At 68.7% G+C, this 114,310-nt stretch carries 110 protein-coding genes, 1 other RNA gene and 1 riboswitch (2 of these 112 only partly in view); of the genes, 41 read left to right on the plus strand and 70 right to left on the minus strand.

Going from position 1 to position 114,310, the window contains the following annotated elements:
• From ftsL to LOK44_RS03115, 4 genes are all read right to left on the minus strand, one after another.
• Window positions 1-241: the 5' portion of a cell division protein FtsL gene (gene ftsL, locus LOK44_RS03100; protein WP_237568591.1), read on the minus strand. It extends 746 nt beyond the left edge of the window; 241 of the gene's 987 nt are visible here — the first part of the coding sequence; the start codon lies at window positions 239-241; its stop codon lies beyond the left edge, outside the window.
• Entirely contained in the window at window positions 241-1,407 is a 1,167-nt protein-coding gene (gene rsmH / locus LOK44_RS03105) for a 16S rRNA (cytosine(1402)-N(4))-methyltransferase RsmH (RefSeq protein ID WP_237568592.1), read from the minus strand. Before rsmH ends, ftsL begins: the two co-directional genes overlap by 1 nt.
• Complete coding sequence (gene mraZ, locus LOK44_RS03110; protein WP_163916937.1) at window positions 1,382-1,813, minus strand: division/cell wall cluster transcriptional repressor MraZ; 432 nt, start codon at window positions 1,811-1,813, stop codon at window positions 1,382-1,384. The genes rsmH and mraZ overlap by 26 nt, the downstream gene beginning before the upstream one ends.
• 337 nt (window positions 1,814-2,150) lie before the next feature.
• A complete protein-coding gene (locus LOK44_RS03115; protein ID WP_163916935.1) occupies window positions 2,151-2,555 on the minus strand; it encodes an SCO2097 family morphological protein in 405 nt (134 codons plus the stop codon).
• Between the two features lie 224 nt (window positions 2,556-2,779).
• Between LOK44_RS03115 and LOK44_RS03120 the strand changes: the two genes are divergently transcribed.
• The 4 genes from LOK44_RS03120 (at window position 2,780) to LOK44_RS03135 (ending at window position 6,807) form a co-directional block, all read left to right on the plus strand.
• Window positions 2,780-3,388, plus strand: a complete 609-nt coding sequence (locus LOK44_RS03120) for a GNAT family N-acetyltransferase (RefSeq protein ID WP_237568593.1) — start codon at window positions 2,780-2,782, stop codon at window positions 3,386-3,388.
• Between the two features lie 35 nt (window positions 3,389-3,423).
• Window positions 3,424-4,104 carry an LppM family (lipo)protein gene (locus tag LOK44_RS03125; RefSeq protein ID WP_237568594.1) on the plus strand — a complete coding sequence of 227 codons (681 nt, stop codon included), beginning with the start codon at window positions 3,424-3,426 and terminating at the stop codon, window positions 4,102-4,104.
• A gap of 82 nt (window positions 4,105-4,186) precedes the next feature.
• Window positions 4,187-5,284 (plus strand): bifunctional (2E,6E)-farnesyl/geranyl diphosphate synthase, encoded by a 1,098-nt coding sequence (idsA2, locus tag LOK44_RS03130; protein ID WP_237568595.1) that lies wholly within the window; start codon window positions 4,187-4,189, stop codon window positions 5,282-5,284.
• A gap of 5 nt (window positions 5,285-5,289) precedes the next feature.
• Window positions 5,290-6,807: an alpha-(1->6)-mannopyranosyltransferase A gene (locus LOK44_RS03135; RefSeq protein WP_237568596.1), complete on the plus strand. Its 1,518-nt coding sequence runs from the start codon at window positions 5,290-5,292 to the stop codon at window positions 6,805-6,807.
• Between the two features lie 18 nt (window positions 6,808-6,825).
• Here LOK44_RS03135 and LOK44_RS03140 read toward each other — a convergent pair whose 3' ends face one another.
• Complete coding sequence (locus tag LOK44_RS03140) at window positions 6,826-7,227, minus strand: Rv2175c family DNA-binding protein (RefSeq protein ID WP_237568597.1); 402 nt, start codon at window positions 7,225-7,227, stop codon at window positions 6,826-6,828.
• Window positions 7,228-7,250: 23 nt separating this feature from the next.
• On the opposite strand from LOK44_RS03140, the gene LOK44_RS03145 reads away from it, so the two are divergent.
• Complete coding sequence (locus LOK44_RS03145) at window positions 7,251-8,396, plus strand: protein kinase domain-containing protein (RefSeq protein WP_237568598.1); 1,146 nt, start codon at window positions 7,251-7,253, stop codon at window positions 8,394-8,396.
• On the opposite strand, the gene LOK44_RS03150 is transcribed toward LOK44_RS03145, so the two are convergent.
• The 3 genes from LOK44_RS03150 to LOK44_RS03160 all read right to left on the minus strand — a co-directional run bounded on the left by LOK44_RS03150 (window position 8,393) and on the right by LOK44_RS03160 (window position 11,267).
• The gene (locus tag LOK44_RS03150; protein ID WP_163916923.1) at window positions 8,393-9,793 is read right to left on the minus strand and encodes a class II 3-deoxy-7-phosphoheptulonate synthase; all 1,401 of its coding nucleotides are present in this window, start codon (window positions 9,791-9,793) and stop codon (window positions 8,393-8,395) included. The genes LOK44_RS03145 and LOK44_RS03150 overlap by 4 nt on opposite strands.
• A 74-nt stretch (window positions 9,794-9,867) precedes the next feature.
• Complete coding sequence (locus LOK44_RS03155) at window positions 9,868-10,377, minus strand: polyadenylate-specific 3'-exoribonuclease AS (RefSeq protein ID WP_237568599.1); 510 nt, start codon at window positions 10,375-10,377, stop codon at window positions 9,868-9,870.
• 2 nt (window positions 10,378-10,379) lie between these two features.
• Window positions 10,380-11,267: a hypothetical protein gene (locus tag LOK44_RS03160; protein WP_237568600.1), complete on the minus strand. Its 888-nt coding sequence runs from the start codon at window positions 11,265-11,267 to the stop codon at window positions 10,380-10,382.
• Window positions 11,268-11,382: 115 nt separating this feature from the next.
• Between LOK44_RS03160 and LOK44_RS03165 the strand changes: the two genes are divergently transcribed.
• A complete protein-coding gene (locus LOK44_RS03165) occupies window positions 11,383-12,714 on the plus strand; it encodes a glycosyltransferase 87 family protein (protein WP_237568601.1) in 1,332 nt (443 codons plus the stop codon).
• Here LOK44_RS03165 and LOK44_RS03170 read toward each other — a convergent pair.
• The 5 genes from LOK44_RS03170 to LOK44_RS03190 all read right to left on the minus strand — a co-directional run bounded on the left by LOK44_RS03170 (window position 12,657) and on the right by LOK44_RS03190 (window position 15,986).
• Complete coding sequence (locus tag LOK44_RS03170) at window positions 12,657-13,382, minus strand: lysophospholipid acyltransferase family protein (protein ID WP_237568602.1); 726 nt, start codon at window positions 13,380-13,382, stop codon at window positions 12,657-12,659. The genes LOK44_RS03165 and LOK44_RS03170 overlap by 58 nt on opposite strands.
• A 91-nt stretch (window positions 13,383-13,473) precedes the next feature.
• Window positions 13,474-13,833 (minus strand): hypothetical protein, encoded by a 360-nt coding sequence (locus LOK44_RS03175; protein WP_237568603.1) that lies wholly within the window; start codon window positions 13,831-13,833, stop codon window positions 13,474-13,476.
• Window positions 13,830-15,104 (minus strand): ArsA family ATPase, encoded by a 1,275-nt coding sequence (locus LOK44_RS03180; protein WP_237568604.1) that lies wholly within the window; start codon window positions 15,102-15,104, stop codon window positions 13,830-13,832. The genes LOK44_RS03175 and LOK44_RS03180 overlap by 4 nt, the downstream gene beginning before the upstream one ends.
• Window positions 15,101-15,538, minus strand: a complete 438-nt coding sequence (locus tag LOK44_RS03185; RefSeq protein WP_163916909.1) for an SRPBCC family protein — start codon at window positions 15,536-15,538, stop codon at window positions 15,101-15,103. Before LOK44_RS03185 ends, LOK44_RS03180 begins: the two co-directional genes overlap by 4 nt.
• Window positions 15,539-15,596: 58 nt before the next feature.
• On the minus strand, window positions 15,597-15,986 hold the full coding sequence (locus LOK44_RS03190) for a polyketide cyclase / dehydrase and lipid transport (RefSeq protein ID WP_237568605.1): 390 nt from the start codon (window positions 15,984-15,986) through the stop codon (window positions 15,597-15,599).
• A gap of 125 nt (window positions 15,987-16,111) precedes the next feature.
• Between LOK44_RS03190 and LOK44_RS03195 the strand changes: the two genes are divergently transcribed.
• The gene (locus LOK44_RS03195) at window positions 16,112-17,920 is read left to right on the plus strand and encodes an AMP-dependent synthetase/ligase (RefSeq protein WP_237568606.1); all 1,809 of its coding nucleotides are present in this window, start codon (window positions 16,112-16,114) and stop codon (window positions 17,918-17,920) included.
• Here the strand turns inward: LOK44_RS03195 and LOK44_RS03200 are convergent.
• The 4 genes from LOK44_RS03200 to LOK44_RS03215 all read right to left on the minus strand — a co-directional run bounded on the left by LOK44_RS03200 (window position 17,917) and on the right by LOK44_RS03215 (window position 21,387).
• Window positions 17,917-19,059: a glycosyltransferase family 4 protein gene (locus LOK44_RS03200; protein WP_237568607.1), complete on the minus strand. Its 1,143-nt coding sequence runs from the start codon at window positions 19,057-19,059 to the stop codon at window positions 17,917-17,919. The two genes, LOK44_RS03195 and LOK44_RS03200, sit on opposite strands and share 4 nt — an antisense overlap.
• 9 nt (window positions 19,060-19,068) lie before the next feature.
• Window positions 19,069-19,905: a peptidase gene (locus LOK44_RS03205; protein WP_237568608.1), complete on the minus strand. Its 837-nt coding sequence runs from the start codon at window positions 19,903-19,905 to the stop codon at window positions 19,069-19,071.
• Entirely contained in the window at window positions 19,874-21,007 is a 1,134-nt protein-coding gene (gene ripC / locus LOK44_RS03210) for a peptidoglycan hydrolase RipC (RefSeq protein WP_237568609.1), read from the minus strand. Before ripC ends, LOK44_RS03205 begins: the two co-directional genes overlap by 32 nt.
• Window positions 21,008-21,159: 152 nt before the next feature.
• Window positions 21,160-21,387 carry a hypothetical protein gene (locus LOK44_RS03215; RefSeq protein WP_163916895.1) on the minus strand — a complete coding sequence of 76 codons (228 nt, stop codon included), beginning with the start codon at window positions 21,385-21,387 and terminating at the stop codon, window positions 21,160-21,162.
• A 167-nt stretch (window positions 21,388-21,554) separates the two neighbouring features.
• Here LOK44_RS03215 and LOK44_RS03220 point away from each other — a divergent pair, with 167 nt between their 5' ends.
• On the plus strand, window positions 21,555-23,369 hold the full coding sequence (locus LOK44_RS03220; RefSeq protein WP_372481182.1) for a DEDD exonuclease domain-containing protein: 1,815 nt from the start codon (window positions 21,555-21,557) through the stop codon (window positions 23,367-23,369).
• 9 nt (window positions 23,370-23,378) lie between these two features.
• Here the strand turns inward: LOK44_RS03220 and trpD are convergent, their stop codons facing one another.
• Window positions 23,379-24,461 carry an anthranilate phosphoribosyltransferase gene (trpD, locus tag LOK44_RS03225; protein WP_372481159.1) on the minus strand — a complete coding sequence of 361 codons (1,083 nt, stop codon included), beginning with the start codon at window positions 24,459-24,461 and terminating at the stop codon, window positions 23,379-23,381.
• Between the two features lie 102 nt (window positions 24,462-24,563).
• Between trpD and ctaE the strand changes: the two genes are divergently transcribed.
• Genes ctaE through qcrB form a run of 4 tightly spaced genes read left to right on the plus strand, consistent with a single transcriptional unit; the run spans window position 24,564 to window position 28,973 of the window.
• Window positions 24,564-25,175 carry an aa3-type cytochrome oxidase subunit III gene (gene ctaE, locus LOK44_RS03230; protein WP_163916889.1) on the plus strand — a complete coding sequence of 204 codons (612 nt, stop codon included), beginning with the start codon at window positions 24,564-24,566 and terminating at the stop codon, window positions 25,173-25,175.
• Between the two features lie 29 nt (window positions 25,176-25,204).
• Entirely contained in the window at window positions 25,205-26,017 is an 813-nt protein-coding gene (qcrC, locus tag LOK44_RS03235; RefSeq protein ID WP_237568611.1) for a cytochrome bc1 complex diheme cytochrome c subunit, read from the plus strand.
• Complete coding sequence (gene qcrA, locus LOK44_RS03240; protein WP_237568612.1) at window positions 26,014-27,246, plus strand: cytochrome bc1 complex Rieske iron-sulfur subunit; 1,233 nt, start codon at window positions 26,014-26,016, stop codon at window positions 27,244-27,246. The genes qcrC and qcrA overlap by 4 nt, the downstream gene beginning before the upstream one ends.
• A gap of 56 nt (window positions 27,247-27,302) precedes the next feature.
• Window positions 27,303-28,973 (plus strand): cytochrome bc1 complex cytochrome b subunit, encoded by a 1,671-nt coding sequence (gene qcrB / locus LOK44_RS03245; RefSeq protein WP_372481183.1) that lies wholly within the window; start codon window positions 27,303-27,305, stop codon window positions 28,971-28,973.
• Between the two features lie 220 nt (window positions 28,974-29,193).
• On the opposite strand, the gene LOK44_RS03250 is transcribed toward qcrB, so the two are convergent.
• From LOK44_RS03250 to ctaC, 4 genes are all read right to left on the minus strand, one after another.
• A complete protein-coding gene (locus LOK44_RS03250; protein WP_237568614.1) occupies window positions 29,194-29,859 on the minus strand; it encodes a DUF2561 family protein in 666 nt (221 codons plus the stop codon).
• The gene (locus LOK44_RS03255; protein WP_237568615.1) at window positions 29,859-30,695 is read right to left on the minus strand and encodes an MmpS family transport accessory protein; all 837 of its coding nucleotides are present in this window, start codon (window positions 30,693-30,695) and stop codon (window positions 29,859-29,861) included. Before LOK44_RS03255 ends, LOK44_RS03250 begins: the two co-directional genes overlap by 1 nt.
• Before the next feature lie 152 nt (window positions 30,696-30,847).
• Window positions 30,848-31,267 (minus strand): cytochrome c oxidase subunit 4, encoded by a 420-nt coding sequence (locus tag LOK44_RS03260; RefSeq protein ID WP_237568616.1) that lies wholly within the window; start codon window positions 31,265-31,267, stop codon window positions 30,848-30,850.
• A gap of 15 nt (window positions 31,268-31,282) precedes the next feature.
• On the minus strand, window positions 31,283-32,311 hold the full coding sequence (gene ctaC, locus LOK44_RS03265) for an aa3-type cytochrome oxidase subunit II (RefSeq protein ID WP_237568617.1): 1,029 nt from the start codon (window positions 32,309-32,311) through the stop codon (window positions 31,283-31,285).
• Window positions 32,312-32,502: 191 nt separating this feature from the next.
• Here ctaC and asnB point away from each other — a divergent pair, with 191 nt between their 5' ends.
• Window positions 32,503-34,446, plus strand: coding sequence for an asparagine synthase (glutamine-hydrolyzing) (gene asnB / locus LOK44_RS03270; protein ID WP_237568618.1), 1,944 nt, complete (start codon window positions 32,503-32,505; stop codon window positions 34,444-34,446).
• Window positions 34,447-34,456: 10 nt separating this feature from the next.
• On the opposite strand, the gene LOK44_RS03275 is transcribed toward asnB, so the two are convergent.
• A complete protein-coding gene (locus LOK44_RS03275; protein WP_237568619.1) occupies window positions 34,457-35,428 on the minus strand; it encodes a carbohydrate kinase family protein in 972 nt (323 codons plus the stop codon).
• A gap of 106 nt (window positions 35,429-35,534) precedes the next feature.
• Here LOK44_RS03275 and LOK44_RS03280 point away from each other — a divergent pair, with 106 nt between their 5' ends.
• Window positions 35,535-36,164 carry an Rv0361 family membrane protein gene (locus LOK44_RS03280; RefSeq protein WP_237568620.1) on the plus strand — a complete coding sequence of 210 codons (630 nt, stop codon included), beginning with the start codon at window positions 35,535-35,537 and terminating at the stop codon, window positions 36,162-36,164.
• A 28-nt stretch (window positions 36,165-36,192) separates the two neighbouring features.
• Here LOK44_RS03280 and LOK44_RS03285 read toward each other — a convergent pair whose 3' ends face one another.
• Window positions 36,193-36,549, minus strand: coding sequence for an iron-sulfur cluster assembly accessory protein (locus LOK44_RS03285; RefSeq protein WP_163916863.1), 357 nt, complete (start codon window positions 36,547-36,549; stop codon window positions 36,193-36,195).
• A 58-nt stretch (window positions 36,550-36,607) separates the two neighbouring features.
• Entirely contained in the window at window positions 36,608-37,690 is a 1,083-nt protein-coding gene (locus LOK44_RS03290) for a glycerate kinase family protein (protein ID WP_237568621.1), read from the minus strand.
• Between the two features lie 57 nt (window positions 37,691-37,747).
• Between LOK44_RS03290 and LOK44_RS03295 the strand changes: the two genes are divergently transcribed.
• From LOK44_RS03295 to LOK44_RS03310, 4 genes are read left to right on the plus strand one after another with little or no spacing between them, the layout of a single operon-like run.
• Window positions 37,748-38,422 (plus strand): DUF3043 domain-containing protein, encoded by a 675-nt coding sequence (locus tag LOK44_RS03295; protein ID WP_237568622.1) that lies wholly within the window; start codon window positions 37,748-37,750, stop codon window positions 38,420-38,422.
• A 5-nt stretch (window positions 38,423-38,427) separates the two neighbouring features.
• On the plus strand, window positions 38,428-38,967 hold the full coding sequence (locus LOK44_RS03300) for a bifunctional adenosylcobinamide kinase/adenosylcobinamide-phosphate guanylyltransferase (RefSeq protein WP_237568623.1): 540 nt from the start codon (window positions 38,428-38,430) through the stop codon (window positions 38,965-38,967).
• Entirely contained in the window at window positions 38,964-40,016 is a 1,053-nt protein-coding gene (cobT, locus tag LOK44_RS03305; RefSeq protein ID WP_237568624.1) for a nicotinate-nucleotide--dimethylbenzimidazole phosphoribosyltransferase, read from the plus strand. The genes LOK44_RS03300 and cobT overlap by 4 nt, the downstream gene beginning before the upstream one ends.
• Window positions 40,013-40,738, plus strand: a complete 726-nt coding sequence (locus LOK44_RS03310; RefSeq protein WP_237568625.1) for an adenosylcobinamide-GDP ribazoletransferase — start codon at window positions 40,013-40,015, stop codon at window positions 40,736-40,738. Before cobT ends, LOK44_RS03310 begins: the two co-directional genes overlap by 4 nt.
• 4 nt (window positions 40,739-40,742) lie before the next feature.
• On the opposite strand, the gene LOK44_RS03315 is transcribed toward LOK44_RS03310, so the two are convergent.
• The 3 genes from LOK44_RS03315 to gcvT all read right to left on the minus strand — a co-directional run bounded on the left by LOK44_RS03315 (window position 40,743) and on the right by gcvT (window position 43,364).
• Window positions 40,743-41,060: a DMT family transporter gene (locus LOK44_RS03315; protein WP_237568626.1), complete on the minus strand. Its 318-nt coding sequence runs from the start codon at window positions 41,058-41,060 to the stop codon at window positions 40,743-40,745.
• 11 nt (window positions 41,061-41,071) lie between these two features.
• Window positions 41,072-41,136, minus strand: a riboswitch (guanidine-III (ykkC-III) riboswitch).
• Between the two features lie 4 nt (window positions 41,137-41,140).
• Complete coding sequence (locus tag LOK44_RS03320; RefSeq protein WP_237568627.1) at window positions 41,141-42,244, minus strand: branched-chain amino acid aminotransferase; 1,104 nt, start codon at window positions 42,242-42,244, stop codon at window positions 41,141-41,143.
• Window positions 42,245-42,266: 22 nt separating this feature from the next.
• Window positions 42,267-43,364, minus strand: a complete 1,098-nt coding sequence (gene gcvT / locus LOK44_RS03325) for a glycine cleavage system aminomethyltransferase GcvT (RefSeq protein WP_237568628.1) — start codon at window positions 43,362-43,364, stop codon at window positions 42,267-42,269.
• Between the two features lie 32 nt (window positions 43,365-43,396).
• On the opposite strand from gcvT, the gene LOK44_RS03330 reads away from it, so the two are divergent.
• On the plus strand, window positions 43,397-44,905 hold the full coding sequence (locus LOK44_RS03330; RefSeq protein ID WP_237568629.1) for a leucyl aminopeptidase: 1,509 nt from the start codon (window positions 43,397-43,399) through the stop codon (window positions 44,903-44,905).
• Here LOK44_RS03330 and LOK44_RS03335 read toward each other — a convergent pair whose 3' ends face one another.
• Entirely contained in the window at window positions 44,906-46,639 is a 1,734-nt protein-coding gene (locus LOK44_RS03335) for an SDR family oxidoreductase (RefSeq protein ID WP_237568630.1), read from the minus strand.
• 19 nt (window positions 46,640-46,658) lie between these two features.
• Window positions 46,659-47,012, minus strand: coding sequence for an oxidoreductase (locus LOK44_RS03340; RefSeq protein WP_237568631.1), 354 nt, complete (start codon window positions 47,010-47,012; stop codon window positions 46,659-46,661).
• A gap of 162 nt (window positions 47,013-47,174) precedes the next feature.
• On the opposite strand from LOK44_RS03340, the gene sucB reads away from it, so the two are divergent.
• The 5 genes from sucB to LOK44_RS03365 are packed head-to-tail and all read left to right on the plus strand — an operon-like array spanning window position 47,175 to window position 52,413.
• On the plus strand, window positions 47,175-49,022 hold the full coding sequence (gene sucB, locus LOK44_RS03345) for a 2-oxoglutarate dehydrogenase, E2 component, dihydrolipoamide succinyltransferase (protein ID WP_237568632.1): 1,848 nt from the start codon (window positions 47,175-47,177) through the stop codon (window positions 49,020-49,022).
• Between the two features lie 4 nt (window positions 49,023-49,026).
• Window positions 49,027-49,932 (plus strand): TIGR01777 family oxidoreductase, encoded by a 906-nt coding sequence (locus LOK44_RS03350; protein ID WP_237568633.1) that lies wholly within the window; start codon window positions 49,027-49,029, stop codon window positions 49,930-49,932.
• A gap of 19 nt (window positions 49,933-49,951) precedes the next feature.
• Window positions 49,952-50,677, plus strand: coding sequence for a lipoyl(octanoyl) transferase LipB (lipB, locus tag LOK44_RS03355; RefSeq protein WP_237568634.1), 726 nt, complete (start codon window positions 49,952-49,954; stop codon window positions 50,675-50,677).
• Window positions 50,674-51,609, plus strand: coding sequence for a lipoyl synthase (gene lipA, locus LOK44_RS03360; RefSeq protein WP_237568635.1), 936 nt, complete (start codon window positions 50,674-50,676; stop codon window positions 51,607-51,609). The genes lipB and lipA overlap by 4 nt, the downstream gene beginning before the upstream one ends.
• A gap of 48 nt (window positions 51,610-51,657) precedes the next feature.
• A complete protein-coding gene (locus LOK44_RS03365; RefSeq protein ID WP_237568636.1) occupies window positions 51,658-52,413 on the plus strand; it encodes a DUF4191 domain-containing protein in 756 nt (251 codons plus the stop codon).
• Window positions 52,414-52,444: 31 nt separating this feature from the next.
• Here the strand turns inward: LOK44_RS03365 and LOK44_RS03370 are convergent, their stop codons facing one another.
• On the minus strand, window positions 52,445-52,921 hold the full coding sequence (locus LOK44_RS03370) for an RDD family protein (RefSeq protein ID WP_237568637.1): 477 nt from the start codon (window positions 52,919-52,921) through the stop codon (window positions 52,445-52,447).
• A 137-nt stretch (window positions 52,922-53,058) separates the two neighbouring features.
• Here LOK44_RS03370 and glnA point away from each other — a divergent pair, with 137 nt between their 5' ends.
• The 3 genes from glnA (at window position 53,059) to LOK44_RS03385 (ending at window position 55,601) form a co-directional block, all read left to right on the plus strand.
• The gene (gene glnA, locus LOK44_RS03375; RefSeq protein ID WP_163916823.1) at window positions 53,059-54,495 is read left to right on the plus strand and encodes a type I glutamate--ammonia ligase; all 1,437 of its coding nucleotides are present in this window, start codon (window positions 53,059-53,061) and stop codon (window positions 54,493-54,495) included.
• Between the two features lie 71 nt (window positions 54,496-54,566).
• Window positions 54,567-55,007: a DoxX family protein gene (locus tag LOK44_RS03380; RefSeq protein ID WP_237568638.1), complete on the plus strand. Its 441-nt coding sequence runs from the start codon at window positions 54,567-54,569 to the stop codon at window positions 55,005-55,007.
• 51 nt (window positions 55,008-55,058) lie between these two features.
• A complete protein-coding gene (locus LOK44_RS03385) occupies window positions 55,059-55,601 on the plus strand; it encodes a DoxX family protein (RefSeq protein ID WP_237568639.1) in 543 nt (180 codons plus the stop codon).
• Here LOK44_RS03385 and LOK44_RS03390 read toward each other — a convergent pair.
• From LOK44_RS03390 to LOK44_RS03420, 7 genes are all read right to left on the minus strand, one after another.
• Window positions 55,595-56,461, minus strand: coding sequence for a TIGR03619 family F420-dependent LLM class oxidoreductase (locus tag LOK44_RS03390; protein WP_237568640.1), 867 nt, complete (start codon window positions 56,459-56,461; stop codon window positions 55,595-55,597). The two genes, LOK44_RS03385 and LOK44_RS03390, sit on opposite strands and share 7 nt — an antisense overlap.
• Window positions 56,458-57,114, minus strand: a complete 657-nt coding sequence (locus LOK44_RS03395) for a PaaI family thioesterase (protein ID WP_237568641.1) — start codon at window positions 57,112-57,114, stop codon at window positions 56,458-56,460. Before LOK44_RS03395 ends, LOK44_RS03390 begins: the two co-directional genes overlap by 4 nt.
• Complete coding sequence (locus LOK44_RS03400) at window positions 57,115-60,090, minus strand: bifunctional [glutamine synthetase] adenylyltransferase/[glutamine synthetase]-adenylyl-L-tyrosine phosphorylase (protein ID WP_237568642.1); 2,976 nt, start codon at window positions 60,088-60,090, stop codon at window positions 57,115-57,117.
• 47 nt (window positions 60,091-60,137) lie between these two features.
• A complete protein-coding gene (locus LOK44_RS03405; protein WP_237568643.1) occupies window positions 60,138-61,475 on the minus strand; it encodes a glutamine synthetase family protein in 1,338 nt (445 codons plus the stop codon).
• A 78-nt stretch (window positions 61,476-61,553) separates the two neighbouring features.
• Entirely contained in the window at window positions 61,554-63,092 is a 1,539-nt protein-coding gene (locus tag LOK44_RS03410) for an alpha/beta hydrolase (RefSeq protein ID WP_237568644.1), read from the minus strand.
• 99 nt (window positions 63,093-63,191) lie between these two features.
• On the minus strand, window positions 63,192-64,703 hold the full coding sequence (locus LOK44_RS03415; RefSeq protein WP_237568645.1) for an alpha/beta hydrolase: 1,512 nt from the start codon (window positions 64,701-64,703) through the stop codon (window positions 63,192-63,194).
• Window positions 64,704-64,759: 56 nt separating this feature from the next.
• A complete protein-coding gene (locus LOK44_RS03420; RefSeq protein WP_237568646.1) occupies window positions 64,760-66,154 on the minus strand; it encodes a WS/DGAT/MGAT family O-acyltransferase in 1,395 nt (464 codons plus the stop codon).
• Between the two features lie 154 nt (window positions 66,155-66,308).
• Here LOK44_RS03420 and panB point away from each other — a divergent pair, with 154 nt between their 5' ends.
• Window positions 66,309-67,163 carry a 3-methyl-2-oxobutanoate hydroxymethyltransferase gene (gene panB, locus LOK44_RS03425; protein WP_237568647.1) on the plus strand — a complete coding sequence of 285 codons (855 nt, stop codon included), beginning with the start codon at window positions 66,309-66,311 and terminating at the stop codon, window positions 67,161-67,163.
• On the opposite strand, the gene LOK44_RS03430 is transcribed toward panB, so the two are convergent.
• Complete coding sequence (locus tag LOK44_RS03430; RefSeq protein WP_237568648.1) at window positions 67,160-67,939, minus strand: enoyl-CoA hydratase/isomerase family protein; 780 nt, start codon at window positions 67,937-67,939, stop codon at window positions 67,160-67,162. The two genes, panB and LOK44_RS03430, sit on opposite strands and share 4 nt — an antisense overlap.
• 173 nt (window positions 67,940-68,112) lie before the next feature.
• Between LOK44_RS03430 and LOK44_RS03435 the strand changes: the two genes are divergently transcribed.
• Window positions 68,113-69,639, plus strand: a complete 1,527-nt coding sequence (locus LOK44_RS03435; RefSeq protein WP_237568649.1) for a CYTH and CHAD domain-containing protein — start codon at window positions 68,113-68,115, stop codon at window positions 69,637-69,639.
• Window positions 69,640-69,651: 12 nt separating this feature from the next.
• On the opposite strand, the gene rnpB is transcribed toward LOK44_RS03435, so the two are convergent.
• Window positions 69,652-70,061: RNase P RNA component class A (gene rnpB / locus LOK44_RS03440), an RNA gene on the minus strand.
• Window positions 70,062-70,090: 29 nt separating this feature from the next.
• Here rnpB and LOK44_RS03445 point away from each other — a divergent pair.
• The 3 genes from LOK44_RS03445 to LOK44_RS03455 are packed head-to-tail and all read left to right on the plus strand — an operon-like array spanning window position 70,091 to window position 72,471.
• Window positions 70,091-70,504, plus strand: a complete 414-nt coding sequence (locus LOK44_RS03445) for a helix-turn-helix domain-containing protein (protein WP_237568650.1) — start codon at window positions 70,091-70,093, stop codon at window positions 70,502-70,504.
• A gap of 52 nt (window positions 70,505-70,556) precedes the next feature.
• Entirely contained in the window at window positions 70,557-70,973 is a 417-nt protein-coding gene (locus LOK44_RS03450; RefSeq protein ID WP_249782999.1) for a VOC family protein, read from the plus strand.
• A 40-nt stretch (window positions 70,974-71,013) separates the two neighbouring features.
• Window positions 71,014-72,471, plus strand: coding sequence for an HNH endonuclease signature motif containing protein (locus LOK44_RS03455; RefSeq protein ID WP_237568652.1), 1,458 nt, complete (start codon window positions 71,014-71,016; stop codon window positions 72,469-72,471).
• Between the two features lie 13 nt (window positions 72,472-72,484).
• On the opposite strand, the gene LOK44_RS03460 is transcribed toward LOK44_RS03455, so the two are convergent.
• Both LOK44_RS03460 and LOK44_RS29905 read right to left on the minus strand, forming a co-directional pair.
• A complete protein-coding gene (locus tag LOK44_RS03460) occupies window positions 72,485-72,709 on the minus strand; it encodes a hypothetical protein (RefSeq protein WP_237568653.1) in 225 nt (74 codons plus the stop codon).
• A 26-nt stretch (window positions 72,710-72,735) separates the two neighbouring features.
• On the minus strand, window positions 72,736-74,325 hold the full coding sequence (locus LOK44_RS29905) for an FAD-dependent oxidoreductase (RefSeq protein ID WP_308192702.1): 1,590 nt from the start codon (window positions 74,323-74,325) through the stop codon (window positions 72,736-72,738).
• An 11-nt stretch (window positions 74,326-74,336) separates the two neighbouring features.
• Here LOK44_RS29905 and LOK44_RS03475 point away from each other — a divergent pair, with 11 nt between their 5' ends.
• Complete coding sequence (locus tag LOK44_RS03475; protein WP_237568654.1) at window positions 74,337-74,915, plus strand: type II toxin-antitoxin system RelB family anti-toxin; 579 nt, start codon at window positions 74,337-74,339, stop codon at window positions 74,913-74,915.
• Here the strand turns inward: LOK44_RS03475 and LOK44_RS03480 are convergent.
• From LOK44_RS03480 to cobC, 4 genes are read right to left on the minus strand one after another with little or no spacing between them, the layout of a single operon-like run.
• Window positions 74,912-76,009 (minus strand): bifunctional RNase H/acid phosphatase, encoded by a 1,098-nt coding sequence (locus tag LOK44_RS03480; RefSeq protein WP_237568655.1) that lies wholly within the window; start codon window positions 76,007-76,009, stop codon window positions 74,912-74,914. The genes LOK44_RS03475 and LOK44_RS03480 overlap by 4 nt on opposite strands.
• Window positions 76,006-76,743 (minus strand): zinc ribbon domain-containing protein, encoded by a 738-nt coding sequence (locus tag LOK44_RS03485; protein WP_237568656.1) that lies wholly within the window; start codon window positions 76,741-76,743, stop codon window positions 76,006-76,008. The genes LOK44_RS03480 and LOK44_RS03485 overlap by 4 nt, the downstream gene beginning before the upstream one ends.
• Entirely contained in the window at window positions 76,740-77,861 is a 1,122-nt protein-coding gene (locus tag LOK44_RS03490) for a Nif3-like dinuclear metal center hexameric protein (protein WP_237568657.1), read from the minus strand. The genes LOK44_RS03485 and LOK44_RS03490 overlap by 4 nt, the downstream gene beginning before the upstream one ends.
• Window positions 77,858-78,880 (minus strand): Rv2231c family histidinol phosphate aminotransferase CobC, encoded by a 1,023-nt coding sequence (gene cobC / locus LOK44_RS03495; RefSeq protein WP_237568658.1) that lies wholly within the window; start codon window positions 78,878-78,880, stop codon window positions 77,858-77,860. Before cobC ends, LOK44_RS03490 begins: the two co-directional genes overlap by 4 nt.
• On the opposite strand from cobC, the gene LOK44_RS03500 reads away from it, so the two are divergent.
• The 3 genes from LOK44_RS03500 to LOK44_RS03510 are packed head-to-tail and all read left to right on the plus strand — an operon-like array spanning window position 78,869 to window position 80,959.
• Window positions 78,869-79,558, plus strand: a complete 690-nt coding sequence (locus LOK44_RS03500; protein ID WP_237568955.1) for an HAD-IA family hydrolase — start codon at window positions 78,869-78,871, stop codon at window positions 79,556-79,558. The two genes, cobC and LOK44_RS03500, sit on opposite strands and share 12 nt — an antisense overlap.
• Window positions 79,551-80,054: a low molecular weight protein-tyrosine-phosphatase gene (locus LOK44_RS03505; protein WP_308192704.1), complete on the plus strand. Its 504-nt coding sequence runs from the start codon at window positions 79,551-79,553 to the stop codon at window positions 80,052-80,054. The genes LOK44_RS03500 and LOK44_RS03505 overlap by 8 nt, the downstream gene beginning before the upstream one ends.
• Entirely contained in the window at window positions 80,054-80,959 is a 906-nt protein-coding gene (locus tag LOK44_RS03510) for an SURF1 family cytochrome oxidase biogenesis protein (RefSeq protein ID WP_237568659.1), read from the plus strand. Before LOK44_RS03505 ends, LOK44_RS03510 begins: the two co-directional genes overlap by 1 nt.
• On the opposite strand, the gene LOK44_RS03515 is transcribed toward LOK44_RS03510, so the two are convergent.
• From LOK44_RS03515 to LOK44_RS03530, 4 genes are all read right to left on the minus strand, one after another.
• Window positions 80,913-81,899 (minus strand): cobalamin biosynthesis protein, encoded by a 987-nt coding sequence (locus LOK44_RS03515; protein ID WP_237568660.1) that lies wholly within the window; start codon window positions 81,897-81,899, stop codon window positions 80,913-80,915. The genes LOK44_RS03510 and LOK44_RS03515 overlap by 47 nt on opposite strands.
• Before the next feature lie 76 nt (window positions 81,900-81,975).
• Entirely contained in the window at window positions 81,976-83,709 is a 1,734-nt protein-coding gene (locus tag LOK44_RS03520) for a cellulase family glycosylhydrolase (protein WP_237568661.1), read from the minus strand.
• A 674-nt stretch (window positions 83,710-84,383) separates the two neighbouring features.
• Entirely contained in the window at window positions 84,384-85,070 is a 687-nt protein-coding gene (locus tag LOK44_RS03525) for a DNA alkylation repair protein (RefSeq protein ID WP_237568662.1), read from the minus strand.
• Window positions 85,071-85,075: 5 nt separating this feature from the next.
• On the minus strand, window positions 85,076-85,762 hold the full coding sequence (locus tag LOK44_RS03530) for a ribonuclease T2 family protein (RefSeq protein WP_237568663.1): 687 nt from the start codon (window positions 85,760-85,762) through the stop codon (window positions 85,076-85,078).
• Between the two features lie 207 nt (window positions 85,763-85,969).
• On the opposite strand from LOK44_RS03530, the gene LOK44_RS03535 reads away from it, so the two are divergent.
• The gene (locus LOK44_RS03535) at window positions 85,970-88,057 is read left to right on the plus strand and encodes a hypothetical protein (protein ID WP_372481160.1); all 2,088 of its coding nucleotides are present in this window, start codon (window positions 85,970-85,972) and stop codon (window positions 88,055-88,057) included.
• Window positions 88,047-89,381, plus strand: coding sequence for a reverse transcriptase family protein (locus LOK44_RS03540; RefSeq protein WP_237568665.1), 1,335 nt, complete (start codon window positions 88,047-88,049; stop codon window positions 89,379-89,381). The genes LOK44_RS03535 and LOK44_RS03540 overlap by 11 nt, the downstream gene beginning before the upstream one ends.
• 131 nt (window positions 89,382-89,512) lie before the next feature.
• Here the strand turns inward: LOK44_RS03540 and LOK44_RS03545 are convergent, their stop codons facing one another.
• The 11 genes from LOK44_RS03545 to LOK44_RS03595 all read right to left on the minus strand — a co-directional run bounded on the left by LOK44_RS03545 (window position 89,513) and on the right by LOK44_RS03595 (window position 99,948).
• Entirely contained in the window at window positions 89,513-91,351 is a 1,839-nt protein-coding gene (locus LOK44_RS03545) for a bifunctional sugar phosphate isomerase/epimerase/4-hydroxyphenylpyruvate dioxygenase family protein (protein WP_237568666.1), read from the minus strand.
• Entirely contained in the window at window positions 91,348-92,037 is a 690-nt protein-coding gene (locus tag LOK44_RS03550) for a 3-oxoacid CoA-transferase subunit B (RefSeq protein WP_372481161.1), read from the minus strand. Before LOK44_RS03550 ends, LOK44_RS03545 begins: the two co-directional genes overlap by 4 nt.
• Window positions 92,034-92,723 (minus strand): 3-oxoacid CoA-transferase subunit A, encoded by a 690-nt coding sequence (locus LOK44_RS03555; RefSeq protein WP_237568667.1) that lies wholly within the window; start codon window positions 92,721-92,723, stop codon window positions 92,034-92,036. Before LOK44_RS03555 ends, LOK44_RS03550 begins: the two co-directional genes overlap by 4 nt.
• The gene (gene pcaDC, locus LOK44_RS03560) at window positions 92,720-93,901 is read right to left on the minus strand and encodes a bifunctional 3-oxoadipate enol-lactonase/4-carboxymuconolactone decarboxylase PcaDC (protein WP_237568668.1); all 1,182 of its coding nucleotides are present in this window, start codon (window positions 93,899-93,901) and stop codon (window positions 92,720-92,722) included. The genes LOK44_RS03555 and pcaDC overlap by 4 nt, the downstream gene beginning before the upstream one ends.
• On the minus strand, window positions 93,898-95,097 hold the full coding sequence (locus LOK44_RS03565) for a lyase family protein (protein ID WP_237568669.1): 1,200 nt from the start codon (window positions 95,095-95,097) through the stop codon (window positions 93,898-93,900). The genes pcaDC and LOK44_RS03565 overlap by 4 nt, the downstream gene beginning before the upstream one ends.
• Window positions 95,094-95,654, minus strand: coding sequence for a protocatechuate 3,4-dioxygenase subunit alpha (gene pcaG / locus LOK44_RS03570; RefSeq protein WP_237568670.1), 561 nt, complete (start codon window positions 95,652-95,654; stop codon window positions 95,094-95,096). The genes LOK44_RS03565 and pcaG overlap by 4 nt, the downstream gene beginning before the upstream one ends.
• A complete protein-coding gene (pcaH, locus tag LOK44_RS03575; protein WP_372481184.1) occupies window positions 95,651-96,385 on the minus strand; it encodes a protocatechuate 3,4-dioxygenase subunit beta in 735 nt (244 codons plus the stop codon). Before pcaH ends, pcaG begins: the two co-directional genes overlap by 4 nt.
• A gap of 85 nt (window positions 96,386-96,470) precedes the next feature.
• A complete protein-coding gene (locus tag LOK44_RS03580; protein WP_237568672.1) occupies window positions 96,471-97,841 on the minus strand; it encodes an MFS transporter in 1,371 nt (456 codons plus the stop codon).
• A 39-nt stretch (window positions 97,842-97,880) separates the two neighbouring features.
• Window positions 97,881-98,774 carry a shikimate dehydrogenase gene (locus tag LOK44_RS03585; RefSeq protein ID WP_237568673.1) on the minus strand — a complete coding sequence of 298 codons (894 nt, stop codon included), beginning with the start codon at window positions 98,772-98,774 and terminating at the stop codon, window positions 97,881-97,883.
• Window positions 98,775-98,873: 99 nt separating this feature from the next.
• Window positions 98,874-99,512, minus strand: a complete 639-nt coding sequence (locus tag LOK44_RS03590) for a TetR/AcrR family transcriptional regulator (protein ID WP_237568674.1) — start codon at window positions 99,510-99,512, stop codon at window positions 98,874-98,876.
• Window positions 99,513-99,567: 55 nt separating this feature from the next.
• Complete coding sequence (locus LOK44_RS03595) at window positions 99,568-99,948, minus strand: heme-binding protein (RefSeq protein WP_237568675.1); 381 nt, start codon at window positions 99,946-99,948, stop codon at window positions 99,568-99,570.
• A gap of 778 nt (window positions 99,949-100,726) precedes the next feature.
• On the opposite strand from LOK44_RS03595, the gene LOK44_RS03605 reads away from it, so the two are divergent.
• Window positions 100,727-101,764, plus strand: a complete 1,038-nt coding sequence (locus tag LOK44_RS03605; protein ID WP_237568676.1) for a hypothetical protein — start codon at window positions 100,727-100,729, stop codon at window positions 101,762-101,764.
• Between the two features lie 44 nt (window positions 101,765-101,808).
• Here LOK44_RS03605 and LOK44_RS03610 read toward each other — a convergent pair whose 3' ends face one another.
• The 3 genes from LOK44_RS03610 to LOK44_RS03620 all read right to left on the minus strand — a co-directional run bounded on the left by LOK44_RS03610 (window position 101,809) and on the right by LOK44_RS03620 (window position 104,278).
• Window positions 101,809-102,537 carry a bestrophin-like domain gene (locus LOK44_RS03610; RefSeq protein WP_237568677.1) on the minus strand — a complete coding sequence of 243 codons (729 nt, stop codon included), beginning with the start codon at window positions 102,535-102,537 and terminating at the stop codon, window positions 101,809-101,811.
• A gap of 57 nt (window positions 102,538-102,594) precedes the next feature.
• Window positions 102,595-103,260 (minus strand): hypothetical protein, encoded by a 666-nt coding sequence (locus LOK44_RS03615; protein WP_237568678.1) that lies wholly within the window; start codon window positions 103,258-103,260, stop codon window positions 102,595-102,597.
• A gap of 784 nt (window positions 103,261-104,044) precedes the next feature.
• Window positions 104,045-104,278, minus strand: coding sequence for a hypothetical protein (locus LOK44_RS03620; protein WP_283817712.1), 234 nt, complete (start codon window positions 104,276-104,278; stop codon window positions 104,045-104,047).
• Window positions 104,279-104,288: 10 nt separating this feature from the next.
• Here LOK44_RS03620 and LOK44_RS03630 point away from each other — a divergent pair, with 10 nt between their 5' ends.
• Window positions 104,289-107,498 (plus strand): hypothetical protein, encoded by a 3,210-nt coding sequence (locus tag LOK44_RS03630; protein WP_283817713.1) that lies wholly within the window; start codon window positions 104,289-104,291, stop codon window positions 107,496-107,498.
• Window positions 107,499-107,560: 62 nt separating this feature from the next.
• On the opposite strand, the gene LOK44_RS03635 is transcribed toward LOK44_RS03630, so the two are convergent.
• A complete protein-coding gene (locus LOK44_RS03635) occupies window positions 107,561-108,370 on the minus strand; it encodes a sulfotransferase family protein (RefSeq protein ID WP_237568681.1) in 810 nt (269 codons plus the stop codon).
• Window positions 108,371-109,002: 632 nt separating this feature from the next.
• Between LOK44_RS03635 and LOK44_RS03640 the strand changes: the two genes are divergently transcribed.
• The gene (locus LOK44_RS03640) at window positions 109,003-110,805 is read left to right on the plus strand and encodes an AAA family ATPase (protein ID WP_237568682.1); all 1,803 of its coding nucleotides are present in this window, start codon (window positions 109,003-109,005) and stop codon (window positions 110,803-110,805) included.
• Between the two features lie 1,001 nt (window positions 110,806-111,806).
• On the opposite strand, the gene LOK44_RS03645 is transcribed toward LOK44_RS03640, so the two are convergent.
• The 5 genes from LOK44_RS03645 to LOK44_RS03665 form a co-directional block, all read right to left on the minus strand.
• Complete coding sequence (locus LOK44_RS03645; protein ID WP_237568683.1) at window positions 111,807-112,253, minus strand: HNH endonuclease; 447 nt, start codon at window positions 112,251-112,253, stop codon at window positions 111,807-111,809.
• A gap of 101 nt (window positions 112,254-112,354) precedes the next feature.
• Complete coding sequence (locus LOK44_RS03650; RefSeq protein WP_237568684.1) at window positions 112,355-113,200, minus strand: phage major capsid protein; 846 nt, start codon at window positions 113,198-113,200, stop codon at window positions 112,355-112,357.
• A 144-nt stretch (window positions 113,201-113,344) separates the two neighbouring features.
• Complete coding sequence (locus LOK44_RS03655) at window positions 113,345-113,848, minus strand: hypothetical protein (protein WP_237568685.1); 504 nt, start codon at window positions 113,846-113,848, stop codon at window positions 113,345-113,347.
• On the minus strand, window positions 113,845-114,207 hold the full coding sequence (locus tag LOK44_RS03660; protein WP_237568686.1) for a hypothetical protein: 363 nt from the start codon (window positions 114,205-114,207) through the stop codon (window positions 113,845-113,847). Before LOK44_RS03660 ends, LOK44_RS03655 begins: the two co-directional genes overlap by 4 nt.
• On the minus strand, window positions 114,204-114,310 hold the final stretch of the coding sequence (locus LOK44_RS03665) for a WhiB family transcriptional regulator (RefSeq protein WP_237568687.1). Its footprint extends 160 nt past the window's final position; the window shows 107 of its 267 coding nt (coding positions 161-267); its start codon lies off the right edge, out of view — the gene reads right to left on this strand; its stop codon occupies window positions 114,204-114,206. Before LOK44_RS03665 ends, LOK44_RS03660 begins: the two co-directional genes overlap by 4 nt.

Below are 114,310 nucleotides of genomic sequence, written 5' to 3' on the forward strand. Positions count from 1 at the left end.
CCCTGGCCTTGGCCTGGGCGGCGTTCTTCGGCCGTCCCGGCGCGTCGGTGGGCCGCTGCATCGGGCTCGTGCCGGGGCCCGATCCCGTGGACCGCGGCGGGCGCTGTTCGCGCACCGGACGGCGGCCGCGGGTCGGAGCGTCGGCGGCACGGCGCGCGACGGCACCGTCACGGGCCGGCCTGCGCACCTTGCCGTCGTCTCGTTTGCCCCCGCGACGCACTGGTTCTCTCCGCTTGGCCATCACGACACTTCCCTTCCCACAACCTTCTCCAGCGCGCGCAGCCGAACCGATGCACTGCGGGGGTTCAAATCGATCTCCGTTTGGGGCGCCTTCTCGGCGCCGCGGGTGAGCGAGGCGAACTCGGGCTCGTAGCCCGGTAGTTCGACGGGCAGACCCTCGGGTGATCGAGACGCCGTGGCGGCGGTGAACACCGTCTTGACGATCTTGTCCTCCAGGGACTGGTAGGCCATCACCACGACGCGGCCGCCGACGGCCAGCGCGTCGAGCGAGGCGGGCAGGGCGTCGCGCAGCGAGTCCAACTCACCGTTGACCGCGGTGCGCAGCGCCTGAAAGGTGCGCTTGGCCGGGTGACCGCCGGTGCGGCGGGTCGCCGCGGGAATCGACGCGTACAGCACCTCGACCAGTTCGCCGGTGGTGCGCAACGGGTTCCGGGCGCGCCTGCGGCCGATCTCGGCGGCGATCCTGGAGGCGAAGCGTTCGTCGCCGTACTCGCGCAACACCCGTGCCAGTGCCTTCACGTCGTAGGTGTTGACGATGTCGGCGGCCGTCAGCGGCGCATCGGGGTCCATCCGCATGTCGAGAGGCGCGTCGTGTGAGTAGGAGAAGCCGCGCTCGACCCGGTCCAACTGCATGGAGGACACCCCGAGGTCGAACAGCACGCCGTCGATCGCGCCCTCGCTGCGGTCGGCCCAGTAGCCGTCGTAGCGGGTGCGGACGAACCGCACGCGGTCGGAGAAGGGCGCGAGCCGCTCCCCCGCGATCGCCAGTGCCGACGGGTCGCGGTCGAGGCCGACGAGCCGTAGACCGGGGAGGTCGGTGAGGAAGCGTTCGGCGTGGCCGCCTGCGCCGAGCGTGGCGTCGACGAGGACCGCACCGCTGCCGTCCGGGCTGCGTCGGGTCAGTGCCGGCGTGAGCAGTTCGACGCAGCGGTCGAGGAGCACGGGTACGTGCGGCGTGCGGTCGGGGCCGGTAGTCGAGTCGGGCATCGGAACCGGCCTCCCCTCAGTGCGCCGCAGAAGATGTCGTGCCCCTGTCTCGAGGTCCCTGTCCGAGATCGCGAACCTGGCGTCGGGGAAGTACGTCAGGGTCGGTTCGGACAGAGGCCACGAGACACGGGCATCGGCAGGGTTGGCCTCCGGATCAGATGATGTCGCGCAGAGTTTCATCGCTGGCCGCGGAGAAATTCTCTTCGTGGGCTGCCTGGTATTCCTGCCAGGCTTGGGCGTCCCAGATCTCCAGGTACGTGATCGAACCGGTGACCACGCACTCCTTGGTCAGGTTCGCGTACCGGCGATGGTCGGCCGTCAGCGTGATCCGGCCTTGGGCGTCCGGATGCTGTTCGTCGGTCGCCGCGGCGAGGTTTCGCAGGTAGGCCCTGGCCTCCGGATTGCTCCGCGATGCCTGCGTCAGACGCTCCGCAAGTGCTTCGAACTCCGCACGGGGGTAGACGGCGAGGCTGTGGTCTTGGCTCTTGGTGACCATCAACCCCCCTGCCAGTGCGTCGCGGAACTTGGCGGGCAGCGTGAGCCGCCCCTTGTCGTCGAGCTTTGGCGTGTAGGTGCCGAGAAACATCCCGCCACCTCCCACCCGGAGCCCCATTCTCTCCGCTGTGCGCCACTTTACCCCACAATCCCCCACTTTGTTCCACTTCGCGGTGCGAGTTCTCCCCGACGCCCCACCGACCACCACCGACGCGCGGTCGCCGGGCAGCAGCGCGCACGTCGATGACCAGTTGATGACGGATAACCGCAGCTCGCGTGCCCGCGGCCGAAAGTGGGGCGTGGTGGGGCGGCAGGCCCTCTCAGACCCACCGCAGCGGTGCGCCCGGCGTGTCGAGGAGGGCGTGGCCAGACGAAGAAAAAGGGGCAGCTCCGTGAACGGAGCTACCCCTGTGTCGGGAAGACGGCGACTATTCGTCGAACCGGCGCCGGAACCGGTCCTCCATGCGACTGGTGAAGGAACCGCCCGAACCCTTGGCCTTGCGCGGCCGTGCCGATCCGGTCTCGGGTGCCGACTTGTCTCGGCCGCCGGCGACGCGCGGCCCGGTGATCGCGAACACCACGCCACCGAACATCACGATGAAACCGACCACCGAGAGAACGGGCAGACTCCCGATCCACGTGGCCCGCAACGCAATGCCGGCAACCAGTAGCGCGAGACCGAGGACGAAGAGGACTCCGCCCTGGAGCCTGCGTCGCGCCGACGGTGCCCGCAGGTTTCCCCCGCGAACGCTCGACGCGAACTTGGGGTCCTCGGCGTAGAGAGCGCTCTCGATCTGGTCGAGCATGCGCTGCTCATGATCGGAGAGTGGCATCCGTGCCTCCCTAATTGCCGCGGGCCGTAGTTCGTTCGAACTCGTATAACGTCGGGTATGCCCGCATCGACGGACACCCAACACTGATGATACGAGGTCAATCTGAGCCGTACCACCTAGTTCAATGCTCGATTGTACGGCCCGCTGCGAGTGGGCGAGATATCACGTCGAGCAGTCGATGATGAGAACGATTTCGGAGTTCGAACCGTGAAGGGCAACCGGCGTTGGCGACGTTTCTGATCGACCTGTCACCGGCCGACATGCAGCGGCGGCTTCGGGACGCGCTCGCCGTCTACGTCGAAGCGATGCGCTACCCCCGCGGCACCGAGGAGCAGCGTGCCTCGATGTGGCTCGAGCACACGCGGCGCCACGGCTGGAAGGCGGTCGCGGTCGTCGAGACGGAGACCGACGGCAGCGCCGGCGGTGCGCCCGACTCCCCCGAGGCCATCGCGTCGGCTCCCCTGCTCGGCGTGGCCTACGGCTACTGCGGCGCCCCCGACCAGTGGTGGCAGCAGCAGGTCGTCGCAGGTCTGCAGCGCGGCGGCACCGACGCCGGACGCATCGCCGACTTGATGACGAGCTACTTCGAGCTCACCGAACTGCACATTCGGCCCAGCGCGCAGGGTCGCGGCCTGGGCGAGGCGCTGGCCCGCCGACTCCTCGACGGCCGCACGGAATCGCACGTCCTGCTGTCGACGCCGGAGATCAACGGCGAGGCCAACCGGGCCTGGCGGCTGTACCGCAGGCTCGGATTCACCGACGTGATACGCGGCTACCACTTCGCCGGTGATCCGCGTCCGTTCGCGATCTTGGGCCGCAGCCTGCCCCTTTGAGCTCCCGGAGCCGCCTGGTCTGGCACGATGACCGGGTGCACGCCAGGCGTCGCCAGCGGCTGCTGGCCCTGCTCCTCCTTCTGATCATCGTGCCGACCGCCGCGGGCTGCGTGCGGGTCCGGGCCTCGATCACCGTCTCGCCCGACGACCGGGTCTCCGGCCAGATCGTCGCGGCCGCGAAACCCCGCAACGCCGACGACAAGGGACCGCAGCTGCTCAACACGTTGCCGTTCAGCAACAAGGTGTCGGTGTCGCCCTACTCGCGCGACGACTTCGTGGGCACGCAGGCCGTGTTCTCCGACCTCACGTTCGCCGAGCTGCCGCAGCTGGCTGACATGAACCGCGACGCCGCGGGCGTCGACATCAACCTCCGCAGGGCAGGCGATCTCGTCATCCTGGAAGGCCGTGCCGACCTCACCTCGCTCAGCGATTCCGAGGCCGACGTGTCGCTGAGCGTGTCGTTTCCCGGCGAGGTCACCTCCACCAACGGCGACCAGGTGTCGAACGAGATCGTCGAGTGGAAGCTCCGGCCCGGCGTCGTCAGCACCATGAACGCCCAAGCCCGTTACACCGATCCGAGCGCGCGCTCGTTCACCGGTGCCGCCATCTGGCTGACGGTCGGTTCGTTCCTCGTCGCCGCGGTGATCGGCGCGCTGGCGTGGAACAGCAGGGACCGCAACCCCGTGCTCGCCAACCCACACGACCCTGCGCGCTAGGTCGCTCGGCAGGCTCTACTCTTCAAGTGCACGACTCTTCAGGGCAACGGGTGTCGATCGAAGAAAGGGGCGTCCGCTGAGCGTGGATGCAGCGGCACCGTCGGCCGTGGAACTGGTGGCGGCGGTCACGGAACGACTGGGCGAGTACCTCCGCGAGCGTCGGCGCGACGCTGCCTACATAGGCGAGGATTACGCAGAACTCACCGCCGGACTCGAGGAGTTCGTGCTCCGCGGGGGCAAGCGGTTGCGACCGGCCTTCGCGTACTGGGGATGGCGCGCCGTCGCCGACCCCGAGGCCACGGCCACCGACCAGATGCCGCCCGACGTGCTCCGCCTCGTCTCGGCGCTCGAGCTGCTGCACGCATGTGCACTGATTCACGACGACGTCATCGACGCCTCGGCCACCCGGCGCGGGCTGTCGACGGTGCACATGCTGTTCACCGAGCTGCACCGAGGCCGCGAGTGGCACGGCAACTCCGAACAGTTCGGGCTCTCTGCGGCGATCCTGATGGGCGACCTGTCGCTGGTGTGGGCCGACGACGTCGTCGCGACCTCGGAGCTGTCGGTGGACGCGTATCGCCGCGTGCGACGCGTCTGGTCCGACATTCGCACCGAGGTCCTCGGCGGGCAGTACCTCGACATCGCCGCCGAGTCCGGCCGTGCCGAGACCGTCGCGTCGGCGCTGAACGTCTGCACCTTCAAGACCGCGTCCTACACGGTGGCGCGCCCGTTGCAGTTCGGGGCCGCGGCCGCCGCCGACCGCCCCGACGTGCAGGCCATCTTCCACGAGCTGGGCAACGACCTGGGCGTCGCGTTCCAGCTCCGCGACGACGTCCTCGGCGTATTCGGCGATCCGGCGGTCACCGGCAAGCCCTCCGGCGACGACTTGCGTTCCGGCAAGCGCACCGTGCTCCTCGCCGAGGCCCTCGAACGCGCCGACCAGACCGACCCGGTGGTCGCGAAGCTGCTGCGCACGTCCATCGGCACCGAGCTGTCCGACGACCAGGTCCGCGAATTGCGCTCGGCCATCGAGTCCGTCGGCGCGCTGGCCGCGGTCGAGACGCGCATCACCGAACTCACCCACCGCGGGCTGGACGTCCTCGCCGCCGCACCGATCGACGAGTACGCCAAGGTGGGTCTGTCCGAACTCGCCAGATTGGCGTCGACTCGGTCCGCCTGACGCCCATGGCCACGTCCTCCGCACCGACGCAGGAGTCGGAATCCCGTCCCCGCAAGGGGGTGTCGGGTCTCGTCGACTTCATCCGGTCCCCCGACGGCAAACCGGCACGCCTGGGCTTCCTCGGCGCCTGTCTGATCACCCTCGGCGGGCTCGGCGCAGGCAGCACGCGACTGCACGATCCCCTGCTCGAATCGCTTGGCATGTCGTGGCTGCGGTTCGGCCACGGCCTGGTGGTGTCGTCGCTGCTGCTGTGGGGCGGCGTCGCGGTGATGCTGGTGTCGTGGCTGTGGCTGGGCCGGCGCGTGATCGCCCACACCGTGAGCGAGTACACGATGGTGGCGACGACCGGGTTCTGGCTGGCACCGCTGCTGCTGAGCGTGCCGGTGTTCAGCCGCGACACGTACTCCTACCTCGCCCAGGGTGCGCTGCTGCGCGACGGTCTCGACCCGTACGCGGTGGGGCCGGTCGACAACGTCAACTCCCTGCTGGACAACGTCAGCCCGATCTGGACCACCACCACCGCGCCGTACGGCCCCGCGTTCATCCTGATCGCGAAGTTCGTCACGCTGATCGTCGGCGATCACGTGGTTGCGGGCACGATGCTGCTGCGGCTGTGCATGCTGCCGGGGCTGGTGCTGCTGATCTGGGCGGCGCCCAGGGTGGCCCGCCGCATCGGCGCCAACGGCCCTGCCGCGCTGTGGATCTGCGTGCTCAATCCGCTGGTGATCATCCACCTGATGGGTGGGGTGCACAACGAGATGCTGATGGTGGGCCTGATGATGGCCGCCATCGCGCTGACCCTCGGCGACCGGCCCGTGTGGGGCGTCACGCTCATCGCGCTGGCCGTCGCGGTGAAGGCGACCGCGGGCATCGCGCTGCCGTTCATGGTGTGGATGTGGATGCACCGGCTGCGCGAACGACGGCAGTTGGGCCCGGTGCGCGCGTTCGCGGTCGCGACGGCGGCGTCGGCCGCGATCTTCGTGGCCGTCTTCGCCGTGGTGTCACTGCTGGCCGGGGTGGGCCTCGGCTGGCTCACCGCGCTGGCCGGGTCGGTGAAGATCATCAACTGGCTCACCCTCCCGACCGCCGCGGCGAACCTGGTCAACGTGATCGGCGGGCTGTTCGGCCCGGTCAACTTCTACGCCGTGCTCGAGGTCACCCGGATCATCGGCGTCGCGACGATCGCGATCGCGCTGCCGCTGCTGTGGTGGCGCTACCGGCACGACGACCGCGAGGCGCTGACCGGCATGGCCGCGGCCATGCTGGTGGTCGTGCTGTTCGTGCCGGCCGCCCTGCCCTGGTACTACACGTGGCCGCTGGCGATCCTGTCAGCGCTGGCGCAGAGCCGGGCCGGCATCGCCGTGATCGCCGGGTTCTCGACGTGGATCATGGTCATCTTCAAACCCGATGGCTCACACGGGATGTACTCCTGGATCCACGTACTGCTGGCGACCGCGTGCGCGCTGGCGGCGTGGTACTCGCTGTCGCACACCGCCGAGCCGGCGGACGCGGAACGCCAGTAGGCCACGACCGTGGAACGGTCAATACGCCATCGCCTGGGCGCGCCGCACGACCTCCCGCGCCTGATGCGAGTGCAGCGCATCGACCGGCCGGGCGTTGGGCTGAGGTGCCGACCCGCCGTCGCGGATGACCGTGAGCGACTCGTCCGGGGTGAACAACCACCGCACGATCTCGGTGTCCTCGAATCCTCCGTCGTGCAGCACGACCAGCAGACCGGGTAGCGACTTGACCACGCGGCCGTCTTCGAAGAAGACCTTCGGCACCACGACGGAGCCGCCTCGGCGCACTCCGAGCAGGTGTCGTTCCTTGAGGTGCTGGATCACCTTGGACACGGGGATGCGCAGAAGGTTTGCGACGGCGGGGAGGTCGTAGACCGCCTCGTCGGAGTCGAGGACGTCATCGGCGGCCGGAATGTTGCTCACGGCACCGAGTCTAAGATGCACGCGTGGAGACCAGCCAGTGTTCGGACCCGCTCGTCGGTGCCGTCCTGGATGGTCGTTACCGGGTGGACACCCCGATCGCGACGGGAGGCATGTCCACCGTGTACCGCGGTCTCGACATCCGACTCGATCGGCCGGTCGCGGTGAAGGTCATGGACCCGCGGTATGCGGGCGATCAGCAGTTCATGGTCCGGTTCCAGCGCGAGGCACGGGCGGTCGCGCGGCTGAAGCATCCGGGACTGGTCTCGGTCTACGACCAGGGACTCGACGGCAGGCACGCCTTCCTGGTCATGGAACTGGTCGAGGGCGGCACACTGCGCGAACTGCTCGAGGAGCGCGGCCCGATGCCGCCGCACGCGGTCGCCGCCGTGCTGGCCCCCGTGCTCGGCGGGCTGGCGGTCGCCCACCGCGCGGGTCTGGTGCACCGCGACGTGAAGCCGGAGAACGTGCTGATCTCCGATGACGGCGACGTGAAGATCGCCGACTTCGGGCTCGTCCGTGCCGTCGCCGAGGCGAAGATCACGTCGACCAGCGTCATGCTGGGTACCGCGGCCTACCTGTCGCCCGAACAGGTCGGCACCGGTGACGCCGGCCCGCGCAGCGACGTCTACGCCGTCGGGATACTCGCCTATGAACTGCTCACCGGCGCCACGCCGTTCACCGGTGACAACGCGTTGGCCGTCGCCTACCAGCGGATGGACAACGACGTGCCGCCGCCGAGCGCTGCGATCGCAGGCGTGCCAAGCCAATTCGACGACCTGGTGGCGTGTGCGACGGCCCGCGATCCCGACGACCGGTTCGCCGACGCCCAGGACATGGCCGCCGAACTCGACGACGTCGTCACCGAACTCGGCCTGCCCGCGTTCCGGGTGCCCGCGCCGCGCAACTCGGCGCAGCACGCCGCGGCCACGGTGCACCACGTACGCCGGCCGACCCGGGCGTTCACCAGGGGCCCGTCGAGTCCCGACGAGGTCGAACACCGCCGTCCCGCAGGCCAATTCGCGGGCATCGAGATCGACGAACTGGAACTGGCGAGGCAGCGCGGCAAGCGGGTCACCACGTTCTGGCTGATCGCCATCCTCACGCTGACCGGCTTGATCGCCGCAGGCGCCTGGACGCTCGGCACCAACCTGCCCGCGCTGGGGATCTAGTCCCGGAGCATCTCCGCAACGAGGAATGCCAGCTCCAGGCTCTGCTGCGTGTTCAGCCGCGGGTCGCATGCCGTCTCGTACCGGCCGGCGAGGTCGGTGTCCGAGATGTCCTGTGCGCCACCGAGACACTCGGTGACGTTCTCACCGGTGATCTCGACGTGGATGCCACCCGGGTGCGTGCCGAGGCTGCGGTGCACCTCGAAGAAGCCCTGCACCTCGTCGACGATCCGGTCGAAGTGCCGCGTCTTGTAGCCGGTCGACGACTCGTGGGTGTTGCCGTGCATCGGGTCGCACTGCCAGATCACCCGATGGCCGGAGGCCTCCACCTTCTCGATGATCGCGGGAAGCACGTCGCGCACCTTGCCGTTGCCCATCCGGCTGACCAGAGTCAGACGACCTGGCACGTTGTTCGGGTCGAGGCGCTCGACGTACTCGACCGCCAGTTCCGGTGACGTGCTCGGCCCGATCTTGATGCCGATCGGGTTGGCGATCACCTCGGCGAACGCGACGTGCGCCCCGTCGAGCTGGCGGGTGCGCTCCCCGATCCAGAGGTAGTGCGCCGACAGGTCGTAGAGCTTCGGGCTGGACCCGTCGACCTCGGCCCCGTCGTAGTCCATCCGCAGCATCGCCCGCTCGTAGTCGAGCACCAGCGCCTCGTGGCTGGCATAGATCTCGGCGGTCTGCAGGTTGCGGTCGTCGACGCCGCAGGCGCTCATGAAGCGCAGACCGCGGTCGATCTCACCGGCGAGCGCCTCGTAGCGGGCGCCTGCGGGCGAGGTGCGGACGAACTCGCGGTTCCAGTCGTGCACCTTCTGCAGCGAGGCCATGCCCGACGACGTCAACGCACGCACCAGGTTCATCGCGGCACTGGCGTTGGCGTAGGCACGCACCAGCCGCGACGCGTCGTGGTCGCGCACCGAGGCATCCGGCGCGAACCCGTTGACCATGTCGCCGCGGTAGGACCGCAGGCCCAGCGCGTCGATGTCCGACGACCGCGGCTTCGCGTACTGCCCGGCGATGCGGGCCACCTTGACCACCGGCATGCTGGCGCCGTAGGTGAGCACCACCGCCATCTGCAGCAGCGTGCGGATGTTGGCGCGGATGTGCGGCTCGGTGTTGTCGACGAACGTCTCGGCGCAGTCGCCACCCTGCAGCAGGAACGCCTTGCCGAGGGCGACGTCGGCCAGGTGGGCCTTGAGGCGCTCGATCTCCGAAGGCACGGTCACCGGCGGGACGCTCTCGAGCACCGTCCGCATCGCCTTCGCCTGGCTGGCATCCCAGCTGGGCTGCTGCAGCGCGGGCTTTGCCAGCGCGGCGTCGAGCCGGTGGCGCAGATCCTCAGGCAGCGGCGGCAGATCCGGCAACTGGTCGATGGGTACGTCGACGGTCCAATTCACCCGTCCATGGTAGCGGGCAGGAACAGTCGTTTTCGCCAGCGACCGTCAGGCACCCCACCGCGCATACCCGCAGCTCAGGAGCGCACCGCCCAGGACCCATCGTCGTCGTCGGCCGTCATCAGCTGATATCGGCGCAAGTTGTGCTTGGCGTCGACCAGCGCGTCGTGGGCATCGCGCGGACGCGGCGGCATCCTCGGCGAACCCCGTTCCTCCCAGAACTGCCGCAACTCCCTGGTGAACCGAGGGATCGCCGGGGGTAGGTCAGTCATCGGTCCCCACAGCTGGCACAGCACCACGTGGTCGTATGCGCCGACCCATGCCCACAGTTCGATGGTCTGGTCACCGTCGATGTCGAAGAAGTCCTCGAGGTCCGACCGGATCTCCCGCCGCGAGCGCCACTGCCGCGACGAGGGTGACGGCAGCTTCGGCAGGACGTGCTTGCGGACCCACGGGCCCGCACGCTCGGGGTCGAACTCCGAGGAGATGGCGTAGTACTCGCGGCCGTCCTCGGCCGCCACCCCTATGGAGATCAACTCGATGGTGCGGCCGTCGTCGATGAACTCGGTGTCGTAGAAGTACCGCACGCTCAGGCCGCTCCCCTGGTGGTCGTCGTAGCCGCCGGGGCCGTGACCGACGGGGCGGGCGCGGCGTGAATCTCGCGATCGAGTTCCGCGTCGACCTTCGCATCGTCCGGGAACTGCGGTTCACCGGCCACGATGTGCTGCAGCCACAGTTTTGCCTGTACGACGGGCCTGCGCAGCTTGCGCTCGCGCTCCAGCGCCGTGTGCATCTTGCGCGGCCGCGTGGTGTACCGCCAGCGCGCCCACGGCGCATGCGGCCGGGACAACCGCACCGCCCCCACGATCAGCAGCGGCGTGATGAACATGCCGACCAGACCCGTCCACACCTTGCCCTTGAGCAGCACCACGACGGCCAGCAGCAGCGTGAGCACGGCGATGACGATCACCGTGGCCCTCGCCTCGATCGAATGGTCGTCGCGCCAGATGCCGACGTCGAAGAACGACAGCGGGTTGAAACCCAGGACGAGCAGGCCGGCGACGGCGACCGCGGCGAACACCGCATCGACCGAGGTGCGGCCGTCCTCCGCCCAGTACACGTCCTGCAGGTGCAAGATCAGCGCGAACTCGTCGAGCACCAGTGCCGCTCCGATGCCGAATCCGATTGCAGCGACGGTGAACTCGACCACACCCCCGTTCACAGCCAGCGTCACCATGGTCACGCCGGAGACCATGACGAGGACCACGCCGATCACCACGTGGTGGATGTGCAAGCCACCACCGGCCGAGATGTTGCGCGGCTGCCACCACTTGCGTGGCGCGTCGCTGCCGGCATGCCTGCGGATGTAGCGGACGATCGTGCGCGTCACGAAGAACGTCAGGATGAACGCCACCAGGCAGCAGAGCAGGGGAATGCGATCACGCGTGACGAAGTCGAATTGGACCGTGAGGTGCACGACCGGAAACTTACGCCGACCTGCACCCACCGCGGTGTCGTTGGGTCCCGGACGCGCCGGGGCGGGCGGAGCGACGCGAGAGTACGCCGCCCCCACCGATACGCTGTGACCCGACATGAGTAAGCGGCAGACGCCCGGTCGGGCTGGGTGGTGGCCAACCGTGGCGTGGCGATCGTTCCAGCTCCTCGTGCTGGTCGCCGTGGCATGGGCGGGCTGGCGACTCCTCGGTCACACGCCGTATCGCATCGACATCGACGTCTACCGGATGGGCGGTCGCGCGTGGCTCGACGGCACGCGGCTCTACAGCGCGGACACCGTCTTCCACACCGAGGCCGGGCTCGATCTGCCGTTCACGTACCCGCCGCTGGCCGCGATCGTGTTCGCTCCGTTCGCGTGGCTGCCGCTGCCGGTGGCCAGTGCGACGATCACCGTCATCACGTTCGTACTGCTCATCGCGTCGACGTGGATCGTGCTGACCCGCCTCGGGGTGTGGTCGAACTCCGCCGCCGTGACCGATCCGGCCTGGGCACGCCGCGGATGGGTCGCCGCAGCGATCGTGGCCCCGGCCGTCGTCTACTTCGAGCCGATCCGGGCGAACTTCGAGTTCGGCCAGATCAACGTGGTGCTCATGTCGCTGGTCATCGCCGACCTGGTGCCGCGCCGGACGCCGTGGCCGCGCGGACTGCTCCTCGGCATCGGGGTGGCCCTCAAGCTGACGCCCGCGGTGTTCGTGCTCTACCTGCTGCTGCGCCGCGATACCAGGGCCGTGCTCGTCACGGCCGCGTCGACGGTGGCCGCGACGCTGCTCGGCGTCGCACTCGCCTGGCGCGACTCCTTGCAGTACTGGACCGAGACCGTGCACGACACCGGCCGGATCGGCACCGCGACGCTGAACACCAACCAGAACATCGCTGGTCTGCTGGCACGTCTCGGCATCGGCGACGACCTGCGGTTCGTGCTGTGGACGGCGGCATGCTTCGCCGTTCTGGGGCTGACGGTGTGGGCTGCGCTGCGCATCCTGCGCGGCCAACGTGCCGACCCGCCATCCGCGATCGACGAGGCGCCGGTGCTGGCGCTGACCTGCGTGGCGATGTTCGGCCTGGTGGTATCGCCGGTGTCGTGGTCACACCACTGGGTGTGGGTGCTGCCGACGCTGCTGGTGACCACGGTCGTCGCCTACCGCTACCGCGACGTCGCACTGGCAGTCCTGAGCGCCGGCGGCATAGCGCTGATGGTGTGGACGCCGATCACGTTGATGACACCGCACGAGGAGACCGCGGCGCCGCTGTGGCGCCAGCTGGCCGGTGGCTCCTACCTGTGGTGGGCGCTGGCCGTGATCGTCGCGGTCGGCGCGGTCGCCGGACGGCTGCGATCGACTACTCGGCGGGATCAGCCGGCAGCGGACTCCGGAAACCTACTGGCCGGCTTTCCGGCATCCCCCTCCTGAGCAGTCTTGACGTCGGCCGCATACAGGTCGACGTACTCCTGGCCGGATAGCTGCATCAGTTCGTAGACGACCTCGTCGATGACGGCGCGCTCGATGAACCGGTTGCCCGCGAGCCCCTCGAAGCGGGAGAAGTCCATCGGCTTGCCGAACCGGACCTCGACGCGGCCGAACCGCCACATCTTGCTTCCCGGGGGGTTCACCTGGTCGGTTCCGATCATCGCGACCGGAATGACGGGGACGCCGGTGGTCAGCGCCAGGCGGGCGAGCCCGGTCTTGCCCTTGTAGAGCCGCCCGTCCGGTGAGCGGGTTCCCTCGGGATACATGCCGAGCACCTTGCCCGCGCCGAGGATGCGCTCCGCTGTGGTCAGTGCTCCTTGGGCGGCGTCGGCGTCGGTGCGGTCGATGGGGACCTGCCCGGCGGCGGTGTAGAACCACCGCTGGAACCAGCCCTTGAGCCCCGTTCCGGTGAAGTACTCGGCCTTGGCCAGGTAGGTGATCCGGCGGTTGACCACCAGGCACTTGTAGAAGCTGTCGGCGACCGCGAGGTGGTTACTGGCCAGGATGACCGCTCCGGAACTCGGAACATTCTCGAGCCCTTGCACTTTCGGGCGGCCGAGCAACTGCAGCAGAGGTCCCATGAAGACGTACTTGAACAGCCAATACCACATGGAACCTCCCGCAGCGGGCGCCCGGACGGAGCCCTGAGACGACTTTACCCACGCGTTGAGAGCCCGACCACACGACCACCCGCGCGGTGACCTACTCGTCGACGTCGATCGGAATCCGTTGATAGCGGCCCGGCTCCGGTGCCGGCGGTGCATCGTCGGCCACGGGCGCGTCGGCCGTCGGGCCCGCCGGGGTTGGGGTCTCGGCCATGGTGTCGACCATGGCGCGCACGACGGTCAGCAACGCGACGCTGTGCTCGGCAACCACCGTCAGCAGCGGATGCTGCTCACCGCTGATAAGTGCAGCTATCGCACACACCGGGCACCAGACCTGTTCGCACTTGCCTTGGCCGCCGCCCATGGCCCGTGCGGCGGCCATCCGGACGGCCGGGTCGAGGCGCTCGAGGATGGCCTGCGCGAGCTGACGCAACTCGGGAGCGTGATCCTCGCTCATGTCGGCCACACCTCCGGGTTGGGTCGGAATCGGACGGTCAGTTCGGTGCCGCGCAGGTGCGCTCCCGTCACGATGCACCTCCGCAGAACGGACGCCAGACGAACCCGCCGCCGCATACCCCCCGCACCGACGATCAAATCGTCGTCGACGCGACCGAGTGTCAGCGCCGACGGATCGACCTGCGGCAACTCCAACCGTAGCCGGTACACCGCGTCCAGCCCGGACCCGGATTCACGGTCCACGACGGGCGTGGGCGGCGGTGGTGGCGGGGAGCCGTCCCGCAGGCGTGCGGCGTCGAGCAGTTCGGCGAGCGCCTTGGGCCCGATCGGCTCACCGGCGACGTGCGGCACCAGTACGAGCTTGACGTCGCCCACGGCCGTGTCGATGTCGGTCAGCACCGCCTGCTGCTCGGCGATCCGTTCGGTGTACCAGTCGAAGGCCGGGTGGTCGGGCAGATTGCTGTACTCGAAGGAATCGTCCTGCAGCAGCACCTGATTCACGATCAGCTCGTTGACCGCCACGCCCATCAGCGCGAGCGAGCCCATGGTCCGGACCGCCTCGGCGGCGACGACCCGCTCCGGCGTCAGCACCAGGTGAGCGGCCACGCGATCGGCGTCGACGAGCAGCGCACCCAGTCGCTGGGTACCCGCGGTGATCCGCTCGAGCAGGGCGATGACGCCCGTGGCCCGGTCGTCTTCGGACGCCAGCGACAGCCTGCGGTGGCGGGGCCATGCGCGCTCCAGGTACAACTCGAACGTCGCGGGCAACGTCAGCATGCGCATGGCGTCGGCGGTCGATGCGCAGTCCACGACGACGTGATCCCACGTGCCCGAGGCCGCCAGCTCCCCCACCTCGTGCAGACCGAGCACCTCCTGGATGCCGGGAAGCGCCGAGAGTTCCTCTGGCGCAACGTCACCGAGGTCGGACTCGGGAAACCGGGCCGATAGCGTCGCCGCGATCTCGCGCCAGTGCCGCTCGAGCAGCGCGAGCGTGTCGAGCGCCAGCGCATCGAGGAAGCCGCCCCCGGTACCCGTCAGGCCGGTCTCGAGGTCGGCGAGGATCCTGGTGGGGTTGCGCTCGCCCGTCGGCGCCACGGTCGTGCCGAGCACGTCACCGGTGGAGTGCGCCTGGTCGGTCGACACGATCAGGACGCGCGCACCGCTGCGCGCCTCCCGGACGGCGGTCGCCGTGGCCAGCGTCGACTTGCCCACTCCGCCCTTGCCGACGAAGAGGCTGATCCGGGTTGCGGCCACCGCCCCGCTGCCCGTCACTCAGCCTCGGCGCGCTTCTTGAGGTCCTTGAGCGCGGTGTCGGTCAGCCTGCGCTCGGCCTTGCGCTTCAGCAAGCCGATCATCGGGATCACCAGGTCGACGGAGAGTTCGTAGGTCACGTCGGTGCCAGACCCCTTGGGTTTCAGCCGGTATGCCCCGTCGAGTCCCCGCAGCAGCGAGCTGGACACCAGCGACCACGTCACCGACTGCCGGTCGGCAGGCCACTCGTAGGCGAGCACCATCGTGTCCTTGAGCACCGCGGCGTCGAGCACCAGCCGCGCGCGGCGCGGATACCCGTCGTCGTCGGTCTCGAGGACCTCGGTCTCCTTGTACTCGTTCACCCAGTCGGGGTAGGAGCCGATGTCGGCGATCACGTCCATCACGGTGCCCGGATCGGCATCGATGTAGATCGTCTGTGCAGTCTTGTCCGCCACGTGTTCCCTTCCCCGGGTGTCTTCGGAAAGATACCCGTAGCGCCTTGCCGGCCCGCCGTCATGCCAGCCGGGATACCCCGATCTCGCGTGTTCTCTCAAGGGAACGCTTCAGTTCGAAGGACATCTCCTTGCCCGCCACCCGTCGCCGATGGTTCATCTTCGGCAGGTCCATCCGGGCCAGCTCCCACGCCGCGACGCCGGAGGGTTCGGCGTGCAGGAAGTAGTGCACCACGACGCCGTCGAGGACGGGTTCGAGCCACACCTCCATCGTCCCGGTGAGCGCACCCGTCACCGTCCAGCGATGGCCCTGTGAGCCTCGGTCCTGAACCACGGTGAGTCGCAGGTCCGGCCACCAGCGCCGCCAGCTGGCGGGATCCGCCACGGCCGCACCGACGGTCTCGGGGTCGGCGCACACGAACGTCTCGTCCGCGATCTGAATGCTGTTCATCGCGCCCTAGCTTCACACATCGCCCGAAGCGGCGGCAGCCGAACCCGACAGGCATGGAGAGGCCATTACGCTGGTATTCCGTCCGTGACCCACGGCTGCCGGCAAACCAGCGAAAGGCCAAGATCGTGCGCGAGTTCAGTGTTCCCGCATCGTTCACCGTCGACGAGCACGACAACATCGTCGGCGTCGTGTTCACCCACGAGCGCGAGGACCCGAATCACGTCATCGCCCAGCGTCTGGTCGGCGGGGCCTGGACCGACGTCACGTGCGCCGAGGTGGCGGCCCAGGTGCGAGCCACCGCGCTGGGACTGATCGCCGAGGGCGTCCGGCCCGGCGATCGCGTCGCCGTGCTGTCCTCGACGCGCTACGAGTGGCCCATCATCGACTTCGCGATCCTGGCCGCGGGGGCGGTGACGGTGCCGATCTACGAGACGTCGTCGGCCGAGCAGATCCGGTTCGTGCTCGCAGACTCCGATGCGGTGCTCGCGTTCGCCGAGACCGACGCGCATGCCGACAAGATCGAGCAGCAGCGCGGCGAGCTGCCGGAGCTGCGCAGCGTGCTGCGAATCGAGGGTTCGTCGGAGGCGGCGCTCGACCGCCTCGCCGCGGCGGGGGCGGACACCGATCCGTCGGTGCTGGACGCCCGGCTCGCGGGCATCAGGTCGGCCGACGCCGCGACGTTGATCTACACCTCCGGCACGACGGGCAGGCCCAAGGGCTGCCAGCTGACGCACTCCAACCTGCTCTACGAGATCCGCGGGGCGAAGGCGTGCTTCCCGGATCAGCTCGACAAGGGCGAGAAGCTGCTGGTCTTCCTGCCTCTGGCGCACGTGCTGGCGCGAGCCATCACCGTCGCCGCCTTCACCAACAAGGTGACGCTCGGCTTCACCAACGACGTCAAGAACCTGGTCCCGACCCTGGCGGTGTTCAAGCCGACGCTGGTGGTGTCGGTGCCTCGGGTGTTCGAGAAGGTCTACAACACCGCCGAGCAGAACGCCCGCAACGACGGCAAGGGCCGCATCTTCGAACTCGCGGCGAACACGGCGATCGACTGGAGCCAGGCCCAGGACACCGGCGGCGCGGGGCTGCTCCTGCGGCTCAAGCACGGACTGTTCGACCGCCTGGTCTACGGCAAGCTGCGCGCGGCACTTGGCGGGAACTGCCGCTCGGCGATCTCCGGCGGCGCGCCGCTGGGCGCCCGGTTGGGCCACTTCTACCGCGGCGTGGGGTTGTCGATCTACGAGGGCTACGGACTGACGGAGACCAGCGCGGCGATCACCGTGAATCGGGTGAACGGACTGAAGGTGGGTTCGGTCGGAAAGCTGGTGCCCGGGAACGCGATGCGCCTCGGCGACGACGGCGAGCTGCTGGTCAAGGGCGGCGTGGTGTTCGGCGGGTACTGGAAGAACGAGGAGGAGACCAAGGCCGTCTTCACCGACGGCTGGTTCCAGACCGGTGACCTCGGCGCGATCGACGACGACGGCTTCCTCACCATCGTCGGACGCAAGAAGGAGATCATCGTGACAGCGGGCGGCAAGAACGTCGCGCCCGCGATCCTGGAAGACCGCATGCGGGCGCACCCGCTGGTCAGTCAGGCGATGTGCGTGGGTGACGCCCAGCCGTTCATCGCCGCACTGGTGACCATCGACCCCGAGGCGTTCCCCGGTTGGAAGGAACGCAACGGCAAGGACGCGAACGCGACGGTCGCCGACCTGGCCGAGGATCCCGACCTCGTCGCCGAGGTCGAGTCGGCGGTCGCCGACGCCAATCAGGCGGTGTCCAAGGCCGAGGCGATCCGCAAGTTCCGGATCCTGCCGGTGGACTTCACCGAGGACACCGGTGAGCTGACTCCGACGCTGAAGGTGAAGCGCAAGGTGGTCGCGGAGAAGTTCGCGGGCGACATCGAATCGCTGTACTCCAAGGCGGGCGGCTAGCCGGTCAGCAGCTGGGACAGCTTGCGGCCCCTGGCCTTCCACTGCCACTCCTCGACGACCCAGCGCCGGCCGGCCCGCCCCATCGCGGCGGCCCGGTCGGGGTCGGCGAGCAGGTCGCCGACGGCTGCGGCGACCGCCCCGACGTCCCAGCCGTCGACCACCAGCCCGGTCTCGCCGTCGCGCACCGACTCCGGCGCACCGCCGGAGCGGCCTGCCACCACGGGCACCCCCGTCGCCGAGGCCTCGAGGAACACGATGCCGAGACCCTCGACGTCCAGACCGGCGCCCCGGGTGCGGCACGGCATCGCGAAGACGTCGGCCATCGCGTGGTGGGCCGCCAGTTCCTCGGACGGCACCCCGTCGGTGAACACGACGTGGTCGGAGACGCCGAACTCCCGGGCCAGCCGGTGCAGCGTCTCGCGGTACGGCCCGCCTCCCACGATCACGAGGGCGGCACCGTCGACGCGTTCGCGGATGGTGGGCAGGGCGCGGATCAGCATGTCCTGCCCCTTGCGCGGCACCAGCCGCGACAGGCACACCACGACGGGGCGGTTCCCGAGTCCGTAGCGGGCCCGCAGTTCGGCCCGCGCTACCGAGTTCGGTTCGAAGCGCTCGGTGTCGACGCCCGGGGCGAGGTGTTCGAGCGCTGCCCTCGGCCCGAACGCCGACGCGAACCGGCCACGGGTGTACTGGCTGACGTAGGTGATCACGTCGACGTCGTTGCCGATGCGCCGCAGCGCCGAGCGGGCGACCGGCAGCATCGACCACCCCACTTCGTGCCCGTGCGTGCTGGCGATGACGCGGCTCGCGCCCGCGGACCGAGCGAGCGGGGACAGCAGGGCAAGGGGCGCTGCGGCACCGAACCAGACGGTGTCGATCTCGTGCTGCTCGATCAACCCGCGCATCCGCCGCGCCACCGAGGGTTCGGGCACCATCAGCGTGGTCGGGTGGCGCACGACCTCGTAACCGACCTTCGCGGCCTGCCGGTCGTAGGCCGACGAGTCCTTCCACTTCGGCGCGTAGACGGTCAGCGTGTGCTCGCCTGCTGCGACCAGTTCGTCGACCAGGTTCTCGAGATACGACTGGATTCCACCGCGCCGCGGCGGGAAGTCGTTGGTGACCAGCAGGATCCGAGACATCAGGTCAGGTTAGCCGCCGAGCCATCGCCGCCAATCGGCCAGCACGACGGGCACGTCGGCGCCGAGCGTCTCCCGGATGGCGGTGTCGGTGTCGCGATGACCGGGTCGGCAGGCCGCGACGTACAGCTCGCGGAGCACGTCGACGCCGTACCGGTCGGCCACGAACCGGCTGAACCACCAGGCGCGGTCGTAGGCCACCGATCGCGCATGCCCCACCGCGTCGAGGTCGGCGTCGGTCGGCAGGTTGCCGAGTTCGACGACGTCGGCGCGGTCGGGTCGGCGCTGAGTGGCCGGACGTCCGACGAAGTCGGCGACGCCCTCGGTGAGCCACCGCGGCGCGTCGGCGGCGGTGGCCGGCCGCGCCGCGTAGTGGAACAGTTCGTGGCCCAAGACGATTTGCAGTGAGGAGTCGCTCATCCCGGCGGCGCCGGGCGCGAACACGATGCGCTCGGACGTGGTGACCGCGGCGATGTCGGAACCCGGTCCGTTGCCGCCACCGCCGAGCGTCGCGAACTGTTCGTCGGAACCCGTTGCCACGATCGTGACGTCACGGCGCCAGTCGTCACCCCAGAACCGCGTGACCGCGTCGGCGGCACCGTCGAAGTCACGCCGGATCCGGTCGGCCAACCCGGCCGCCACCGGACCCATCGGTATGACCGCCACGGTGCGCGCCGCGGCGGGCTGCGACGGGACTACCGGGGTCGGAGGTGACGCAGCGGGCCACGCGAGCAGCGTGATGGCCACGGCCTGCTCGACGACGAGGAGCAGACCCAGCGCTGCGCGCCGGGGTGCGGTGAACCCAGGGTCGTTGAACTCAGTACCGGCGAACGTTGTGGATCGGCGCATTGTTCACCGGCGCGACCGCCACCGGTGAGCCGTAGGTCGACGCGTGCACCATCATTCCGTCGCCGATGTAGATGCCCACGTGGGAGGCGTCGGAGTAATAGGTGATGAGGTCGCCGGGCTGCATCTGGTCCGTTGAGACGGCCTGACCGCCGCGGGCCAACGCCTGGCTGGAGTGCGGGAGGTTCTTGCCTGCCTGACCGAAGGCCCACATCACCAGGCCGGAGCAGTCGAACGCGTTGGGTCCCGAGCCGCCCCAGGAGTACGGCGAGCCGATGCGGGTGAGCGCGGCCTGCACGGCCATCTGACCCTCGGCGGCAGGCGCGGGCGGTACGACGGCGGCCTCGGGCGGTCCCATGGGGCCGACGGGAGCGGCGGCCAGGATCTGCGGTCCACCGTCACCCGGCGGCACTGCACCCGGGGCGGGAGCGGGCGCGGGTGCTGGCGGAATCGCGGCGAGCGCTTCGCGCTGGGCGGGGGTCAGGGCGGTGTACTGCGACTTCACGACCGCGATCTGCACCTGCAGCTTGCTCTGCTTGGACTGCAGTTCGGCACGCACCGCGGCGGCCTGCTCGGCGGCGGTCTTGGCCTCGGCGGCGGACTTGGCCGACGCGGCCTCCGAGCGTGCGGCCTCGGCGTTGACCTTCTGGAAGCTCTGCATCTGCGTCGACATCTCGGTCGCCATCACCCGCTGCACGGCGAGCTGGTCGATGAGCTGCTGCGGGGAAGCGGCGGTCAGCATGGCGTCGAGGCCATCGGTGCGGCCACCCATGTACTGCGCGGCAGCAACTTTGTTCACAGCACCTTGGAAGGTTGCCAGCTGAGCCTTCGCGGCACCGGCCGCGGCCAGGTCAGCGGCGTGCTGCGCATCGGCCATCTCCTGCGCCGCGACCTTCTCGGTCAAATCGAGCTGGGCGCTGTGCATTGCCTCGGTGGTCTGCTCGGCCTCGCGGGACAGCTCGTTGAGCTTCGCCAGGGCGTCAGCGGCGGGGTCGGCCTGCACACCGCCGGCCAGCGCACCCGACATCACGGCCAGCGCGACTATCGCACCTGCGACGGGTCGACGAATTCCACGTGTAATCCGTTGCGTGCGGTCGAACCTCAAGATTTCGCGTCCTCACAACTGCCGTTGGGTAGCGGGCCAATCTGGGCGTAGGTCTCAGATAGGTTACGAAACGGCTTCGGGGTTGTCCAACAGAAGCCCCGAATTTAGCAGCAGGACGGGAATAATTTCGCTGCGAGTACGGTGTGGCGACTCTAGGCAACGCCAGGTTCACCGTGGCGGTGGATCGGAACCAGCCGCAGTCGCGGCGCCATCCCCACGTCAGCGAGCACCTCGAGCGCCCGGCGCTCGTCGGCGCGCAACGTCTCGGGGATTCCCAGCAACACACTGACGACGCAGTCGTCACATCCGGGCCCCCGCACCGCGCAGTCGTCGCAATCGATCACGACGCTGCCGGTGTCGGGCATCTCGTCCCGTGCCATGAGCACTCCTCTCGTTGAGTCATCCGCACGCTAACGGCGCCCACCGACAGGACACGCCGCCCGGCGAGCGCGGGTGAACTACACCGGTGTCAGTCACCCCGCCTACGGTCATCGCCATGGGTCGACCCGGCAGCCCGCCCACTGCACGAAGCGCCGTATCGGCGCAGATGACGCTCGACGAACTCGAGGGCGAGTCTGGACTGTCGCTGCGCGACACGACGTTCGTCGTCGTCGACCTCGAGACCACCGGGGGCCGCGCCAACGAGAGCGCACCGGGCCGCGGCGACCACGACCAGATCACCGAGATCGGGGCTGTCAAGGTTCGCGGCGGCGAGATCATCGGCGAACTCGCCACGCTCGTCGACCCGGGCAGGTCCATTCCGCCGCAGATCGTCTCGCTAACCGGCATCACCACCGCGATGGTGCGCGACGCCCCGCGGATCGAGTCGGTGCTGCCGTCGTTCCTGGAGTTCGCCAAGGGCGCGGTCGTGGTCGCGCACAACGCGGGTTTCGACATCGGCTTCCTGCGCGCGGCGACCGAACGCTGCGACCTCGTCTGGCCGCGGCCGCCCGTGCTGTGCACGGTCAAGCTCGCCCGCCGCGTGCTGACACGCGACGAGGCGCCGAGCGTCAAGCTCTCGGCCCTGGCCCGCCTGTTCCACGCGACGACGACGCCGACGCACCGCGCGCTCGACGACGCGCGGGCCACCGTCGACGTGCTGCACGCCCTGATCGAGCGCGTCGGCAACCAGGGCATCTACACCTACCCGGACCTGCGGTCGTACCTGCCCGACGTCACGCCGGCCCAGCGCAGCAAACGACACCTGGCCAATTCGGTGCCCAGTCGGCCCGGCGTCTACCTGTTCCGCGGACCCGCCGACGAGGTGCTCTACGTCGGGACGGCGATCGACCTGCGCCGCCGGGTCAAGCAGTACTTCAACGGCGCCGACACCCGCACCCGGATGAAGGAGATGGTCGCTCTCGCAACGGCAGTCGACCACGTCGAGTGCGCACACGACCTCGAGGCCGGCGTGCGGGAACTACGCCTCCTCGCCGCGCACGCGCCGCCCTACAACCGGCGCTCCAAGTTCCCGCACCGTTGGTGGTGGGTGGCCCTGACCGACGAGCCGTTCCCCCGCTTCTCGGTGGTCCGCAATCCCACGCACGACGACATCGTCGGCCCGTTCCGGGCCCGGGCCGACGCCGCCGAGACCGCAGAGCTGATGGCGCGTCACACCGGTCTGCGCACCTGCGGCGGCCGCCTGGCCCGCACCGCACGACACGGCACCAAGTGTCCCGAGCGCGAACTGGCGCCGTGCCCGGCCGCGCGCGACGTCGGCGCCGACGAGTACGCCCCGGCAGGCGAGCGGGCCCGGCGTCTCATCACCGGGGCCGAGCGCACCGCCCTCGCCTCCGCACTGGCCGCGGTCGACGACCTCGCGGCGCGGGGTCTCTACGAGACCGCGGCGCGGCTGCGCGACCACGTGGCCACGACGATCGACGTCCTGTGGCGGGGGCAGCGGCTCCGGGCGCTGGTCGCCGTCGCGGAACTGGTCGCCGCACGGCCCGACGGGAGCGGCGGCTGGCACCTGGCGGTCGTACGGAACGGGCAACTCGGCGCGGCAGGCAACGCCGCGCGCGGGGTGCCGCCGATGCCGGTCGTCGAGGCCATCTGCGCGGGCGCCCAGACCATCCTCGCGATGCCTGCGCCCCTCGGCGGGGCCCTGGTCGAGGAGACCGCCCTGATCGCACGGTGGCTGAGCCAGCCGGGCGTGCGGATCGTGCGCGTCGCCACGCGAACGGACCCCGACACCGGCGCGGATGCCGGCTACGCCAGCCCGATCGGCGCAGCGGGTGCGCTGACCGAGTGGGCGGCGCTCGCGCGCTCGGCGCGGCTGGCGGCGCGTCAGCTCACCGAGGATCCCCTCGACGACCGCTACGGGGTGACACCCGTGCCGCGACCGCTCAGAGCTTCTGGGTGAAGCGCACGCTCACAATTTCTGGGTGAACCGCACCCAGCGGCCCAGGAGTCGTTCTGCCGCACCGGAATCGAGCGCCTCGGTCGCCCGGGCCAGGCCCGACTCCCAGGCAGGCACCCACTTGGCGTCGCTGGACAGCCCGGCGTGGGCGACCATCGCGCCCGCCGCATTGAGCACCACCGCGTCACGCACGGGACCCTTCGCTCCGCCGAACACCTCCCGCACCGACGCGGCGTTGGCTTCGGCGTCGCCACCGGTCAGCTCGCTGAGGTGCGCCCGCTGGAAGCCGAAGGCCGCCGGGTCGAACGTCAGCCGTTCCACCGTGCCTGCCTGCACCCGCCAGATGGTGCTGGTGGTCGTCGTGGTCAGTTCGTCGAGGCCGTCGTCGCCGTGCACCACCAGCACACTGGATCCGCGCTGCGCGAAGACTCCTGCCATCACCTCGGCGAGATCGCCCCACGCGCAGCCGATCAGCCCGGCCCGGGGTGCCGCGGGGTTGGCCAGCGGGCCGAGGAGGTTGAACACGGTGGGCACGCCGATCTCGCGGCGCACGACCGACGCGTGCCGGTACGACGGATGAAACTGCGGCGCGAAGGCAAAGCCGATCCCGACCTCGGTGACGCTGCGCGCCACGTCATCCGGTCCGAGGTCGATCTTCACGCCCAGCGCCTCGAGGGTGTCGGCACCGCCGGACAGCGACGACGCGGCCCTGTTGCCGTGCTTGATCACCGGGACGCCGCACGCGGCGACGACGACCGCGGCCATCGTCGAGAGGTTCACGGTGTTCGCGCCGTCACCACCGGTGCCCACCACGTCGACGACCTCGCGGCCGATGACGTCGGTCGGCACGCGGCGGGCGTGCTTGAGCATGATGTCGGCGAGTTCGGCGACCTCGGCGGACGTCGGCCGCTTCATCTTCATGGAGACGGCGAATCCGGCGATCTGCGCCGGGGTCGCGGCCCCGGTCATGATCTGGTCCATCGCCCAGGCGGCCTGCCCGGAGAGCAGCGTCTGATTGGTGGTCAGACGGCCGAGGATCTGGGGCCAGGTGAGCGATTCTTCGGATGGCACGAGGGTGAGCCTATCGGCTGCCACCGGACCGTCCGACCGCGGCAGAAGCGCTCGATGAGACGGGAATGTTACGAATCACCCGACCCGGGTGGAGTTCGACAACTACAAAGCGTCATACTTCTTATTGTGACGAGCGCTGTAGGCACTTCCGGAACCGCTATCACGTCGCGGGTCCATTCGCTGAACCGTCCGAACATGGTGAGTGTTGGCACCATTGTCTGGCTTTCGAGCGAGTTGATGTTCTTTGCTGGACTGTTCGCGATGTACTTCACCGCGAGGGCCCAGGCCGGGGGCGACTGGCCCCCTGCCCCGACCGAGTTGAACCTCGCGTTGGCCGTGCCCGTGACGCTGGTGCTGATCGCGTCGTCGTTCACCTGCCAGATGGGCGTCTTCGCCGCCGAACGCGGCGACGTCTACGGCCTGCGCCGGTGGTACACGCTGACCTTCGCGATGGGCCTGTTCTTCGTCCTCGGCCAGGGCTACGAGTACGTGCACCTCGTCGAGGAGGGCACCACGATCCCGGGCAGCGCCTACGGCTCGGTGTTCTACCTCGCGACCGGCTTCCACGGCTTGCACGTCATCGGCGGTCTCGTCGCCTTCGTGCTGCTGCTGATCCGAACCCGGATGAGCAAGTTCACCCCGGCTCAGGCCACTGCGGCGATCGTCGTGTCGTACTACTGGCACTTCGTCGACATCGTGTGGATCGCCCTGTTCGCCGTCATCTACTTCGTTCGATGATCATGAAGCTTCCGATGAGAAGGGTTTCGATGACCAGCAAGTCCCGCCGTCGGTTCCGCCGACGCCTGTCGGCAGCACTGCTGCTGTTCATCGGACTCGCACTCGCGGGCGGCATGGCCGCGACCCTGACGCCCAAGCCTCAGGTCGCCCAAGCCGACGAGTCGCAACTGGCGCTGCTCCGCACGGGCAAGCAGCTGTTCGAGACGTCCTGCGTGTCGTGCCACGGCGCCAACCTGCAGGGCGTGCCGGACCGTGGCCCCAGCCTCATCGGCACCGGCGAGGCCGCCGTGTACTTCCAGGTCGGCACCGGCCGCATGCCCGCCATGCGCGGCGAGGCACAGGCTCAGCGCAAGGACCCGGCGTTCGACCCGCATCAGGTCGACGCGATCGGCGCGTACGTCCAGGCCAACGGCGGCGGCCCCGTCGTTCCCCGCGAAGCGAACGGCGAGATCGCCAATGCCTCCCTCATCGGCGACGACGTCGCTCGCGGCGGCGACCTGTTCCGCCTGAACTGCGCCTCCTGCCACAACTTCACCGGCAAGGGCGGTGCACTGTCGTCGGGCAAGTGGGCGCCCGACCTCGGCGAGGCCGCCGAAGTGCCCGCGCAGGTGTACACCGCGATGCTCACGGGTCCGCAGAACATGCCGAAGTTCTCCGACCGGCAGCTGACCCCCGAGCAGAAGCGCGACATCGTCGCGTACGTCAAGACTGCGGCTCAGACCCCCGATCCCGGCGGCTACGGGCTCGGTGGCTTCGGACCCACGTCCGAGGGCATGGCCGCCTGGATCATCGGAATGGTCGGCGTCATCGCCGCTGCAATGTGGGTGGGATCGCGAGCATGAGCAACGAAACGGGCACCGAACACTCGGGCACCGAGGGCACGCCGAAGGGCACCGACACCCCGGGTCAGCTGGGCGCGCCCGGCCAGCCCACCGACGAGCAGCTCGCGAAGATGTCGCGCGAGGAACTCGTTCGCCTCGGCGCCAAGCTCGACGGCGTCGACACCGTCTTCAAGGGACCCCGCTTCCCCGTCGAGGGCACCAAGGCCGAGAAGCGCGCCGAGCGTGCAGTGGCCTATTGGCTTCTGCTGGGCGGCATCTCGGGCCTCGCCCTGATGGTGATCTTCATCTTCTGGCCGTGGGAGTACAAGCCCTTCGGTGCCGAAGGCGAGCGCATCTACAGCCTCGCGACGCCGCTGTATGGCCTCACGTTCGGCCTGTCGGTCCTCGCGATCGGCATCGGCGCCGTGCTGTACCAGAAGAAGTTCATCCCGGAGGAGATCTCGATCCAGGAGCGCCACGACGGCGCCTCCCCCGAACTGCACCGCCGGACGATCGCGGCGCAGCTGACCGAGACGCTCGACGGCTCGACCATCAAGCGCCGCAAGATGATCGGACTCTCCCTCGGCATCGGCCTCGGTGCGTTCGGTGCGGGCACGCTGGTCGCCTTCCTTGGTGGTCTGATAAAGAACCCGTGGAAGCCCGTCGTCCCGACGGCCGAGGGCAAGAAGGCCGTGCTGTGGACGTCGGGGTGGACGCCCCGGTTCACCGGCGAGACGATCTTCCTGGCCCGCTCGACCGGCCTGCCGGGTGAGTCGCCGTTCGTGAAGATGCGCCCGGAGGATCTCGACGCCGGCGGCATGGAGACCGTGTTCCCGTGGCGCGAGTCCGACGGCGACGGCACCACCGTCGAGTCGTCGCACCACCTCACCGAGATCGCGATGGGCATCCGGAACCCCGTGATGCTGATCCGCATCCGGCCCGAGGACCTGCCGCGGGTGGTCAAGCGGCAAAACCAGGAGAGCTTCAACTTCGGTGATCTCTTCGCCTACACCAAGGTGTGTTCGCACCTGGGCTGCCCGTCGTCGCTCTACGAGCAGCAGACCTATCGGATCCTGTGCCCCTGCCACCAGTCGCAGTTCGACGCGTTGCACTTCGCGAAGCCCATCTTCGGTCCTGCAGCACGGGCGTTGGCACAACTTCCGATTACCATCGACCAAGACGGGTACCTCGTCGCCAACGGCGATTTCATCGAACCCGTCGGACCGGCATTCTGGGAGAGATCGTCATGAGTCCACAGAGTGGTACCTCCAAGCTCGGCGCCAGACTTGCCGCGCAGGGCGACGCGATGGACTCGCGTTACCACCCCTCGGCGGCCGTGCGCCGTCAGCTCAACAAGGTCTTCCCGACGCACTGGTCCTTCCTGCTCGGTGAGATCGCGCTGTACAGCTTCATCGTCCTGCTGATCACCGGCGTGTGGCTCACCCTGTTCTTCGACCCGTCCATGGCCGAGGTGACCTACGAGGGCGTCTACCAGCCCCTCAACGGCGTGCAGATGTCCCGTGCCTACGCATCGGCGCTCGACATCAGCTTCGAGGTTCGTGGCGGTCTGTTCGTCCGGCAGGTCCACCACTGGGCGGCGCTGCTGTTCGCGGCGTCGATCATGGTCCACCTGGCCCGCATCTTCTTCACCGGCGCCTTCCGCAGGCCGCGTGAGGCGAACTGGGTCATCGGCTCTTTGCTGCTGATCCTGGCCATGTTCGAGGGCTTCTTCGGTTACTCGCTGCCCGACGACCTGCTGTCGGGCACCGGCATCCGCGCCGCCCTCTCCGGCATCACGATGAGCCTCCCGGTCATCGGCACCTGGATGCACTGGGCGTTGTTCGGCGGCGACTTCCCGGGCACGATCCTGATCCCGCGGCTCTACGCCCTGCACATCCTGCTGCTGCCCGGCATCATGCTGGCGCTCATCGGAGCCCATCTCGCGCTGGTGTGGTTCCAGAAGCACACGCAGTTCCCCGGCCCCGGCCGGACCGAGAAGAACGTGGTCGGCGTCCGCGTCATGCCCGTCTTCGCGGTCAAGTCCGGCGCGTTCTTCGCGATGACGGTCGGCATCCTCGGCCTGATGGGCGGTCTGCTGCAGATCAACCCGGTCTGGGTGTTGGGTCCGTACAAGCCATCTCAGGTCTCGGCCGGTAGCCAGCCCGACTTCTACATGATGTGGACCGACGGCCTGATCCGCCTGTGGCCGGCGTGGGAGTTCTACCCCTTCGGGCACACGATTCCGCAGCCGGTCTGGATCGCCGTCCTGATGGGCCTGATCCTCGGCCTGCTGGTCGTGTATCCGTTCCTGGAGAAGCGGTGGTCCGGCGACACTGCACACCACAATCTGCTGCAGCGTCCGCGTGACGCACCGGTCCGTACGGCCATCGGCGCCATGGCGATTGCGTTCTACATCGTGCTGACCTTCGCGTGCATGAACGACATCATCGCGCTGAAGTTCCACATCTCGCTGAATGCGACGACGTGGATCGGCCGCATCGGCATGGTGGTGCTGCCTGCGATCGTGTACTTCCTGACGTACCGGTGGTGTGTCGGGCTGCAGCGCAGTGACCGTGCGGTTCTCGAGCACGGCATCGAGACCGGCATCATCAAGCGTCTGCCGCACGGCGCCTACATCGAGCTGCACCAGCCGCTCGGCCCGGTCGACGACCACGGTCACCCGATCCCGCTCGAGTACCAGGGTGCCGCTCTGCCGAAGAAGATGAACAAGCTGGGCTCCGGTGGTGCGACCGGTACCGGTGGCTTCCTGTTCCCGGACCCCGCGTCGGAGAGCGCTGCCGTCACCGCGGCCGCACACGCCTCCGAGCATCGGGCGCTGGTGGCGCTCAAGGAGTACCAGGACGAGGAGTACGGCTCCAACGGCCACGCCACCAACGGCCACGGGACCAACGGTCACGGCACCAACGGCCATGGGTCCAACGGCAATGGCAACGGCTCGTCGAACGGTCATCACTAGACAGCTCGACTAGCACTTCATCGAACTGCGGTGGGGGTCGTGAACCGGACAGGTTCACGACCCCCATCGCAGTTTTGAACGTATAGAGGGCTGCGACGGCGCACGAGTCCGGCGACGGCAGTGACGCGCACTCCGTCGAGACTGCAGTCAGGGTCGTAAACCACGCCGAATCACGACCCTCACCGCAGTCTCGGCGCCTCTAGGGGCCGGCGGGCAGCCCCTAAGCCAGGACCGAACGCAGCCGGCGCAGGAAGAACACCGGGATGGCCGGCATCGCCACGACGACGAGCCCCGCCAGGCCGTAGGCGATCCAGGCCGGGGTGTCGTGATCGGTCGCAGTCAGGTACGTCGCGACGCCGATCAGCGTGGCGGCCGCACCCATCGCCGCGGCGATGCCCGCAGGGCAGCGCAGGAAGATTCGTTCGACCGCCGCGGTTGGGAAGCCGACCCGGCTGCTCGCCGGCGGCGGCATTGACTGCCGCCTAATGGTGGGAGCGCCGGGCGCCCGCAGATTCGTCGTGGCGACCGGATCGCCGAACGCCCCACCCGTTCTGTCGGAACGCGGGGCGGCAGCCTCGGGCGTGGCCGCGTCGCCGGTCTGGCCCTCGAGTGCGGCGCGGCGAGCGCGGATCAGCAGTGGCACGGCGGCGACGATGACGATCAACGACACGGCGATCACCGCGTAGAGCAGCCACGGCGTGTCGGCTTCTCCCCCACTGCCCGAGTCGGCACCACCGAGTTTGGACAGGGCCACGACGGCCGCGACGCCTGCACCCAGAGCGGTCAGCCACAGGGCCGCCGCAGCACCAAGGAAGATGCGGTCGGTCGTGTCGAGCGACTCGGGGTTCAGCCGCGAGTTGCCGTCGGCGCGAATGTCATTGGTCATCAGCAGCTGGTCTGCCAATCGTTGGTCTGTGACGAAGCGATCGTCTGGCCGTCGCTGGTGGTGATGGAGCAGTTGAGCTTCGACAGCCGCAGCAGGCTCGAGGCCTGCACGGAGCCGAACTCCGACATCGAGATCGGGGTGACCGTCAGCGACCACGGGATGTATACGTTCTGCTGGGTGCGCTGCCGGCCCGAGGCGTCGGTGTAGGTCACCGAGATGCGGTCGAGCGGTGCCTTCGTCCCGGTCACGGTGTAGGTGATGAACCGGGGACCCGCGGGTGCGGTCGTGGTGGCCGGCGGGGGCGGAGGCGGAGGCGGTGCCTCGACCGGCGGAGGCGGTGCCTCGACCGGCGGTGGCGGTGGCGGCTCGCTCGACGGCGGGGGTGGCGGGGGCGGCGGCTCGCTGGTGGGCGGAGGCGGCGGTGGCGGCGGCGTGGTCGTGGTGGTCGTGGTCGTCGTCGTGAACTCGTCCTGGACCGGCGGACCCGAACTGGTCGTCGTCGTCGCGGGGTTGGCGAGATCGGTGCTGTCGGTGCGAGCGACCAGCAGCGTGACGGACACGACGAGTGCGATGGCGGCGACGATCGCGACGACGCCCACTACCCAGGGCCACTTGGGCGGTTCCTGGTCGATGGGTGGGGTCGGCGCCGCCGGGTCGTAGGAGTCGTAGTCGTAGAGACCGGTGTCCGGCGGCATGTACGGGCCAGCGGTGAACTGTTCGGATTCGGGGGCGGAGTACGCCCGCGAGTAGATCTCCGTCTCACCGGTGGCGGGTACGTCACGTCCCGGTTCTTCCGGAGTCGAAGATTCCGGTCCAGGGGGATTCGGCCCGCTCATCGCCTGTCCTCTACCAGCCTATCCTTCTCGACTGCTCGATCGGCGATGTCACCGTGACCGACCGCTGCCCCGGCAACACTACCCAACGCCACTCGTTGGAGGTTCACACGACGCGGCCAGTCGCCCGACTAGCGGTCGTATGGTGACGTGGGTCAGTGCTTCTCGACACCGGTGTAGTACTCGAAGACGAGTCCCGACACCGTCGCCAGCACGAACACGACACCGGCGACGATCAGCCATGGCAACCACATCGCCAGTCCGACCGCGGTGACCGATGCGGACAGTGCGATCAGCAGCGGCCACCAGCTGTGCGGGCTGAAGAAGCCCAGCTCACCGGCACCGTCGGCGACCTCTGCGTCCTCGTAGTCCTCGGGACGCGTGTCGAGGCGCCGCGCGACGAACCGGAAGAACGTCCCGGTGATCAGTGACAGCCCGGTGGTGAGGACGAGCGCGACGAAGCCCGCCCACTCGATGCCACCGTTGGCGTAGAGGTAGGTCAGCACGCCGTAGACGACGGCGGCCAATGCGAAGAACGCGGTGAGGAATTCGAACAGCCTGGCTTCGATGTGCATGTGTGTCGTCCCTACCTATCTCGCCTGCGGAGCCTGCTCGCCGCGGCGGGTGTCGAACGGCTTGGTCGTGATGGCCGTGCCCGGCAGCCCGATGGCCATCATGGCGTCGGCGTTGGTCGCGGTCGGGTTGTCCTGGCGGTACTGGAGGTAGGCCTTGAACTCGTTGGGTTCGACGACGCGAACCTCGAAGTTCATCATCGCGTGGTAGCTGCCGCAGTACTCGGTGCAGCGGCCGACGAATGCGCCCGTCTCCTGGATCTCGCTGATCTGGAAGACGTTGTCGGAGTTGTTGGCCTTGGGGTCCGGCAGCACGTCGCGCTTGAACAGGAACTCCGGGACCCAGAAGCCGTGGATGACGTCGGCGGAGGCGATCTGGAACTCGACGCGCTTGCCCTTCGGCAGGACCAGGACCGGGATCTCGGTGCTGGTGCCGATCGTCTCGATCTTGTCGAAGTTCAGGTAGCTGCGGTCTTCGGGGTTCATTCCGCGGATGGGTCCGACGAGTTCCTCGCCGTGTTCGTCGACGCCCTCGGGACGCGACACCATGGCTTCCTTGCGTGCGTCGTCGGCGCCGTCGTAGTCGAGGGTGCCGTCGGTGAAGGCGATCTTCTGGTAGCCGAACTTCCAGTTCCACTGGAACGCCGTGACGTCGATGACGACCTCGGGGTTCGGCTCCTTGTTCAGCATCTGCTCCTGCACCACGACGGTGAAGTAGAAGAGCACCGAGATGATGATGAACGGGATGACCGTCAGCGTCAGCTCGAGAGGCATGTTGTAGCCGAACTGGCGGGGCAGCTCGGTGTCGGTCTTCTTCTTCCGGTGGAAGGCGCTGGTCCAGAAGATCAGTGCGTAGACGATGCCGCCAACGACGATCGCCGCGATGATCGAGCCGATCCACAGTTCCCGGTTCAGCTTGCCTTCGGGCGTGATGCCGTTGGGCCAGCCGAGGCCGAGTACTTCGGACCAACTGCAGCCGCTGAGCAGGAGGGTCATCCCGCCCAGAACCACGGACAACGCCACAAGCTTCAGCCCGCGAGCGGTCACGTCGGCGCCTCCTATGAAGTCGGTGGACCGCTGCGCGGTCGGTGAAACCGGGTGAATACTACGCAGCGTAGACCACCCCGTCGGGCAGGAGCGAAGCGACCGGGGAATGTTCCGGCGGGCACGGCCGAAGCGACCGGGGGATGTGCCTTCGGGTCGGAGCGAAGCGTTTCGCCATTGGGCATACTGACGCGGTGTGCGGACTCCTGGCCTACCTGACCGACCCGTCCGCCAGCGCCGCAGATGGCCTGGTAGAGGCGGTATCCGGAGCATCTCACCTGATGCGTCACCGCGGTCCGGACGAGCCCGGCACGTGGGCTGACGACACCTCGGCTCCGAGTGTCGTACTCGGCTTCAACCGGTTGTCGATCATCGACATCGCGCACAGTCATCAGCCGCTTCGGTGGGGTCCGCCCGAGGCTCCCGATCGCTACGTCCTGGTGTTCAACGGCGAGATCTACAACTACCTGGAGCTGCGCGAGGAACTCGCCGCCTCCCATGGCGCCCAGTTCGCCACCGACGGTGACGGCGAGGCGATCGTCGCGGCCTACCACCACTGGGGCCCCGCGGCGCTGAACCGGTTGCGGGGCATGTTCGCGTTCACGCTATGGGACACCGTCGCCCAGGAGTTGTTCTGCGCCCGCGATCCGTTCGGGATCAAGCCGCTGTTCATGGCGACGGGCTCCGGCGGCACGGTGCTGGGCAGCGAGAAGAAGAGCCTGCTGGCCCTCGCGGAGGTCGCGGGTCTGGATCTCGGCATCGACGAGCGCGCCGTGCAGCACTACACCGTGCTGCAGTACGTGCCCGAGCCCGAGACGCTGCACCGCGGCGTGCGGCGGCTCGAATCCGGGTCCTACGTCCGCATCCGGCCCGGCGAGGCGCCGGTGGTGACGCGGTACTTCACGCCCCGATTCGCGCCCATCCCGTTCGTCGCCGGCGAAGAGCAGGCCCGGTACGACGAGATCACCGCGGTGCTCGAGGATTCGGTGGCCAAGCACATGCGCGCCGACGTGACGGTCGGTGCGTTCCTGTCGGGCGGCATCGACTCGACGGCCATCGCAGCGCTGGCCATGCGCCACAACCCGCGCTTGATCACGTTCACCACCGGGTTCGAGCGGGAGGGGTTCTCCGAGGTCGACGTGGCGGTGGCCTCGGCCGAGGCGATCGGCGCGCGGCACGTCGCGAAGGTGGTCAGTCAGGCCGAGTTCGTGGCCGCGCTGCCCGAGATCGTCTGGTACCTCGACGAGCCCGTCGCCGATCCGGCGTTGATCCCGTTGTTCTTCATCGCCAGGGAGGCGCGCAAGCACGTCAAGGTGGTGCTGTCGGGCGAGGGCGCCGACGAGTTGTTCGGTGGATACACCATCTATCGGGAGCCGTTGTCCCTCAAGGCGTTCGATTACGTGCCCCGCCCGCTGCGCCGGGGTCTGGGCAAGGCGTCGAGGCCACTGCCCGAGGGCATGCGGGGCAAGAGCCTGCTGCACCGCGGGTCGCTGACGCTCGAGGAGCGGTACTACGGCAACGCGCGCAGCTTCTCCGACGACCAGTTGCGCGCCACGCTGCGCAGGTTCCGTCAGGAGTGGACCCACACCGACGTCACGGGACCGCTCTACGAGGCGTCGGCCGGCTGGGATCCCGTCGCCCGCATGCAGCACGTCGACCTGTTCACCTGGTTGCGTGGCGACATCCTGGTCAAGGCCGACAAGATGACGATGGCCAACTCGCTGGAACTGCGCGTGCCGTTCCTCGATCCGGAGGTGTTCGCGGTCGCCTCACGGCTGCCGTTCGAGCAGAAGATCACCCGCGCCACGACGAAGTACGCGCTGCGCCGCGCGCTGGAACCGGTCGTTCCCGCTCACGTGCTGAACCGGCCGAAGCTCGGCTTCCCGGTGCCCATCCGGCACTGGCTGCGTGCCGGCGAGCTACTCGACTGGTCGTACGCGATGGTGGCCGCGTCGCAGGCCGGTGACCTCGTCGACGTCGCGACCGTGCGCCGCATGCTCGACGAACACCGCAGTGGCGTCAGCGATCACAGCCGCCGGCTGTGGACGGTGCTGATCTTCATGCTGTGGCACGCGATCTTCGTCGAGGGCAGCGTGACCCCGGACATCAAGGAACCGCACTACCCGGTGCAGCTCTAGGTAACCCGAATCAGGCCAGCGCGGCAGCGATTTCGGCGGCGGCCTCGCTGCCGTAGGCGTCGGACAGCCGCTTGACGCCGGAGTCCTTGTCCCAGCTCCACTCCTGCGGGCCCGGTGCCTCGAGGACCAGGGTGGCGACGAGCGAGGCCAGCTGCGCGGCGCGCTCCAGGCTCAGTCCCGCCGTGCGGCCGGTCAGGAAGCCGGCGCGGAAGGCGTCGCCGATGCCGGTCGGGTCGGCCTTGTGCGTCTCGGGCACCACGTCGACGTGGATGAACGTGCCGTTGCCGACGAGGTCGACGCCCTTCTCCCCCAGCGTCGTGACGCGCAGCTCGATCTGGCTCATCACCTCGGCCTCCGACCAGCCGGACTTCTGCAGCAGCAGATCCCACTCGTAGTCGTTGGTGAACAGGTAGGTGGCACCGTCGATGAGCGCGCGGATCTCGTCACCGGACAGCCGGGCGAGCTGCTGGCTGGGGTCGGCGGCGAACGCCAGCCCGAGCGCGCGGCATTCCTCGGTGTGCCGGAACATCGCGTCCGGGTCGTTCGCGCCGACGATCACGAGGTCGGGCTTGCCCGAGGCGGCGACGATGTCCGCGAGCTTGATGTCGCGGGCCTCGCTCATCGCGCCGGGGTAGAACGACGCGATCTGGGCCATGTCCTCGTCGGTGGTGCACACGAAGCGGGCGGTGTAGGCGCTGTCCGATACGAGCACGTGGGCGCAGTCGACGCCGTGGGTGGTGAGCCACTCCCGGTAGTCGTCGAAGTCCTTGCCGACGGCGCCGACGAGTGTCGGCTGGCCGCCGAGGATGCCCATCGCGTACGCCATGTTCCCTGCGACACCGCCGCGGTGCAGGACCAGGTCGTCGACGAGGAAGCTCAGTGACACCTTCTGCAGGTGGTCGGCGAGCAACTGCTCGGAGAACTTCCCCGGGAACGTCATCAAGTGGTCGGTTGCGATCGATCCGGTCACCGCAATGGTCACGGAAGGCACCCCTCGTTTTGATAATGCGTCTGAGTAAGACTACGGAAACCCGCACGAGCATTGCTTTCATGGAGCGGGCAGGTCGGTGCGCTAGCCTAACAACGTCATGGCCGGCCCATTCCCGTACCCCGATTCGTCGTCCCAGCAGCCGATGATGCCGCCCGGCGGCCTCTATCCGCCGCCTCCGCAGGGCTACCCGGGGCAGGTGCCTTCGCCGTATCCCGGGGCGCTGCCGCCGCCGGTCCCGTATCCGAAGCGCAAGCGTCCGCTCAAGTGGATCGGCCTCGCCGTCCTGGCTGTCGCGGTCATCGGCGCGGTGGTGGCGGCCCTCGTGCTCGTCGGCCGCGACGACGGCGCCTCGGACGTCGCGTTGACGCCGGATCGCGCAAGGTCGGCCATCCAGGACTACGTCAACGCCCTCACCGACGGCGACGACGAGACCATTGCGCGCAACGCGTCGTGCGGTCTGTTCGACGACATCAAGGACCGCCAAGCGGACATGGCCCTGGCCAATCTCGCCAGCGACGCGTTCCGCAGGCAGTACGAGAGCGCTGAGGTCTCGTCGATCGACCGGATCGTGACGTGGTCGCCGAATCAGGCCCAGGTGTTGTTCACCATGCAGGTGGAGGCGGCGCGCACGCCGGGTGGCGCGGAGCGTCAGGCGGTCGCGCAGATCCTGACCCAGGGCGACGACGTGCTCGTCTGCTCCTACCTACCAAGAACGGGCCAGTTCTAGGAACTGGCCCGTCTGGTGGTGAATCAGATCAGTTGAACGAGTCGCCGCAGGCGCAGGAGCCCGTGGCGTTCGGGTTGTCGATCGTGAAGCCCTGCTTCTCGATGGTGTCGACGAAGTCGATCACGGCACCCTGGATGTAGGGCGCGCTCATCCGGTCGACAGTCAGGCCGACGCCACCGAACTCGGTGGTCAGGTCGCCGTCGAGCGTGCGGTCGTCGAAGAACAGGTTGTAGCGCAGGCCTGCGCAGCCGCCCGGCTGCACGGCGATGCGCAGCGCGAGGTCGTCGCGACCCTCCTGGTCCAGCAGCGCCTTCGCCTTGGCTGCCGCGGCGTCGGTCAGGGTCGCACCGTGGGTCGTCGTGGCGGTTTCGTTCTGAACAGTCATTGCATCTCCCTGTGCATCGTCATGCGTCAGTCTTCTTCAACGGTACCTCCTCGGACCGCTATTCCCCGCCAGTCGCGTCCCGTTCTGCAGCCGTTGCCCGGGCCAGGCCCTCGAGCTGGTTGGCCGCATCGTCGATGGCCCGCTGCACGGACCCGGCGAAGTCGGTGATCGAGCGCGCACCGCCCACCCCTGCGGCCGCGAGTTCCTCGGCGGACAGCGTGACCTGGCCCGCCAGCACCAGCACCTCGGTCCTGGCGGGGTCGGCCATGCCGGTCAGCGCGCTGACGACCTTGCCGTGCAGTGACTGGTCGTCGAAGCGGCCTTCGCCGGTGATGATGAGGTCGGCGGCGGCCACGTCATCGGCGAGGCCGGTGAAGTCGGCGATCACGGCCGCCCCGGATGCGCGCCTGGCGCCCAGCGCGAGCAGCGCCGCGCCCAGTCCGCCCGCGGCGCCTGCGCCCGCCTCGACGGCCACGTCGCGGCCCGCGACGGCGTTCAGCTCGGTGGCCCAGTCGGCGAGCCGACGTTCGAGGACCGCCACGGTGTCGGGATCGGCGCCCTTCTGGGGTCCGAAGACCGCCGCCGCGCCCATCGGCCCGAGCAGCGGGTGTTCGACGTCGGTGGCGGCGATCAGCTCGATGCCGGCCAGCCGGTCGCGGGCGGTGGACAGCCCGCCGAGCGCGTCGACCAGGCCGCGGCCCCCGTCGGTGCAGCCGCTGCCCCCGAGGCCGACGACGATGCGCGTGGCACCCGCGGTGATCGCGGCATCGACGAGCTGCCCGACTCCCCTGCTGTGCGCGGCGAGCGCGGTCTCGACGGTGGGCGGCCCGCCGAGCAGCGCGAGACCGCAGGCCTGCGCGCACTCGACGTATGCGGTGTCGCTCGCCTCCTCGAAGACCCAGTGTGCGGTGACGTCGTCGCTCAGGGGTCCGCTGACCTGGGCCGTGCGCAGACCGCCGAGCCGACTGGCCAGCACGTCGACGAAGCCGGGTCCGCCGTCGGACTGGGGCGCCGATACGAGCTGATCGGTGGGCCGGGCCGCACCCCAGCCCCGGGCGATGGCGGTGGCGGCCTCGACCGCGGTGAGGCTGTCGCCGAAACAGTCCGGCGCGACCAGGACGCGCAAGGCAGATGACGTCATGCCAGCAGGTTAAGGCTCCCGAACCGGCGGCGCATCGGCTGAAGTAACCTTGCGGACGTGAATCTGTTGGGCCGCAAGAAGGACAACCCTGCGCCGGAGCAGCCGGAACCGGTCGACGCGTCGGCCGCTTCGCAGGTGCCGGGCGACCCCCGCATCACCCCTCCCAAGGGCAAGCCGACGCCGAGGCGCAACGAGGCCAGCCGTCGGCGTGGACCCGTGGCGCCTGCGCCGATGACCTCGGCCGAGGCCAGGAAGCGCCGCAAGGAGATCGGCGGCCCCAAGCTCAGCAAGGAGGAGCGTCGCGCCGAGAAGTCGGCTCGTCGCTCCGCCATGTCCGAGCGCCGCGAGAAGATGATGGCCGGTGACGAGGCCTACCTCCTGCCGCGCGACAAGGGTCCGGTCCGCCGTCTGGCCCGCGACGTCGTCGACGCCCGCCGCAACGTCCTCGGGCTGTTCATGCCCGCGGCCCTCGGCCTGATCTTCGTGATGCTGTCCATTCCGTCGGTCGAGGTCCAGAAGCTGGTGTCCCCGGCGATGCTGGTCCTGGTCGTCATCATGGTCATCGACGGCTTCGTCGTGGGCCGCCGCGTCAACAAGCTGGTCGACGCGAAGTTCCCGGACAACCTCGAAAGTGGTTGGAAGCTCGGTTTCTACGCGGCCAGCCGCGCCTCGCAGATCCGTCGGATGCGGGCGCCGCGCCCCATGGTCAACCGCGGCGACAAGGTCGCCTGACCGCGGTGCGGGTTCTGGTGCTCGGCGGTATCCGTTCGGGCAAGTCGGCATGGGCCGAATCCGACATCGCGACGGCGGCAGGCGAGCAACAGCCGGTTAGCTACGTGGCCACCGGGGCGGTGCGCACCGACGACCCGGATTGGTCGGCCCGGGTGGCCGCACACCAACTGCGCAGGCCCACGACCTGGACCACCGTCGAAACCTGCGACGTCGCAGGGCGGTTGCGTGCCGAACCGGCCATGCCGACACTCGTCGACGACGTGGGTGGGTGGCTGGTCTCGGCGCTCGACCGGCACGAGGCTTGGACGGGTGACACCGGCGCACTCGACGCCGACGTCGACGACCTGGTGGACGCGGTCGGCGGTTTCCGGTCTCCGCTGGCGCTGGTGAGCCCCGAGGTTGGTCTGACCGTGGTGCCTGCCACCGAGTCGGGGCGGCTGTTCACCGACGCCCTCGGCACGCTGAATCAGCGCCTGGCTCAGGCGTGCGAGCGCGTCGTGCTGGTCGTGGCCGGTCAGCCGGTCACCGTGAAGGAACCCGCGTGAGCGCTTCCGCCTCCATCCCGGCTCCGGACGCCGAGGTGGCCGCCGCCGCGCGCGCCCGCCAGGCCACGCTGACCAAGCCCCCGGGCTCGCTCGGCCGACTCGAGGATCTCTCGGTGTGGGTGGCGTCCTGTCAGGGCGTCTGCCCGCCCCGGCAGTTCGAACGCGCGCGGGTCGTCGTGTTCGCGGGCGATCACGGCGTGACCGCCGCGGGCGTCTCGGCGTTCCCGGCCGAGGTCACCGCGCAGATGGTCGCGAACTTCGATGCCGGTGGCGCCGCGATCAACGTGCTGGCCGAGCTGGCGGGTGCCGGCGTGCGGGTGGTGGACGTCGCGGTGGACTCCGACAGCCCGGTGTCGCAGGCGATCGGTGCCCACCGGGTGCGGCGCGGCAGTGGCAACATCGCCGTCGAGGACGCGTTGACGGCCGAGGAGGTCGACGCCGCGATCCAGGCCGGGCGCGACGTGGCCGACGAGGAGGTCGACGGCGGTGCCGATCTGCTGATCGCGGGCGACATGGGCATCGGGAACACCACCCCTGCGACGACGTTGATCGCGGCGCTGACCGACGCCGAACCCGTCGCGGTCGTCGGTCGCGGCACCGGCGTCGACGACGCAGGCTGGGCCCGCAAGACCGCCGCGATCCGCGACGCGCTCTTCCGCGCGCGACCCTCGATGACCGATCCCGTTGCGCTGCTTCGAATCTGCGGCGGTGCCGACCTGGCCGCCATGGCCGGATTCCTCGCTCAGGCAGCCACGCGGCGCACGCCCGTGCTTCTCGACGGCGTCGTGGTGAGCGCGGCTGCATTGGCCGCAGAACGCATGGCTCCCGGCGCGCGGCTGTGGTGGCAGGCAGGGCACCGCTCCACCGAACCCGCGCACACGCTGGCACTGCAGCGACTCGGACTCGAGCCGATCGTGGACCTCGGCATGCGTCTCGGCGAGGGCACCGGCGCCACCATCGCGCTCTCGGTGCTCCGGGCGGCCGTGGGCACGCTGGCATCGATGGCCACGTTCGCCGAGGCCGCCGTGAGCGACCGCGCCGAACCGTGATCTCCTCGCTGGCGTCGGCGCTGACGTTCGCGACGGTGCTGCCGATCCGCTCGAGGGGCCCGTTCGGCAGGGGCGCCCTGACCGCTCTGCCGGTCGCAGGCGTCGCGCTGGGTGCGCTCGCCGCGGGCGTGGTGTGGCTGGCGGGCCAGGCCTTCGGCGCGGGCAGCCCGCTGACCGGCTTCCTCGCGGTGGCGACGCTGCTGCTGGTCACGCGCGGTCTGCACGTGGACGGGCTGTCCGACACGACCGACGGCCTCGGGTGCTACGGACCGCCGGAACGCGCGCTCGCGGTGATGCGCGACGGCACGGCGGGCCCGTTCGGGGTGGCGGCGATCGTGGTCGTCGTCGCGCTGCAGGGGTTCGCGTTCTCGGCGTCCGGGGCTCTCGCCGTCGTGGTGACCGTCACCGCGGGCCGGGTGGCCGTCGTCGTGGCCTGCCGCCGCGGCGTGCCAGCCGCACCGGGCAGCACGCTCGGCGGTGCGGTGGCGGGCACGCAGCCGATCTGGGTGGTGGCCGCGTGGGTTCTCGCGGTGGTGGCGGCCGCCGCATTCACGACCCCCCGACCGTGGCAGGGTCCGCTGGGCGTCGTTCTCGCGCTGGCCGTCGCCGCACTGCTGGTCGCGCACTGCGTCCGGCGGTTCGGCGGCATCACCGGTGACGTCCTCGGCGCGGTCGTCGAGATCACGACGACCGTTGCAGCACTGGGGATGACGATCGGCTGAGCGGTCAGCCGTGCAGCAGCTTGAGCCCGATGACCGAGGCGGTGATGAGCCCGATCAATGCCACCTTGGCCACCGACACGGCTTCGTCACCGCTGATGAACGAGTACGCCGCGGTCAGCACCGCGCCGATGCCCACCCACACCACGTAGCTGGTCGCCACGGGTAGTTCGCGCATGGCGTAGGCCAGCCCGATCATCGACAGCACCACCGCGACGCCGAACACGATCGACGGGACGAGCCGGGTGAAGCCTTCGGACTTCCCGAGCGCTACGGCCCAGCAGGCTTCGAGAACGCCAGATATGAACAACACGAACCACGACACGGTCGACCTCCGACGCGCCGTCTTGTCGCTGGCCGGGTACGGTGCCGCTCGTCCGGTGTCCCGATGGGGACGACCGGATTCTATCCGAGCCGGGTCATCCAGCCGTGGGTGTCGGCGAACTTGCCGCGCTGGATGCCGGTCAACGTGTCGCGCAACGCCATGGTGACCTCACCCGGTTCGCCGTCGGCGATGGTGAAGTCACCGTCGCCGGACTTCACGTGCGACACGGGGGTGATGACGGCCGCGGTACCGCAGGCGAAGACCTCGGTGATCTCGCCGGCCGCAGCCTTCTTCTGCCACTCGTCGACGTCGATCTTGCGCTCCTCGACGGCGAAGCCCGCGTCAGTCGCCAACTGCAGCAACGAATCTCGGGTGATGCCGGGAAGCAGCGATCCGCTGAGTTCGGGCGTTACCAGGCGCGCCGACCCCCCGCTGCCGAACACGAAGAACAGGTTCATGCCACCCATTTCCTCGACGTACCGGCGTTCGATGGCGTCGAGCCACACCACCTGGTCGCAGCCGTGGTCGGTGGCCTCGGCCTGCGCGAGCAGCGATGCCGCGTAGTTGCCGCCGAACTTCGCGGCGCCGGTGCCGCCGGGGCTGGCCCGCACGTACTCGGTGGACAGCCACACCGACACCGGCCGGACGCCGCCCTTGAAGTACGCACCTGCCGGCGAGCCGATGACAAGGTAGCGGTACTGGTTGGCGGGGCGCACGCCCAGTCCCGGCTCGGTGGCGAAGATGAACGGCCGCAGGTAGAGCGACTCCTCGCCGCCGGCCGCGGGCACCCAGTCGCCGTCGACGGCGATCAGCTGCCGCAGCGACTCGAGGAAAACCTCGTCGGGCAGCTCGGGGATCGCGAGCCTGCGCGCGGAGCGGCGCAGCCGCGCGGCATTGGCCTCGGGCCGGAACGACACGATCGAGCCGTCGCTCCAGCGGTAGGCCTTGAGCCCCTCGAAGACCTCCTGGGCGTAGTGCAGCACGACCGCCGACGGGTCCAGTTCGATCGGGCCGTAAGGCAGCACCCTGGCGTCGTGCCAGCGCCCGTCGCTGTAGTCGATCGACACCATGTGGTCGGTGTGGAAGCGGCCGAATCCGGGTTCGCGCAGGATGTCGGCACGTACCTCGTCGCTTGCCGGTGTCGCGTTTCGGGCAAGCGAGAAGTCGAGGTGGCCGTCGGTCATGGACGAATTGTATAACTCGGCGCTAGCGAGTTTTCGCTTCCACGAACGGCGGTGCGACGACCTCGCACTCGAGCGCACGGCCGCGGACGTTCACCGCGACCCGCTGCCCGTCGGTCACTCCCGCTGCGGTGTCGACGAGGGCGAGCGCGATGCCGACTTTGAGTGTCGGAGAGAACGTTCCCGAGGTCGTGACGCCCACTGGAGTGTCACCGTCGAGGACGGTCATGCCCGAGCGCAGCACGCCCCGGCCGACGGCCTTCAGCCCGCGCAGCACGCGTTTGGGGCCCGCCTGCTTCTCGGCCAGCAGGGCGTCGCGGCCCCAGAAGGCGTCCTTCTTCCAGCCGACCGCCCAGCCGCAGCGGGCCTGCACCGGGGAGATGTCCAGCGTCAGTTCGTGGCCGTGCAGCGCGTAGCCCATCTCGGTGCGCAGGGTGTCGCGGGCACCGAGGCCTGCGAGTTCGCCACCCGCCGTGCGCACGCCCTCGACCAGAGCGTCGAACACGACCCCCGCCCGGTCCCACTCGGGCAGCAGCTCGTAGCCGTGCTCGCCGGTGTAGCCGGTTCGGCACACGCGGACTCCGACGCCGTCGTACTCGGCGTCGGCCCACCCCATGTAGTCCATGTCGGTGGGCAGGCCGAGCCCGGCGACCACCTCCGGTGACTTCGGGCCTTGCACGGCGAGCACGGCACGCGAACGGTGCTCGTCGGTGATGGTCAGGTCGGCAGGGGCGGCGGCCTGCAGTGCGGCGACGACGGCGGCGGTGTTGGCCGCGTTGGGCACCAGGAACACCTCGTCGTCGGACACGTAGTAGGCGATCAGGTCGTCGATGACACCGCCGGACTCGTTGCAGCACAACGTGTATTGCGCCTTGCCGGGTCCGATCCGGTTGAGGTCGTTGGTGAACGCCGCGTTGAGGAACTCGACCGCCCCTGGACCCTTGACGAGTGCCTTGCCGAGGTGGCTGACGTCGAACAGGCCGACCGCGGTGCGGGTGGCGTTGTGCTCGGTGACGGTGCCCGCGTAGGACACCGGCATCAGCCAGCCCCCGAACTCGGCGAAACTCGCTCCGAGTTCGCGGTGACGGTCCTCGAGCGGGCCCTGCAGCAGGTTGTCGGTCACCGAACCAGCCTAGCTAGCTAGGGTTGATCCCCGTGAGCACCGCACCCGGATACCAGTCCCCCACCGTCACCGTCGCTGCCAGCCTGCCCAAGCGCGGGGTCGGTTCGGCCGTACTGATCGTCCCCGTGGTCAGCGGTGACGACGACGCCGCCCGCGTCGTGCCCACGCCGTTCCTGGACGCTACGGCCGTCGACGAGATCGAAGCGGCGCTGGCGGCGCTGAGCGCCAAGGGCGGTGCCGATCAGACCACCCGCGTGGTCGCGCCGTCGCTCCCGGTCGCAAGCGTGCTGGCGGTCGGCCTTGGCAAGCCGCGCGACTCCTGGCCAGCCGACGTGATCCGTCGCGCCTCCGGTGTCGCCGCCCGCAGCCTGTCGGGCACGGAGGCGGTGCTGACGACGCTGAGCGAACTCGACACCGAGGCGGCCGTCGAGGGTCTGATCCTTGGTGCCTACCGGTTCACCGAGTTCCGCAGCGGCAAGACCGCTCCCAAGGACCCGGCGCTGGCCCGCATCACGGCGTTGGCCTCGGCCAAGGACGCGAAGGCCAAGGCCGTGCGCGGCACCGACGTGGCGACTGCGGTTGCGACTGCACGCGACTTCGTGAACACCCCGCCGAGCCATCTCTTCCCGGCTGAATTCGCCGACCGGGCGAAGGCGCTGGGCAAGGCGGCGGGCCTCGAGGTCGAGGTGCTCGACGAGAAGGCGCTGGAGAAGGCCGGGTACGGCGGCATCATCGGCGTCGGGAAGGGCTCGTCGCGTCCCCCGCGGCTGGTGCGGCTGATTCACCGCGGCGCCAAGCGGAAGGGCAAGACGGTCGCGCTGGTCGGCAAGGGCATCACGTTCGACACCGGCGGCATCTCGATCAAGCCGGCGCTGAACATGCATCAGATGACCTCGGACATGGGTGGCGCCGCGGCCGTGATCGCGACCGTCGTGCTGGCCGCGAAGCAGAAGGTGGCGGTCGACGTCATCGCGACGGTCCCGATGGCGGAGAACATGCCGTCGTCGACGGCGCAGCGGCCCGGTGACGTGCTGACCCAGTACGGCGGCATCACCGTCGAGGTGCTCAACACCGACGCCGAGGGTCGGCTGATCCTCGCCGACGCGATCGTGCGGGCCTGCGAGGACGACCCCGACTACCTGATCGAGACGTCGACGCTGACCGGCGCGCAGACCGTGGCCCTTGGGTCGCGTACGCCCGGGGTGATGGGCAGCGACGACTTTCGCGACCGGGTCGCGACGCTGAGCCAGGAGGTCGGTGAGAACGGCTGGCCGATGCCGCTGCCCGAGGAGCTGAAGGACGACCTCAAGTCGACGGTGGCGGATCTGGCCAACGTCAGCGGTTCGCGCTTCGCGGGCATGCTGGTCGCCGGGGTGTACCTGCGCGAGTTCGTCGCCGAGGGCGTCGAGTGGGCGCACGTCGACATCGCGGGCCCGGCGTACAACACCGGCGGGCCATGGGGCTACACCGGCAAGGGCGGCACCGGCGTGCCGGTGCGCACGATGTTCGCGGTCATCGAGGACGTTGCCGCTAACGGCTGATCACATGACGCTGCCGCGAGCGGTGCTGCGCAGCGCCTGCGGCGCGATGCGCGACGTGCCGTAGAGCAGGTACGCCTCCGGCGCCACGGGGCGGATCGGCTTGTTCTCGAGCACCGCCGACACGATTGCCTTGGCCACCTTGTCGGGACCGTAGCGGCGCGCGGCGAACATCGCTTCGAGCTGCTTGCGCCGGCCTGCGACCTGACCGGCCTTGGCCGGGGGCGGGTCGAAGCGGGTGGTGTGCACGATGTTGGTGTCGATGACGCCCGGGCACACGGTGGTGAGACCGATTCCCGCCGAGGACAATTCGGCCCGCAGGCAGTCCGAGAACATGTACACCGCGGCCTTGCTGGTGCAGTAGGCGTTCATCGACTGCAGCGGCGCGTAGGCCGCCATCGACGACACGTTGACGACGTGGCCGCCGGTCCCCCGTTCGACGAGCCGGCCTGCGAAGGCGCGGCACCCGTTCACCACGCCCCCGAGGTTGACGTCGAGCACGCGGTCCCACTGGTCGGCGGGGGTGTCGAGGAAGGCACCGGCCTGGCCGATCCCGGCGTTGTTGACCACGACGTCCGGCACCCCGTGCTCGTCGCAGACCCGCGCGGCGAACGCCTCGACGGCCTCGGCGTCGGACACGTCGAGCCGATAGGCGTGCGCCACGCCACCGCGTGCGGCGATCCGCGCGGCAGTATCGGCCGCGGCTTGCTCGTCTATGTCGCTGACGATCAGTTCCGCACCCTCGGCGGCGAAGGCGAGTGCGGTCTCGCGGCCGATGCCGCTGCCCGCCCCGGTCACCGACACCAGCATGTCGCCGAAGTGCTTGCGGTTGCGGCCGACCTGGGCGCGTAGCAGGCCGCGGGCGGGTGCGGCACCGTCGACGTGCTCGGCCAGCTCGGTCACCGCCGTCGCCAGCACCTGGGGATGCGACGTGGGCGCCCAGTGGCCCGCCCGCAGGTCGCGTCGCCACAGCCGGGATGCCCAGCGGTCGGTCTCGTCGTAGACGTAATGCCGCACGAACGGGTCACGGGCGTTGACGATGATCTGCACCGGTACGTCGACGTGATGGTCGGGTCGGGCGTGCGCGAGCGCACGAAAGAAGTTGGCGGGGTACACCTTCATGCTCGCCACCGCGTCGGAGACCGACGCGCCGCCGGGATGGACTCGTTCCATCTGGCCCGTCCGGAACGCGAGGCGGACCAACGTCGGCGCCAGCACGGGGATGGAGAACAGGCCCATGTACGACAGCCGGGTCAACTGGGCGACGGCCTGGGCGAACTTGCGGGGACGGTAGGGGCGCAGCAGGTTGCCGACGACGAAGCGGTTCAGGTGGTCGGTGCTGGGCCCCGACACCGACGTGAACGAGGCGACGCGCTGGCCCGACTCCGGTCGGGCGAGGTACTCCCATACGCCGACCGACCCCCAGTCGTGAGCCAGTACGTGCACCGCGCTGCCCGGTGCGACCGCGTCGAGCACGGCCTCGAAGTCGTCGGCGTAGCGCGCCATCGCGTACGACGCGACCCGCCGCGGGACGTCTGATCGCCCGACGCCGCGGTTGTCGTACGTGATCACCCGGAACCGGTCGGCGAGCAGCGGCACCACGCCGTCCCACAGCACGTGCGAATCCGGCCAGCCGTGCACGAGCACCACGGTCGGGCCGGAGGGGTTGCCTTGGGCGTAGACCGCGATCCGGACGCCGTCCGTGCTCTCGACGAATGTCTCCTGCATGGCCGTCATGTGACCTTCCCGGGGTGGTTCAGCGATCTTCGAGTTCGCGACGCGCCGCACGCTTGCGCTCGATGCGTCGCTTCTCGTCATAGTCGCGCATCCGCTGCGGATAGCCGACCTTCTGTACGTCGTAGACGGGAATCCCGAGTTGGGCGTTCAGCTTGCGGGCACCGGCCTGCCCGCCCACGCGGCGGCGCGTCCACTCGCCGTCGGCGGCGACGAGTACCGCAGTGACCTCGGTGACGGTGGTCTGAGGTTCGATGAACGCCTCGACACCGGTGTGGGTGGCTACCCACTGCTTCAGGTACCCGAGGTTGGCCGCTGAGTCCGCTTTGCTGGTACGGCCACCGCGGCGACGTCGCAACCTGTCGAACAGCCCCAACTCGACCCGACTCCCTTCGGCACGGAAGTGCCAACGCTTGATTCGATAGTGCCAGAGCGCGCCGTGTGCAGGTCTGCGACGACCAACGCACCCGGACGTGGAAGGATGGGCAACGCGATATTTCGACCTGGCACGCGCGACCGTTCGAGGGAGTCAACACACATGGCCATCTCCGTCCAGATGCCCGCACTCGGTGAGAGCGTCACGGAGGGGACGGTGACCCGCTGGCTCAAGCAGGAGGGCGACACCGTCGAAGTCGACGAGCCCCTGCTCGAGGTGTCGACCGACAAGGTCGACACCGAAATCCCTTCTCCCGCGGCCGGTGTTCTGACCAAGATCATCGCCCAGGAGGACGACACCGTCGAGGTCGGTGGTGACCTCGCCACGATCGGCGAAGAGGGCGAAGGCGGGTCCGACGATTCGGGGTCCGACGATGCCGATTCCGATGCAGCTTCCGACGACGAGCCCGCCGAGGCAGAGTCTCCCGCCGAGGAACCCGCCGCGCAGTCCGAACCTGCCGCCGAGGAGACCGAGGCGGAGCCCGAGCCCGAGAAGCCGGCGAAGAAGCCCGCAGCCTCCGGCGGCGGCGACGCCACGTCGGTCAAGATGCCGGAGTTGGGCGAGTCCGTGACCGAGGGCACCGTCACCCGGTGGCTCAAGGAGGTCGGCGACAGCGTCGAGCTCGACGAGCCCCTCGTCGAGGTATCCACCGACAAGGTCGACACCGAGATCCCCTCCCCGGTGGCGGGCACGCTGTTGGCCATCACCGCCGAGGAGGACGACGTCGTCGAGGTCGGCGGCGAACTTGCCAAGATCGGCTCGGCGGACGCGGCATCCGAAGCAGAGCCAGAGCCCGAACCGGAGCCAGAGCCCGAGCCAGAGCCCGAGCCAGAGCCCGAACCCGAGGCGAAGGAAGAGCCGAAGCCGGAACCGAAGGCCGAGCCCGAGGAAGAGCCCAAGCCGGAACCGAAGGCCGAGCCCAAGGAAGAGCCCAAGGAAGAGCCCAAGCCGGAACGCAAGGAAGAGCCGAAGGCGCCTGCCGCGACCGCCGAGGCCTCAGGGTCCGACGGTGGCCCGTACGTCACTCCCCTGGTTCGCAAGCTGGCGACCGAGCACGGCGTCGATCTGGCGTCGGTGAAGGGCACCGGCGTCGGCGGCCGGGTCCGCAAGCAGGACGTGCTCGCGGCTGCCGAGGCCAAGAAGGCTCCCGAGCCCACCCCGGAGCCCTCGGCTCCCGCGGCCGCACCCGCCGCCGCGAAGTCGGCTCCTGCCCCGAAGCTGGCGCATCTGCGTGGCACCACGCAGAAGGCGAACCGGATCCGCCAGATCACGGCCAAGAAGACCCGGGAGTCGCTGCAGACCACCGCGCAGTTGACGCAGACCCACGAGGTCGACCTGACCAAGATCGTGGCGCTGCGGGCGCGGGCAAAGGCCAGCTTCGCCGAGCGCGAGGGCGTCAACCTGACGTTCCTGCCGTTCTTCGCCGTCGCCGTGGTCGACGCACTCAAGGCGCACCCGAACGTCAACGCCAGCTACGACGAGGACAGCAAGCAGATCACCTACTACGACGCCGAGCACCTTGGCTTCGCCGTCGACACCGAGCAGGGACTGCTGTCCCCGGTGGTGCACAACGCGGGTGACCTGTCGCTGGGCGGGCTGGCCCGCGCGATCGCCGACATTGCGGCACGCGCGCGTTCGGGCAACCTGAAGCCCGACGAGCTGTCCGGCGGCACGTTCACCATCACCAACATCGGCAGTCAGGGCGCACTGTTCGACACGCCGATCCTGGTTCCGCCGCAGGCGGCGATGCTTGGCACCGGTGCGATCGTCAAGCGTCCGAGGGTGATCGTCGACGAGTTCGGCAACGAATCGATCGGCGTCCGGTCGGTGGCCTACCTGCCGCTGACCTACGACCACCGTCTGATCGACGGTGCCGACGCGGGCCGTTTCCTGACCACCATCAAGCGGCGACTCGAAGAAGGGGCGTTCGAGGCCGACCTCGGGCTCTAATCCCGTGTCGGTCATCGCGATCGCCGGCTCGTCCGGTGTCATCGGCACGGCGCTCGTCAGTGCGCTGCGGGCCGCTGATCACCGGGTGGTCCGGCTCGTCCGACGCGCGCCTGCCCACGCCGACGACGTGTTCTGGAACCCGGACACCGGCGAGTTCGACACCGGCGTGCTCGACGACGTCGACGCCGTGGTGAACATGTGCGGTGTCGGCGTCGGGGACAAGCGCTGGTCCGGGTCCTTCAAGCAGAGCCTGCGCGACAGCCGGATCGGCCCGACCGACGTCCTGTCCAACGCGGTGGCCGATGCCGGGGTGCCGGTGCTCGTCAACGCGAGCGCGGTCGGCTTCTACGGCGACACGCGCAACCGCGTCGTCGACGAGACCGCGCCACGCGGCGACGGGTTCCTCGCCAAGTTGTGCGAGGACTGGGAGGCCGCCACCGCCGCGGCGCACGCAGCCGGTGCGCGGGTGGTGCTGGCACGCACCGGGCTCGTCCTGTCGCCGTCCGGTGGCGTGCTCGCTCGGCTGCGGCCGTTGTTCGCGTTCGGCCTCGGCACACGCCTTGGCAACGGCAAGCAGTACATGGCGTGGATCAGCCTCGAGGATCAGGTTCGGGCGCTGCTGTTCGCCATCGACCACGACGACGTGTCGGGGCCGGTGAACTTCACCGGCCCCGCGCCGGTGACCAACGCCGAGTTCACCGCAGCGCTGGGGCGGACACTGCACCGGCCCACGCCGACGGTGGTGCCGGGCTTCGCACTGCGTGCGGTCGTCGGCGAGTTCGCCGACGAGGGCCTGCTCGCCGGCCAGCGGGCCATCCCCGCGGCGTTGGAGCGGGCGGGCTTCGAGTTCCGGCACAACACGATCGGCGAGGCGCTGGCCTACGCGACGGCAGCCAAGGACGGCGGATAGCGGGCGTACCGTGACAGGCATGTCTTCTGCCCCGGTGCGGGCCTCGGTCCGCGCGGAATCGTCACCGATCGACGTTCGGCGGCTCGGCACGCTGGACTACGAGTCCGCCTGGCAGTTGCAGCGCGAGACGGCCGACGCCAGGGTCGCCGGCGGTCCCGACACTCTGCTGCTGCTGGAACACCCCCCGACCTACACGGCGGGCAAGCGCACCGAACCGCACGAGCGCCCCGACCCCACGGTCTCCGGCGGAATCCCGGTCGTCGACACCGACCGCGGCGGCAAGATCACCTGGCACGGTCCCGGTCAGCTCGTCGGCTACCCGATCATCGGTCTGGCGCAGCCGATGGACGTCGTGAAGTTCGTTCGCCGCCTTGAGGATTCGCTGATCTCGGTGTGCACGGCGCTCGGCGTCCCTGTCGGCCGGGTGGAGGGTCGTTCCGGGGTGTGGGTACCCGCCGACGGCCCGCGGCCGACGCGCAAGATCGCGGCCATCGGCATCCGGGTGGCCAGGGGGACGACGCTGCACGGCTTCGCGCTGAACTGCGACTGCGATCTCGGCGCGTACTCCTCGATAGTGCCCTGTGGCATCTCCGATGCAGGCGTGACGTCATTGTCGGCCGAGCTGGGCCGGACGGTCGGCGTCGCGGACGTCGTCGACATGGTCGCCGACGCCGTCGCCGATGCTCTCGACGGCCGCATCGCGGTCGGTGCGGCGTCGGTCGCGAGCGTAGAATCGGCCCAGTGACTATCGCCCCCGACGGCCGCAAATTGCTGCGGCTCGAGGTCCGCAACGCCGAGACCCCCATCGAGCGCAAGCCGCCGTGGATCAAGACGACGCTGAAGACCGGCCCGGAATACAAGGAACTCAAGGCGCTGGTGCGCCGTGAGGGTCTGCACACGGTGTGCGAGGAGGCGGGCTGCCCCAACATCTACGAGTGCTGGGAGGACCGCGAAGCGACCTTCCTCATCGGCGGCGAACAGTGCACCCGGCGGTGCGACTTCTGCCAGATCGACACCGGCAAGCCCGCCGAACTCGACCGTGACGAACCGCGCCGCGTCGCCGAGAGCGTGCAGGCAATGGGCCTGCGGTACTCGACGGTGACCGGCGTCGCGCGCGACGACCTGCCCGACGGCGGCGCCTGGCTGTACGCCGAGACGGTCCGCCAGATCCACGCGCTCAACCCGAACACCGGCGTCGAGCTGCTGGCGCCGGACTTCAACGCGATCCCCGAACAGCTCAACGAGGTCTTCGAGTCACGTCCCGAGGTGTTCGCGCACAACGTCGAGACGGTCCCCCGCATCTTCAAGCGGATCCGTCCGGCCTTCCGGTACCAGCGCAGCCTCGACGTCATCACGGCGGCGCGCGAGTTCGGTCTGGTCACCAAGAGCAATCTGATCCTCGGCATGGGCGAGACGCCCGACGAGGTGCGGACCGCGCTCGTCGACCTGCATCAGGCGGGCTGCGACATCATCACCATCACGCAGTACCTGCGTCCGTCGCTGCGGCACCACCCGGTGGAACGCTGGGTCAAGCCCGAGGAGTTCGTCGAGCACTCGAAGTTCGCCGAGGAGGTCGGTTTCTCCGGTGTTCTGGCCGGTCCGCTGGTGCGGTCGTCGTACCGCGCGGGCAGGCTCTACGCCGAAACCGCACGCATCCGGGCGGCGTCGGCGTCCTGATGTCCGGCGGGGCATGGGGAATGCCCAAGCCACCCGTATCCTGATCCAATGGCGAAAAAGCGCAATACCGCCGAGATGAAGGCCGCCAAGGCCCAGGCGAAGGCCACGCGGAAGGCTGCCTCCAAGGAGCGGCGCAGTCAGCTGTGGCAGGCATTCCAGATCCAACGCAAGGAGGACAAGCGCCTCCTGCCGTACATGATCGGCGCATTCGTCGTGATCGTCGGCATCGCGGTGGCCGCCGGGCTGATCGCAGGCAGCACCTTCACGCTGATCGCGCTGATCCCGTTGGGCATCCTGCTCGGTGCGCTGGTCGCGTTCATCATCTTCGGTCGGCGCGCGCAGAAGTCCGTCTACCGCAAGGCCGAGGGGCAGACCGGTGCTGCGGCCTGGGCGCTGGACAACCTGCGCGGCAAGTGGCGCGTCACGCCGGGCGTCGCGGCGACGGGCCACTTCGACGCGGTGCACCGCGTGATCGGCCGTCCTGGGGTGATCTTCGTCGGCGAGGGGTCGGCGAACCGGGTGAAACCGCTACTGGCCCAGGAGAAGAAGCGCACGGCACGGCTCGTCGGTGACGTACCGATCTACGTCATCGTCGTCGGCAACGGCGAGGGTGAGGTGCCGCTGTCGAAGCTGGAACGCCACCTGACCAAGCTGCCCGCCAACATCACGGTCAAGCAGATGGACTCGCTGGAGTCGCGTCTCGTCGCGCTGGGCTCGCGCGTCGGCCCGGCCGCCATGCCGAAGGGTCCGATGCCGGGCAACGCCAAGATGAAGGGCGTGCAGCGCACCGTACGTCGTCGATGAGCGCTTGCGCGAAGAGCATGAACCCGCTGACCTAGCGCCGGACGATCGCGGTGCCGGTGGCCTTGTCCTGCAGTCCGCGGCCGTCGGTGTCGGTGAACAGCGGCGGAACGACGAGCGCGATCAGCAGGCCGCGCACCAGCGCGCGGCCCATTCCGACGTGGATGCGGTTGTCGACGGACGCGACGCGCAGGCCGAGCGCGGCCTGGCCCGGGGTGAAGCCGAACAGCCGCACCGCGATGACGCCGAGGATCAGCCAGATCACCAGGACCGCGGTCGAGAGCACGTTCATCGACACCAGGCCCATCGACATGGCCAGCGCACCCAGCCCGTAGGCGATGAACCAGTCGATGGCCAGCGCCCCGATTCGGCGACCCCAGCCGACCAGCGAGCCGCTGCCCGACGGGGGCAGGCCGAGCTGCTGGCCGGGGTACTCGTTGGGTCCTGCGCTCGGGTCGCCCGCCTCGGGTTGGGGCGGACCGGAGAGCCAAGAACCGAAGGTGCGGGCCATGTGGTCCAGCATATGGCGAGCGCGATCGGCCCCGGGAATCAATGACGCGTAACGTCGGCGCAACATGCGGTTGACTGCCGTGCAACATCGTGTCCATAGCGTCAGTCGGCGGGTAACCAGTCAAAGGAGATTTCTCAGTGGCAGAAAAGACGGCCGACGACATCATCAAGACGATCCAGGACGAGAAGGTCGAGTACGTCGACATCCGTTTCTGCGATCTGCCGGGTGTCGTCCAGCACTTCTCGATCCCGGCCTCGGCGTTCGATGAGAGCGTCTTCGAGGACGGCCTCGCGTTCGACGGCTCGTCGGTCCGCGGCTTCCAGTCCATCCACGAGTCGGACATGATGCTGCTGCCCGATCCCGAGACGGCGCGCATCGACCCGTTCCGCAAGGCCAAGACGCTGAACCTCAGCTTCTTCGTGCACGACCCGTTCACCCGCGAGGCCTACTCCCGCGACCCGCGCAACGTGGCCCGCAAGGCGGAGAACTACCTCGCCAGCACCGGCATCGCCGACACCTGCTTCTTCGGTGCCGAGGCCGAGTTCTACATCTTCGACTCGGTGACGTTCGACTCCAAGATCAACGGCACCTCCTACGAGGTCGACTCCGAGTCCGGCTGGTGGAACACCGGCGAGCCGTTCGAGGCCGACGGCAGCCCCAACCTGGGCTACAAGGTGCGCCCCAAGGGCGGCTACTTCCCCGTCGCCCCGTACGACCACTACGTCGACCTGCGCGACGAGATGGCCACCAACCTCCAGAACGCCGGCTTCATCCTCGAGCGCGGCCACCACGAGGTCGGCACCGCGGGCCAGGCGGAGATCAACTACAAGTTCAACACCCTGCTGCACGCGGCAGACGACGTGTTGCTGTTCAAGTACATCATCAAGAACACGGCGTGGAAGAACGGCAAGACCGTCACGTTCATGCCCAAGCCGCTGTTCGGTGACAACGGTTCCGGCATGCACGCCCACCAGTCGCTGTGGAAGGACGGCCAGCCGCTCTTCCACGACGAGTCGGGCTACGCGGGCCTGTCGGACCTCGCCCGCCACTACATCGGCGGCATCCTGCACCACGCGCCGTCGCTGCTGGCGTTCACCAACCCGACGGTGAACTCCTACAAGCGCCTGGTTCCCGGCTACGAGGCACCGATCAACCTGGTGTACAGCCAGCGCAACCGCTCGGCGTGCGTCCGCATCCCGATCACCGGCAACAACCCGAAGGCCAAGCGTCTCGAATTCCGTTGCCCGGACAGCTCGGGCAACCCGTACCTGGCGTTCGCGGCGATGCTGATGGCAGGCATCGACGGCATCAAGAAGAAGATCGAGCCGCTGACGCCCGTCGACAAGGACCTCTACGAGCTGCCGCCGGACGAGGCCGCCGCGATCCCGCAGGCGCCCACCTCGTTGTCCGCGGTCATCGACAAGCTCGAGGAGGACCACGAATACCTCACCGAGGGTGGCGTGTTCACCGAGGACCTGATCGAGACCTGGATCTCGTACAAGCGTGAGAACGAGATCATGCCGATCCAGATCCGGCCTCACCCGTACGAGTTCTCGCTCTACTACGACGTGTAAGTCGGTCCGACACGCGATTTCACCCGCCCGGTTCGCCGGGCGGGTGGTTTCGTCTCAGTAGGGTCTGCGCCATGACGAACTTCGAGTCGAAGCTGACCGCCTTCACGCCGACGGCGGTGAGCGTGTTCCGCATCGTGTTGGGCCTGCTGTTCACGATCCGCGGCACGCAGAAGCTGTTCGACTGGCCGATCGCCGCACCGGTGGACATCGCGTTCGGCTCGTTCCCGCTGTGGTGGGCCGGCGTCATCGAACTCCTCGCGGGCCTTCTGATTCTCATCGGTTTCGTCACCCGGTTCGCCGCGTTCATCGCGTCGGGCCAGATGGCCTTCGCGTACTTCATGACGCATCAGCCGAAGGGCTCGTGGCCCGTCGAGAACGGTGGCGAACTCCCCGTCGTCCTGTGCTTCGGATTCCTGCTGTTGGTCTTCACCGGCGGCGGTGCGTATGCACTCGACGCGATGCGCGCCCAGCCCGCCCGCAAGCGTGGGCGTGCGAGGACGTCGGTCCGGTAACGGTCGGGTGAAGCTGGGAAGATCCTGAGCGTCGCGGCGTAGGGTTTGCCCATGGCGACCTTCGAGAATCGGCTCGCGGGCTTTTCCTCCCCCGTCCTGAGCGTCTTCCGCATCATCTTCGGACTCCTCTTCACCCTGCACGGCACCATGAAGGTGTTCGGCTGGCCCCTCGGCGCTGCCATTCCCGTTGGTACGTGGCCGGGCTGGTGGGCCGGGATCATCGAATTGGTCACGGGCCTACTGATTTTGGTGGGGCTGTTCACCCGAATTGCCGCGTTCATTGCGTCGGGTCACATGGCCGTCGCCTACATCTGGCAACACTGGCCAAATGGCTTCTGGCCGTACGACGCAGGCGTGGGCGGCAATGGCGGCGAGCCCGCGCTGATGTACTGCTTCGCATTCCTGCTCCTGGCCGCACTCGGCGGTGGGTCGCTGTCACTCGACGCCCGCCGTCGCGGCGCCATGGTCGGCGGCGGTGTACGTGGCCAACGCGTCGTCAGCGGCACTGCTGCGCCGGGTGGCGGCGTGGTCACCGGACGGGGTGCGGCACCTCGCGGCGGATTGCTCAGCCGGTTCCGCCGCAACCGCTACTGAGCTGAGTCGAGGCCGAGGTCCTTGCGGAACCGCTTCATGCCGTCGATCTTCTCGCTCAGCGACGCCGTCGGTCCGCTGTAGAACATCCAGGGCATCGTGATGATGCCGTCGATGCCTGCGGCCTCTGCCCGCGCGTAGTGCTCGGGGGTGAAGGCGTCGGTGAGCGGTGTGATGACGGTGAAGTCGTCCATGCCCGAGTCGTTTTCGGCACGCAGCGCGCGTATCCGATCGACCGAGGCGATCGCCTGCTCGGTGGTGATCAGATCGCCGATCCAGCCGTCGTTGCGGGCGGCGCGGCGCAGCGCGACGTTCGACAGCCCGCCGACGTAGATCGGGATGTGTGGCGGCGTGGGTTCCATCTCCAGTCGCGGCGTCGTGTAGAACTCGCCGTCGAACTCGGTCCATCCCGGCTGCCACAGCGCCCGCATGAGTTCGAGCATCTCGTCGGTGCGCTTGCCGCGGCGGTCGAACCGCTGGCCCATGAGGGTGAACTCCTCCTCGCACCAGCCGACGCCGATGCCGAGCTCGAGCCGCCCCTCGGCCAGACAGGCCGCCGTGCCGATGGCCTTGGCCGCCGAGTACGGGTCGCGCATCGCCGGCAGGTAGACGGTCGTGACGAACTTCAGCCTGCTCGTCGCCAGCGCGATCGCGCCGATCATCACCCACGGATCGGGCCAGTGCGTGAACGCCTCCCAGCGACGCGAGCCGTCCTTCGTGTACGGGTAAGGCGTCTCGAGGGTTTCGAGGTTGATCACGTGATCCGGGATGCCCATGCCCTCGTACCCGAGATCGTCTGCGGCCTTGGCCACTTCGACGACCTCCTTGATGTCGAGGAACGCCGTGCTGACGTAGAACCTCACGCGCTGTCCCTGACACCCGCGTCGTCCCGAGCCCACGCCGGCCTTATGAACACCCCATCGGCCTCGACGGTGTGCCCCTGCGCGTCCCCGAGATAGCCGCGGGCGTAGGTCTTGATGCCCTCGGTGCGCTCGATGAACGCCTCCGCCCGGACCGGGCCCAGCGGGGTCCCGCGCATGTACTTCAGCGTGATCGTCCCGGTGAACAGTGGCTTGGTGAGCCCGTCGCTGGCCGCCTCGCCGAGGATGTGGTCGAGCACCAGGGCGCAGATGCCGCCGTGCACCAGGCCGGGCGGACCCTCGTAGGCCGGGCCGAGCGTGAACTCCGCCCAGCAGGTGCCGTCGGGTTCGTGGCGGATGTCCATCGGCGGGGCGATCGCATTGCGCAGTCCGACAGCCGGATTCGCCCATGCCAGCGGCCTGCCGGTATCTGCGTGCCGCAGCGTCGAGGTGGTGTCGCGCTGCGTGCGTTCGAGCACCTCGGTCGCCAAGTCGATGGCCGCCTTGGCCTGCCGGATCTCGTCCTCGTCCACCCCGGTGCGGATGCCCGCGGCGATCAGCCTGCGCATCGACTCGGTGAGCGGCTCGTAGGCGGCGCGCAGCCGGTCGTATTCGTCGGCGGTGATCACGTCGAACGGAAAGTCCTGCATCGCCATCTATTCTCCGAAGATTCTGCGCACCACGGTCTTCGCGCGGCGCGTCACCCGTAGGTAGTTGTCCAGGAATTCACTACCGTCGCCGTTGGCCCACCCCGCGGCCTGCGCCACGGCGTTGAGCTGACGGCCGGGCCCAGGGAGTTGGTCGGTCGGCTTGCCCTTGACGAGCACGAGCGCGTTGCGGGCCTTGGTCGCCGTCAGCCACGCCTGCCGCAGCAGGTCGACGTCGCCTTCGGCGATGAGTTCGGCCGCACCGATGGCGTTGAGTGTCTCGAGGGTCGAGGTGTTGTGCAGCGCGGGGATCCGGTGCGCGTGACGCAGCTGCAGCAGTTGCACCGTCCACTCGATGTCGGCCAGCCCGCCGCGACCGAGCTTGGTGTGGGTGTTCGGGTCGGCGCCGCGCGGCAGTCGCTCGGCGTCGACGCGCGCCTTGATGCGCCTGATCTCCTGCACGGCCGACGCGGACACGCCGTCGGGCGGGTACCGGATGTCGTCGATCATCAGCAGGAACCGCTGCCCCAGATCCTCGTCGCCGGCGACGCAGTGCGCGCGCAGCAGCGCCTGCACCTCCCACGTCTGCACCCACTGGGCGTAGTAGGCGCGATAGGACGCGAGCGTGCGGACCAGCGGGCCGCTGCGCCCCTCGGGACGCAGGTTGGCGTCGACCTCCAGGGGCGGGTCACCGCTGGGCGTGCCGAGCCTGGCGCGTACCTGCTCGGCGATCGAGGTGGCCCACTTCACGGCGACGGATTCCTCTGCGCCGCCGACGGGTTCGCACACGAACATGACGTCCGCGTCCGACCCGTAGCCGAGTTCCTTGCCACCGAGGCGCCCCATGCCGATGACCGCGATGACGGCGGGTGGCCCGCCCGCGGGCGTGCTGGCGCGGGTCACCGCGTCGAGCGCGGCCTGCAGCACGGCCACCCACACCGAGGTCAGCCCCTTGCACACCTCGGTGACCTCGAGCAGACCGAGCAGGTCGGCGGAGGCGATGCGGGCCAGCTCCCGCCTGCGCAGGGTCCGTGCCGCGGCGATCGCACGCACCGGGTCGGAGTGCCGGCCAGACGAGGCGACCAGCGACCGGGCGAACCCGTCGGGTTCGACTTCGAGGAGTTTGGCGCCGTTGGGCCCGTCGGCGTACTGCCGGATCACCTCAGGGGCCCGCAGCAGCAGATCGGGCACGTATGCCGACGTGCCGAGCACCCGCATGAGCCGCTTGGCCACGGCGCCCTCGTCGCGCAGCGCCGCGAGATACCAACGCTCGTCGGCGAGTTCCTCGCTGATGCGGCGATATGCGAGCAATCCGGCGTCCGGGTCGGGCGTGTCGGACAGCCAGTCGAGCAGGGTGGGCAGCAGCACCTGCTGCACGCGTCCGCGCCTGCCGCCGTGACTGGTCAGCGCGGCCAGGTGGGTCAGCGCACTCTGAGGCCCCTCGTAACCCAGTGCGGCGAGCTGCCTTTCGGCGGCCTGGGCGCTCAGGCTCGCACTCAGTTCCACCGTGGGAGAAGCGACCGACTCGAGCAGCGGCTGATAGAACAGCTTGGCGTGCAGCCGGGAGACGCGCAGGCTTTGCCGTTTCAGCTCCTCGCGCAGCACGCCGACCGCGTCGTGTTGACCGTCGGGTCGCACGTGGGCAGCGCGCGCCAGCCAGCGCATGGCCTCCTCGTCGTCGAGTTCGGGCAGCATGTGGGTGCGCTTGAGCCGCTGCAGCTGCAGCCGGTGCTCGAGCAGCCGAAGGAATTCGTAGGACGCCGTCAGGTTCGCCGCGTCGTCCCGTCCGACGTAGCCGCCCTCGCCGAGCGCCGACAGCGCGTCGACGGTCGAGGAGACGTGCAGTGCGTCGTCGGTGCGGCCGTGGACGAGTTGCAGTAGCTGCACGGCGAATTCGACGTCGCGCAGCCCGCCGGTACCCAGCTTGAGTTCGCGGTCGCGCACCCCGGCGGGGACGAGTTCCTCGACGCGGCGGCGCATGGCCTGGACGTCGGGCACGAAGTCCGGCCGCTCGCACGCGGTCCACACCATCGGCATCAGCGCGTCGACGTATTGGGCGCCGAGGTCGGCGTCACCCGCGGCGGGGCGCGCCTTGAGCAGGGCCTGGAATTCCCAGGTCTTGGCCCAGCGCTCGTAGTAGGCGACGTGCGACTCCAGCGTGCGGACGAGCTGCCCCTGCTTGCCCTCGGGCCGTAGTGCCGCGTCGACCTCGAAGAAGGCGTCGCCGGCGAACCGCATCAGTTCGCCTGCGACGCGGGTGTTCAGCGCCATGCTGGAGTGCGCGGCGTCGTCGGTGACGAAGATGACGTCGACGTCGCTGACGTAGTTGAGTTCGCGCGCACCGCATTTGCCCATGGCGATCACCGCGAGCTTCGGCGCGTCGGTGTCGGGACCGCACACGGTCCGGGTGGCGACGACGAGTGCGGCCGCCAGCGCGGCGTCCGCCAGATCGGACAGGTGCCTGCCGACGGTGGTGAAGGCCAGCACGGGTTCGTTCTCCACGGTGGGAGCGACGTCCAGCGCGGCCAGGATCAGCAGCCGGTCGCGGTACAGCGACCGCAGTGCGGGTACCGCCGCCGGGCCGGTGACGTTCTCGGCGGCCTCGACGAACTCGCGCACGAGTTGCTCGGCCGACGGGAGCCCGACGTCGCCGGCCAGCAGCTGCCATGACCGGGGCCGGGCCACCAGGTGGTCGCCGAGGGCCAGCGACGAGCCGAGCACGCCGAAGAGGCGGCCCCGCAGGGGTTTGTCGGTGAGCAGGGCGCGGTTCAGCTCGTCCCAGTCCCCGCCGAGCGCCTCGGCGAGGCGCACGATGGCGCGCAGGGCCTCGTCGGCCTCGGGGGCGCGCGACAGCGACCACAGAAGTTCGACGTGGGCGTCGGTGTTCCAGCCGAGCCGGTCGAGGTCGTCGCGTGCGGTGGGAGCGACCAGGCCCAGCCTGCCGACACTGGGCAGCGTGGGTCGCTGCGTCGCGGGTTTGGCCACGGTCCGAACTTAGCGCAGCGGCCACTGCCCCCGGTTACGCAGACGGGCTAGAGAGACAGGTAGGTCTTGAGTTCGAACGGGGTGACGTGGCTGCGGTAGTTCTCCCACTCGGTGCGCTTGTTGCGCAGGAAGTAGTCGAAGACGTGCTCGCCGAGCGCTTCTGCGACCAGCTCCGAGTTCTCCATCTCACTCAGCGCGACGCCGAGGCTGCCGGGCAGCTCCTTGTAGCCCATGGCACGCCGCTCTTCGGGAGTCAGCGTCCAGACGTTGTCCTCGGCCTGCGGTGCCAGCTGGTAGTTCTTCTCCACGCCGCGCAGGCCCGCCGCGAGCAGGATGGCGAACGTGAGGTACGGGTTGCATGCCGAGTCGGGGCTGCGCACCTCGATGCGACGGGAGGACGCCTTGCGCGGGGTGTACATCGGGACCCGCACCAGAGCCGACCGGTTGGCCGCACCCCAGGACGCCGCCGTCGGCGCCTCACCGCCGTGCACGAGGCGCTTGTAGGAGTTCACCCACTGGTTGGTGACGGCGCTGATCTCGCTGGCGTGCTCGAGGATGCCCGCGATGAAGGACTTCGCGACGTCCGACAGCTGCAGCGGGTCGTCGGGGCTGTGGAAGGCGTTGGTGTCGCCCTCGAACAGGCTCATGTGCGTGTGCATCGCGGAGCCGGGATATTCGGCGAACGGCTTGGGCATGAACGACGCCCGCACGCCCTCGCCGAGCGCGACCTCCTTGACGACGTAGCGGAACGTCATCACGTTGTCGGCCATCGACAGTGCGTCGGCGTAGCGCAGGTCGATCTCCTGCTGGCCCGGCGCGCCCTCGTGGTGGCTGAACTCGACCGAGATGCCCATCGACTCCAACGCGTCGATGGCGTGCCTGCGGAAGTTGGGCGCCGAATCGTGCACGGCCTGATCGAAGTAGCCGCCGTTGTCGGCAGGCACGGGCGGCTCGTCGTCGGAGCCGGGCTTGAGGAGGAAGAACTCGATCTCCGGATGCACGTAGCAGGAGAACCCGAGGTCGCTGGCGCGCGCGAGCTGACGGCGCAGCACGTGGCGCGAGTCGGCCCACGACGGTGACCCGTCGGGCATCGTGATGTCGCAGAACATGCGCGCCGAGTGGTGCTTGCCTGCGCTCGTGGTCCAGGGCAGCACCTGGAACGTGGACGGGTCGGGACGGGCCACCATGTCGGCTTCCGATACCCGCGCGAAGCCCTCGATCGAGGAGCCGTCGAAGCCGATGCCCTCTTCGAACGCGCCCTCCAGCTCGGCGGGTGCGATGGCGACCGACTTCAGGTATCCGAGCACGTCGGTGAACCAGAGTCGAACGAATCGGATGTCGCGTTCCTCCAGCGTGCGGAGCACGAATTCCTTCTGCCGGTCCATGTGCGCAGCGTAGGCACCGGCTGTTAAATCCGTGTTACGCGATGGCTGCGGTTCGTGTTCTCGGACACTGCGGCTCGGTCAGCAGCGAAGACCCGCCGGTGGCTGCACCGAGTCGACGAGGAAGCTGACGACCGCGGGGTCGACGCACGGGCTGCCATTGAACACCACCGTGTGCTGGGTGCCCTCGAACGAGATGAGGGAGCCGCCGAGCTGCCGGGCGAGGTCCACACCCGCCTGATACGGGGTGGCGGGGTCGTGCGTGGTCGATACGACGACGACCTTGCCGGGACCGGGCGAGACCGCGTCCTGGGGCTGCGACGTCGGCGGCACGGGCCACAGCGCGCAAATGTCGCGGGGGGCGAAACCGGTGAACTCGCCGTAGGCCATGAACGGTGCAGCCAGGCGCGCCTGCCGGTCGGCGTCGGCCCACACGGCGGGGTCAGTCGGGTACGGCGCGTCGACGCAGCGGATCGCGGTGAACGCGTCCTGCTGATTCGAGTAGTGCCCGTTGCGGTCGCGCTGCTGGTAGTCGTCGGCGAGCAGGAGCAGGTCGCCGGGGTCGGTGCCACGTGCCAGCCCGAGCAGCCCGCTGGTCAGGTACTTCCAGTAGCGCTCGGTGTAGAGCGCGTTGACGGTGCCGGTGATGGCGTCCTGGTAGCTCAGGCCACGCGGGTCGGTGGTGGCCGCCGGGCCGGCGACCAGGGGGTTGACCAGCTGGTGGTAGCGCGCCACGAACTGGGTCGGGTCCTGGCCCAGTGGGCAGTCGGTGCTGCGCGCGCAGTCCGCGGCGTAGTCGTCGAAAGCCGTTTGGAACCCGGCGAGTTGCCGGATGTTCTCGCCGATCGGGTCCGAGCCCGGGTCGACCGCACCGTCGAGCACCATGGCGCGCACGCGGTCGGGATAGCGCTCGGCGTACTTCGCACCCAATTCGGTGCCGTAGGAGAACCCGAGGTAGTTGATTTGGGCTTCACCAAGCGCGGCCCGCACCACGTCCATGTCCTGGGCCGTGGAGGCGGTGCCGATGTTGGCCAGGAACGGCGTGCCGGTGCGCTGGAGGCAGCCCTGCGCGAGCCCGGCGTAGATCGATTCGATGGCCGCGACGCCTGCGGGGCTGTAGTCGGCCATCGGTTGGCGGCGGTAGGCGTCGAACTCGGCGTCCGTGCGGCAGCGGACCTCTGGCGTCGAGTGGCCGACGCCGCGCGGGTCGAACCCGACGAGGTCGAAGCGCCGGTTGATCTCGGTCCCCGCAAGGCTGGCACCCATGCCTGCGACGGTGTCGACCGCCGAGGCGCCAGGTCCGCCGGGGTTCACCATCAGCACGCCGATGCGGTCGCCGGTGGCCGGGATGCGGATCACGGCGAGGTTGGCCTGCGGGCCCGCCGGGTCGGCGTAGTCGACGGGCACGGTCACGACGCCGCACTGCGCGTTGGGGATCCGCGTGACGTCACCGACGAGCGGCGTGCAGCTGCCCCATGCCGGCGACTGACCGTAGGCCTGCAGCGGTTCACCTTCCGGCGCAGCCGACGCAACCGCAGACACCGGACCGGCCAGGCCCAGCAGGACCACGAGCGCGAGCGGTGCCGAGAACGTCCTGCCCACCCGCCACATGGCGATCATGTTCGCACGCAAAGGCCTTCGACACCGCATCCACGGTCGAGCGGAGACGCGTCGGCAACCGGACGGTGATGCTTCGGTGACTTTGCCGGCTCGCCGCTGCTAGCAGCGCGCGCCCTCCGGCGGCACGGTGACGTCGACGAGGTACCTGGCGGCGATGTCGTCGACGCAGCGGTCGCCCTGGAACACGACGGTGTGCTGGGTGCCGTCGAACGTCAGCAACGCTCCGCCGAGTTGCTTGGCCAGGTCGACACCGGCCTGGTACGGCGTCGCTGGGTCGTTGGTCGTGGACACGACGAGCGTGGGAGGCAGGCCCTCGACCGACAGTTCGTGCGGTGTCGAGGTGGGCGGGACCGGCCAGAACGCGCACGTGCCGAGCGGCGCGTTGCCGGTGAAGCCGCCGTAGCTCATGAACGGCGCGACCTCGCGGGCGCGGCGGTCCTGCTCGATGACCTTCGCGCGGTCGGTGATCGGCGGCTCGTCGACGCAGTTGACCGCGACGCGCACGTCGGTCGAGTTGTTGTAGTGCCCCTCGGGGTCGCGTCCCATGTACAGGTCGGCGAGAGCGAGCATCGTGTCGCCCCTGCCCTCGCGCAGTTCGGTGAGTGCCTGGGTCAGGTGGCGCCACAGGTTGGGCGAGTAGAGCGGCAGGATGGTGCCGATGATCGCGTCGCCGTAGCTGAGGCCACGCGGGTCGTCGGTCTCGGCCGGCTGTTCCACCAGCGGATCGACGATCGACTTGTAGACCTCGACCGCCTTGGCGGGGTCAGTGCCCAGCGGGCAGCTGGGGTTCTTGGCGCAGTCGGCCGCGTAGTCGTTGAACGCGGTCTGGAAGGCGGCGGCCTGGCGGATGTCGGCCTCGAGCGGGTCGGCGTTGGGGTCGACCGCGCCGTCGAGGATCATGGCGCGCACCCTGTCCGGGAACTCCTCGGCGTAGGCGGCGCCGATGCGCGTGCCGTAGGAGTAACCGAGGTAGGTCAGCTTCTCGTCGCCCATGGCCTCGCGCATGGCGTCGAGATCCTTTGCGACGCTGACGGTTCCGACGTTAGCGAGGAATTCCTCCCCCATCTTGTCGACGCACCGCTGCACGAATGCCTTGGTCTCGGACTCGATGTGCTCGATGCCTTCGGGCGAGTAGTCGACCTGCGGGTCGGCGCGCAGCCTGTCGTTGTCCTCGTCGGAGTTGCACCAGACCGCCGGGGTGGAACGCCCGACGCCACGCGGGTCGAAGCCGACGAGGTCGAAGCGCTCGCGCACCGATTCCGGCATGGTGCCGACCAGTGAGGCCGCGGCCGCGACGCCCGATTCGCCGGGCCCGCCCGGGTTGACGAACAGCGAACCGATCTTCTGGCCGGTTGCGGGGAACTTGATGAGCGCGAGCTGCGCGACGTCGCCGTCGGGCTTGGCGTAGTCGACGGGGACCGAGAGCATCCCGCATTGGGCGCCCGAGGGAAGTGGGAGGTCACCGGATGCGTCGGCCTCGCACTCCGCCCAGTCCACGGGCGTGCCGGGCGGCGGGGCGCCGACGAGCGCGCGTCCGTCGACCACTTTGCTACAGCCGACGACCACCATCATCACCATGGCGGCCGCGAGGACCCCGCTCTTGAGGTTCATGGCTGCCCATGCTGCCATGACCTGCCATCACCGCTGCTAAGGGCGCTACCGCGCGCCTACTTGGTGGCTGCCACCAGCTCGTCGAGCGCGACTTGGAAGTCGTCGGCCATGTCCCATAGGTCGGGCAACAGATCCGGGCAGGAGATCAGCCCGACGTCGAGCCCACCGTTGAGCGACATGACGGTGATGTTCAGTCCGGAGCCGTGGAAGATTGGCCCGAGCGGATACATCGCCTTGACCTCGGCGCCCAGGAAGTACAGCGGCACCTGTGGGCCGGGCACGTTGGAGACCACCAGGTTGTGCACCGGCCGGGCGCCGCTGAGATTGCTGCGGGCGTAGACCCGCATCGCGACGCCGAACACGGCGGGCGCGGCGAACTGGGTCCAGTCCTGCAGCAGGGTGGCCCCGATCGCCGAACTATGTTCCTTGGCAAGCGAATTGGCTTCCGCGATGGCCTTGATGCGCTGCGAAGGGTCTTCGACGTTGGTCTCCAGGCTGGCGAACATGCCCGATACCTGGTTGCGGCCGGGCCTGTCGGACTTGTCGTGGACCGAGACCGGCACCATCGCCACCAGCGAGCTGTCCGGCAGCTCGCCGCTGTCGAGCAGGAAGCGGCGCAGCACACCGGACACCAGAGCCATCACCACGTCGTTGACCTTGACGCCGAAGTGGTTCTTGACGAGCTTGATGTCCTCGAGGTCGAGCTGCGCGAACGCGACGTTGCGGCGCCCGGTGACGTTGGCGTTGAACCGCGTCTTGGGCGCATTGAACGGCGCTGCCATCGTGAGGCCGTTGCGGGCGCGCTTGACGGTGTCCAGCACCGTGTTCACCGTCATCGGCAGCACGTTGACCAGCTTCAGCGGCCGAGTGGCGAACCGGATGGCGCCGCCGATCGCGATCTCGAGGTCGGATGCCTGGCCGACTCCGGCCACCGGTTCGGGTGCTGGCGGGTCCGGTTCGGTGGCACACAGCTGCGACATGAGGTTGGCACCGGTGACGCCGTCGACGCCGGAGTGGTGCACCTTGGTCAGCACCGCGAGGCGACCGCCCTCGGTGCCGTCGGTGGTGTTCGCGAGGTTCTCGATGACCCACATCTCCCACAGCGGGCGGCTGCGGTCGAGCGTCAACGACGCGATGTGCCCGCAGATCTCGGCGAGTTCGGCACGTCCGCCCGGCGCGGGCAGACCGATGCGGTGCAGGTGCCGGTCGACGTCGAAGTCCTTGTCCTCCACGCGAACCGGGTGATCGAGGTTGAGCCGGTTGTCGGCGAGCTTCTCGCGGAACTCCGGCATCGCCTTGATCCGCAGCCCCAGCGCGTCGCGCAACCGGTCGAAGGAGTAGCCGCCGGGGATCGTGGCCGGGTCGATCTCCAGCACCGAGCACACGTGCAGTGGCAATGCGGCGGATTCGAGGTAGAGGAAGCTGGCGTCGAGACCGCTTAGCCGTTGCATTCCGCCGATGTTAGGCCGGTCGCCTCCCAGGGTGTGAGGAAATGCACTTCACCGGCCGTTCACGTTCGGCAACGCGGGTGTCACACTGGAGCAGTCAGACGACCCGGGGACCCGGATGGGCCTCGAGGACGACCAGACCACACGAGGGACGACGATGTCTGAGCAAAGTGTCTACGGTGCTGCCACCGATCCGACCGTCGCGGAGCGCAAGCCTCGCGCCAAGGTACGGACCCACCACCTGCTGAAGTGGAAGTCAGAGGGCCACAAGTGGGCCATGCTGACGGCCTACGACTACTCCACTGCGCGGGTGTTCGACGACGCCGAGATCCCGGTTCTGCTGGTCGGCGATTCGGCCGCCAACGTGGTGTACGGCTACGACACCACGGTGCCGGTCACGGCCGACGAACTCATCCCGCTGGTCCGCGGCGTCGTCCGCGGGGCGCCGCACGCACTGGTGGTCGCCGATCTGCCGTTCGGCAGCTATGAGGCCGGGCCGCAGCAGGCGCTGGCCACCGCGACCCGGTTCCTCAAGGAGACCGGTGCAGCAGCGGTCAAGCTCGAGGGTGGCGAGCGCGTTGCCGAGCAGATCGCGACGCTGACCCAGGCAGGCATCCCGGTCGTCGCGCACATCGGATTCACCCCGCAGAGCGTCAACGGTCTCGGCGGTTTCCGCGTGCAGGGCCGCGGGGACGGCGCCGAGCAGACCATTCACGACGCCATCGCCGTCGCCGAGGCCGGTGCGATCGCCGTGGTGCTCGAGATGGTGCCTGCCGAGCTGGCCACCCAGATCACCGGCAAGCTCACCATTCCCACCGTCGGGATCGGCGCGGGCCCCAACTGTGACGCCCAGGTGCTGGTGTGGCAGGACATGGCGGGCATGACGGCGGGCAAGACCGCGAAGTTCGTCAAGCGGTTCGGCGACGTGGGCGGCGAATTGCGCCGCGCCGCTGCCGAATTCGCCCAGGACGTGGCGACGGGTGCCTTCCCCGCCGAGGAGCACTCCTTCTAGCCGAAGGCAGGCGCCCGCTTGCCGAGGAAGGCCGCGATGCCCTCCTGGCCGTCGGCGGATCGTGCGCACCCAGCGATGTAGCGAGCCTCGAGTTCCATCTGTTCCTCGATGCCGTTGCCGAAGCTGTCGAGCAGCAGCCGCTTCACCGCACCGTTGGATGTGCGTGAGGTCGCGGCCATCTGCTGAGCCAGTTCGTCTGCGCGGCCGGCGAGGTCGGCGTCGGGCACGACCTCGCTGAGCAGGCCCCAGTCGAGGGCTTCGGCGGCCGTCAGCGTGCGGTTGGTCAGCATGAGCTGCTGGGTGCGGCGGATGCCGATCAGCCGAGGCAGGTAGTACGACGAGCTGCCGTCTGGGCTCAGGCCCGCCTTCGTGTAGGCCATCGTGAACTTCGCGGACTCGGCTGCGATCGCCAGGTCGCCCGTGACGGCGAGGCTGAACCCGGCGCCCGCGGCCGTGCCGTTCACGGCGGTGATCAGCACGGCGTCCATGCGCGCGAACGTCGACAGCGCACGGTGCAGGTCGTCGGCGATGCCCTTGACGAACGTGCCGGCGTCGGGTGCGGCGGCCATCGCCTTGAGGTCGCCACCGGCGCAGAAGAATCGGCCCGCGCCGGTGATGGTGACCACCTTCGTGGCCTCGGTGTCGCACAGTGCGGCGGCGACCGCCAATTCACGTGTCAACGTGTCGTTCATGCCGTTCGCGGCCTCGGGCCGGTTCAGCACGATGCTGGTCACGGGTCCGGTCTGGGTGAACGTCAGCGTCTCGAATTCGGGCATGGGAGCAAACGTTATCGCACGCCCTCGCACGACTCCTTACGACCGACTGTCGATGTGTAACGGGCCCTCCGAGCCCGCGTCGACGAAGGCCGCAGCGGTGAGGCGGTCCGTTCACCTCAATGTGGCACCCTGTTCAACACTTCGAGCCCTACCCCTCCCGACCGAAGGTGAAGATGCCCTCCGACAAGCCCAAGGCCTCCCGCCACACCGAGATCGAGCGCAAGTTCGCGCCGTCGGAGAGCGCCGTGTCGCCCTCGTTCGAGGGTCTGTCGTCGATCAGCCGTGTCGAGCGTTCGCCGGTGCAGTCGCTGGACGCCGTGTACTTCGACACACCGGCACACGACCTGGCCGCACACCGCATCACGTTGCGGCGACGCACGGGTGGACCCGATGCGGGGTGGCACCTGAAGCTGCCCGCCGGGCCCGACTCGCGCACCGAGGTGCGACTCCCCCTTGGCGACGGCGATCCGACGAGCGTGCCGGAGGACCTCCGGGATGTCGTGCTCGCCATCGTGCGGGATCGGCCGCTGGCACCGGTGGCACGCATCGAGACCGCGCGCACCGTCGATCTGCTGATCGGGCCGTCGGGCAGCCCGGTCGCCGAGTTCTGCGACGACCAGGTGACCGCATCGACGCCCGCCAACGACGACCGCCAGACGTGGCGGGAGTGGGAACTCGAACTGATCGGCGACACCGAGCCCGACGAGGGCGCGGCGCTGCTCGCGCGGTTGGCCAACCGGCTGTTCGACGCGGGGGCCGAGACGGCCGGCCACGGTTCGAAACTGGCCAAGGTGCTGGATCAGGCGCGCGGCGATGAACCGAGTCCGACACCCACCGAGAAGCCGCATCCCGATCCCGTGCACCGCGCCGTCGCCGAACTGGTCGACGAACTGATCGTCTGGGATCGCGCGGTTCGGGTCGACGCGTGGGACTCCGTGCATCAGATGCGCGTCGTCACTCGCAAGATCCGCAGCCTGCTGCGCGCATCGGAGGAGTCGTTCGGACTCACCGACGACTCCTGGCTGCTGAACGAGCTGAAGGAGCTGGCAGGGATCCTCGGCGTGGCGCGCGACGCCGAGGTCCTCGCCGAGAAGTACGACAAGGCAATCGATGCGCTCCCCGGGACCTTGGTGCGCGGTCCGGTGCGCGAACGCCTCGTCGAAGGCGGCAAGCGGCGTTATCAGGCGGGCTGGAAGCGGTCGCTGTCGGCGATGCGCTCGGAGCGCTACTTCCGTCTGCTCGACGGTCTCGAGGCACTCGTCGCCGCGGAGCCGTCCCCGGCCACTCCTGGTGAGGAGCCGGCACCGCCCAGCCTCGAGTCGTCCTACGGCAGGGTGCGCAAGGCGGCCAAGAAGGCGAAGGCAGCGGCGAAGGATCCCGACGTCTCGCCCGAGGAGCGTGACGAGGCCCTGCACAAGATTCGCAAGCGCGCCAAGCAACTTCGCTACACCGCCGCCGCACTGGGTGACGACAAGGTGGCGGACCGGGCGAAGGCGATTCAGTCGCTGCTGGGCGATCATCAGGACAGCGTGGTCAGCCGCACGCATCTGCTGCAGGAGGCGGTCGTCGCGCACGCTGCGGGCGAGGACACGTTCACCTACGGCGTGCTGTTCGGCAAGGAGGCCGATGTAGCACGCGACGCCGAGACCCAGATCGAGGATGCGCTCGAGAAGTTGAAGAAGGCCGCGGGCGACGGGTAGGCCGCGCGGGGCGGAACGAGTTGGCCTGTAAGCCGGATTCTGTTCCCTGTCACCATTACTGGCGGCGGGGCGGCGACCATCCATCTGGACACACCGTCACCGGGTGCCTCGAGCGGCCTACCCGCAGGCTCGGGCGAGCAGCCCTCGAACGCCTGCGCAGCCGCAACCAGGTTGCGGCCTTCTTGGCCTTGCTTCGGGTGGGGTTTGCCTAGCCACTCCGGTCACCCGGAGTGCTGGTGCGCTCTTACCGCACCGTTTCACCCTTACCTCCCCTACCCGGAGGCGGGGAGGCGGTCTGTTTTCTGTGGCACTTTCCCGCGAGTCACCTCGGATTGCCGTTGGCAATCACCCTGCTCTGTGAAGTCCGGACTTTCCTCGAACACCGGTGAAGAACCGATGTCCGCGGCCGCCCGGCCAACTCGTCCGCGCTGATCACCGTACTCTGATCGGCATGGCACAGGTGCCACCGGTCCGATATCTGCTCCGCGCCAAGGACCTGGTCGATGCCCGGTATGCCGAGCCGATCACGGTCGACGACCTCGCTGCGGCCGCCGGCCTGTCGCGCGCACACTTCTCCCGGATGTTCACCCGTACGTTCGGCGAATCACCGCGCGCATACCTGCAGACCCGGCGGCTCGAGCGGGCGGCCGCGCTGCTGCGATACACCGACCGGACGGTCGCCGATGTGTGCGTGATGGTCGGTCTCCGCAGCGTCGGATCTTTTACGACCAGCTTCGCCCGCGTCTACGGCAAACCGCCCGCCGCGTACCGGGCCAGCCTGCCGCCCGCGGCATCCCGCGCGCGGGTACCCAGCTGCATCCTGCAACGCGACACCCGGCCGCGCGCCGACAGCCGCATCAAGTGAGCACACGGGGAGAAGACGGACGCCTGATCGCGGTCGTAGCGTCTGACCCGTGATGAGAATCGGAAGCACCCACCTGTGGGTTCATGATCAAGGGATTGCGTTGAAGTTCTGGACCGAGAAGGTCGGTATGGAGGTGCGCGAAGACGTTTCGTTTCCCGAGGAGATGGGCGACTTCAGGTGGCTCACCGTCGGCCCGCCGGGCCACGACGACGTCAGCATCGTGTTGATGGCCGTGCCCGGCCCGCCCGTGATGGACGAGGACACCCGCAAGCAGGTGCTCGACCTCACGGCGAAGGGCTTCGCGGGCACGGTCTTCTTGATCAGCGATGACGTGCGCGCCGAGTACGAGACGTTGTCGGCCCGCGGCGTCGAGTTCACCGAGCCGCCGACCGAGATGCCCTACGGCATCGACTCCGGGTTCCGCGATCCCTCCGGCAACAGCGTCCGGGTGACACAGCTCAACGGTTGATCCCGTCGGCTTGTCGGGGGGTGCTCGTAGACTCGAACACGTGTTCGACGATGCGGATCCCGGTGTGCTGCTCCTGCAGCGCATGGGATCCGCCGCGCGCGCCGAAGCCTGCGCTGCCGCGCAACGGCTCGACGCGATCGGCCGGTTCGTCGAGCTGCGGATCACCCAGGACGGCGGTGAGGCCGACCAGTGGATGGTCGACGCCACCGACGCCGCCACCTTGGAGGTCAGCGCCGCGCTCAACGTCAACCGCCACCTCGCGGCGTCGCACGTGCGCTACGCCCACGCCCTGCGCCACCAACTGCCCGCACTGGGGGCACGGTTCCTCGCCGGTGACGTCGACGAAGCGGTGTTCCGGGCGGCGGTGTTCCGTACCGGCTTGATCGTCGACCCGACCGTCCTGGCCCGGGTTGACCGGACGCTGGCCGAACGCGCCCACGGCTGGGGTGGGCTCAGCCGCAGCCAGCTCGCCACCCGCATCGACGCGATCGTCGCCCGCCGCGACCTCGACGCGGTACGTCGCCGCAAGGACCGGGTCGCCGACCGTCAGGTCACCTGGGGCGACGTCGACAGCGGCCTGACCGAGATCACCGCGGTCGTGTACGCCGCTCACGCCCGCGCCTTCACCGAACGCCTGATGGCGCTGGCCGCCACCGTCTGCGACGACGACCCCCGCACCCTGGCCCAGTTGCGTGCCGACGCGATCAGCGCCATGGCCGCGCACCAGGACCGCATGTCGTGCCACTGCGACCTCGACGACTGCCCGGCCGGTGGGCGAATCGCCAGCGCGGTCGTGGTGCACGTCATCGCTGAGGCGGCCACCCTCGACGGCGACCCGACCACCGGGGGCATCCTCGACGGCTACGAGGGCCTACTGCCCGCCGAGCTGATCACCGAACTGGCCCGCGACGCCCGCCTGCGGCCCCTGCACCACCCCGGGGCCGCCGCACCCGCCGAGTGCGCGTACCGGCCCTCGCGGGTGTTGGCCGACTACGTCCGGTGCCGCGACGTGACATGCCGCTTCCCCGGCTGTGACCGCCCGGCGTTCGGCTGCGACCTCGACCACACCATCCCCTACGCCGCCGGCGGACCGACCCACGCGTCGAACCTCAAGTGCCTGTGTCGATTTCACCACCTCGCCAAGACGTTCTGGGGCTGGCGCGACGAACAACTCCCCGACGGTACCGTGCTGTGGACCTCACCGGCCGGGGAGTGCTACCCCACGGGCCCCGGCAGCGGGACCCTCTTCCCCCGACTGTGCGAGCCCACCGGCCCGGTCGCACCCCAGGTGCGCACCGACGACGACCGCTGCGCCGACCGGACCGCGATGATGCCGCGCCGCTCCCGCACCCGCAGCCGCCAACGCACCGCCGACATCGTCGCCGAACGCCACGCCAACCACGCCCACCGCACGACGCCGAAACCGCTGCACCGCTTCGACGAGGACTTCGCGTACGACGAGACCTTCCCCACCGAACCGGAGCCACCGCCGTTCTAGGGCACCGCCGGCGCTAGGCGACGGCCGGCGGCGTTCCCCAGAGTTCTTCGACGTCGCCGAGGTGGCGCAACATGACGTAGCGGTAGTCCTCGGCCTCGGCCTTCGAGGTGCACTCCGCGTAGGCGGCGCGAGCCCCCGCTTCGTCGCCGTCGTAGACGGTGGTCGGGACGGGTGGCACACCCGTGTCGCCCGGATCCGGAACTTCACCGATCTGCACCGTCCACGATTCGTCAGCCATGGTGCCCAGGTTAGGACATGTCGTCGTCAGGGCTTGCGCCGCAACACCATCACGTTGTCCGCGATGCGCGCCTGCTTCCCATCGGGCGTGCTGACGTCGCGCTCGATCGCCTCGACGCGGACCCGTTCCCACTGGTCATCCCGGAGGTTCAGCCCGGCGAGCACCTCCTCGGTGCTCGGGAACGGGTGATCGTGCGGTACTCCGGTCGCCCACGACGGCATTCCCCCGTGGTCGACGATCACCAGGTGACCTCCCGGCCGCACGGCTGCGGCGGCGTCGGAGAGGATGCGCGGGCGTTCCAGACGCACCGTCGAGTGGAGGAACTGCGCCGACACCAGGTCGAAGTCGCCCTCGGGGAACGTCTCGGACAGATCGTGCCGCTCGAAGGCGATGCGGTCTGCCACGCCACGCGCGCTAGCCTCGTCGCGGGCGCGGCCCAGCGCCGTCTCGGAGATGTCGACGGCGGTGACCTGCCACCCGTGTTCGGCCAGCCAGACGGCGTCACCGCCCTCACCGCAGCCAAGGTCGAGCGCGCTGCCCGGCGTCAGGTCACGCGCGACCTCCTCGAGCCTCGCGTTGACGCGGCCGCTCCAAATCCGGTCGCGCGCACCGTAGTGCCGTTCCCAGTACTCGTCGGCGGGCAGCGCCTGGGTCGGCCACGGCGGCACGGGCAGCCCGACGTCGTCGCCGAGCAGTGTCTGCACCACAGATGCGCCCGCGAGGCTTCCCGTCGCGATCGCGGCGGCGACCTGTGGCATCTGAGCGGCGATGTCGCCTGCAGCGAACAGCCCCGGCACCGAGGTGCGCTGAAACTGGTCGACGAACAGACCGTCGGGTGCCAGCGGGCTGGGGACGGCGGTGGCGCCGAGTTGTGCTGCCAGCGGCGACCGTTGGTGCAGCGTCGTCGCGACGAGCGCAGCGCGCCTCGCCAACTCGGTGCCGTCGGCGAACTCGACAGCGCTCAGGTCCCCTCCGGACGTCACGAACCGCGCGACGGCGCGCGGGTCGACGCTGACCCCGGCGGCATCCAGTTGCTTGCGCTGGTCGTCGTCGAGGTCGTCGGCCGCATTGGTGAGGAGTACGACGTCGTCGGTCCAATTGCGGATCATGAGCGCCATGTGCACGGCGCGCGCACCGTTGGCCAGCACCGCGACCGGCTGGTCACGCGCCTCCCAGCCGTGGCAGAACGGGCAGTGGAACACCGACCGCCCCCAGCCCTCGCTGATGCCGGGAACATCCGGCACCCGGTAGTCCATGCCGGTCGCCAGCACGACGGTCCTGGCCCTCTCGATCGAGCCGTCGGCGAGTTCCAGCACGAAGCCCCGCTCCCCTCGCACGACCTCACCGCTGCGCACCTCGACGTCCGGGTACGCGGCCAGTTCGGCGCGGCCCTTCTCGTATAGCTCTGCAGGAGACCGACCGTCGTGGCCGAGTAGACCGCCGATGCCGTGCGCCGCCGAGTTGCTCGGCTTCCCGGCGTCCACGACGAGCGTGCGGCGCCTGGCGCGGCCCAGAACCAATGCGGCGCTCAAACCCGCGGCGCCTCCACCGATGACGATGCAATCCCATTCGCGTTCCATGACCTCGAGCTTGCCCTCGGCGGTCAGTAGTGCCAAGCTGTTTTGCCATGCAGGCAAACGGCCACGACGACGTCGACGCACGCGTGCGACGACGGCTACGCGAATTGCGCACCCAGCACGGACTGACCCTCGAGGACGTGGCCACCCGCGCCGACATCGACGTGTCCACGCTCAGCCGACTCGAATCGGGCAAGCGCCGTCTCGCGCTGGACCACCTGCCGAGGCTGGCATCCGCGCTGTCGGTCACCACCGACGAACTGATGCGTGCACCCGAGGCCGAGGATCCGCGCGTACGCGGGGCCTCCCACACTGCGCACGGCGTCACCTACTGGCCGCTCACCAGGGGCGGCCCCGCGGGCGGGCTACACGCGTTCAAGATCCGGGTCGGCGCGCGGCGGCGCACCCCACCCGACGAACTACCCGTTCACGACGGCCAGGAGTGGCTCTACGTGCTCTCCGGCAAGCTGCGACTCCTACTCGGCGACCGCGACTTCACCATCGAACCCGGTGAGGCCGTGGAGTTCTCGACGTGGACACCGCACTGGTTCGGCGTGGTCGACGGCCCGGTGGAGGCCATCGCGCTGTTCGGTCCGCACGGTGAGCGGATGCACGTCCGGACCGACTAGAGGTACGACGTCTGATTCACCAGGCGCACCGATGACGCACCGTCGGGGTAGAACTCGGCGATCGACAGCGACGCCAGGTCGAGGTGCAGCCGGTACAGGATGCCGTTGCCCGCGTCGAGGGCGAGCCGCAGGATCGTCTTGATCGGCGTCACGTGCGAGACGATCAGCACGGTCGCGTCGCCGTACTCGGCGATGAGCCGGTTGCGGGCCCGTCGCACCCGGTGCGCCACCTCGTCGAAGCTCTCCCCGTCCGGCGGCGCCAGGCTGGTGTCGCGCAGCCACCGCTGGTGCAGATCGGGATCGCGGTCGGCGGCCTCACCGAACGTCAGTCCCTCCCAGGCGCCGAAGTCGGTCTCGATCAGGTCGGCCTCGACGGTGACGTCGAGACCGAGCTTGCTCGCTGCGGCCTCCGCAGTGACGCTGGCGCGCTGCAGTGGTGAACTGATCACTGCTGCGATGTCATCCCGCTCGGCGAGATACGCCGCTGCCGCGTCGGCCTGTGCCCGCCCCAGCTCGGTCAGCGCAGGGTTGCCCCTGCCCGAGTAGCGGCGCTCCACCGACAGATCGGTCTGCCCGTGCCGCAGCAGCAGGAAGCGGGTGGGAGCGCCGCGCGCGCCGGTCCACCCCGCGGGTGACGTCCGTACGGCGGTCGAGGCCTTCTCGGTCTCCTGTGCGTCGGAACGGGTTTGGTCTGCAGCGGCGTCCATCGCCTCGTTGGCCAGCCGATCGGCGTGCGAGTTCTTCTCCCGAGGTATCCACCCGTAGCTCACGTGGTCGAACTCGGCGGCGAGCGAACGCGCCTTCTCGTTGAGCGGGATCATGTCGGCGTGCTTGACGCGCCAGCGGCCCGTCATCTGCTCGACGACCAACTTGGAGTCCATCGCGACGACGACCTCGGTGGCCCCCACGTCGGCGGCTGCCTCCAGACCCGCGATCAGGCCACGGTATTCGGCGACGTTGTTGGTGGCGGTACCGATCGACTCCTTGCGCTCGGCGAGCAGGACGGTGTGGTCCGCGGACCACACGACGGCTCCGTATCCGGCCGGACCGGGGTTGCCCCGCGATCCCCCATCGGCCTCGACGACCACCTTCACGCGAACGAACCTGGTTGCCGCAGCAGGATTGCGTTGCACTCCGGGCACCGGAGCACCTCGTCCTCGGGCAGGCCCGACATGCGCGCCATGTCCGCCCGGTCGATCTCGATGCGACATGCACCGCACCGGCGGGCCTGCAGCAGGCCGGCTCCCGGGCCGCCGTTGGCCCGCTGACGGTCGTAGGCAGCCAGCAGCGCAGCGTCGATGCCCTCGGTGATCTCGGCTCGCCGTCCGAGCGCCTTCTGCCGCGCGGCGTCGATCGTGACGAGCACCTCGTCGCGGGCCGCACGCGCCGCGGCGACCGCCTCGCGCAGTTCGTCGACCGTGCGCTGCTGCGCGGCCTGCTCCTCCTGCAACTGTTCGCGGCGCTCCATCACCTCGAGTTGATCGTCCTCGAGGCTGGCCTGCCGACGTTCCAGGGTCTCGAGTTCGTGTTGAAGGTCGGTGAGCTGCTTGGAGTTCACGTTGCCCGACTGAAGCATCGACCGGTCCCGGTCCTCGCGCTGGCGCACCGACGCGATCTCGGACTCGTACTTGGCGACTTCACCGTCGAGGTCTTCCAGCGAGATCGCGACGACGGCAAGCTTGTCGCTCGCCTCCTGGTGCTCAGCAGCGACGGCGTCGAGCGCCTGCTGCTCGGCGAGGTTCTTCGCCCGGTGGTCGAGCCGACCGATCTCGGCGTCGAGTGCGGTCAACTCCACCAGTGAGTGTTGTTGCCAGACATCTGCCTTCATTGTTCTCCGATGTTCCAGGGGTCGGTGCGGATGGAACTCACCCGCACCGGAAGTGCCGTGCCGAAGTGACGTTCGAGGACGCCCGCCGCCTGCCCGCACCAGGGCTGCTCGCTGGCCCAGTGCGCGACGTCGATCAGTGCTACGTCCGAGGTCCGCCGGTATTCGTCGGCGGGGTGGTGCCGCAGGTCAGCGGTGAGGTATGCCTGCACGCCCGCCGCGTCGGCGGCGTCCAACAGTGAGTCGCCCGCACCGCCGCACACCGCCACCCGCGACACCAGCGCGTCCGGGTCGCCCGCGGCGCGCACGCCCCACGTCGTGCTGGGCAGCGCCGTGGCGACGTGAGCGACGAAGGCGGACAACGATTGCGGTTCCGGTAGCGCACAGACCCTACCGATGCCGGTGCCGGTCGGCAGTGGTGCAAGCGCGATGACGTCGAAGGCGGGCTCCTCGTACGGGTGGGCCGCGCGCATGGCCGCCAGCACGTCGGCGCGCACACCGGTCGGGGCGATCACCTCGATGCGGTCCTCCGCGACGCGTTCGATCGCGCCGACGCTGCCGATCGCGGGTGTCGCGCCGTCGTGCGGCAGGAACTGGCCGGTGCCCTCGACCGTCCAGCAGCAGTGCGAGTAGTCGCCGATCCGGCCGGCCCCTGCGGCGAAGACGGCCTCGCGCACGGCCTCTGCGTTCTCGCGCGGCACGAAGAAGACCCACTTGTCGAGGCGGCGGCCTTCGGACTTCCGATCCAGCACGCCCTCGACCACGAGGCCCAGCGCGTCGGCGAGCGCGTCGGACACGCCAGGTGCAGCCGCGTCGGCGTTGGTGTGCGCGGTGAACAGCGCGCTGCCCGAACGGATCAGGCGGTGCAGCAGCGCACCCTTTGCGGTGTCGGCGGAGACGGTGTCCACGCCACGCAGCAGCAGCGGGTGGTGGGCCAGCAGCAGGCTGCTCTCCGGGGTGTCGGCGACGACGGCGGCGGTCGCGTCCACGGTGATCGTGACGGACTCCACGAGTTCGTCCGGGTCGCCGCACACCAGTCCGACCGAGTCCCAATCCTGTGCCAGCGCAGGCGGATACGCATCGTCGAGGACCGCGATCACGTCGGCCAGCCGGACGCTCATCGCATCGCCTCGACGATCGCCTGGAGGAGCACCGGCCACTCCGGCCTGACCGCCGCGCGCAGGTAGTGGCCGTCGAGTCCGACGAACGTGTCGCAGCGGCGCACGGCGATCCCCTGCACGTCCAACCGCTTCCGCACCAGTTCGGCGTCTCCCACGGAGAACAGGAGATAAGGGGCCCGTCCCGCTACGACGTCGACGCCCGCTTCGGCGAAGCCCGCGACCATGTCGTCGCGCAGTTCGGCCAACGCCACCGCACCGGCGTCCGCCTCGGCCACTGCGGCGGCGCTGCTGCACGCCGCGATGGCCTCCAGCTGCAGGGTCCCCAGCGGCCAATGCGGCCGGGTACCAGTCAATCTCGCCAGCACGTCGGGATGCCCCAGCGCATAGCCGACGCGCAGTCCCGCGAGCGACCACGTCTTGGTCAGGCTTCGCAACACGACGACGTCGGGCGAGGCGAACCCCGCCAACGACTCGGGCTCGCCGGGGATCGCGTCGGCGAAGGCCTCGTCGACGACGAGGATGCGACCTGACCTGCGCAGCGCGAGGAGTTGATCGCGGGTGTGCAGCACGGACGTGGGGTTGGTGGGGTTGCCAACGACGACGAGGTCGGCATCCTCGGGGACGGCAGCGGCGTCCAGGGTGAACGGCCGCTCGAGCACCACGTGTTCGAATGGCACGCCCGCCCCGGCGAGTGCGGCCTCCGGCTCGGTGAACGACGGCGCCACCAGCGCGGCCAAGGTCGGCTGCAGGTTGGGCAGCAGGGCGAACCCCTCGGCACCGCCGGCCAGCAATGCCACCTCGGTGACGTCCCGACCGTGGCGCTGCGCTACGGCGGACGTGGCGCGGGCCACGTCGTCGGCGCAGGGATACCGCCCGAGGTCGCCCATCCTGGCCCGCAGACGATCGGTCAACCAGGCCGGTGGCGCGTCGGCGCGCACGTTGACGGCGAAGTCCAGCATGCCGGGGCCCGAGGCCTCGTCACCGTGGTACCGCGCCGCCGAACGGATCTGCCTTGCCACAGCACGACAGTAGTCGGCGACAATGGAGGCGTGAGCGCCCAGTTGGTGATCTTCGACCTCGACGGCACGCTGACCGATTCGGCCAGCGGCATCGTGTCGAGCTTTCGCCATGCCCTGGCTCGGATCGGCGCGGCCGTGCCCGACGGAGACCTCGCGTCGCTGGTCGTGGGCCCGCCGATGCACGTGACGCTGTCGGGGATGGGACTGGGGGAACGGGCCGACGAGGCGATCGCCGCCTACCGGGCCGACTACACGACGCGCGGCTGGTCGATGAACGCCGTCTACGACGGGATCCCCGAGCTGCTGGCGGACCTGCGGGCCAAGGGCGTGCGCCTGGCCGTCGCCACCTCGAAGTCCGAGCCCATGGCGCAGCGCATCGTCGAACACTTCGGTCTCGACGACCACTTCGAGGTGGTCGCGGGTGCCAGCGTGGACGGCGTGCGGTCCTCCAAGGCCGACGTGGTGGCGCACGCCCTGGCCCAGCTGGGGCCGCTGCCCGCCGACGTCCTCATGGTGGGTGACCGGGACCACGACGTGCTTGGCGCGGCCGCACACGGCATCGACACAATCGTCGTCGGCTGGGGATACGGTGCGAGGGACTTCGACGATCCCGGAGCGGTTCGTGCCGCCGGGCACGTGTCGACCATCGACGACCTGAGGGAGGTGCTGGGTGTCTGACGTCGCGCCAGCACTCCACGTCACGTTCGTCTGCTCGGGCAACATCTGCCGCTCGCCGATGGCCGAGAAGATGTTCGCCCACCAGATCTCCGAGCGCGGGCTGGCCGGGGTCGTGCGGGTGACGAGTGCGGGCACGGGTGGCTGGCACGCGGGTGACGGCGCCGACGCGCGTGCCACCGAGGTGCTGGCCGACCGCGGCTACCCCACCTTCCACCGCGCAGCGCAACTCGACGACGACCACCTCGGCGCCGACCTGGTGGTCGCCATGGGCCGCAATCACGTGCGGATCCTGCGCGACCAGGGCGTGCCCCCGGAACGGCTGCGCATGCTGCGGTCGTTCGACCCGCGTTCGGGGGCGCACGCCCTCGACGTCGAAGACCCCTACTACGGCACCCGCACCGACTTCGAGGACGTGTTCGACGTCATCGAGACGTCGCTGCCCGGTCTGCACGACTGGGTCGACGATCGACTCGCCGGCCGAGAGGCTGCCAGCTGATGCGCCCGACCAACACCCCGGGTCGCTTCGCTCCTGCCCGCCGTGCCAACACCCCGGGTCGCTTCGCTCCTGCCCGCCGGTTGGCCTTCCTGCTACGCCCCCAATGGCTCGCCCTCTACGTCGTCGTCATCGCCTTCGCCTACCTCTGCTTCACCGTGCTCGCCCCGTGGCAACTGGGCAAGAACACGAAGACCACCCGGGAGAACGCCCAGATCTCGGCGTCCCTGAGCGCCGAACCGGTGCCCGTGACGACCGTGCTGCCGGGTCAGGACTCGTCGGCGAACGACGACACGTGGAAGCGGGTGACAGCGACCGGGTCCTACCTACCCCAGGGACAGGTGCTGGCCCGGCTCCGCTCGATCGACGGCGAGCCTGCCTTCGAGGTTCTGGTGCCGTTCGCCGTCCAGGGTGGACCGACGGTGCTCGTCGACCGTGGCTTCGTCAAACCGATCGACGGCAACAAGGTGCCCGAGATCGACCCGGTGCCGTCGGGGACGATCACGATCACTGCGCGTCTGCGGGACTCCGAGTTGCTCGCAGGCGGCCGGGAGCCGTTCCGGCAGGACGGCGCGCTGCAGGTGTACTCCATCAACACCGGGCAAATCGGCGACATCACCGGCATCCCCGTCGCGGGTTCGTACCTGCAGCTGGTCGAGGACCAGCCCGGCGGCCTCGGCGTCATACCGCTACCGCACCTCGACTCTGGCCCGTTCCTGTCCTACGGCATCCAGTGGATCGCGTTCGGCATCATCGCGCCGATCGGCGTCGGGTACTTCGTGGTCGCCGAGTACAAGCAGCGCCGCAGGGAGAAGGCCGCCGCGCAGCCCGCTCCGACCGGGGCCGAGGAACCCGCGCCCCTCACACCCGATCAGAAGCTCGCCGACCGGTACGGCCGACGCCGCTGAGTCCGAGGGCGCCCGCTGTGCACACGGCGACGGCGCCCACCTGCACGGCACGCGAAAGACGAACGGCACGAACCAGATCCGGCACCGACGGCGTCCGGCCGTCGCCGAGCGTGGGACGGATCTCGAGCCGGTGGGCGTACTGCGTCGGCCCGCCCAGCCGCACCCCGAGGGCACCGGCGAACGACGCCTCGACCACACCGGCGTTCGGGCTGGGATGCTTCCGGGCGTCACGGCGCCACGCGTCGAGCGCGGCGCCCGCCGATCCGCCGACCGTCATCGCGCAGGCCGCCACCAGCAATCCGGACAGACGTGCCGGCAGGTAGTTGAGCACGTCGTCGAAACGCGCTGCGGCCCAGCCGAAGCGCTCGTAGCGGGGCGATCGGTAGCCGACCATTGCGTCGAGCGTGTTGGCTGCCCGGTACGCGAGTAGTCCTGGGGCACCTGCCGCCATCCCCCACAGCAGGGGTGCCACCGCCGCGTCGGAGGTGTTCTCGGCGATTGATTCGAGGGCGGCACGCGTCAGACCGGACGCGTCGAGCGAGGCGGGATCACGCCCGCACAGCGACGGGAGCAGCGCGCGGGCGCCCGCGATGTCCGTTGCGTCCAACCGGGCGGACATCTGGGCGCCGGTGCGAGCGAGCGACGTGCCACCGAGAGAGGTGAACGTGCACAGGGCGGTCAGGCCCGCCGTCCAGGCCGGACCACGCCGGGCCGCCGCACGGTCCGCTGCGACCGTCGCGGCCAGCACCGCCCCGACGAGCAGACCCGTGTACGCGACGCCCGCACCACGTCGGTCCGCATACAGAATGCGCTCGAGACGCGTTGCGGCACTGCCGAATAGCGCGACCGGATGTCCGCGGCGAGGATCGCCGAACGCCGCGTCGGCGAGACAGCCCAGTGCGAGACCGGCTGCGCGGCCGCGGTAGGTCGGAACGAACACCTCGGCAGCGTCTCACGGTGCCGCACACGCGAAGGCAGGCGGGTCGTCGAGACCCGCCTGCCCCCAACCCCCGTGATCAGCGGTTGGAGCGCTGCTTCTTCGGCGTGTCGGACTTCGACGTCGAACCGCTCGAGGTCGAGTCGCTGGACGTCGAACCACTCGTCTCGGTGGAACCGGAGGTGGTGTCCGACGTCGACCCCGACGTGGTGTCGGACGTGGTGCCGGTCGTCGACTCCGACGCGGTGCCGGTGGGCGACTCCGTGGTCGGGACGTCGGACAGGTCGGTCGACCGGGTCTGGTCGACGACACTGGTGGGCGTCGGCTCAGTCGGCGCCTCGACCGTCGGCTCGGTGGTCGGCGTGTCGACCAACTCGACCGACCGGGTGGAGTCGAGGTCCGGTGTCGGGATCGCCGTCGGTTCGGTCGGAGCCACCGCGATGGTCGGCTCGCTGATCGTCGGCTCCGCGATCGTCGGCTGCGCGAGCACGGGCTCGGCGATCGTCGGCTCCACGACCGCCGGTGCCGCCGGGTCGGTGACGGTCGCGGTGGGCGCGGTGGCGGCGAGCTGATCGGTGCTGGCCGCCAACTGCGTCTCCGTCGTCGGGTCGGTCGGGCCCGCGATCTCCTGCAGCGCAGCGAGATCCTCGGGTGCGGCGGTCTCGGCCTGCGGCAGCGCCAGCGCCATCTGCGCCATCTCGGCGGTGGTCTCCTGCGACTGCGCCAGTTCCTGGATGACGTAGGCGGCAGGCTTCCAGGTGCCGTCACTGCGGATCAGCCCGAAAGTGGCCTCCGGATCGGTGCTCCCGGTCAGGTCGTCCTCGAGCGTGTAGACGAATGCCGGCCCGGTGTAGCCGATCTCGCGCCAGGTGGTCAACATGTCCTCGAGATACGCGGCCTGCTCGGCCTCGCTCGACACCGCCGTCGGCTGGCCGTACTCACTGGCCCAGATCAGCTTGTCGCCGTCACCGTTGGTGACCATGAGGTCGTGGATGTCGTCGAGCTGATTCAGCGGCGAGTCCGGGTGGTAGCCGCCGGTCGAGAACGGCATCGTGTACTGGTACGGGTGGAACGACAGGGCGTCGAAGTACCCCTGGGCGCCTGCGTCGTACATCTGGTCGACGAAGTCGACGGGATTCAACGTGAAGTTGCCGTAGGTGATGGTCGAACCGACCACGCCACCGACGACGGTCGCGTCGGGGTCCGCTGCCTTGATGGAGGTGTAAGCCGCCTTGAGCAGCTCGGTGTAGCCGGCCGGGTCGGGTGCCGGACCGTAGAACGGCGCCGCGTTCGGCTCGTTCCAGATCTCGTAGGCGCCGACCTGGCCGGCATAGCGCTCGGCGGCGAGTCCCGCGAACTCGCCGTACGCTGCCGGGTCGATCGGCTCGCTGTAGATGCCCGAGCCGTTCTGCTGGTAGGTCGGCGTCGTGGTGATGACCGCCAGGATGCCCATCCCCCGCTCGTCGGCCGCGTTGATCAGATAGTCGGACTGTGACCAGTCGTAGTAGCCCTCGACCGGGTTGATGCCCGCCCACGGAATGCCGATCCGGACGGTGTTGACGCCCATCGCCTGCATCTCGTCGAGCGCGGCGTCGATCTGGTCGTACGACTCGAAGTACAGGTCGGAATCCGCAATGCCGATGGTCGTGTTCGACTCGTCGATGGCGGCCACCTCGGCAACGTCCAGCGATACCTGCCGCAAATTCGGCGACATCGCGGTCGCACCGAATGCGGAGACCGCGACGGCCGCGGCGCCGATCACGAAATAGCGCTTGAACCCAGGCCTGCTCTGCTCCCACTTGCTTTGCAACATGACTTGCTCCTCAATGCACGATCCCCATTGGCCCCGCCCCCGAACGTTGCCCTTTCACGCAGATTGAGGTTCCCAGTCACGCGTGGCCCTAATCACTTCAACGGCTCATGGCATGCCCTTGAACTGCGGATATGGGTTGAATGGATCGGATTTCATGACCAGTTTCTGACATGGATGGGCAACTTCAGCAAAGTCATGATCGGATGGTTCGCCGATCTATCGACGTTAGCTGAGGGGGGTTTTTGGTTTGCCCCATTCACTATTTGAACGAATTTGACGACCCAGGCAAAAAAGCGCTTCGTTCGTTAACTAGATCGTCTATTGCGCTAGATGGACTGAGACGAAGGTTGAAAATGCAATCGAATTGGCGTCGCCGCGCAAACCGATCACGAGCCGCTCGGCCGTGCGGCGCGCACCCGCTCGCCATCGAAGATCACTTCCACGAGAGTCAACGGATGGCTGCGCGACTCTCCAGCGACCTCAAGATCCGTTCACTCTCGTGACGGATGCGTTCGGCTCGAGCGCATGCGGACTCGACGTCTCGACACACGATGTCGGCCCAAAGGAGCGCGACGATCACGTCGGCGGAAAGCTGGGAGACGCCTGGTTCCATGGCCAGCACACGTATCCCGCTGAGCACAGTCCAAACAAGATGTTCATGGCACGCCGCCGCCTCAGAGGCGCTTGAGCGCCTCGCGTTTGGACAGCCCGCTGAGCCGGTCCTCCCGCGCCTCGACGAATGCCCGTACCCACCCTGGGTCGGTGCGCGCGTACTGCCGCAGCGCCCAGCCGATGGCCTTGCGGATGAAGAAGTCGGTGTCGTCGGCGTTCGAGTCGATGGTTGCCGTGAGCAGCGCCAAATCCGTCTCGTGCTTGAGGCCCAACTGCGAGATGATCGCCGTTCGCCGCAGCCAGGCATCGGAGTCGGTGGCCCAGCCGAGGACGATCGGCCGCACCTCCACCTGATGCCCGGCCAAGATCGGTCCGATCAGGTTGCCTGCGATCTCGTCCACTGTGTCCCACCACGCCCCGGCGACGATCAGCCGGCGATACAGCGGAATCCTGTCCGGCGTCTGATGCGCGCGGTAGAGCCGGTGCCTCGCCAGTTGGATGGCGGCATAGCGCTCCTCCCGGTGCGTCGCCTCGACGAACATGCGCTCGACGGTGTCGTCGAACGCGTCGACCGACTCGATCGGATGCGCCGCGAAGATGGGTGCACAGATGCGACGGAGATCGGGCATGCGAACGCCGCGAAACGACATGTCGGACTTCATGTACGCCTGCATCGCGGGTGCGCGGTCGGCGTCGCCGGCTGCGGCCAGTTCGCGCCGTACCCGGTCGATCAGCTCTTCGGCGGACACGAAGCTCAGGGAACGAGCCCGTGGGCACACTCCGACTCGATGGGTGGAGCCTCGTTCAGCAGCGTGCCGAGGTCCAGTGACTCGTCCATGGTGCGGAGCGCCGCGACCGACGGCAGCGACAGGCGCACGTCGACGACGTAGGCGCCCTCCCCCTTCGCGTTGAGGCAACTGAGCCCGACGCGCTCCCCCGCCCCCGGGCCGAACCGCTCGTCCATGCGGGCGCGGACCGCGCTCACCGTGAGTTGTCCGCCGTCGACGTCCCGGAACATCGGGTCCAACGTCTCCCGAACCTGGGCGGTCAGCGCGACCGCATCACCGAAGAAGGCGTCGGGTGTCACGCCCGAGCAGGTGCCGTGCGCGTACCACTCGTGCAGCGACAGGCGAGACGAGTTGGCCATCGTCGACTGCAAACCAGCACGCACGCCGTCGGACAACTCGATCGGCGGCAGGTCGCCGCGTCCCCTGGACGCGACCTCCTTGAGCCGTTGCGATACGCCGCAGTACTGGTTGTCCCGCGGCTGGGGCCACAACCCGTGGAGGATCAAAGTCCGCTCCATGCCGGTGAGTTCGCCCGACTGGCACTCCGGGTTCGCGGGCTGCGTCTTGCAGAAGCTGGGACTCCAGGTCAGCACGAGCCGACTCGAGTCGGAGCTGCTGTCGGAGACGAGCGTCGACCGGTTTCCGTCGAACATCAGCAAACTGCATGCAACGGCAGCCGCCACCACTGCGGTCAGGACCGCGGATATGGAAAATACGGTAACGTCGCCTCGCTGCATGCGGCACCCTTCTGAACGGAGTGGGACGAGCGTCGCCGACGCCTTCCCAACGCAGCCTCCCACAGCGTCGCGGCGCGGTTGAGAGATCACCGGCAGAAGGCTCAGCGGTCAACGCTGGAGAGGATGTTGGTGAACGACATCGATCAGTGGTTCGACCGGACCCGGCGCCGCGAGAACCGAACCGTCTCGCTCTACGCGTGCCTGCTGACGGGGCGGATGTTCGCGTACTTCCGCTACCGCCTGCGCTACCTGCTCGTGGTCGACGGGACGAACTTCGCCGTCCACGTGGCCGAATTCCTGGTCATCCTCACCACACTCGGCGGCCTGGCCGCGTACACCGTCATGATTCTGCGGGTCGGCAGCCTGCTCGTCAGCGGGGCCTGGTGGGGCCTGCTGGAGATCATGCGCGAGCGCGTGCGCGGACTGTCGGAATCCGGTGACCGGGACGGGATCGAACGCGAGATCGGCGCATGGCTGGTCCTGTCGGTATTCGTCGCGGCGGCCGTGACGGTGGCAGGCGCGGGGACGCTGACCGCTCTGCTGCCGCAGGACGGCGACGCGATCGGCCACGTGTATGCGCTCCTGATCGTCGTCGAGCTGGCCTTCAGAATGCCCGTGCGCGTGCTGCATTCGGGCATGTTCGCCACCCGGCGCGTCTATCGTCCGCTGTGGACGCTGTTCGCCCCGACCGTGGTTCAACTGCTGGTCATCGGCGCGGGTGTCATGTTCTACCCGACGGCTGCGGTCGTCGTCGCCATCATCGTCTCGAACGCGCTGTCCATCTGGATCACCGTCACCTTCGCGGTCCGCCTCTACCGCCTCGCAGGCCTGTGGCCGAACGTCCGCGAGCCCGGGCGTCGCCGGCTCCGGCTGCCGTCCATCCCGGTCCGGCTGGGTGTGGAGACGACGGTGGCGGGGATCGGGCTGCGACTCGACGCGGTCGTCGTCCTCGCCATCGCCGGGATCTACGGCACGACCACCCGGGCGTTCGACCTCACCGCAGGCCTGCAGACCTGGCGGGAGATCGATGCCTTCCAGTTCTTCTACCTCGCGCTGCCGCTGTTCCGCGGGGCCTACGAGGCGACGAGCGTCTTCTACTTCGACTTCGTGCGGCTGCGGCGCCTGCCCGCGCTGCGCGAGTACCGCGTCTGGTTCTTCCACCAGTTGCTGTGGGTTACACCGGTTGTCACTCTTTACTTCTGGGGTCTGGCAGCCGCCCTGGGAACGTGGGTCCTGCCCGGCATCCCGTTCTCGTTCTTGCTCGCGCTGCTCCCCCTGTTCGTCGTGCGCAGCTTCATCGGCACCTACCAGATCCGTCTGTTCGCCGAGGGCCGGTTCAACAGCCTCACCGCCACCACCGTCCTCACCGCACTCCTGTTCGGGCTGGTGTGGATGGACGCCAACCCCGCCTCGGATCTGTTGGAGTTGACCGCGGCGATGATCGTCCTGCTCATCGTGCACATGAACCTGCAGCACTTCCACGACCGGGTGCCGTCACGTCCGACGCAGTTGCCGTTGGGCGACTGGATTCGGGCCTTGGCCGCGGAACCCGGTCCCGTACGCGCCGGAACGGTCAACGTGCCCGAGTGGATCCCCGCGCGACAGCGGTCGGCAGCCGTGCGGCTCGTGCGGGAGGAGTTGCGTGACAAGGGGTGCATGGCCTTTCACTCGCCAACGTCCCTGGTCTTCTACGAACGGGCTTCCGACGGTAAACAGTCGGGCCAACTGCACCTGGCCATGCAGGCCGCGACCGGCGGAGCCGTGAATCGCGGACGCCACTGGTCCGACCCGGCCGCTGACGGTCCGGCCGCACTGGACCGCATCCTCGACTCGAAGTGGCTCAGACCCGTCGACACCGTGCCCGCCCCGCCGGTGAATCCGGCTCTGCTGCAACCGGAGTTCCTCGCCATCTTCCCGGACGGATTCGTGGCCGATCTCGACACCCGTGCGGGGGCGCGCGCCATGCGTGGCCTGGATCCGGACCTGCTCGTGGCACTGCTGCCGAAGGCGGTACGAAGCCTCGACGACGACGCCCTGGTGATCACGGTGGCCGGACGATGGCTGTCGCCCATCTTCGACCGCAACAAGGTGCGAATGGTGTTCGTGCTGCCGCCGGATCCCTCCCCCGAGCACTTCCAGCTGTGGCTGCGGACCTTGAAGACCTGGCGGCTGGGTCGACGAACCGGCGAGGGCGCCGTCCATGCCCAGTGAACCGATCGACATCGGACGACGACTGGTCGACCCGAGGACCTTCGAGGACACGATCCTGCGGATCTACTCCAAGCGCAGCGAGCGCGGCATGGGGTTCAACGAGGTCTCCGACGGCGTCACCTATCTGGACGCGGCGGCGGACCGGCGGGCGCTGTCGCGCGCGATTGCGCGCAGCATTGCAGATGGCAGCTATCAGCCACAGCCCGTGGACCTCTGGTTCCTGGAGACCAACGGCAAGCGACGCGCTGCCCACCAGCCCGCGTTCGTCGACCACGTCGTCGGCTCGTCACTGTTCAAGATCCTCACCCACAACGCCCGCTGTTACGGCCTGCCGGGCGTGTACTCCTACCTCCCGGGCCTGACCAATCTCGGCGCCATGCGCGCGTTCGCCCGGTTCGTCCGGGCGCATCGAGAACGGGACGGGCAGGCATCGGGGCCGCTCTACGTGCTGCAGTCGGACTTCGAGAAGTACGGCGACAACCTCCCCGTCGGTCCCGGCGCGGCGCTATGGCACACCGTGCGCGAGGTCGCCTCGATGGGCAGCGTCGACGGTGAGATCGATTCTCGCAGTTGGGATCTCATCACCACGCTGATCCGCCCCGTGGTCCGGGACTCCGACGGCGCCGAGTTCACCCGGGTGAACGGCATCGCGATGGGAACGCCGCTGGTGCCACTGTTGGGCAATCTCGCAGTGGTCCCCATGGACAGGGCCATCTCGGACATCGACGGCATGTTCTACGTCCGCTACAACGACGACTTCATCCTGGCGCACTCGGACCTGGACGCACTCCACGAGGCCGATCGCAGGATCGACGGGCTCACCGACGGGCTGGGCGTGCGTCGCAAGCTGTCCAAGGAGTTGCGGACTGCGCTGAGCGGCCACGGCAGGCCCTGCACGATCGACCCGGCCTATCTCGGGGGCGGTCGCATCGACTGTCTCGGCCTGTCGGTCACGCATGCAGGCACCGTGGCACTCGGACCGCATCGGTTGCGCCGCTTCATCAGACGCATCGTCACCCGCATCGATGGCGCAGCGCCCGCCCTGGCGTCGCTGCCCGTCGACGTGCGTGCCCGCCACCTCGTCGAGGCCACCAACGTCATGCTCGACCCGGCCAGCCCGTTCTCGGTTGCCGGTCTGCCCGCGCTGCTCGACGCGACGACCGACCGGGGCATTCTAAAGGACCTCGACTACCGCATCGCCCGCAAGATCGCGCAGGCGGCGACCGGACGGGCAGGGGTCCGGGGATTCCGCGAGGTGCCGCCCGCGGCGCTGTACCGCGACATGGGGTTGGTGTCGCTGGTGGGTGTGCGCAACGCTCACTGAGCCTTGCCGTGGGCCCGCCCACCCGACTACTGTCGGCGCAGGCGCGGATCCCGTTGCGAGGCGGTTTCTTCGACAGACCACAGAGGCTGCGGCTTTCAGTCTGTCTTTTTAGGCGTTTATGCCCGCGCCGCCTACTTCTCGGTCCTGCCTCGTCGCGCGGCGACGTGAGCGGCCATGCGGATCGGGGCGTCCGCGAGGGGACGCCCCCGGTAGTTGCCTCGCCGCTCGATGATCTCGAAGTACACCTGCGAGCCGATCACCGTGGTGTAGGCGTGCAGGTACTCCCCGTCGGCGCTTCTGTCGTACAGCACGTTCGACCGGCGCAGCCGCTCCACGAACTCGTCGTCGAGATCCAGACGAGCCCGAAGGTCGACGTAGTAGTTCTCGGGAATGCGCAGAATCGGGGCGTCCCCGGGCAGCGCGTCCAGGGTGGCGAGGACGTCGTCGGTGAGCAACGCGATGTGCTGCGGGGTCTGCACGCCCGGGGTCCACTTTCCCCGCCGCAGCAGCGGACCGTCGAGCGCCACACCGAATCCCGACGGATCCGGCGCTCGGAGCAGATGGCTGCGCACCAGCCCATACGGCCCGGGGTACTCGGCCACCTCCTCGGTGCGCATCCCCAGCACCGAGCGGTAGAACAGGACGCTCTCGTCGTACCGGTCGAACGGCGCGGTGACCGAGACGTGGTCGATCGCGGTGATGCCCGCACCGGGGGCGGCGTCGGTCGGCGGCACGGGCTCGAAGTCGCGGCGCCAGTCGAGGGGGCCCTCCTCGGTCGAGACGAAGAAGACCGACACGCCGTCGGGCGCCGCGACGGCAGGCAGGTCGGCCTCTCCCGGCCGCACCACGCGCGGCAGGGCGGCGACGTTCAACCCCTCGGCCGACGCCGCGAAACCCGTTGGGTCCTCCGCGTCGAACGCGATCGCGGCCAGTGCCGAGGAGTCGTCCTCGGCAGCATCGGTCGTGACGGTCAGCAGGATGGTCGCATCTGACTGAGTCCACGCCGTCACGCGCTTCGACCGGTGCGTCGCCGACGGCGTGAATCCCAACGCCGACAGTGCATGTTCCGCGGTGGCGAGGTTGGTGGGGGTGACGCTCAGTTCGACGAACGCTGCGTCGAACCGCTGTCGCGGCAGCGCGTCGTCGAGGCCGGCTTCGAGCGCGCCGAGCGAACGGACCGCGTCGATGGCGGTGCGAACCGGCGAGGACTGTCGGAAGACATCGTTGAACACCTCGAGCGATAGCGGGCCCCGGTACCCGGCACCCAGTACCGCCGAGGTGAAGTCGACGAGATCGAATGCGCCCTCACCCGGGAACAGTCGGTAGTGCCTGCTCCACTGCAGCACGTCCATGTCCTTGTGCGGTGCGTCGGCAAGTTGGAGGAAGAAGATCTTGTCGCCGGGCACCTCGCCCAGTTCGTCGATCGTCGACGAGCGCGACAGGATGTGAAAGCTGTCCAGGCACAACCCGACCGCGGGATGGTCGGCTCGCCGGACCGCGTCCCAGGACTGCTGCCAGAGATCGACGGTGCGACCCCACGCCAGGGCCTCGTAGGCGATTCGCATCCCACGGCGCTCGGCGAGTTCCCCTGCCGCGCGCAATTGCGTTGCCAGCTGGTCCATGTCGGCGACCGCGTCGGCCGATGCGTTCGAGCAGACCAGGATCAGGTCGACGCCGAGGTCGGTCATGACGTCGAACTTGCGGTCGAGCCGGTTGAGGTTCCGCTCGAATTGCTCGGGGTCGGTGCTGTCGAGATCCCGGAACGGTTGGTACAGCACGATCTGCAATCCGAGTTCTTCGCATCGCTCGCGGATCTGCTTCGGACTAGACGTCGACGCGACGAGATCGGGCTCGAACAGCTCGATGCCATCGAACCCGGCGTGGGCGGCGGCGACCAGCTTGTCGTCGAGCGTTCCGGACAGGCAGACCGTCGCGATGGTCTTGACGTGGCGATGCGTCGTGAGAGTCATTGGTCCTCCACGCGTCGGAGCGTCGGATCCAGACGTTCCCGGAGTTCGTCGACGGAGACTCCGTAGGTCGCGATGACCCGGATGCCGTCGGCGCCGACGGCGAAGGTCCCGAGTTCGGTGTACACCCTGCTGACGCACGCCAGGCCCGTCAGCGGATACGTGCACTGCGAGACCAGCTTCGGTGTGCCGTCCTTGGTGAACAGCGTCATCATCACGAAGACGTCCTTCGCCCCGATCGCCAGATCCATGGCGCCGCCTACGGCGGGGATCGCCCCAGGTGCCCCGGTGTGCCAGTTGGCGAGATCGCCGTGCTCGGACACCTGGAAGGCGCCGAGGACGCAGACGTCGAGGTGTCCGCCGCGCATCATCGCGAACGAGTCGGCGTGGTGGAAGTAGGCCGCGCCGGGCAGTTCGGTGACCGGGATCTTGCCTGCGTTGATCAGATCGGGGTCGATCTCGTCGCCGACGGCCTCGGGACCCATGCCCAGCATGCCGTTCTCGGTGTGCAGCACGATCCCGCTGTCGGGGGCGAGGTAGTCGGACACCTTCGTGGGTTGCCCGATTCCCAGGTTGACGAACGATGCGGGCGGGATGTCGGCGGCGACGGCCCGGGCCATCTCGTCACGGCCGAGTGGTCCACGGTCGAGGTTCTCGACGGTCTTCGACACGCTGAGGGCGATGGTCACGAGGCCTCCGATACCAGGCTGGTCGCTGCGCTGAGGTCCAGGACCCTGTCGACGTAGATGGACGGCGTGACGACGACTTCCGGGTCGATGCTGCCCGTCTCGACGACGGCGGACACCTCGACGATGGTGAGGTCGGCCGCCGTCGCCATCACGGGTCCGAAGTTTCGTGCGGTCTTGCGGTAGACGAGGTTGCCCATCCGGTCACTGCGATGGGCGCCGATCAGGGCCACGTCCCCGCGAATCGGATACTCCAGGACGTAGTCGCGTCCGTCGATGGTGCGCGTCTCCCTGCCCTCGGCGAGTTCGGTGCCGTAACCGGTCGGGCAGAAGAACGCACCGATCCCGGCGCCCGCGGCCCGCATCCGTTCGGCGAGGTTGCCCTGCGGCACCACCTCCAGGTCGATCCTGCCCGAGCGGTACAGCTCGTCGAAGACGTACGAATCCGCCTGCCGCGGAAACGAACAGATGACTCGGCGCACCCGCCCGGCGGCCAGCAGCGCGGCCAGACCCGTGTCACCGTTGCCCGCGTTGTTGCTGACGATCGTCAGGTCGGTGGCGCCGTTGTCGATGACCGCCTCGATCAGCGTCGTGGGCATGCCGGCCATGCCGAATCCGCCGACCAGGACTGTGGACCCGTCGGCGATGCCGGCCACCGCCGCCGCGGGATCCCCGGTGATCGACGTCATCGGGCACCGCCCTGGGCGTCGTAGTCGGACAGTACGTCGGCGGCGATGCGGAACGCGGAGTTGGCGTCCGGGACGCCGCAGTAGATCGCGGTTTGCATGATCAGCTCCTTGATCTCGTCGTTGGTCAGGCCGTTGCGGCGTGCGGCACGCAGGTGCATGGCGAATTCCTCGTGGTGGCCGCGAGCGATGAGCGCCGTCAGCGTGATCATCGAGCGGCTGCGGCGGTCCAATCCGGGTCTCGTCCATATGCCACCCCAGGCGTATTCGGTGATCATGCGCTGGAAGTCCGCGGTCAGGTCGGTGGTCGCCGCCACGGCCCGGTCGACATGGGCGTCGCCGAGCACCTCGCGGCGAACGGCCATCCCGGCCCGGTAGACGTCGTCGACGGTGTTGGGGACGGGAGACGCCGGCAGCCCGACGTTTTCGCCGATCAGTGCCGCGACCCGGTCCGGCGCCTCCGCGGGTGCGAGGTGACCGACGCCGTCGAGCACGACGAGTTCGCCGTCCGATACTCCGGAGGCGATGCGCTGCAACGACTCCGGTGGCGTGGGTACGTCGTCGCGGCCAGCGATCGCGAGGATGGGGATGGTGATCTCGGGCAATCGCCGCACGACGTCGAAGTCGGCCAGCGCCTCGCACGTCCTCGCGTAGGACTCCGGATCGGTGTGGCTCAGCCCGTCGAGGAGGGTCGCCGCAGCGCCGGGGTGCCGCTCGACGAAGCCGGGTGCGAACCAGCGCCCGGGTGCGATGTCCACCATCGGCGAGATGCCCATGGCGCGCACGGTGGCCGCGCGCTGGTGCCAGCCGTCCGGTGTGCCGATCACCGCGCCGGTGCACATCAGTGTGGCCGAGCTGACCCGGCTCGGCGCGTCGAGAATCATCTGGAGGCCGACGGCACCGCCCACCGAATCGCCTGCGTAGTGGAAGGTCTCGGCTCCGAGCCGGTCCGCGAGTGCGAGCACGGCGGCGGCGAGATCCGCGATGCCGAACGGATCGCCGGGTGCGCTGCGGCCGTGGCCGGGGAGATCCCAGGCGACGAGCCGGGCGTGCGGGACGAGCCGGTCGGCGACGCCGCCCCACAGGGTGGCGGCCGAGGTGCCCAGCGAGGGGCCCAGCAGGATCAGGGGGCCGTCGGCCGGTCCGCCGAAGTCGACGACGGCGAGTTCGGGAACGGTCACGAGGACTCCTCGAGGAAGCGGCGGGCCCGGCTCAGCGTCGCCTCGACGAGTCGGTCCGCCGCACCCGTGTAGTCGGAAAGTGGCGGTCTGCCGGTCAATTCGCTCATCGTTCGCTGTTCGGCGAGGAGGCCGTCGGCGGCGGCGAGATTGGCAGCGGCGCGGGCTTCGTCGATCCGGAGCCCGGAGACCAGGTCGGTCGTGTGGGCGGCGGCGACGACGGTGCGCCGCGCCAGCGTCCGCAGCGTGGCCCACTCCGCGTGCCATGCGCCGTCGGAGCGTTCGTCGACGCTAGAGGCCGACGCGGTGTGCAGCGTGGCGCCGAGCGGGCCTGCGGTGAGTGCAGCGCGGCGGATCAGCACCGAGCGCACCGGATTGTTCTTGTGCGGCATGGTCGACGACCCGCCGCCACTCCCCTCCGCCAATTCGCCGAGTTCGGGGCGACTGCCCGTTGCCACGTCGGCGGCGACGTGTCCCCAGGCGTCGCAGCACGTCACCAGCGCATCCCCGATCCGGGTGACCGGCGAGCGAGTGGTGTGCCACGGCGCTGCGGGCGCCAGGATCAGTTCGTCGGCGAGCGCGTCGCTGAGGGCGAGCGCTCCGTCGACCGACCCGGCCAGTTCGGTCGTGGCCGCGAGCGTGCCCACCGCGCCCCCGACCTGGACGGGCAACGACGTCCGCAGGTCGGCCAGCGGCTCCGCGGCGTCGAGCACGCCGTCGAGCCAGCGCGCGATCTTGGCGCCCATCGTGGTGGGCAGTGCCGCCTGGGTGAGCGTGCGCGCGAGTGCCGGTGTACCGCGGTACCGTTCGGCGAGGTCGGCCAGCGCGCGGATCTGCGCAGCGCACTCGACGCCGACCCTGATGAGCACGTCGCGCACGCAGATGATCAGTGCGGTGTCGAGCACGTCCTGGCTCGTCAACCCGCGGTGCAGCGACCGCGCTGTCGTCGGGTCGGAGCGGTCCCGCAGGATCGCGACGAGGGCACTGACGGGATTGCCGTCGACGTCGGCGCGACGCGCGATCTCCTCGGCGTCGCCGTCGGCGACGGACAGGTCCGCGCGGGCGTCCGCGGGGGCGATGCCTGCGTCGACGAGGCAGCCGAGCCACGCCCGCTCCACGGCAACCATCGCGGCGAGGAACGCCTCGTCGCTCATCAGGTCGCCGGCGAGATGGTCTCCCGGCCAGAAGAGGTCGGTCACCGTTGCTGCCCGGGGTAGCGCAGGAAGACGGTCTCGCGGGGACCCTGCAGGGAGACGTCGAAGCGCAGTCCGCCCGCGTCGTGGGTGGCGATCAGGGTCTCCCGGCGTTCGGGTGGCAGGGAGGCGAGCAGCGGATCCTGGCCCAGGTGATCGCCGGGCACGTACGCGCGGGTGAACAGCCGGTTGAGCAGTCCACGGGCGAACACGGTGACCAGGATGAAGGACGCGGTTCCCGGCTGGGTGGGGCCGGGGATCACGGTGGAGAACGAGTACCGGCCATCGTCAGCTGTACTGGCCCGCCCCCATCCGGTGAAGGTGAAGCCGTCCCGGTGCAGCGACCCGGCGGACCGGGGCACCGTGCCGTCGATGTCGGCCTGCCAGATCTCCAGCAGCGCGTCGGGGACGGGGCGGCCGTCTCCATCGGTGACGATCCCCCACAGCTGCACGGCGTTCGGCGAACCGGGCGGCACCAGTTCGTGGCATCTGTCGAACGGCAGGGCGTAGCCGAAGAAGGGGCCGACGGTTTGTCCCGGCGTGGCGGTCAGCAGCGTGCTCATCGGTCCTCGCCTCCATCGTTGGCGTTCTCGGTCGGGGTGGGTGTCGAGCCGGTGAGCACGATGTCCCAGCGGTATCCGGTCGCCCACTCGTGGGTGGTGACGTCATGGTCGTAGGCGGCGACCAATCGGTCGCGTGCCTTTCGGTCGGTGATGGACTGGTAGATCGGGTCGAGCGTGAACAGCGGATCGTTAGGGAAGTACATCTGGGTGATCATCCGCTGCGTGAATTCCGTTCCGAACAGCGAGAAGTGGATGTGCGCGGGTCGCCAGGCGTTGCGGTGGTTCTTCCACGGATACGGCCCCGGCTTGATGGTGGTGAACCGGTAGGTGCCGTCGTCGTCGGTCAGGCAACGGCCGACGCCGGTGAAGTTGGGGTCGATCGCCGCGGGATGTTGGTCCCGCTTGTGGATGTAGCGACCGCCCGCATTCGCCTGCCAGATCTCGACGAGCTGGCGCCGCACGGGCCTGCCGTCGCCGTCGACCACCCGCCCGGTCACCACGATCCGCTCGCCGATCGGCTCGCCGCCGTGCTGGATGGTGAGGTCGGCCTCGAGCGGGTTGACGTCGCGCTCGGAGAAGCACGGCGTCCACGACTCCACGCCCTCTGGGTCGGCGTGGTGCAGGTCCTTGGTCGGGTGCCGCAGCAGGCTGCTCCGGTACGGCTTGTAGTCGAGGCGGGGTTGCGTCTCCTCGACGCCCGCGCGCTCGTAGTCGGCCACGATTGCCGCCATCTCCGCGCTGATGGCCTGCTGGCTGGCGATTGCGCTGTCGGAGTCGGTCTGCACGGTTACTCCCATCGGGCTTGGTGAGCGGGGCTCAGTGGTCGACGAGGTTGCGCGCGGTGGTGGGCTTGTCACCCAGTTCCGCGGTCGGCACGTCCTTGGTCTCCTTGGCCGTGAGCGCGGCGGCCGTGGCGATGAGGCAGACGACGGCGGTGAAGATGCTGATGACCACCCAGCCGCCTTCCTCCACGCCACCGAGTGCCGTGACGATGGCGGGGGCGAAACCGGCGACCAGGAAGCCGAGTTGGGTACCGATGGCCAAGCCGGAGAACCGAACTCGGGTGGCGAACATCTCGCCGTAGAACGACGGCCATACGGCGTTGGCGGCTGCGTAGCCGAACGAGAACGTGGCGATGGCGAGTGCGAACATCAGCACGTCGTTCCCGCCACTCATCGACAGTAGGTAGAACGGCATCAGCGCAGCCGAGGACAGTGCGCCGTAGATGAACACCGGCTTGCGGCCGATCCGGTCGGCGAGCTTGCCGAACATCGGTTGCGTGCCGAGGGCGACGATGTTGGCGACCACCACCAGCCACAGTGTCTCGTCGGCGTTGAGGCCCATCTTCTTGCCGTAGGCGATGGCGAGGTTGGCGAACACCGTGGACACCGCGGCGATCATCGCGCAGAAGATGACGCGGAGAACGTCACGCCAGTGATTGCGCATCAGCGGCGCCAGCGGCATCTTGGCGATGGTGCCTGTGGCCTTGGCGTCCTCGAACTCGGGCGTCTCGTGCAGCCGGCGGCGAATGAAGTACGCGACCACGACGACGAAGGCGCTCAGCCAGAACGGAACTCGCCAGCCCCAGGAGTACAGGTCCTCGTCGGGGAGGGCGACGACCGGGATCACCACGAGTGAGGCGAGGATCAGACCGCCCTGCGTCCCTGTCAGCGTCCACGATGTGAAGAACGAGCGCTGATCGTCGGGCGAGTGCTCGAGGGTCAGCGAGCTGGCGCCGGCCTGTTCGCCCGCGGCCGAGAAGCCCTGCAGCAGACGGCAGGTCACCAGCAGGATGGGCGCGAGCACCCCGACTGTCTCGTATGTCGGGAGGCAGCCGATGGCGAACGTCGATGCGCCCATGAGGATGAGCGTGAACATCAGGACGTTCCGGCGCCCGATGCGGTCACCGAAGTGGCCGATCACGAACGCACCGATCGGCCGCGCGAGGTAGGCGACACCGAGCGTCGCGAAGGACTGTGCGAGCGCCACGGTTTCGTTGCCCTCGGGAAAGAAGACCTTCGGGAAGACCAGCGCCGCAACGAAGCCGAAAACGAAGAAGTCGTAGTACTCGACGGCGCTGCCCATGAAGCTGGCCAGCGCGGCCTTCTTCGGCGTCCGCTCGGGTACGGCGGCTGGGCCGCTGCCTGGTGGGACGTTGCCGGGTGGAGTGCTGTCGATGATGCTCATGGGTTCCTCCTACATTCTTCGTTGAATGGGTTCTGCGAGTTACGTTGCAAGCGTTCGGAAGTGGCGTGACATGCGGTCGGCGTCCGGGGTAATCCCGGTGATCAACTCGAAGGCGATGCTCGCCTGGTGCACGGCCATGTGGCCGCCGTCGAGTGTGCGACAACCCGCAGCGCGGGCCGCGGTGAGCAGCGCAGTGTTGAGCGGCCGATAGACGATGTCGGCTACCCAGAGGTCGGACCGCAGAAGCGCGGCGTCGAACGGCATGCCCGGGTGATCCGCCATGCCCGTGGGCGTGCAGTGCACGACACCGTCGGCGTGCGGCACCAGGACCGACAGCTTGTCGAAGGCCGACGCGTCGACGCGGGCCTCGCGATGCCGGGCCGCGAGATCGCCGGCCAGTGCCGCGGCACGGTCGACGTCGAGGTCGACGATGGTGAGGTGTTCGGCGCCCAGGTCGAGGACGGCATGTCCGACGGCAGCGCCCGCTCCCCCGGCTCCGAGCAGCACCACGCTGCCGGTGGTCGCGCCGGGCAGGCCTTCGGCGAATCCCGTGCGGAAACCCGGTGCGTCGGTGTTGTAGCCGACGGCGCCACCTTCCCCGTCCCCGGGTCGCTGCGCTCCTGCCCGCCGCCCCCGAAACACCACCGTGTTGACCGCCCCTAGCGCGGCAGCCTCGTCGTCGAGCGCGTCGAGGTGCGGGATCACGGCCTGCTTGCACGGGTGCGTGACGTTGAGTGCGTCGAATCCGAGCGTGCGCGCCCACGTCAGGATGTCCCCGATTCGCTCGGGCGCGAGGCCGACGGCGTTGAGGTCGATCGTGCGGTAGACGTAGTCGAGCCCGTTGGCTCGGCCTTCGGCCATGTGCAGCGCCGGAGTCAGGGACGGACCGACGCCTTGTCCGACGAGACCGACCAGGTACGGGCTGGGAGCCACGCGGCACCGCCTCTCAATGTACTAACTAGTTCGTTAGTAAGCGAGTACAGCACTGTGGCGTGGGTCTCGTCAAGCATTCGGTGTGAGTCGGATCGCCCGTCAGGAGGTGAGCCAGCCGACGACGACGTCGCCGATCATCTGGCGCAGGTGAGCCCGTCGTCTGGGATCGGTGAAGTCGACGTCGAACAGGAAGCCGAACGTGTAGCGGTTCGCGACCTGGAACACGCAGTAGGAGCTGATCAGCAGGTGGACGTCGAGCGCATCGACGTCGGCGCGGAACACGCCCTGCGCGTGGCCGCGCGCAAGGATCTCGTCCAGTAGCGAGGTAGCCGGCTGACCGAGGCTACGCAGGGAGTCGATGCGCCCGATGTACTCGCCGCGGTGGATGTTCTCGATGGCCACCAGGCGGATGAAGGCCTGATGGTCCAAATGGTGGTCGAAGGTCAGCTCGGCCAGCTTGCGCATCGCGACCACCGGATCGACGTGGTCGACCTGCAGCCGCCGCTCGGCCTCGCGGATGCCGCGGTAGGCGTGCTCGAGAACGGCCATGTACAGACCCTCTTTGCCGCCGAAGTAGTAGTAGATCATCCGCTTGGTCGTGCGGGTGCGTTCCGCGATCTCGTCAACCCGGGCACCCGAGAAACCCGATTCCGCGAAGACCTCGGTGGCGACGGCGAGCAGATCGGCGCGGGTGCGCTCGGCATCGCGCTGCAGCTCGGGGCGGGGCTCGCCGGTCACCCCGTGAGCTTACTGGCGGCGTGGACGAGCCCCCCGACGACGACGAGTCCGGGTGTCAGGGGGTGGGCGGAGCGCCACAGCGATTCCGGAACTCAACCGATGGTTGCCGGATTCGCTGAAGTTCGTCCCGCACCGCTGGGTTGGCGTCCAGGTACACGCGCACCTGGTCGCCGATTTGGTCCTTCGGCTGGCCCTTCAGGCTCGTGAAGAAGTCGTTCACCGCGGGGTTCGCGGTGAGGTAGTTGGAGGTATCGAACGTCACGCCGGACATGACACGCGCGAGTTCGGCTGCCGTGCATGCAGGCGGGATGAGTGGCGGCAGCGGCGGCTCAGCGGCTGCAGTGCCGGCGGCACCGAAGATGACTGCGCCGGCGATCGCTCCGGCTCCCATCACGCTGAACACCGTGCCGCGCAGCGGCTTTACTGAGGGCAACATGTCTACTCCTTCATCGTGTGATTGCTGTGTCTCGGTGTCGTGTGTCAGCGTCGTGGTCCAATGCCTCCCCCACCGCCCGGCCGACCTGGGCGACCCGGGTCCCATCCCGGGCCGGGGTCCCAACCCACGTCGAGGTCCCAGTCGGTGCCGCAATACCAGTCGTTGTCACACGGGTACGGAACCACGGGGGTTGCGGCTCGTGGCACGCCGTCGGCGCCTCGAACGTCGCCTTGCGCGCACACCGTGGAATAACCCGAATTGGTGCAATCTGCCTGTGCCGGCGGTGCCGTACCGATTGAAGCAAGGGGCACGATGGCCGCGGCCGCCATTACCAGGACCAGGTACCGACTCGTTGGAGACATGACTGCCCCTCTCTATGCGATTTGCTAGATCCATTCGCAACTATTCTCGAAGCATAGATCCGTTCAACGACTCCATGCCTGAATTCAGTGAATACATCGATTTGTTTGATCATGGAACGACAACTGCTCTGACAGTCTTTGAAAAAGCAGCAACATAGTTCGTTGTACTACACATAACAGCAGTTCAAGCGACCTAAGGCCAATTAGTCAGGTTCATTTCGGGTCCGATTGAAATCATTCCATTCATCCTCCCCTTCCGAATTACGCGCAGGGCGGTTCGGCTGGGAATTGCTCCAATGCCAACTGCAGCGGAGTAAGTTTGCCGACTAGGACAACCGGGACAGGGACGGCCAAGCCAGACGGAAGATCGCCGGCAACGTAGCGCCGATTGCAGCCCGCGACGATCGGAGACCGAGATGAACCCAACTTGCCTGCACCTGCTGCGCAGTGGAAAAGCGGTCGTCGCAGCGACGGCGCTGACGGTAGCCACGACCATCGCTCCACCACCCGCGGTCGCCGCAGCGGTCGAGAAGCCGAGGAGCAGCGTCGCGGTCTCGCTGTCCGCAGCCTCGACTGCGCTACCGACTCCAGGCGACGCACCCCGACTCCTGGTTCAGTGGGTCCAACGCATCGTCGTGCCCCCCAGCTTCGGCGCCGCCTTGCCGAGCCCTCAGTTCCCTCCGGTCGTCGCACCGACTTCGATCGGAAGCAGCATCAAGAACGTCTACGACTCGGTCGAGCCATGGGTGCAGTACGGCTTCGATCTCGCCGCGTACGCGGTCGGATGGGTGCCGTACGTCGGATGGTTGGCGCCCCAAATCCCGATCTTCTACCACTTCGGCGAGCGGATCGCCCGCAGTGTCACCTACAACATCGCCGACTGGATCGACGGACGGGTGAGCTTCTCGCAGGGATTGATCAACGTCGTCATCGACACGTTCAACTCCTTCGTGCAACTCGGTATCGATCAGTGGAACTTTTGGCTCCCACCGCTGCCACCGCTTCCGCCGCTGCCCTTCAACGCAACGGTGCCATCCGCGCCCACCGTCGTCGAGGAGGCAGCGACGCCGACCGACACGCAGTTGCGGGAGCTTCGCACAGCCGACGAAGCGTCGACGTCGCCCGTGGCGGACGAACCCCAAACGCCTGAATATCTCTCTCCCGCAGCGACTTTGGACGCAACCAACTCCGGCGTGACACCGTCCGACCGGGAGCCGTCATCGGGCACCACCGGGGCCAACCACCCGAAGTCGGCAGACCTCGACACCATCGAGCCGAGATCTGAGGAGCCTGCGGAGCCACGGGTCGAAGCCGACCCCGTGGAGCATGAAGTCCCGAGCGCCGAGGACCCCGAGTCGGAGAAGCCGCAGGTCGACGAGCCCGAGGCGTCTAAAGCCGAACAGGGTGGCCGAGACGACGACGAGGACGCCGGCGATGCAGGGGCGGACGCGTGACTTAGCGGACGCCCGAGCCGCAGAGCACCCGCCGAACTGAGACGTCAGGTTCCCTCGTCGATGGCGTCGAAGGTCAATTGCGCGTCGCTGAACGGTGCCGGTGTGACGCCCAGGTCGCGTCCGAACGGACGGTCCAGCCAGAAGACGATGAACAACAACAGCCCAAGAAGTACCCCCACGGAACTGGTCAGCACGACGTGCACTCGTCGGTCGACGGGACGCGACATCGCCAACATCGAGATCAGTAGCAGACCGCCGAACAGGAGTCCTCCCCAAAGCAGACCAGGAATCCGCGGCTTCGCATCGAGGAAGCGTGCGTTCCGATCGGCGGCCAACTCCGATAACTGCTTGAGGAATTCGGCGTCGAGTGGGCTGGTGGCCTTCACGGCTCCCTGGTGACCCAGTATCCGGTACATGTCCGTAATGGCAGAACGTGCCGAATCGTTTGCGTCGCCCTCATACTGGCTGTCCCATTCCTCGGAAACCGACACGGTGTAGTTGCGGACTGCCTCTCGCAACAAGCGCTGCTCGGGCTGGGGCATTCCCACGGTCTGTCGATACATCGTCGTCAACGTGGACGCCTCAAGACTGACCGTTGCCTCGGCAGAGGAAAACTGTTCCCACGCAACGACGACCGTGAAACCGAGAAGCGCGCCGTAGACCAAGGCGACCGTCGTGAGGAAGGGCGACAGCGAAGCGGTGAACTCGCCATCCTCTCGACCGAAGAGACGGTTCGACAACCAGACTGCGGCGACTGCGACCGCGACCGACAACGCGATGACTGCCAGCAGGAAGGTCCACAGTCCCAAGAAATTCGTCCCGGCCACCGCTCACACCTCCCGATCGAGAAGCCCAGCGCGCGCCAACAGCAGTCCACTGACCACGATCACCCAGACCGGGAAGGCCACCGTCACCCACATGCTGAGTTCGCCGGCAATGAGCTGGGCTGCCGCGGTCAGGTAGGTCAGCACGACCAACCACCGAGGCATCAGCCCCGTCTTCCACCAAATGGTCGCGAGCGAGATCATGAACACCGCAGCCATCCGGGTGGCGAAGGTCTTGCAGGTGGCCATGACGACGGTCATCGCGAAGACCATCGTCTCGTCATCGGTATCGGTCCCGGTGGCGGCCAGACCGGCGGCCACACTGGTGGCGAAGAAGATCGTGGCGAGGAACAGCAGACCGCTGCCCAGGAAGACGGAAGCGAAGAAGCGGTCCTCGAAGATGCCGAGTCCGTCGCGGACCACGGCGATGAACCACAGGAAGGCGATACCGGCGAAGGGCATCAGCGTCGCCGCGATGCGGATACCACCGCGTCGGCTCTCCACCCACTCGATCGAACCGTCGACGGTCTCCGGCATCGCGGCACGGACCAGGAGAACCACGGTGATGAAGAGCACGGCGAAGAGGACGCCCGCGAGCGCTGCCGCGCGCGGAGTCGTCAGCGATCCGACGACCCTGGACGGCGACGAGCCATCCGCTTCGAGCTTGGCCACGACCCCACAGTCGCACCGATACACGACCAACAGATGCGATTGGCAGATTCACGTGCCTGGTGGGCGCGGCAATCGTCCTGGGCACTCGGCTCGACCGAGCATCTCGGGGGAGGGCGAGAAGGAGTGCCTGCGTAGCTGAAGCAAGCTGGGCGCCTCTCGGAGGTACTACTGCATTCGTAGCCGACCTACTACTGCATTCTGACGTGAACCGAGTGTGCAACTACTGCAAATCTGACGTCATTTGCCCGTCTGAACGAGAAACTGACGTCATCGGTAAGAAGTCCGCTACATTCACGCGGACGGCGTCCTCTCAGCAAAAAGAGACGACGTCCTGATGCGTCGGCCCTGTCCCGCCTCGGTGCAAGCAAACTCGATCCGAGGGGGATCCCCACATGGCTGGGAAGCATCGCAACCGCAAACCTACGAAGCACCTGCACGGCACTGGTGGACACCAGGTCCTGCCCGTGTCGAACTGGTTGAGCGCTGGAGCGGTAACCCTGGGATTGGGTGCAGCCCTGATCGCCAGCGCAGGGCTGGCGCAAGCCGACACGACCGGCTCCGATGGCGGGGCATCGTCGGCGTCGAATACGACCTCCGGTAATGCCGGCACGTCCGACAGTTCGGAAGCGAGTTCACCCAACGGTGATGGCGCCACGGCGACCTCAGGGACAAAGGCTCCGGGCGACACCGACGGCGACCGAAGTGACGCTCCCTCCACGCCATCGGGTGCGTCGAATGCTGGCACGTCAACCACCCGCTCTCCCGGAAAGCGCTCCAGCTCGAGTCATTCGGCCGGAGAGACGAGCCGCAGTTCTCGCACCTCGGTCGGACCGAGTAGCCGGCAGGCTGACCGCGCCGTCAGCTCGGCGAACCAGGAATCGTCCGACCCGGCACCGTCGAGCGCCACACGGTCTACGCCGTCACCTGATCCCCAGCCCTCGACGAGCGGACTCACGACTGCAAACGGCCTGACGTCCAGCCCACAGCCGTTGGCGCGCACGGCCGCTGCACCGACCACGATCGCCGCGTTGGCCGTCGTACCAAGGGCACCAGCAGCCCTTCCCGATCTGGGGGCACTGCTCGGCAGCGTCTTCGCGGTGTTCATCAGCAACGGCACGGCGGCTCACCCAAACGCGGGACTGCTGCTCGGCACCGGCTTCAGCTACACCGGCGCCACCTGCTCGAGCGGCGCGGCATGCGCAGGCGGCAACGGCGGTCTGCTCCTCGGCGTCGGCGGTAGTGGCTTCCAAGGTGGCAATGGCGGCTCCGTCTTGGTCGTCGGCAACGGCGGCGCCGGTGGCGCCGGGGTCGCTGGCATCAACGCGGGTGCGGGCGGACGCGGCGGCAACGGCGGACTGGTTCTGGGTACCGGCGGGGCCGGCGGCGCCGGCGCGGCGGGAACCCCGAGCATCGGGGGCACCGACGGCGTCGCCCCCGGTGCATCGGGCACGAGCGGTACTGCCGGCGGCAGGGGCGGGGCCGGTGGTGCAGGCGGCAACGGCGGCCTGCTGATCGGTTTTGCCGGTGCCGGAGGCGCCGGCGGTGCAGGCGCCGCCGGCGGGCAGGGCGGCAACGGTGTCGACGGTTCGGCAGCGACCATCCCCGGTGGTGCCGGGCAGGACGGCGGCAATGGCGGTGACGGCGGGGCCGCAGGTCAGGGCGGGGCCGGCGGCGCAGGCGGTTGGGCGCAGCTCGGGGTGACCGGCATCGACGGACGCGGCGGCAACGCAGGCATCGGCGGCAATGCGGGATCCGCCGGTTCCGGCGGCGCCGGGGCGGCGGGTGACTCCACCGCACCGGACGGCGGAGCGGGCGGCAACGGCGGCAACACGGGTACCGCGGGTGTCGGCGCGGCGGGTGGAGCAGGCGGCGGACGCGGTGCGGTCGCTCTGGCGGGCAACGCCGGAGCGGCGGGAACGCAAGTCACCGGCGGGGGCAACGGAGGGAACGGCGGCACCGGTTATAGCCCGATCACGCCTGCGGTCGTCGTCGGCAACGGGGGCCGCGGCGGCAACGGCGGCAACAGGGGCAACGGTGGAGACGGCGGCGCCGGCGGTACCGGGCTCACAGGATCCAACGGCGACAACAGCACGTCCGCGACCCTCCCCGGCGGCGACGGCATCGCTGGTGGAGTGGGTGGCACCGGCGGTGCCGGCGGCCTCGGCGGATCCATCTCCGGCGACGGCGGCGACGGCGGCGTTGGCGGGCAGGGTGGTCGAGGCGGCAACGCCGGTCGCGGCATCGATGGCGGCAACGGCGTGTTCAGCGCGGTTGCGGTCGACCGCAACGGCGTGGCCGGCTCCGACGGTGGCGACGGCGGTGCCGGCGGCACGGGCGGTGTCGGCGGTGCCGGCGGCCTCACGGCGGGCGGGTCGGGTAACGCAGGTGCCAACGGCGGCGGCGGTCAAGGCGGCGGCGGCGGCAACGCCGGCGCGCCGGGCGACGGCGGTAACGGCGTGAACGGCTTCTACAACATCGCAGCCGGTGCAGGTGGCAACGGCGGTAATCCCGGCGCGGTAGGCGCGGGCGGCAGTGGCGGGGCGGCCGGTGTTGGCGGTCTTCTCGGCACCGGCGCAATCGGCAGCGCAGGCGCCGACGGTGCCGCAGTCACCAGCGGCGGCAACGGCGGCGACGGCGGCGACGGAAGTTTCGCAATCGTGCCAGGCGACGACGGCAGCGACGGCGCGGCAGGTGGCAACGGCGGGTCGGTCGGCAACGGCGGCGACGGCGGGGCGGGCGGCAACGGGATCGTGGGCGCCGGGGGTGCTCGTGGCACCGATGCCGAGGGCCCCGGCGGCGCAGGCGGTTTCGGCACGTTTGGTACGGACGGCGGCGACGGTGGGGCCGGCGGGTCCGGCGGATCCACGTCGGGCAACGGCGGCAGCGGTGGCGCAGGCGGCAACGGGGCCAACGGAGGCAACGGTGGCGGTGGCGGCAACGGCGAGTCGGGCGGGTTCCTCGAGTCCGGCGAGCGCGGCGGCAGGGGCGGCGAGGGCGGCTTCGCAGGTGACGGCGGCGTCGGCGGCGCAGGCGGCGTGGCCCTGGGCTCGGGCAACGGCGGCGCCGGTGGCGTCGGCGGGTTCGGTGGTGTCGGCGGGAACGGCGGGAACGGCGGCTTCGGCGGCCAGAACGGCAGTCAGCCCTTCGTCGACGGCAATCCCACCGGCGACAACCGTGCCGGCGGCGGCGGCGCCGGTGGGTACGGCGGTGGCGGAGGATTCGGCGGGAACGGCGGGCTCGGCGGCGCGGCCCTCGGCAACGGCAACGGCGGCGTCGGCGGGAACGCCGGGGCGGCCGGCGTCGGTGGGCGGGGCGGCAACGGCGAACTCGGCGGTAGCGACTCGGGTGTCTACGCCACTTCCGCCGGCTCGGGAGGCGCAGCTGGCCGCGGCGGCAGCGCCGGCCTCGCCGGTACCGGCGGCGCGGGCGGCGCCGCTCTGGGTGCTGGCAACGGCGGCGCCGGCGGCGTCGGCGCAGCCGGAGCCAACGGCGGTGCCGGCGGGTTCGGCGGTAGCGGCGGCACCAGCACCGAGTTCGCCGGCTTCGGCAACGACGGTGGAGACGGTGGATACGCCTCGGGCGGCGGCAACGGCGGTGCCGGTGGCGCTGCGTCGGGATCCGGTAGCGGCGGCGCCGGCGGTGCCGGTGGCGTCGGCGGTATCGGTGGCGCTGGAGGCGGCGGCGGGTTCGGCGGCCAGCTCAAGGACTCCGGACCCCTAAGAGCCGGTGGCGGCGGAGACGGCGGCGCCGGTGGCCGCGGGGGCAGCGGCGGGTTCGGTGGCACGGGCGGCAACTCCGCGTCCGGACCGGCCGGCGCGGGCGGCAACGGCGGGAACGCCAACGTTGGCGGCGCGGCGGGCGCGGGCGGTAACGGTGGCACCGGTGGATTCGGCGGTCTCTTCGGAACGTCGAAGGGCAACGGCGGAGCAGGAGGTATCGGAGGTACCGGCGGAACCGGCGGCTCCGGTGGGTTCGGTGGGTACGGCGGCAACTCCGGCGCCGGCCCCGGCGGTGACGGCGGCAACGGCGGCAACGGCGCAAAGGGCGGCGCCCTCGGTGCCGGCGGGCCCGGTGGCTACGGCAACGACTTCCTGGGCGAGGAAGGTATCGACGGACCGGCGGGCGCGGCGGGCACCGTGGGCGCCGTCGGTGGAGCGGGCTTCGGCCGGTCCGGTGGCGCCGGCACGCCTCCCGGTGATACCGGCACCAACGGCGTGGCGGGATCCAACGGCCCCTAGCGTTTCCGAGCCGTGCCGCCATCGATCACATCGGTGGCGGCACGGCTACCGGTCGGGTAGGTCTACACGATCCGGAGACCCTCGGGCATCCTGGCCCAATCGCGCCAGAAGGCGTCATTCGCGAAGCGCTCGAACAGGTCCGGCGGCAGCAAGGTCGCTCGCGAGGACGGCGTGACGCGCTCAGCGACCGTGTGCAGTCCCGGCGTGCCGGCGCGCCTGTCGAAATCCGTGACGTCGTACTCCACGTGGTCGAAGTCGTGCTCGAACGGCGCCTCGCCGACGAAGTCGTAGATCGCACGCATCGTCGCGGCCGGGTCGGTGGTCAGGGTTTCGTATTGGACGAGTAGCAGCCGGTCTCGCTGCGCGCCGTAGCAGGCCTGCTTGAGAGCGTCATACGGTCCACCGACCATGCCGTCTTGTCCCGCAACGACATTCGCGCGCGTGTAGACGGTACCGCCGGCGCTGTAGTTGAAGATCGAGGACGGGCTGAAGACGTTGCGTTGGATCAGTCGTTCGATGCTGTCGATCACCCACGGCAGATCGCGCACACAGGCGATGACCTTGGCGTCGGGGAACAAGTGCGCGATCGCAGGCATCCACGCACACCACCCGCGATTGGTGTCGAAGCGGACCTCGGCGTCCGTCTCGGCGTAGAAACTGTCGAACAGCCCCCGGAGTATTCGCTCGCGCTTGGCGTCGTCGATGAACACCGAGTATTCGTGACCCGCGCTCATCTGGCCGAGAAGAGCGCCAAACAGGCCGGCCAGCGGACCCGACATCCCGGCCTCGAACCGTGGGTTCTGCCGCAGCAGGGCCGCCAACAGCGTCGAACCCGAACGAGGCAGGCCTGAGATGAAGTGCTGTGTTGCCATGGGCGCTCCTCGATCGGGGTTGCCCGGGGGCATCGGTACACAAAACTAGCCGACCGGCCGCGCCAAGGACCCAGTTTCGTCGTCCGGCCTTCTGGGGCAAGTCGCCATGTGCGGCAACGAATCTGGCGGACATCCGCCCGATGTCGTCGCGTGACGGCCGCGTCGCCTGGCGACGCTCTTTTTCCACCGCATCAGGGTCTCCCGTTGATACCTCGATCGCGCGCTCGCCCCGCTGCGCGAGCAGACCTTGGACCTGGTGGGCGCGGAGGGTTTCGAACTCTCCTGAGCTACCAGGTGAGGAGCCTGTTACCCGGTCTACCTGCGACGACGGATCACAGCGGTCAACAGGAGTTATCTGTAACTGAGGGCAAATTGTGGGCAGAATGTGGGCGCGTGGCGTGTCGTCGAACCTCACTCCGTGTGTCGCTCGCCGCTAAGGGCGCACGGGACTCGTGACAGCCGTAGGGAGCAGGATGCTAAGACCGCACCCCATTTAGATAGACCGACACACACATAGACACTTGCGATCATTGACCACCTCTGCAAACTTCTTCCTGTCATGACCACGTTCGGCGTCGAGTCTCGGGGAGCGCATGTATCTACAAGAAGTCCTAGTTCGCGGGAACGGACCGTTGGCTGACCTGCATGTCGAGTTCACATTCGGCGAGGCAGGTGCCCCGATTCCTCACGTCTTCGTGGGTCGCAATGGCAGCGGGAAATCGAACCTGCTGTCGATTATTGCTGATGCGATCATCGAAGCCGCTGCCGTCGGCTATACCGATATCGTCAACCACTCAGGTCCGGAAGGGCGGGCTTTCTTCAGGGTCGTTGGCGGTGACACGATCAGATTTGGCTCGCGAGGCTCATTTTCGGCTCTCCGTTTCATGGAGGCAGAGAACGCATATTTTTATAGAGAAGTGGCTGGAGAGGTCGATGCTGAGGCCGCGCGAAGTCAAACCCCGCAATCAATGCACCCGGCAATTAATTGGAGCGGCGCTGACGTCAAAAACATAAAGTCCATTGACATCGACGAGAAAAGCAGCACTGATATTTTCAAGGCCGGAGTCTATGGATACTTCCCGTCTACTCGTTCCGAGAGTCCACACTGGCTGAATCTGAACGCAGTCCCTACAGCTCCATTCGACGTAACAACGCGACTTCAAGGCCGACTCGGCCGCCCACTTTTCGTTGAGCACGCACTTGACCGGTTTCAACAATGGCTCTTGACAGTAATCATGGAGTCGAGGGGTGATATCGCTATTCGAGTCGCGGACGGAAACGTCAAAGGGGAGTTGGCTCAGGGAGATGCGCTTCCTCGCGTGTTAGCCGCGCAAGGGGTTCTGCAGCTAGCGAACGCAGTCCTGAGAATCGTTATGAACGATCCGACGGCGCGTTTCGTATGGATGGGGCGACACAGTCCGAGAAAAATTGCCGTCGCGACGGGGAACCCAATTGAAGAACAAGTCACAATAAGCCTCAGAGGTATGTCTGGCGGTCAGGCCAGCCTGCTTGCACTGTTCGGCACACTAATCATGGACGGTGATGCGGCTAACCAACAGGACAGCTTCGTAGTCTCAGGCGTGAAGGGCGTTGTTGTAATAGACGAGATCGATGCTCATATGCACGTTGACTTGCAGACCGCAGCCCTACCCCGTCTGATTGCGCTATTCCCGAACCTGCAGTTTGTGTTATCAAGCCATTCTCCATTATTCGCTCTCGGAATGGAGAAAACATTTACGCCGTCTGGAGTGCGTATAATTAACTTGCCGCAAGGTATGCCGATTTCGGCCGAGGCCTACGAAGAATTTGGGCGGGCAATGGAAGCCTTCGCAGATACGAAAGCGTTTGGCGACGCAGTGACCAACGCCGCGCAGCACTCTCAAGTACCAATAGTATGGCTCGCTGGTGAGACTGATCCATTGTATTTTCGTACCGCAGTTCAAGTTTTGAACTACGAGCTACTGTCCCACCCTGACACTTTCAGATGGATCGGATATCGGGAGGGGCCTGGGAAGACTTCGAATACGGGGGATTCTGCGCTCAATAAGGCTTTTAATCTTTTCAAAGCCCATCCCAACATAGTCGACCAGCCGATGGTGCTCCTCTACGACTCGGACGCAAACAAACCTCAGGCTAGTGTCGGGAATGTAAATGTGTTGAGCATTCCGCTAGTCGCCAATGATATTGCAAAGCGGGGCATTGAGAACCTGTTACCTCCAGCCGTCTTCACCGATGACGTCTACGACGAACGAACTGAAGAGAAAGAGTACGGCAATACGGTCGCGATTCGAGAGCTAAACAAAATGCGCCTCTGCGAAAAGCTGTGCGCTGAGGCTGAGCCCGAGGTCTTCGCGAATTTCCGCCCAGTCCTAGACCTCATCCAGGCAGTGTTAAGTCCTCAGCCTGGCGAAACTCCGGCTACAGGACCCACCTGACCCCCGTCAATTCAGACCATGGCAAACCCTGTCGCAGTACCCGCGCATCTCCGAACCTACGCGAACGGTCAAATCGTCCGAGCCGGGGCTGAAGCCGAACGTTTGCTGCATCTAACGCTACCCGACGGGCAAGGGGAGACTACAGAGCCGCGCCGTTGTGCCTACCGTTGTTCGCCCAGGTCAGGACCGGTGTCCCGTACAGCATTCGAGCCAGCGCGTAGCACGCTCGGGCCGTTTCCGCAGTTGGGGGGGCTCCGCCCACCCCCCTCGGTAGGGGTCTCCGAGAGTTCCGTGAGCGCTCTAACCTCGCATTGAAAAGCGAATCACCCCAGGGCTATCCATGGTCACGCAGCGCTCAATACAGCGCCAATACGGGCCATGGCCATTCCACAAGCATGGAGTTTGCTGGAGGCGTCGGGGTGCGGTCGATGGCGTCGATTGCGGCTACCGTCCTCCGTGCGTTGCTGATTCATCAGCAAACAACGTGGATGGTTGGCTGCGCACCTGGTCGGCGGTGAGCGCTGGCCCTGTCCTCTGTGGGTGAGGTCGGTGGGTACCGTCTCCCGGTGTGGTGAAGCGAATGCTGGCTGGTATCGGCCTCGGTGCAGCGTTGGTCCTGTTCAGCGGGTGTGCCTCAGGTACCGAGGGCGGGCCCACTAGTCAGGCGGGAACGGCCACGTCCACGGGTGTGGTCACTGAGTCGTCGGGTAGTGCGCCCAGTGAGTCCCGTGAGGACCAGCTCCGCACGGCAGCAGAGACTCTGGACCGATCAGCTACGGCGGGCGACCTGGACACTGCGTGGTCGTTCTACTCGCAGCGGTGCAAGGACCAGATTGGCTCGGTGGAGGCGTATGGCGCTCTGCTGGACGCGTTCTATGCCGGGCGGACGCCGAATTACACGGACTGGACGGTGAGGGTCAACGGCTCGTCGGGCCAGGTGGTGACAGTGGACTCCGACCCGGGTGCCCCGGCCAGCTCCATGACGCCACGGACGTGGACGTTCATTGACGGGCGTTGGCAGTTCGACAACTGCTGACCCTTGCGCGGTTGCGTCGCAGCCGGTCTCGGTGACAGGTGCGGCAGTGCCTGCGGCCTCGGGCCATCCTGGTGTTCTCCGCTGTGTACGGATGCCGCTGCGGGCAGTGCGTCGCGCGGGCGTGACGCGCGGTGGGGCCGTCTCCGAGCCTGGTGTTCTGCGCGCTGGTGACCTGCTCCAGGTGGTGAGGATTCCAGCAGCGACGGTTGCGGCAGTCGTGGTGCAGCACCAGCGCATCGTCCAGGTCCTCGCGGCCGAGGATGGCATAGGCCAGGCGGTGGGTGGCCCGCATCTTTCCGCCGATGCTGAGACGGCCGTAGCCGCTGCGGTCGGTGCCGCCCGTCCAGGTCCAGCACCCCGTGGCCGGGTCCACGGTGGTGCGCGCCTGGAGCCGCTGGAGCACGTCGCTCACGCGTGCCTCCCAAGGATTGAGCACCGCCGCCCGCCCGTAGCTCGCTGGTACCGGGTGAGGGCCAACGAGTTGCGGACGGGCAGCGGGCGGCTTGTGGTGGCCTACGAACCCTGAGACACGTTGATCTTGACCAACGCAGCCGAATGCGGCCAATTCCACCCGACGCGCATGGTCGTCTTCACGGCCACCCGGTCGCTGGTGAAGAACACATCCGTGCTGATTTCCGTATCGACGTCTTCGCGGACCACGACCAGCGAGGAGGTCTGCGGAATGGCCCAGATGACGTCATCGTCCACGGCGGGCGAGACCAGCAGCTGACTGCCGAGAATCTGCCGGGCGACGGGCGCTGTGGGGTCGGAGATACCGGACTGCAGGAGCGGTTCGTTGCTCCCCGTGGCGCGCTTGAGCTGAGTCAGGATGAGCGCGTTGGTGGGCGAGGCCACGAACGAGGTCACGGTGCCGCCGACGTTCTCGGAGAGCGACTGCGCCTCGGCGAACGGGTCGAGGTTGAACAGCTCGCCCGCGTCGACCTCTTGGACGCCCGCGAGCACCTGGAGGCCATCGTTGGCCACGGGGTTGTTACCGCCGAAGAACCCCAAGTCGATCCGCTTGGCGATGTCGAACCCTTGTGCGTTGGCCACGATCTCGGGCGCGTTCTCGCGGAAGCTGTCGCGCACCAGCTCTCGGGAGAGCGGGGCGACGTGGCCCACCTTCGCGGGCGTGATGGTCAACTCCTCAATGTCGACGTCACCGAGGGCCAGCTCGGCACCTTCGAGCACGAACGCCGAGGTGGGCAGACCGGCGACCACGGGCACCCGGTAGTCACGGCTCGGAGTCGTGACGACGGTGCTGGCCCGCATGGCGATGGAGCCACGGGCCGCTGCGGCGAGGATGAGTTCGCCGAGGGTCTCGGGGACGATGATGCCGTGAGAGTTACTAGTGGACATGGACATTGGGTGACACCCCTCAGGTGAACGTCAGTGTGGATTCGCGCGTTCGGGGTGGGCTCTGCCTCAGACCCGTTGCCCCTCAAGGGGCGACGTGCTGGTGATCCCCGGGCGACCGCCTCGGAGAAGACCAGCACCGCCAGTCTACCGGCCCAACGCGTCGTTGATCACGTGGCTGACCCCCTTGGCGGTGGGCGTGCCACCGTGTGTGCCCTGTTGAGGATTCGGCCGTAGCCGACGCGGGATGCCAAACCGACTCATCGCCTCGGCGGCGGCCGTCACGACGCTGTCCCGGTCCACGGTGCCGTCGTCGTTCAGGAACGCGCCCACGTCGTGGCCCGCCGCGTGCAGCAGCGCGGGGTCAGGCAGTCCTGCGGCAGCGGCGATGTCGTCGACCGTCTGGCGGTGCAGCGCGTCGAGTCGCTCACGGAGCTGGTCGCGCTCGGCCTCGGCCGTCTGAGCCCGCTGCCTCAGCCGCGCCTCGCGCTGCGGTCGGGTCCCGCTGCGCTCCTCGCTCGCGTCGTCGGCGTCGTCCTGGTGCTCGGTGAGGTCATCCTCTCGGCCGGTCGGGTCCTCAAGGGCCTCCGAGGTCCCGTCGTGGATTTGGCCGGCGTCGGCACCTTCGGGTGCCGCTACTGGATTCGTCACTGCATGTCCTCCCGTTGTTGTTCGAGCTGCGGCCATTCGCAGCGGCGTACTGAGCCGCTGATGTATCGGACGACTGTCTCCAGATTCGGCGGTAGGCGGAAGCCCAGCCACGTCAGCAACAGACGTTCGGCGGGCGTGGCCGGGCGTGTGCGCGGCCGGTGCAGCCAATGCCGGTGTTCCCAGTCGAAGTTCGCGGTTTGGTCGAGCTGACGCTGTATCTCCTCGGGGAGGCCTGAGAAGGTCAGCCAGCCTCTCGGATCGGAAAATCCGTAGTGGTGCGAGTTAGTCATGTCAAGCGCGGTCAACCACACTGGGATGGTGGTTGGCAGCTCTGTGGACGCCATGTTCGGTTCGCTCATTTCCACTCCTTGTGCCGGTAGTACTTGCCTGCCACGACGCCCACCAGTTGCCGCTGCCCCGCCGCCCAAGTAGTGCAGCGCTCCAGCTCGGGACAGACACCGC

The organism is Mycolicibacterium lacusdiani, assembly GCF_021916785.1.
Taxonomy (GTDB): domain Bacteria; phylum Actinomycetota; class Actinomycetes; order Mycobacteriales; family Mycobacteriaceae; genus Mycobacterium; species Mycobacterium lacusdiani.

Coding starts and splice junctions, on each gene's coding strand:
- LOK44_RS03260 (WP_237568616.1), bottom strand. CDS start 31,267: ATGCACATCGAAGCCAGGCTGTTCGAATTCCTCACCGCGTTCTTCGCA.
- LOK44_RS03555 (WP_237568667.1), bottom strand. CDS start 92,723: ATGACGTCGATCACCGGGGATCCCGCGGCGGCGGTGGCCGGCATCGCC.
- LOK44_RS03205 (WP_237568608.1), bottom strand. CDS start 19,905: ATGCGCCGATCCACAACGTTCGCCGGTACTGAGTTCAACGACCCTGGG.
- LOK44_RS03280 (WP_237568620.1), top strand. CDS start 35,535: ATGGCCGGCCCATTCCCGTACCCCGATTCGTCGTCCCAGCAGCCGATG.
- LOK44_RS03435 (WP_237568649.1), top strand. CDS start 68,113: ATGCCCTCCGACAAGCCCAAGGCCTCCCGCCACACCGAGATCGAGCGC.
- LOK44_RS03650 (WP_237568684.1), bottom strand. CDS start 113,200: ATGTCCACTAGTAACTCTCACGGCATCATCGTCCCCGAGACCCTCGGC.
- LOK44_RS03460 (WP_237568653.1), bottom strand. CDS start 72,709: ATGGCTGACGAATCGTGGACGGTGCAGATCGGTGAAGTTCCGGATCCG.
- rsmH (WP_237568592.1), bottom strand. CDS start 1,407: ATGAAACTCTGCGCGACATCATCTGATCCGGAGGCCAACCCTGCCGAT.
- LOK44_RS03540 (WP_237568665.1), top strand. CDS start 88,047: ATGCCCAGTGAACCGATCGACATCGGACGACGACTGGTCGACCCGAGG.
- LOK44_RS03250 (WP_237568614.1), bottom strand. CDS start 29,859: ATGACCAATGACATTCGCGCCGACGGCAACTCGCGGCTGAACCCCGAG.
- LOK44_RS03290 (WP_237568621.1), bottom strand. CDS start 37,690: ATGACGTCATCTGCCTTGCGCGTCCTGGTCGCGCCGGACTGTTTCGGC.
- LOK44_RS03410 (WP_237568644.1), bottom strand. CDS start 63,092: ATGATCGCCATGTGGCGGGTGGGCAGGACGTTCTCGGCACCGCTCGCG.
- LOK44_RS03605 (WP_237568676.1), top strand. CDS start 100,727: ATGAACCCAACTTGCCTGCACCTGCTGCGCAGTGGAAAAGCGGTCGTC.
- LOK44_RS03580 (WP_237568672.1), bottom strand. CDS start 97,841: ATGAGCATCATCGACAGCACTCCACCCGGCAACGTCCCACCAGGCAGC.
- LOK44_RS03485 (WP_237568656.1), bottom strand. CDS start 76,743: ATGAAGGCAGATGTCTGGCAACAACACTCACTGGTGGAGTTGACCGCA.
- lipB (WP_237568634.1), top strand. CDS start 49,952: ATGTCTTCTGCCCCGGTGCGGGCCTCGGTCCGCGCGGAATCGTCACCG.
- LOK44_RS03115 (WP_163916935.1), bottom strand. CDS start 2,555: ATGCCACTCTCCGATCATGAGCAGCGCATGCTCGACCAGATCGAGAGC.
- LOK44_RS03165 (WP_237568601.1), top strand. CDS start 11,383: ATGAGTAAGCGGCAGACGCCCGGTCGGGCTGGGTGGTGGCCAACCGTG.
- LOK44_RS03535 (WP_372481160.1), top strand. CDS start 85,970: ATGTTGGTGAACGACATCGATCAGTGGTTCGACCGGACCCGGCGCCGC.
- LOK44_RS03520 (WP_237568661.1), bottom strand. CDS start 83,709: ATGTTGCAAAGCAAGTGGGAGCAGAGCAGGCCTGGGTTCAAGCGCTAT.
- LOK44_RS03285 (WP_163916863.1), bottom strand. CDS start 36,549: ATGACTGTTCAGAACGAAACCGCCACGACGACCCACGGTGCGACCCTG.
- LOK44_RS03430 (WP_237568648.1), bottom strand. CDS start 67,939: ATGCCCGAATTCGAGACGCTGACGTTCACCCAGACCGGACCCGTGACC.
- mraZ (WP_163916937.1), bottom strand. CDS start 1,813: ATGTTTCTCGGCACCTACACGCCAAAGCTCGACGACAAGGGGCGGCTC.
- LOK44_RS03175 (WP_237568603.1), bottom strand. CDS start 13,833: ATGAGCGAGGATCACGCTCCCGAGTTGCGTCAGCTCGCGCAGGCCATC.
- LOK44_RS03420 (WP_237568646.1), bottom strand. CDS start 66,154: ATGCAACGGCTAAGCGGTCTCGACGCCAGCTTCCTCTACCTCGAATCC.
- LOK44_RS03380 (WP_237568638.1), top strand. CDS start 54,567: ATGACGAACTTCGAGTCGAAGCTGACCGCCTTCACGCCGACGGCGGTG.
- LOK44_RS03545 (WP_237568666.1), bottom strand. CDS start 91,351: ATGACTCTCACGACGCATCGCCACGTCAAGACCATCGCGACGGTCTGC.
- LOK44_RS03255 (WP_237568615.1), bottom strand. CDS start 30,695: ATGAGCGGGCCGAATCCCCCTGGACCGGAATCTTCGACTCCGGAAGAA.
- LOK44_RS03595 (WP_237568675.1), bottom strand. CDS start 99,948: ATGTTGCCCTCAGTAAAGCCGCTGCGCGGCACGGTGTTCAGCGTGATG.
- LOK44_RS03190 (WP_237568605.1), bottom strand. CDS start 15,986: ATGAACAGCATTCAGATCGCGGACGAGACGTTCGTGTGCGCCGACCCC.
- sucB (WP_237568632.1), top strand. CDS start 47,175: ATGGCCATCTCCGTCCAGATGCCCGCACTCGGTGAGAGCGTCACGGAG.
- LOK44_RS03415 (WP_237568645.1), bottom strand. CDS start 64,703: ATGAACCTCAAGAGCGGGGTCCTCGCGGCCGCCATGGTGATGATGGTG.
- LOK44_RS03135 (WP_237568596.1), top strand. CDS start 5,290: ATGGCCACGTCCTCCGCACCGACGCAGGAGTCGGAATCCCGTCCCCGC.
- LOK44_RS03220 (WP_372481182.1), top strand. CDS start 21,555: ATGACGCTCGACGAACTCGAGGGCGAGTCTGGACTGTCGCTGCGCGAC.
- panB (WP_237568647.1), top strand. CDS start 66,309: ATGTCTGAGCAAAGTGTCTACGGTGCTGCCACCGATCCGACCGTCGCG.
- LOK44_RS03385 (WP_237568639.1), top strand. CDS start 55,059: ATGGCGACCTTCGAGAATCGGCTCGCGGGCTTTTCCTCCCCCGTCCTG.
- qcrB (WP_372481183.1), top strand. CDS start 27,303: ATGGACTCGCGTTACCACCCCTCGGCGGCCGTGCGCCGTCAGCTCAAC.
- qcrA (WP_237568612.1), top strand. CDS start 26,014: ATGAGCAACGAAACGGGCACCGAACACTCGGGCACCGAGGGCACGCCG.
- LOK44_RS03660 (WP_237568686.1), bottom strand. CDS start 114,207: ATGAGCGAACCGAACATGGCGTCCACAGAGCTGCCAACCACCATCCCA.
- LOK44_RS03320 (WP_237568627.1), bottom strand. CDS start 42,244: ATGACCGACGGCCACCTCGACTTCTCGCTTGCCCGAAACGCGACACCG.
- LOK44_RS03200 (WP_237568607.1), bottom strand. CDS start 19,059: ATGTCTCGGATCCTGCTGGTCACCAACGACTTCCCGCCGCGGCGCGGT.
- LOK44_RS03370 (WP_237568637.1), bottom strand. CDS start 52,921: ATGGCCCGCACCTTCGGTTCTTGGCTCTCCGGTCCGCCCCAACCCGAG.
- LOK44_RS03365 (WP_237568636.1), top strand. CDS start 51,658: ATGGCGAAAAAGCGCAATACCGCCGAGATGAAGGCCGCCAAGGCCCAG.
- qcrC (WP_237568611.1), top strand. CDS start 25,205: ATGACCAGCAAGTCCCGCCGTCGGTTCCGCCGACGCCTGTCGGCAGCA.
- LOK44_RS03475 (WP_237568654.1), top strand. CDS start 74,337: ATGCAGGCAAACGGCCACGACGACGTCGACGCACGCGTGCGACGACGG.
- LOK44_RS03510 (WP_237568659.1), top strand. CDS start 80,054: ATGCGCCCGACCAACACCCCGGGTCGCTTCGCTCCTGCCCGCCGTGCC.
- LOK44_RS03450 (WP_249782999.1), top strand. CDS start 70,557: ATGAGAATCGGAAGCACCCACCTGTGGGTTCATGATCAAGGGATTGCG.
- LOK44_RS03215 (WP_163916895.1), bottom strand. CDS start 21,387: ATGGCACGGGACGAGATGCCCGACACCGGCAGCGTCGTGATCGATTGC.
- pcaG (WP_237568670.1), bottom strand. CDS start 95,654: ATGAGCACGCTGCTGACCGCCACGCCGGGACAAACCGTCGGCCCCTTC.
- LOK44_RS03445 (WP_237568650.1), top strand. CDS start 70,091: ATGGCACAGGTGCCACCGGTCCGATATCTGCTCCGCGCCAAGGACCTG.
- LOK44_RS03530 (WP_237568663.1), bottom strand. CDS start 85,762: ATGTTCGACGGAAACCGGTCGACGCTCGTCTCCGACAGCAGCTCCGAC.
- LOK44_RS03170 (WP_237568602.1), bottom strand. CDS start 13,382: ATGTGGTATTGGCTGTTCAAGTACGTCTTCATGGGACCTCTGCTGCAG.
- LOK44_RS03335 (WP_237568630.1), bottom strand. CDS start 46,639: ATGACGGCCATGCAGGAGACATTCGTCGAGAGCACGGACGGCGTCCGG.
- LOK44_RS03395 (WP_237568641.1), bottom strand. CDS start 57,114: ATGGCGATGCAGGACTTTCCGTTCGACGTGATCACCGCCGACGAATAC.
- LOK44_RS03635 (WP_237568681.1), bottom strand. CDS start 108,370: ATGGCAACACAGCACTTCATCTCAGGCCTGCCTCGTTCGGGTTCGACG.
- LOK44_RS03405 (WP_237568643.1), bottom strand. CDS start 61,475: ATGGACCGGCAGAAGGAATTCGTGCTCCGCACGCTGGAGGAACGCGAC.
- pcaH (WP_372481184.1), bottom strand. CDS start 96,385: ATGGCGGCAATCGTGGCCGACTACGAGCGCGCGGGCGTCGAGGAGACG.
- LOK44_RS03490 (WP_237568657.1), bottom strand. CDS start 77,861: ATGAGCGTCCGGCTGGCCGACGTGATCGCGGTCCTCGACGATGCGTAT.